The sequence below is a fragment of the Vibrio sp. 1F253 genome, assembly GCF_041439295.1.
Taxonomy (GTDB): Bacteria; Pseudomonadota; Gammaproteobacteria; order Enterobacterales; family Vibrionaceae; genus Vibrio; species Vibrio tasmaniensis_A.
Genome location: NZ_JBGONU010000018.1, coordinates 1 through 94,457, shown reverse-complemented (window position 1 = coordinate 94,457; position 94,457 = coordinate 1). Strand labels below are relative to the sequence as shown.

At 44.3% G+C, this 94,457-nt stretch carries 81 protein-coding genes and 3 pseudogenes; 38 read left to right on the top strand and 46 right to left on the bottom strand.

The window, feature by feature from the left end; all coding sequences use genetic code 11:
• Positions 1–241 precede the first annotated feature (241 nt).
• Entirely contained in the window at positions 242–487 is a 246-nt protein-coding gene (locus tag ACED28_RS11360; protein ID WP_009845860.1) for a hypothetical protein, read from the top strand.
• Between the two features lie 165 nt (positions 488–652).
• Here the strand turns inward: ACED28_RS11360 and ACED28_RS11355 are convergent, their stop codons facing one another.
• The 3 genes from ACED28_RS11355 to ACED28_RS11345 form a co-directional block, all read right to left on the bottom strand.
• Positions 653–991 carry a type II toxin-antitoxin system RelE/ParE family toxin gene (locus tag ACED28_RS11355; RefSeq protein WP_009845861.1) on the bottom strand — a complete coding sequence of 113 codons (339 nt, stop codon included), beginning with the start codon at positions 989–991 and terminating at the stop codon, positions 653–655.
• 11 nt (positions 992–1,002) lie between these two features.
• A complete protein-coding gene (locus tag ACED28_RS11350; RefSeq protein ID WP_009845862.1) occupies positions 1,003–1,251 on the bottom strand; it encodes a prevent-host-death protein in 249 nt (82 codons plus the stop codon).
• 173 nt (positions 1,252–1,424) lie between these two features.
• Positions 1,425–2,342: a LysR family transcriptional regulator gene (locus ACED28_RS11345; RefSeq protein ID WP_102582751.1), complete on the bottom strand. Its 918-nt coding sequence runs from the start codon at positions 2,340–2,342 to the stop codon at positions 1,425–1,427.
• A 194-nt stretch (positions 2,343–2,536) separates the two neighbouring features.
• On the opposite strand from ACED28_RS11345, the gene ACED28_RS11340 reads away from it, so the two are divergent.
• From ACED28_RS11340 to ACED28_RS11330, 3 genes are all read left to right on the top strand, one after another.
• Positions 2,537–4,168, top strand: a complete 1,632-nt coding sequence (locus ACED28_RS11340; RefSeq protein WP_371709892.1) for an alpha-glucosidase — start codon at positions 2,537–2,539, stop codon at positions 4,166–4,168.
• Positions 4,169–4,535: 367 nt separating this feature from the next.
• Positions 4,536–5,714 carry a maltose/maltodextrin ABC transporter substrate-binding protein MalE gene (gene malE, locus ACED28_RS11335; protein ID WP_371709891.1) on the top strand — a complete coding sequence of 393 codons (1,179 nt, stop codon included), beginning with the start codon at positions 4,536–4,538 and terminating at the stop codon, positions 5,712–5,714.
• 50 nt (positions 5,715–5,764) lie between these two features.
• Positions 5,765–8,626: an amylo-alpha-1,6-glucosidase gene (locus ACED28_RS11330; protein ID WP_371709890.1), complete on the top strand. Its 2,862-nt coding sequence runs from the start codon at positions 5,765–5,767 to the stop codon at positions 8,624–8,626.
• 115 nt (positions 8,627–8,741) lie between these two features.
• Here the strand turns inward: ACED28_RS11330 and ACED28_RS11325 are convergent, their stop codons facing one another.
• The 3 genes from ACED28_RS11325 to ACED28_RS11315 all read right to left on the bottom strand — a co-directional run bounded on the left by ACED28_RS11325 (position 8,742) and on the right by ACED28_RS11315 (position 12,178).
• Positions 8,742–9,569 carry an alpha/beta hydrolase gene (locus ACED28_RS11325; protein WP_371709889.1) on the bottom strand — a complete coding sequence of 276 codons (828 nt, stop codon included), beginning with the start codon at positions 9,567–9,569 and terminating at the stop codon, positions 8,742–8,744.
• Between the two features lie 245 nt (positions 9,570–9,814).
• Positions 9,815–10,696, bottom strand: coding sequence for a MalM family protein (locus tag ACED28_RS11320; RefSeq protein WP_135383601.1), 882 nt, complete (start codon positions 10,694–10,696; stop codon positions 9,815–9,817).
• 78 nt (positions 10,697–10,774) lie between these two features.
• Positions 10,775–12,178, bottom strand: a complete 1,404-nt coding sequence (locus ACED28_RS11315) for a carbohydrate porin (protein WP_371709888.1) — start codon at positions 12,176–12,178, stop codon at positions 10,775–10,777.
• A 432-nt stretch (positions 12,179–12,610) separates the two neighbouring features.
• On the opposite strand from ACED28_RS11315, the gene glgX reads away from it, so the two are divergent.
• From glgX to ACED28_RS11300, 3 genes are all read left to right on the top strand, one after another.
• Positions 12,611–14,623, top strand: coding sequence for a glycogen debranching protein GlgX (glgX, locus tag ACED28_RS11310; RefSeq protein WP_371709887.1), 2,013 nt, complete (start codon positions 12,611–12,613; stop codon positions 14,621–14,623).
• 252 nt (positions 14,624–14,875) lie between these two features.
• Entirely contained in the window at positions 14,876–16,618 is a 1,743-nt protein-coding gene (locus ACED28_RS11305) for a diguanylate cyclase domain-containing protein (RefSeq protein ID WP_122046147.1), read from the top strand.
• 153 nt (positions 16,619–16,771) lie between these two features.
• A complete protein-coding gene (locus ACED28_RS11300; protein ID WP_371709886.1) occupies positions 16,772–17,515 on the top strand; it encodes a tRNA (adenine(22)-N(1))-methyltransferase TrmK in 744 nt (247 codons plus the stop codon).
• Between the two features lie 149 nt (positions 17,516–17,664).
• On the opposite strand, the gene ACED28_RS11295 is transcribed toward ACED28_RS11300, so the two are convergent.
• On the bottom strand, positions 17,665–18,609 hold the full coding sequence (locus ACED28_RS11295) for an acyltransferase (RefSeq protein ID WP_017100296.1): 945 nt from the start codon (positions 18,607–18,609) through the stop codon (positions 17,665–17,667).
• Positions 18,610–18,950: 341 nt separating this feature from the next.
• Between ACED28_RS11295 and ACED28_RS11290 the strand changes: the two genes are divergently transcribed.
• The 3 genes from ACED28_RS11290 (at position 18,951) to ACED28_RS11280 (ending at position 21,365) form a co-directional block, all read left to right on the top strand.
• Positions 18,951–19,754 carry a ferredoxin--NADP reductase gene (locus tag ACED28_RS11290; protein ID WP_371709884.1) on the top strand — a complete coding sequence of 268 codons (804 nt, stop codon included), beginning with the start codon at positions 18,951–18,953 and terminating at the stop codon, positions 19,752–19,754.
• Positions 19,755–19,816: 62 nt separating this feature from the next.
• Entirely contained in the window at positions 19,817–20,149 is a 333-nt protein-coding gene (locus ACED28_RS11285) for a DUF1971 domain-containing protein (RefSeq protein WP_102258295.1), read from the top strand.
• A 223-nt stretch (positions 20,150–20,372) separates the two neighbouring features.
• Entirely contained in the window at positions 20,373–21,365 is a 993-nt protein-coding gene (locus ACED28_RS11280; protein WP_371709883.1) for a 2-hydroxyacid dehydrogenase, read from the top strand.
• 118 nt (positions 21,366–21,483) lie between these two features.
• Here the strand turns inward: ACED28_RS11280 and ACED28_RS11275 are convergent, their stop codons facing one another.
• The 4 genes from ACED28_RS11275 to ACED28_RS11260 form a co-directional block, all read right to left on the bottom strand.
• On the bottom strand, positions 21,484–22,356 hold the full coding sequence (locus ACED28_RS11275) for a patatin family protein (RefSeq protein ID WP_371709882.1): 873 nt from the start codon (positions 22,354–22,356) through the stop codon (positions 21,484–21,486).
• Between the two features lie 230 nt (positions 22,357–22,586).
• Positions 22,587–24,038 (bottom strand): catalase, encoded by a 1,452-nt coding sequence (locus ACED28_RS11270; protein ID WP_017100300.1) that lies wholly within the window; start codon positions 24,036–24,038, stop codon positions 22,587–22,589.
• 201 nt (positions 24,039–24,239) lie between these two features.
• Positions 24,240–25,409: a glycerate kinase gene (locus ACED28_RS11265; RefSeq protein WP_371709881.1), complete on the bottom strand. Its 1,170-nt coding sequence runs from the start codon at positions 25,407–25,409 to the stop codon at positions 24,240–24,242.
• 56 nt (positions 25,410–25,465) lie between these two features.
• Positions 25,466–27,697 carry a hypothetical protein gene (locus ACED28_RS11260; RefSeq protein WP_371709880.1) on the bottom strand — a complete coding sequence of 744 codons (2,232 nt, stop codon included), beginning with the start codon at positions 27,695–27,697 and terminating at the stop codon, positions 25,466–25,468.
• Between the two features lie 409 nt (positions 27,698–28,106).
• Here ACED28_RS11260 and ACED28_RS11255 point away from each other — a divergent pair, with 409 nt between their 5' ends.
• Complete coding sequence (locus ACED28_RS11255) at positions 28,107–29,015, top strand: GyrI-like domain-containing protein (RefSeq protein ID WP_371709879.1); 909 nt, start codon at positions 28,107–28,109, stop codon at positions 29,013–29,015.
• 85 nt (positions 29,016–29,100) lie between these two features.
• Here the strand turns inward: ACED28_RS11255 and ACED28_RS11250 are convergent, their stop codons facing one another.
• The 3 genes from ACED28_RS11250 to ACED28_RS11240 form a co-directional block, all read right to left on the bottom strand.
• Positions 29,101–29,439, bottom strand: a complete 339-nt coding sequence (locus ACED28_RS11250) for a Fis family transcriptional regulator (protein ID WP_371709878.1) — start codon at positions 29,437–29,439, stop codon at positions 29,101–29,103.
• Positions 29,440–29,637: 198 nt separating this feature from the next.
• Complete coding sequence (locus ACED28_RS11245) at positions 29,638–30,612, bottom strand: Gfo/Idh/MocA family protein (RefSeq protein ID WP_371709877.1); 975 nt, start codon at positions 30,610–30,612, stop codon at positions 29,638–29,640.
• 3 nt (positions 30,613–30,615) lie between these two features.
• Complete coding sequence (locus ACED28_RS11240; protein ID WP_371709876.1) at positions 30,616–30,939, bottom strand: putative quinol monooxygenase; 324 nt, start codon at positions 30,937–30,939, stop codon at positions 30,616–30,618.
• A gap of 106 nt (positions 30,940–31,045) precedes the next feature.
• On the opposite strand from ACED28_RS11240, the gene ACED28_RS11235 reads away from it, so the two are divergent.
• Positions 31,046–31,903, top strand: a complete 858-nt coding sequence (locus ACED28_RS11235; RefSeq protein WP_371709875.1) for a LysR substrate-binding domain-containing protein — start codon at positions 31,046–31,048, stop codon at positions 31,901–31,903.
• A gap of 65 nt (positions 31,904–31,968) precedes the next feature.
• Here ACED28_RS11235 and ACED28_RS11230 read toward each other — a convergent pair whose 3' ends face one another.
• From ACED28_RS11230 to ACED28_RS11220, 3 genes are all read right to left on the bottom strand, one after another.
• Complete coding sequence (locus ACED28_RS11230) at positions 31,969–33,177, bottom strand: winged helix-turn-helix domain-containing protein (RefSeq protein WP_371709874.1); 1,209 nt, start codon at positions 33,175–33,177, stop codon at positions 31,969–31,971.
• Between the two features lie 34 nt (positions 33,178–33,211).
• Positions 33,212–33,859: a DsbA family oxidoreductase gene (locus ACED28_RS11225; protein ID WP_017096299.1), complete on the bottom strand. Its 648-nt coding sequence runs from the start codon at positions 33,857–33,859 to the stop codon at positions 33,212–33,214.
• Positions 33,860–34,040: 181 nt separating this feature from the next.
• Entirely contained in the window at positions 34,041–34,838 is a 798-nt protein-coding gene (locus tag ACED28_RS11220; RefSeq protein ID WP_371709873.1) for a Cof-type HAD-IIB family hydrolase, read from the bottom strand.
• 319 nt (positions 34,839–35,157) lie between these two features.
• Between ACED28_RS11220 and ACED28_RS11215 the strand changes: the two genes are divergently transcribed.
• Together ACED28_RS11215 and arsB are read left to right on the top strand one after the other, a co-directional pair.
• Positions 35,158–35,499, top strand: a complete 342-nt coding sequence (locus ACED28_RS11215; RefSeq protein WP_016794841.1) for a helix-turn-helix transcriptional regulator — start codon at positions 35,158–35,160, stop codon at positions 35,497–35,499.
• Positions 35,500–35,604: 105 nt separating this feature from the next.
• Positions 35,605–36,660 (top strand): ACR3 family arsenite efflux transporter, encoded by a 1,056-nt coding sequence (arsB, locus tag ACED28_RS11210; protein ID WP_017102293.1) that lies wholly within the window; start codon positions 35,605–35,607, stop codon positions 36,658–36,660.
• 129 nt (positions 36,661–36,789) lie between these two features.
• On the opposite strand, the gene ACED28_RS11205 is transcribed toward arsB, so the two are convergent.
• Positions 36,790–37,677: a LysR family transcriptional regulator gene (locus ACED28_RS11205; protein ID WP_102511238.1), complete on the bottom strand. Its 888-nt coding sequence runs from the start codon at positions 37,675–37,677 to the stop codon at positions 36,790–36,792.
• A gap of 130 nt (positions 37,678–37,807) precedes the next feature.
• Here ACED28_RS11205 and ACED28_RS11200 point away from each other — a divergent pair, with 130 nt between their 5' ends.
• From ACED28_RS11200 to ACED28_RS11175, 6 genes are all read left to right on the top strand, one after another.
• Positions 37,808–38,239, top strand: a complete 432-nt coding sequence (locus ACED28_RS11200) for a PACE efflux transporter (protein WP_012600123.1) — start codon at positions 37,808–37,810, stop codon at positions 38,237–38,239.
• Between the two features lie 448 nt (positions 38,240–38,687).
• A complete protein-coding gene (locus ACED28_RS11195) occupies positions 38,688–39,542 on the top strand; it encodes an MIP/aquaporin family protein (protein ID WP_269335191.1) in 855 nt (284 codons plus the stop codon).
• A 59-nt stretch (positions 39,543–39,601) separates the two neighbouring features.
• Positions 39,602–41,122: a glycerol kinase GlpK gene (glpK, locus tag ACED28_RS11190; RefSeq protein WP_371709872.1), complete on the top strand. Its 1,521-nt coding sequence runs from the start codon at positions 39,602–39,604 to the stop codon at positions 41,120–41,122.
• 292 nt (positions 41,123–41,414) lie between these two features.
• The gene (locus ACED28_RS11185; protein ID WP_004732237.1) at positions 41,415–42,200 is read left to right on the top strand and encodes a DeoR/GlpR family transcriptional regulator; all 786 of its coding nucleotides are present in this window, start codon (positions 41,415–41,417) and stop codon (positions 42,198–42,200) included.
• 269 nt (positions 42,201–42,469) lie between these two features.
• Positions 42,470–44,029, top strand: a complete 1,560-nt coding sequence (gene glpD, locus ACED28_RS11180) for a glycerol-3-phosphate dehydrogenase (protein ID WP_371709871.1) — start codon at positions 42,470–42,472, stop codon at positions 44,027–44,029.
• Between the two features lie 302 nt (positions 44,030–44,331).
• Positions 44,332–45,126, top strand: coding sequence for an SDR family NAD(P)-dependent oxidoreductase (locus tag ACED28_RS11175; protein ID WP_371709870.1), 795 nt, complete (start codon positions 44,332–44,334; stop codon positions 45,124–45,126).
• Positions 45,127–45,229: 103 nt separating this feature from the next.
• On the opposite strand, the gene ACED28_RS11170 is transcribed toward ACED28_RS11175, so the two are convergent.
• Together ACED28_RS11170 and ACED28_RS11165 are read right to left on the bottom strand one after the other, a co-directional pair.
• Complete coding sequence (locus tag ACED28_RS11170; RefSeq protein ID WP_017082584.1) at positions 45,230–46,126, bottom strand: LysR family transcriptional regulator; 897 nt, start codon at positions 46,124–46,126, stop codon at positions 45,230–45,232.
• Between the two features lie 191 nt (positions 46,127–46,317).
• Complete coding sequence (locus ACED28_RS11165; RefSeq protein WP_065606862.1) at positions 46,318–46,554, bottom strand: YdcH family protein; 237 nt, start codon at positions 46,552–46,554, stop codon at positions 46,318–46,320.
• Positions 46,555–47,220: 666 nt separating this feature from the next.
• Here ACED28_RS11165 and ACED28_RS11160 point away from each other — a divergent pair.
• The gene (locus ACED28_RS11160) at positions 47,221–48,261 is read left to right on the top strand and encodes a DUF1214 domain-containing protein (RefSeq protein WP_017096307.1); all 1,041 of its coding nucleotides are present in this window, start codon (positions 47,221–47,223) and stop codon (positions 48,259–48,261) included.
• 106 nt (positions 48,262–48,367) lie between these two features.
• Here ACED28_RS11160 and ACED28_RS11155 read toward each other — a convergent pair.
• The 7 genes and pseudogenes from ACED28_RS11155 to ACED28_RS11125 all read right to left on the bottom strand — a co-directional run bounded on the left by ACED28_RS11155 (position 48,368) and on the right by ACED28_RS11125 (position 56,904).
• Positions 48,368–49,283 (bottom strand): annotated as a pseudogene (locus tag ACED28_RS11155) (LysR family transcriptional regulator).
• A gap of 218 nt (positions 49,284–49,501) precedes the next feature.
• Positions 49,502–50,746 (bottom strand): NADH:flavin oxidoreductase/NADH oxidase family protein, encoded by a 1,245-nt coding sequence (locus tag ACED28_RS11150; protein ID WP_371709869.1) that lies wholly within the window; start codon positions 50,744–50,746, stop codon positions 49,502–49,504.
• A 176-nt stretch (positions 50,747–50,922) separates the two neighbouring features.
• Positions 50,923–52,371: a DUF1254 domain-containing protein gene (locus ACED28_RS11145; protein WP_371709868.1), complete on the bottom strand. Its 1,449-nt coding sequence runs from the start codon at positions 52,369–52,371 to the stop codon at positions 50,923–50,925.
• Positions 52,372–52,383: 12 nt separating this feature from the next.
• Positions 52,384–53,061: a hypothetical protein gene (locus tag ACED28_RS11140; protein ID WP_081229268.1), complete on the bottom strand. Its 678-nt coding sequence runs from the start codon at positions 53,059–53,061 to the stop codon at positions 52,384–52,386.
• Positions 53,062–53,113: 52 nt separating this feature from the next.
• On the bottom strand, positions 53,114–54,652 hold the full coding sequence (locus ACED28_RS11135) for a sulfatase-like hydrolase/transferase (protein WP_017096312.1): 1,539 nt from the start codon (positions 54,650–54,652) through the stop codon (positions 53,114–53,116).
• Positions 54,653–54,838: 186 nt separating this feature from the next.
• On the bottom strand, positions 54,839–55,735 hold the full coding sequence (locus ACED28_RS11130; protein WP_371709867.1) for a LysR family transcriptional regulator: 897 nt from the start codon (positions 55,733–55,735) through the stop codon (positions 54,839–54,841).
• Positions 55,736–55,752: 17 nt separating this feature from the next.
• Complete coding sequence (locus tag ACED28_RS11125; RefSeq protein ID WP_371709866.1) at positions 55,753–56,904, bottom strand: anaerobic sulfatase maturase; 1,152 nt, start codon at positions 56,902–56,904, stop codon at positions 55,753–55,755.
• Positions 56,905–57,146: 242 nt separating this feature from the next.
• Here ACED28_RS11125 and ACED28_RS11120 point away from each other — a divergent pair, with 242 nt between their 5' ends.
• The 3 genes from ACED28_RS11120 to nfsA all read left to right on the top strand — a co-directional run bounded on the left by ACED28_RS11120 (position 57,147) and on the right by nfsA (position 60,743).
• The gene (locus ACED28_RS11120; protein ID WP_371709865.1) at positions 57,147–58,547 is read left to right on the top strand and encodes a DUF1254 domain-containing protein; all 1,401 of its coding nucleotides are present in this window, start codon (positions 57,147–57,149) and stop codon (positions 58,545–58,547) included.
• A gap of 167 nt (positions 58,548–58,714) precedes the next feature.
• The gene (locus ACED28_RS11115) at positions 58,715–59,827 is read left to right on the top strand and encodes an OmpP1/FadL family transporter (protein ID WP_371709864.1); all 1,113 of its coding nucleotides are present in this window, start codon (positions 58,715–58,717) and stop codon (positions 59,825–59,827) included.
• A gap of 193 nt (positions 59,828–60,020) precedes the next feature.
• Complete coding sequence (nfsA, locus tag ACED28_RS11110; protein WP_371709863.1) at positions 60,021–60,743, top strand: oxygen-insensitive NADPH nitroreductase; 723 nt, start codon at positions 60,021–60,023, stop codon at positions 60,741–60,743.
• A 127-nt stretch (positions 60,744–60,870) separates the two neighbouring features.
• Here nfsA and ACED28_RS11105 read toward each other — a convergent pair whose 3' ends face one another.
• Both ACED28_RS11105 and ACED28_RS11100 read right to left on the bottom strand, forming a co-directional pair.
• Positions 60,871–62,403 (bottom strand): phospholipase D family protein, encoded by a 1,533-nt coding sequence (locus tag ACED28_RS11105; protein WP_371709862.1) that lies wholly within the window; start codon positions 62,401–62,403, stop codon positions 60,871–60,873.
• A 159-nt stretch (positions 62,404–62,562) separates the two neighbouring features.
• Positions 62,563–63,126: a TetR/AcrR family transcriptional regulator gene (locus ACED28_RS11100; RefSeq protein ID WP_012600113.1), complete on the bottom strand. Its 564-nt coding sequence runs from the start codon at positions 63,124–63,126 to the stop codon at positions 62,563–62,565.
• Between the two features lie 60 nt (positions 63,127–63,186).
• On the opposite strand from ACED28_RS11100, the gene ACED28_RS11095 reads away from it, so the two are divergent.
• The 3 genes from ACED28_RS11095 (at position 63,187) to ACED28_RS11085 (ending at position 65,426) form a co-directional block, all read left to right on the top strand.
• Positions 63,187–63,753, top strand: a complete 567-nt coding sequence (locus tag ACED28_RS11095) for a dihydrofolate reductase family protein (protein ID WP_371709861.1) — start codon at positions 63,187–63,189, stop codon at positions 63,751–63,753.
• Positions 63,754–63,913: 160 nt separating this feature from the next.
• Positions 63,914–64,705, top strand: coding sequence for an oxalate:formate antiporter (locus ACED28_RS11090; RefSeq protein WP_371709860.1), 792 nt, complete (start codon positions 63,914–63,916; stop codon positions 64,703–64,705).
• A gap of 223 nt (positions 64,706–64,928) precedes the next feature.
• Positions 64,929–65,426: a hypothetical protein gene (locus tag ACED28_RS11085; protein ID WP_371709859.1), complete on the top strand. Its 498-nt coding sequence runs from the start codon at positions 64,929–64,931 to the stop codon at positions 65,424–65,426.
• Positions 65,427–65,580: 154 nt separating this feature from the next.
• On the opposite strand, the gene ACED28_RS11080 is transcribed toward ACED28_RS11085, so the two are convergent.
• Positions 65,581–66,462, bottom strand: a complete 882-nt coding sequence (locus ACED28_RS11080) for a LysR substrate-binding domain-containing protein (RefSeq protein ID WP_371709858.1) — start codon at positions 66,460–66,462, stop codon at positions 65,581–65,583.
• 281 nt (positions 66,463–66,743) lie between these two features.
• On the opposite strand from ACED28_RS11080, the gene ACED28_RS11075 reads away from it, so the two are divergent.
• On the top strand, positions 66,744–67,931 hold the full coding sequence (locus ACED28_RS11075; RefSeq protein ID WP_017062388.1) for an MFS transporter: 1,188 nt from the start codon (positions 66,744–66,746) through the stop codon (positions 67,929–67,931).
• Positions 67,932–68,009: 78 nt separating this feature from the next.
• Here the strand turns inward: ACED28_RS11075 and ACED28_RS11070 are convergent, their stop codons facing one another.
• The 5 genes from ACED28_RS11070 to ACED28_RS11050 form a co-directional block, all read right to left on the bottom strand.
• A complete protein-coding gene (locus ACED28_RS11070; RefSeq protein ID WP_231899651.1) occupies positions 68,010–68,573 on the bottom strand; it encodes a sugar O-acetyltransferase in 564 nt (187 codons plus the stop codon).
• A gap of 203 nt (positions 68,574–68,776) precedes the next feature.
• Positions 68,777–69,775, bottom strand: coding sequence for a LacI family DNA-binding transcriptional regulator (locus tag ACED28_RS11065; protein ID WP_371709857.1), 999 nt, complete (start codon positions 69,773–69,775; stop codon positions 68,777–68,779).
• Positions 69,776–69,874: 99 nt separating this feature from the next.
• Positions 69,875–71,314, bottom strand: a complete 1,440-nt coding sequence (locus ACED28_RS11060; protein WP_371709856.1) for a 6-phospho-beta-glucosidase — start codon at positions 71,312–71,314, stop codon at positions 69,875–69,877.
• A 170-nt stretch (positions 71,315–71,484) separates the two neighbouring features.
• On the bottom strand, positions 71,485–72,009 hold the full coding sequence (locus ACED28_RS11055) for a hypothetical protein (protein WP_371709893.1): 525 nt from the start codon (positions 72,007–72,009) through the stop codon (positions 71,485–71,487).
• 51 nt (positions 72,010–72,060) lie between these two features.
• The gene (locus ACED28_RS11050) at positions 72,061–72,450 is read right to left on the bottom strand and encodes a VOC family protein (RefSeq protein WP_371709855.1); all 390 of its coding nucleotides are present in this window, start codon (positions 72,448–72,450) and stop codon (positions 72,061–72,063) included.
• Between the two features lie 254 nt (positions 72,451–72,704).
• On the opposite strand from ACED28_RS11050, the pseudogene ACED28_RS11045 reads away from it, so the two are divergent.
• Positions 72,705–73,519 (top strand): annotated as a pseudogene (locus ACED28_RS11045) (DMT family transporter).
• Positions 73,520–73,602: 83 nt separating this feature from the next.
• Here the strand turns inward: ACED28_RS11045 and ACED28_RS11040 are convergent.
• The gene (locus ACED28_RS11040) at positions 73,603–74,517 is read right to left on the bottom strand and encodes a LysR family transcriptional regulator (protein WP_032555096.1); all 915 of its coding nucleotides are present in this window, start codon (positions 74,515–74,517) and stop codon (positions 73,603–73,605) included.
• Between the two features lie 188 nt (positions 74,518–74,705).
• Between ACED28_RS11040 and ACED28_RS11035 the strand changes: the two genes are divergently transcribed.
• Together ACED28_RS11035 and ACED28_RS11030 are read left to right on the top strand one after the other, a co-directional pair.
• Complete coding sequence (locus tag ACED28_RS11035; RefSeq protein WP_371709854.1) at positions 74,706–76,778, top strand: alkyl/aryl-sulfatase; 2,073 nt, start codon at positions 74,706–74,708, stop codon at positions 76,776–76,778.
• Between the two features lie 281 nt (positions 76,779–77,059).
• On the top strand, positions 77,060–77,869 hold the full coding sequence (locus ACED28_RS11030) for an SDR family NAD(P)-dependent oxidoreductase (RefSeq protein ID WP_371709853.1): 810 nt from the start codon (positions 77,060–77,062) through the stop codon (positions 77,867–77,869).
• 167 nt (positions 77,870–78,036) lie between these two features.
• Here the strand turns inward: ACED28_RS11030 and ACED28_RS11025 are convergent, their stop codons facing one another.
• Positions 78,037–78,738 carry a biotin/lipoate A/B protein ligase family protein gene (locus tag ACED28_RS11025; protein WP_371709852.1) on the bottom strand — a complete coding sequence of 234 codons (702 nt, stop codon included), beginning with the start codon at positions 78,736–78,738 and terminating at the stop codon, positions 78,037–78,039.
• A 302-nt stretch (positions 78,739–79,040) separates the two neighbouring features.
• On the opposite strand from ACED28_RS11025, the gene ACED28_RS11020 reads away from it, so the two are divergent.
• From ACED28_RS11020 to ACED28_RS11000, 5 genes and pseudogenes are all read left to right on the top strand, one after another.
• The gene (locus tag ACED28_RS11020) at positions 79,041–79,238 is read left to right on the top strand and encodes a hypothetical protein (protein WP_102248951.1); all 198 of its coding nucleotides are present in this window, start codon (positions 79,041–79,043) and stop codon (positions 79,236–79,238) included.
• A 124-nt stretch (positions 79,239–79,362) separates the two neighbouring features.
• A pseudogene (locus tag ACED28_RS11015) lies at positions 79,363–79,560 on the top strand (IS110 family transposase); the annotation flags it as partial.
• Positions 79,561–79,694: 134 nt separating this feature from the next.
• On the top strand, positions 79,695–80,594 hold the full coding sequence (locus ACED28_RS11010) for a homocysteine S-methyltransferase family protein (protein ID WP_371709851.1): 900 nt from the start codon (positions 79,695–79,697) through the stop codon (positions 80,592–80,594).
• A gap of 113 nt (positions 80,595–80,707) precedes the next feature.
• Entirely contained in the window at positions 80,708–81,718 is a 1,011-nt protein-coding gene (locus tag ACED28_RS11005; RefSeq protein ID WP_371709850.1) for a Gfo/Idh/MocA family protein, read from the top strand.
• A gap of 10 nt (positions 81,719–81,728) precedes the next feature.
• Positions 81,729–83,237: an SgrR family transcriptional regulator gene (locus ACED28_RS11000; protein ID WP_371709849.1), complete on the top strand. Its 1,509-nt coding sequence runs from the start codon at positions 81,729–81,731 to the stop codon at positions 83,235–83,237.
• Here the strand turns inward: ACED28_RS11000 and ACED28_RS10995 are convergent, their stop codons facing one another.
• Positions 83,238–84,689, bottom strand: coding sequence for a glutathione synthase (locus ACED28_RS10995; RefSeq protein ID WP_371709848.1), 1,452 nt, complete (start codon positions 84,687–84,689; stop codon positions 83,238–83,240).
• A gap of 136 nt (positions 84,690–84,825) precedes the next feature.
• Positions 84,826–85,761 carry a LysR substrate-binding domain-containing protein gene (locus ACED28_RS10990; RefSeq protein ID WP_102556068.1) on the bottom strand — a complete coding sequence of 312 codons (936 nt, stop codon included), beginning with the start codon at positions 85,759–85,761 and terminating at the stop codon, positions 84,826–84,828.
• Between the two features lie 120 nt (positions 85,762–85,881).
• Between ACED28_RS10990 and add the strand changes: the two genes are divergently transcribed.
• Positions 85,882–86,880: an adenosine deaminase gene (add, locus tag ACED28_RS10985; protein ID WP_371709847.1), complete on the top strand. Its 999-nt coding sequence runs from the start codon at positions 85,882–85,884 to the stop codon at positions 86,878–86,880.
• Between the two features lie 330 nt (positions 86,881–87,210).
• Complete coding sequence (locus tag ACED28_RS10980; protein ID WP_135442169.1) at positions 87,211–87,786, top strand: sugar O-acetyltransferase; 576 nt, start codon at positions 87,211–87,213, stop codon at positions 87,784–87,786.
• A gap of 93 nt (positions 87,787–87,879) precedes the next feature.
• Here ACED28_RS10980 and ACED28_RS10975 read toward each other — a convergent pair whose 3' ends face one another.
• From ACED28_RS10975 to ACED28_RS10945, 7 genes are all read right to left on the bottom strand, one after another.
• A complete protein-coding gene (locus tag ACED28_RS10975) occupies positions 87,880–88,719 on the bottom strand; it encodes a hypothetical protein (protein ID WP_135442171.1) in 840 nt (279 codons plus the stop codon).
• Positions 88,720–88,775: 56 nt separating this feature from the next.
• On the bottom strand, positions 88,776–89,399 hold the full coding sequence (locus ACED28_RS10970; RefSeq protein ID WP_371709846.1) for an HAD family hydrolase: 624 nt from the start codon (positions 89,397–89,399) through the stop codon (positions 88,776–88,778).
• 229 nt (positions 89,400–89,628) lie between these two features.
• A complete protein-coding gene (locus tag ACED28_RS10965; protein WP_371709845.1) occupies positions 89,629–91,053 on the bottom strand; it encodes an aspartate kinase in 1,425 nt (474 codons plus the stop codon).
• Positions 91,054–91,132: 79 nt separating this feature from the next.
• A complete protein-coding gene (locus ACED28_RS10960; protein WP_371709844.1) occupies positions 91,133–91,519 on the bottom strand; it encodes an ectoine synthase in 387 nt (128 codons plus the stop codon).
• A gap of 13 nt (positions 91,520–91,532) precedes the next feature.
• Positions 91,533–92,798: a diaminobutyrate--2-oxoglutarate transaminase gene (gene ectB / locus ACED28_RS10955; RefSeq protein WP_009845970.1), complete on the bottom strand. Its 1,266-nt coding sequence runs from the start codon at positions 92,796–92,798 to the stop codon at positions 91,533–91,535.
• A gap of 35 nt (positions 92,799–92,833) precedes the next feature.
• Positions 92,834–93,367: a diaminobutyrate acetyltransferase gene (gene ectA, locus ACED28_RS10950; protein ID WP_009845971.1), complete on the bottom strand. Its 534-nt coding sequence runs from the start codon at positions 93,365–93,367 to the stop codon at positions 92,834–92,836.
• Between the two features lie 468 nt (positions 93,368–93,835).
• Complete coding sequence (locus ACED28_RS10945; RefSeq protein ID WP_009845972.1) at positions 93,836–94,096, bottom strand: DUF5062 family protein; 261 nt, start codon at positions 94,094–94,096, stop codon at positions 93,836–93,838.
• Between the last annotated feature and the right edge of the window lie 361 nt (positions 94,097–94,457).

The window sequence follows — 94,457 nt, the reverse complement described above, 5'->3', positions numbered from 1 at the left end:
TAATAATTCATGCTTCGCTAAATTAGCAATCTTGCTAAAACGTTTTTGTCCAAAACCGTTCCAGCACGATCTCAGTTACCTCATCCATTTCTAAGATAAACCGCTCCCGATTACATTCCACTGGTTTACTATTTTTCCATTCGCTTTTTATGGTTAAAATGCCTTATGGTACAAACAAGAAAATTATCGATGCTTGCGGGCTTTGCCGCAGGTATTCCTCATTTACACGAAAAGACTGATTATGAATTTTGATATTAATGCACTGAAACACCACCAACTGGTCGAAGATGGTCAACTAGAAGGGTGTTACCTTCATCAACCAGCACAGGGCAGCCAGCAAGACGATGACGCTGTTTTAGCAGAGCGCCAAGCGCTAGAAAAATTGGGGTATAAGGTAGTACAGGTACAAGCCAAAGGTGGGGCAACAACCTTTGCTGAAGCGATGCAAAAGTTTGCGAAGAAAACAGGTCACCAGACCAAAGAGTAAGCGAATGGGTGTAGAGGGGCTTTCTATTACGGCTGATAGCCTTTGGATTTTAAAGCGAACACATCATAAAGCTTTTTAACAACAGCCGCTTAACTCGAATTAAAACACACCCCGTAAGTCACTAAACGGGGTTATAAGTACATGAGCTAAATCTCTGCTATAACTTTATTTATGTATGATGCAATAATCAACGAGAGCCATTGATATGTCTTGTTTTTGCCTTAATAAGACTAGGCCTGTAACCGTGCCATTATTCACCTCATAAAACAGCCTAAAACCCGATTTTTTGAACTCTCTGATACTAGTGACCCCCAACCCTACAAGCTCAGAACATCTAGAGTACATGTTAGGGTTATGGCTCACATTTTCTTCAAAGGCATCTAAAAGACTCTCAATCCCTTCAATGACTGATTTTTCATCATTCCATTGAGTTAGGTGATCAATCGAATCATTTAGCGAATTTTCAAATGTTTCCGTGTATTGAATTTCTACTTTATGAGTCATATTTACCTTTGTTACTTACGGGCAGCTAATCGACTTCTTAAATCTCTAGACGAAGTTACACGATCTTGAACAACATCATTTTTTGCAAAGCTAACCAGTTTCATTAGCGCAATGGCATCTTGACGTTTTTTATGGTCTTCATACGACTCAACTACATACGTAGGTTTTCCATTTTGCGTGATCGTTAGTGGTTCACTTAAAGGCAAGTTAGCCGCATTTTTTTTTAAGAAACTGACGGTTTCTACATTTGCTGTGTCCATAATCACTCACCCTGTTTGTATTTGTTGCTTTAGTTAGTTGAATGTCATCACTCATTCAATAGCTATATTGTACTACCCGATCACTACTAGTTCAAATTTAGACTTTATTTAAACTGCCCTGCACAACCAAGATTGGACGCTTACCCAAACGAGTTTCGTATTTCATGCAATGCTTAATCAAAGTTGGCTTTTTGTAAGATCTCAATGAACGTCTTGATCTTGAGGTCTTCCGCTCCCTGTTTCGCGTAGAGGCCAACGTTTCCTAGCTTAGAGTCATCAATCAGTAAGGTTTCGAAGCCTTTGTCTTTCATCCAATCGCACATTTTATGACTGTATGGCATGACAGCATCAGACATTCTTAACATATCTAAGCTCGCAAAAAGAGAGTCAACGTCATAGACATCTCGCCCAACCTCCTCAGAATCACGCCCGCCAGGCTGTGAATTTACGTGATCAGACAGTACAGAGTTATGTCTAGAGTGATCGGGGGTCACTTGGAGTATTGGAAACGCCAACATCTCACGTCTTAACAAACTCGGGTCTAAGTGTTTCTTCGTTAGCAACGGATGGTTGGCTCGAACAAACACCGCTTCTTTGTCTTGAAAGAGTGGGTAAAACGTTACTTTGCATCGCTCATGCAGCCCATAGATTTCATGGCCAACAAACAAGTCGATATCGCCTTGAACCAAATGGTGCATCAAAGACAAGTTGTTACCGAACTCCAAATGTAGCGAGCCCATTTTTTCTTGTTGCTTGTATTCCTCAACCGCCTTGCAAACAAATTGTTCCCACCAAGCTTCCCCGGTGCCGAGCTTCAATTTACCGGATTGGCGCTGCTGCATGTCGGTAAAACGGTGCATTAACGACAGATGCTTTTCTTGCTGTTCTTGTGCGAACTCCCGAAACAACAACCCGTACTCGGTAAGCTCAACGCCTTTTGACTTACGAGTAAAAATAGCCACACCAACATCACTCTCTAATTTCTTGATCGCAGCGGTCAAGGAGGGCTGGCTAATATTCAGCTTTTCCGCGGCACCTTTAATACTGCCAGTATGCGCAACCATCAAAAAGTATCGGTATAGCTTGTTCATAGGATTCTCTTAGTTTGCATTCGATCACAAAATGCGAGGTTAGAAATTCAACAAATTAACCCACTGAACACAGCGTACAATGGATAGAGCTCATGATATAGGATTTTTCTATATAGAGCATTAGTAATGCTATTTCCCAGTGTAAGATGAAATCACTATAGTAAGGTCAATTAACTTATTAAGTGGACATTGAGATGGAACAGAAATGGTGGCATGACGCAGTGGTCTACCAAATTTACCCGCGTAGCTTTTTAGACTCGAATAATGACGGTATCGGTGACCTAAATGGAATCATCAGCAAACTCGATTACCTTAAAGAACTGGGCATTAATGTCATTTGGCTCTCTCCTGTTTATCAATCTCCAATGGACGATAACGGCTACGACATCTCCGACTACCAAGCGATTGCTGAAGAGTTTGGCACGATGGAAGAGATGAAACGACTGATGGATGAAGCGAAGGAACGTGACATTAAGATTGTTATGGATTTAGTGGTAAACCATACGTCAGATGAGCACCGTTGGTTCGAGCAAGCACGCTCTTCAAAAGACAATCCGTATCGAGACTATTACATTTGGCGCGATGCAAAACAGGATGGCAGCGCACCGGATGACCAAGGTTCTATCTTTGGCGGAAGTGCTTGGCAGTGGGATGAACTCACACAACAATATTACTTCCATCTATTCTCGAAACGTCAGCCAGATTTGAACTGGGAAAACCCGAAGGTTCAAGAAGAAGTTCATACTATGATGAACTGGTGGATTGACCTTGGCATCGGCGGCTTCCGCTTAGATGTGATTGATCTTATTGGTAAGGAGATCGATAAAGGAATCACTGGTAACGGACCAAGGCTGCACAAGCTATTACAACAAATGAATCAGGCGACCTTTGGTAACAAGGATTTGTTAACCGTAGGAGAAACTTGGGGCGCAACACCAGAAATAGCCAAGCTATACAGCGGACAAGGTAGAAATGAACTTTCTATGGTATTCCAATTTGAGCACATTACCCTGACATGGGAAAACGGTGACAAATGGAACCCTATTTCGCTTGATCTTCGAGAGTTCAAAAATGTGCTGACCAAGTGGCAGCTAGAGCTGGCCGATGGTGGTTGGAATTCCCTTTTTTGGAACAACCACGATTTACCACGTTTGGTTTCAAAATACGGTGATGACAAACACTTCCGAGTTGAGTCAGCAAAAATGCTGGCGACGTGTTTGCACTTCTTAAAAGGTACACCTTACATTTATCAAGGTGAAGAGATTGGCATGACCAATGTCGCTTTTGACAATCTGGACCAATATAAAGATATTGAAACGCACAATTTCTATAAAGTAAAAACGGAATCGGGTGTTACTCATGAACACATGATGGACGCCATTCACGAGAACAGCCGTGACAACGCTAGAACACCCATGCACTGGAACAACCAACCTAATGCAGGCTTCTCTGACGGAACACCTTGGATTGAGCTGAATCCAAACTACCCAGAGATCAACGTCGAAAGTGCGTTGGCTGATCCAAGTTCCATATTTTATCACTACAAGACATTGATAGAGTTACGAAAAGCTCACCCAGCGATTGTCTACGGTTCATTCATCCCTGTTTTTGAAGAACACGACAAGGTTTTCGCCTACGTACGTGAGTTGGATGGTGAAAAGCTGTTTGTAGTTTGTAACTTCTCAAACGACAACCTGACACTGGATATGCCTGAACAATGCCAAACTCAGACGCTTGATTGTCTGATCAATAACTATCAAACGGTCACTGAGTTGTCAGCCAAGCTTGAACTGGCACCGTATGAATCATTTGCTGTAAAACTGTAATCATACGTTAAATTCAACACACCAAAGGCAAGGTTCTCCTTGCCTTTTTTATTGCCCAAAGCCATCGATTCTCTCCAACATTTCACATCTTAACCTAAGCAACCTAGCGCTTAGTTTTGGATGGCTTTCATCACCCAAAAATAGTTTGAGCCCGCCTTCACATTTCTCTATACGCGCCACTTCACAAAACTATGGCGATCGCCTGTAAAACAGCACTGTATCGGCATTGCTATAGCTTTTTACTATATCAAAGGTGCGTTTACCTATTTCTCAAAGGCTAAATTAGTCGATATTATTTTCAGCAGATAATAAGAACTGATAGAAGTGATTATCGTTATGGATAACCTTCTGAATATGGAATGAAATTATGAAACCTCTATTGAAAACACTGTCTATTTGTACCCTTGCTACTCTTTTCAATGCACCGGCTTTTGCTATGGAAGAAGGTGAAATCACAATCTGGATCAATGGCGATAAAAGTTATGCCGGTCTTGCTGAAATTGGTAAACAATTCGAAGAAGATACTGGTGTAAAAATTAACGTTCAGTACCCAGACTCACTGGAAGCTAAATTCCAACAACACGCAGCAACAGGCGGCGGCCCTGACATCATTTTCTGGGCACACGACCGTTTTGGTGGCTACGCAGAATCAGGGCTACTTCACGAACTTAATCCAAGTAAAGAATTCAAAGAAAAGCTTGTCGACTTCAGTTGGGATGCGGTGACAGTCAACGGTAAAGTTGTGGGCTACCCTCTAGCAATCGAAGCACCTTCTCTAATCTACAACAAAGACCTACTTCCAAACCCACCAAAAACATGGGAAGAGCTTGCTGACATTCAGAAAGAGATGGCTAAGCAAAACAAAAAAGCCATCATGTGGGATGTGAAAAATGCGTACTTCACATGGCCGATGATCTCTGCTGGTGGTGCCTTCGCGTTTGAAAAAACAGCAACAGGCTATGACGCTAAAAGCACAGGTGTTAACAATGCAGCGGGTGTTCGCGGCCTTCAATTCTTAGTTGATATGGTAAACCAAGGGGTAGTTAACCCGAATATGGATTACTCAGTCGCAGAAGCAGAGTTCACCAATGGCAATGTGGCGATGACCATTAATGGCCCTTGGTCTTGGGGTAACTTAGACAAGCTTGGTGTTAATTATGGCGTTGCTGAACTGCCGACATTAAATGGCGGTAAAGGTAACCCATTTGTTGGGATCCTAAGTGCGGGTATCAATGCTGCGAGTCCAAATACTGATCTTGCTGTCGAATTCTTAGAAAACTACCTATTCCAAGACGACGCTCTGAAAACCATGAATGATGACAAGCCTCTTGGCGCGGTGACACTAAAATCATTCCAAAAAATTCTTGAGAGCGATGATCGCATCAAATCAACCATGACGAATGCTGAAAACGGCGAAATCATGCCAAACATTCCGCAAATGACGGCTTACTGGTTCGCTGAAGGTGCGGCTATCGATAACGCAATGCAGGGGAAGCAAACCGTTAGAGAAGCGCTAGACACAGCAGCAAAACAAATTACCAAATAAGCTTTCCTCATATTAATAACCCTTTCCTCATATTAATATCCTATTGTCCTTTGGCACAGCGCATGCTGTGCCTTTTTTGTTTTGGAAATCAACTCGCTATGCAAATCCCTACTCTTTACCTAAAAGGTACGTTCAATGGTTGGGGGTTAGACACCCCATTGTTCAAAGAACAAGACGGCTCCTACAGAGCAAACCTATGTTTATCTACCGACCTTTATCGCTTCAAAATTTCGGATTCAGATGGCACCAAGCAATGGACACTTTCAGGGCATGAAAGTGAAGCCACTCTCTGTGAATTGGAACAAGCAATGCCGCTTATCAATACACAAGGTATTGGCAATGACCTACTGCTCTCTCCCGCTGTCGCTGGTCAATACTCCTTGAAGGTGCAATTTGGCTCTTCGACGCCAACGATCACCGTAACCAAGGGGGAATACAATGATCTATCAACACCTCAACGCGAGCCTATTGATACTCACCTGATTGAGGCTGAGATTGAGGAGACGCTACCTCACTGGCAACACCCTGAATTTGCAATGCCACATGACCAACTGTTCCAAGAACTCACCATCTCAGAGACACAGTCATTTCCGTTTGTGTTCGGGGATAATGTCGATGGTTACTATCATGGAGCAACCTATAGCTATGTAAACGGTGGCAAATATCGTCACCACCAAGGTTGGATACTGGGAACCTTCGCCAGCTATATCGACGGCAAGTTCAATAATAAGTTAGAGGCTGAACGTGCCAGCCTGACGCCTTATGGTATTGAACATCATTATGATCATAGCCGAGAGTCGTTGAGCCTGATTCAAGGTTCCAGACTTGTATCACTCACTGTGTCGTCAAACAAACCGAGTGCTTTAAGCCTAATTCCAGAACTCAACATACCGACCACTCACTCTAAAGTTCATACCTCAGACTCAAACATCGTCATAGAACTCAGCCCTCAAGTTTGCCCAGACGGCTGCCCAAGGTTTGTCGCCATCGCAAGCAATCATGCAGTACATGCACGAGAGAGCTCGCTAGACGCTCACCCTGAACTTCGCGACCTAGTTCAGCTCTCAGAGAGCAATACAAAACTCATGCTCACGACGTCAGATAAACAAACTGAACTTGTCGTCTACCTCGGCTTTGCTGAAACTCGTGAAACCGCTAGCTCATTGGTTAATCAAGCGTTCAAAAATAACGAACACGTTCTTCACCAACAGCGGATTTATGAGTTCTTAACCAATAATTATTTGTGGACCAACGACCTTGAATACAACCGAGCGGTCATGTGGTCGCGCCTTGCAAGCCGAACCTTTGTGAGTCATGAGTTCGGCACGGGCATATGGGCTGGATTGCCTTGGTTCAAGGACTGTTGGGGCCGTGACACCTTTATCGCTTTGTCGGGCACAAGCTTGGTTAATGGGCTGTTTAGTGAAGCAAAAGAGATCATTGAAAACTTTGCGTCCATGCAGATGCTCGACGAAGATTCCACAAATTACGGACGAATCCCGAATCGAGTGACGAGTAAAACGAACATCATTTATAACACCACCGATGGTACTCCTTGGATGATTCGTGAAGCCCTTGAGTACATCAACTACTCTGGCGATGTGGCGTTCGCTAAGGCCATTTACCCTACTCTCAAGCGTTTCATCACGGGTGTCGAAAAACACTACTTGAATAAAGATGGCTTGAACGAAGATTATTCGAATAAAGACAGTCTGATGGCACATCGCCACCCTGATACGTGGATGGATGCAAAAATTGATGGGATGACACCTTGGTCTCCTCGCGGCCCTAAAGCCAATGACATCCAAGCTTTGTGGTTTGAAAGCTTAAACTGCGCTATTCAACTCGCTATTCTGGTGGGCGACTCTGAATCAGAAAAGAGCTGGGCAATCCAAGCTGGAAAAGTGAAAGAGAGTTTCGCCACCAAGTTTTGGGATGATACAAACCATCGCCTAGCCGATCATTTGTCACAAGGTGATGTGCCTGATTATAGCGTGCGTCCGAATCAGTTGATGACGATTTCAATTCCTCAGAAAAGTCCGCTGAATCAGAATGAAAGAGAGCAATACATCGTCAAGAACGCGGTAGAAACGCTATTGTTCCCATGGGGGATCTGCTCCTTACAACAAGAGCATGTCGATTTTCATCCTTATCACGACAATCAAGCCATGTACCACAAGGACGCGGCTTATCACAACGGGACGATCTGGGGGTGGAATGCGGGCTTTACCATTACGGCGCTCAATAAGTTTAAGCAGCAAGATCTCAGTTACCAACTATCCAAAAACTTGGCAAAACAGATCCTTACACAAGGCTGTAGAGGGACAATGAGTGAAAATTTGGATGCTTTCCAAGATAGTGACCGCGACCTTGTAGAATCAGGGACGTTTGCTCAGGCCTGGTCCGTTTCAGAATACGCTCGTAACGCGCAACAGGACTATTTGGGATATTGCCCACGCTTATTGGACAATCAGATACACCTAACACCAAACTTCCCAAGTTGTTGGAGCGAATTAGTGGCTTCGTTGCCTTTTGGTCAAGGAAACCAGCTACGACTGTCATTTGAATCTAAAAATGGGATTTCTCATTACAAGATTCAGTCAAATCTAGAAGATACGGTAAGTCCCGAAATCACGTTGGTGCTTACGCTAGACATAAACCATGAGTCTGTTGCCGTAATCTCGACACCATTAACACAATCGTTGGAGATCATGATCGACAGTCACCAACAACAGGTCACAGTTAACGACAAACAAGCGCAGTTTGAGATTCAGCTAAAGCCAAATAACGCCATCTTACGCGATTTACAGTTTGCCAAGCCCGACTTTGCAAGGCAACACAACAGTTTGATGAGCAAGGACTACTTGTTGAAAAAGCGCAATAAGCAAAAATTGTCAGCAGCCAAGGACTAGCTTTGCTGATACTAAGCCTATCGCTTTATAGACGTATAAAGTGATACGGCTATAACGTGATAAAAAAGCAGGCCTAATACACCGTTTACGAAGACAAAACGGAGTTAGGCCTTCTTTAATTATCTAAAATAAAGTCGATGAAATCCGGGAATCGCAACGACCAAGCCAGTTCATTGTGTTGATGACCTTGCCCTTCTTGATAAAACAGCGTCACGTTCGGCTTTTGAGTGAGTAACGTATTCATTGCCCTTGAACCACTCAGATAAACGTCAGCAAAATCTACGCTTGCCTCTTCACGAGCTTCATTCGTTCCCATATCCATATATATTTTCGTTGGAGACAGAAAGTTAAACTCTTTCATATACTCGAAGTATGAGGATTTATTGAACCAAAACGCCGGAGAGAAAACCCCAAGCACGCCAAAGGTATTCTGGTACAGTGAGCCACCATATAAGCTAATTAGCCCGCCCATTGAACTGCCAGCTAGGTACGTAAACTCTCGGTTCGGCTTTGTTCTGTATGTTTGGTCTATATAAGGCTTCAATGTATGACAGATAAACGCCATATACTCGTCCCCTTGACCACCAAATTTAAGTAGCTCATCACCAACACCCAACTCTTTTATCTCTTGGTTAGCGCGCCAAGGCGAATACTCATTATAACGCTCCATGCCATTAAGCTCATGACTGCTGTCGATGGCGACAACAATTAACCCAGATAACTTACCGAGCCTTTGCATCTCATCGAGTGTCGTTTGTGCGTCCCAACACATCCCATACGTCGCTGTAGACTTATCAAAGACATTCTGCCCATCATGCATGTATAAGACAGGATAAGCGTGCTCTGCTTGGTGATACCCCGCAGGAAGGTAAATGCGGAGCGTTCGAGTTCGATTCAACTGTGGAATAAAGAACTCATCGATAATAATCAATTCAGATTGCATAACGACCTCTAAACTTGAAGTGTCTATAAATTCAGATATAAAAAACGCCCCTTTAAAGGAGCGTTCTATCTTTATTTCTATCTCTATCTAAGCGACTAAGATACTGGGCTGCTAAGCCATTAAGCCTACTAAGTTATTAGGTTATTAAGTTATTAAGTTCTTAAGCTCTTAAGCTCTTAAGCTCTTAAGCTCTTAAGCTAACAAGCTAACAAGCTAACAAGCTAACAAGCTAACAAGCTAACAAGCTATTTTGCGTTGACGGCTCGCACAAAAGCTTCTTGTGCACCTTCAACATTAAGCGCCTTCGCTTCATCTAACAAACCTAAAGCTTTCGGTATATCACCTGACTTCACCGCATTTTGTATAGCAGACAAATAGAAGTCTTTTGTCTCTTGCTGCACACGTATCTGCGTGTCTGCTTTCTTCGGTACAACAGGTGTTGCAGTCGCTGCCATAGCGGCAGGGGCAGCAACGACTGGCGCTACGGCAGGTTTAGCTCGGTAAGGGCGAAGTTTTAAAGTTTTAATTTCTAACTCTAAACGACCACCTAATTGATTGGTGTATACCGGATCGGTGACCATAGGCATCACCTCACCAAATTCTTTTGCTCGCACCTTTGCTGGGTGATCAACTTTCACCTTATTGCCAAGCTCATCAGCAGGCGTGTAGATAACAATATAAGGTGTCTTACTCGCATCAATACGCAAGCGCTCAATGTAACTCGTGCGAGTAAAAGCGTCGGATGCCTGAACCTTAAAGTCTTCAAACTTCAATGTTTGCACTGGCTTAAAGTTTTCATCTAGAAGCATGGCTTCTGGAGCAAAAACTGAATCATCGATCATCAAGCTCGATAGCTTAACGACCATCTCCCCTGAGCGCTCGCTGAACTTGAACGCTGCAAAGTGGCTATTACCTGTTGTAAATGTACCGACAGGTGACCCCAAGTCGATATCAAACTTTAAATCTTCATTATCATTCAATTGTGCGTATGGGTACTGCGAAAAATCGCTGCAGCATACTTCTGCATTAGTGGGTGCATCGAGTTTAGTTTGAACCTGAGCATCGGAAGCACAACCGCTTAGCAAGGCACCTAGTACCACGGCTAACATAGAGCTTTTATTTGTCATTGTAATCTCTCTCACTATTGGTTGTTGTTGGGGGAAACGGAAAAAGGCAGCCAATGGCTGCCTTATACTTTAAACGGTTTAGAACCAAATTTCAGTGTGTACACCGAATACAAATTCGTCTTTACCGTTATCGATACCAATTTGTTTAGCACTTGCTTCATCATCAGCTTTAATGTAGCTAATGTAAGGCTTAACTTGTGGACGACCGAAGTAGTCAGAGTTCGCTGTAAATGCAGTTGCAATTTCTAGGTTAAGAATATCGCTCTCTACAGCATCACCAGTGCGATTCCAGTAACCTTCATCACCTTCTTCATGTGCATAAGAAGCCGTAGCTTCTAAGCGAATGTTGTCGTTCAGTTTGTAAGAAGGACGAGCAGCAACCATGTAACGAGTCAAACCGTCAGCACCAAACAATTGGTCAAGAGCTGTAAAGTACACTGCTTCCGTACCTAACTGCCATTTTTCAGAGATGTTAAGCACACCGTAAGAAGTCAAGAATAGTGATTCTTCTTTATCACCGCCACCAGACCAACCACCGAAGTTAACACCACGGTTTTTCATTACGCCAGAGCCGTAAGCAATTACGTTTTGAGTCCAACCGTCTAGGCCATAGTAACTTGTATTAAGCGTTACAGCTGCACCGATACCGTCTTCGTTCTCACCGCCATTGATGTTTTGCTGACCATATTTAAAGTCAAAGTCTAGGCTGCCGATACCCGCATCCACGCCGTAGTAGTACAAGTCAATAGAAGAGAGTGTCTGTCTTTCTTTTGCACCATCTTTCTTGACTTTACATTTACTAGGATCTGTCGATGTAGTGCCATCATCTTGTTTACAGTCAATTGCGTAAGAATCTGCAGAACCTGCATCAGGATCAGCCATTACATAAGCGATACCAGCAGTATGTCCTGCAAGCTTAGTTTGAATACCTGCACCAATACCAGATGATTGTTTCCAAAACTCACCAGATAAAAGACCTGCTGCACGGTTTAGGTAACGTTGACCACCCCAAATAGAAGTGTCTTCACCTAAAATGCCACCTAGCTCAACGAAAGCTTCTTTTACTTCGAACTGAGAATCATCATTCTTCTTTTGTCCGCCTTCAGAAGAATAAGCGTATGAGTTACCGTTACCATATTCAGTACGAAGAACGTAGTCCGCCCACACACCATTTTGATACTCAGAGTGCTTCTTAATTACAAATTCAACTTGGTTAGTACTCTTACCGTGAGTACCCGCTGTTTTGTAATCTGGCTTACCGAATTCAGTGTCTACTGTTTTACCGTCGACAACACGAACGTTAGAAGACATGTAACCGTGAACTTCCCAGCCGTCAGTGATAACGTCAGTAGGGTTTTTCACCTCTACTTCCATTGCAGAGTCACCACTTGTTACATCAAGTGCAACGTCATTTTCTGCGAACGCTGAACCAGCGACAAGTGCAGAAGCCACTGCAGCAGCAATCAAACTTACTTTTTTCATTCTTAACTCCATTAAGGACGATTTATTTTAGGTTTTATATTTTTGCTCTCTTGCGACAACCAAAGGCAGTAATGGTGGGCGTAAGATAGAGAGGTTTAGGGTTTCCCCTGATTCGTTTCAACGGAGCCAATATTAAGAGGGGATGACAAGTTTGACTTCCTCCACCCCGAACTAAATTAAGGGGGATGAGAAGGGAGTAGAGTTTATACAGAATGGTATTTTAAAGGGTTGGATCACTTAATCTAGGAGGAGTAGACAGCACACAGATCTAATTATTCAGCATAAGTGAGATCTACTTCAAATATATAATTTGAACTTCATCGATGAATTATTTTTCAACAAAATTTATTCTATGAAGTTGCTTGACCTTAATGGGACAAAGCCTTTTACTAATAGTTCACTGATGTTGATAAACGAACAAGAAATCAAGCAATGACTAGAACGCTCGCTCGCCCTTATCCACTAGGCGCAACGCTAGGTAACACTGGCTGTAACTTCTCAATTTATTCCCCTGACTGTAAATCCCTTTCTCTCGCTCTTTTTGACGAGAACGATGAGTTCACCACTTATAAATTGGAAAATGAATACGCTGATATCAGATATGTATTTGTTGATGGTATTAAAGCGGGACAAAAATACGGTTTCATTGCTGAAACTGATAATGGCCCGATCTTACTTTCCGACCCTTACGCTAAAGCAATAAGCGAACCGCTCGATTACGCAACGCCATATACCGATGAAAAAAGCTTTTCGATGGCGAAGTGTCTCGTAGTTGATGACACGTTCGATTGGCAAGATGTCGAAAAGCCGCGTATTAGCCGCGAAGAGACCGTTCTTTTCGAAACCCATGTTAAAGGCCTATCTCAACTTCACCCAGAAGTCGCGACCAATACAAAAGGCCGTTATTTGGGGTTAGTTAGTCCCGAAATGCTTGCATTCTATAAACAGCAAAACATCAATTCTCTACAACTTTTACCTATTGCTGCATGTATGCATGAGCCCCACCTATTGGATATGGGGAAAGTGAATTACTGGGGTTACAATCCATATTTGTTTATGGTGCCAGACCCACGCTACGCAGAGAAAGACGCCGTTAGTGAACTCAAAACCGCGATTCGAGAACTGCACCGCAATGGTATCGAAGTCATTCTTGATGTCGTCTACAACCACACAGCAGAAGGCGGTGAAGGTGGTACAACCTTCAACCTAAAAGCACTGGATAGCCGCTACTACATTAAGCATGGCTGTCATTACGCGAACTTCACCGGTTGTGGCAATACGGTCGACCTCACCCACCAACCAGCACTGAACTTAGTCATGGATACACTGCGCTACTGGGTTAGTGAGTTCCAAGTCGACGGCTTCCGTTTTGATTTGGCAGCAACACTGGGGCGCGAAGGCGATAACTACAATCCTGAGGCTGCTTTCTTCAAAGCCGTTGCCCAAGATCCGGTATTGAAAGAAACCAAGTTAATTGCAGAACCATGGGACATCGGGCCAAATGGCTACCAAGTTGGCAATTTTCCGTTGGGGTGGAATGAGTGTAACGATAAGCTGCGAGATATCACTCGTAGCTTCTGGCGTGGCGACCAAGGCTACTTAAAAGAGTTTGCGACTCGCTTAATGGGCTCTCGTGACATCTACAGTGCCGCACACTGGCCGTACAAATTAACCGTCAACTACATCACTTATCATGATGGTTTCACCATGCAAGATCTTGTTTCTTATAAACATAAGCACAATGAAGAAAATGGTGAGAGCAACCGCGATGGACACGGTGATAATCGCTCTGAAAACTATGGTGTTGAAGGCAACACAGAAAACCTTTTGGTTATCGCAACACGCGAAAAGCAAAAGCGTAACTTCATGGCTAGCCTGTTATTTGCATTCGGTATTCCACATATTTTGACGGCCGATGTGTTATCTCATACTCAAAAGGGTAACAACAACGCGTACTGCCAAGACGGGGTCACCAGCTGGCTCAACTGGGAAGATTCCGAGCGTAAGACTTACTTCAAGGCTTGGTTGTCTGAGATGATCTCCGCACGTCAGCAATACATGGTGCCGTTTATCAAAGCGTTCAGTGGCGATAAACGTAACTCTAACCGTATATTCTGGAGCCGTGTTGATGGCACAATCATGGAACATGATGATTGGAACCGTTTAAGCTCCGTAGCCTTACATTTAGGCATCGGCAAGGATGGCGACGAGTTGATTTATCTGATCAACCAAACCAACGCACCTGCTCGATTTTCTTTACCGAGCGACCGTCAGCAAGACTGGGTAACCATCTGTGATACCAACTTGCGAAACGTGAAACCGGGTCATGCCGAAGGTGAAATGCTGTTATCTCCCGTTTCAATGGCAATTTTGCACTATTCTCCTACTCAAAATAAGCTAATAGCTAAAACAAACTCATCTCCAGACAAGACTGATTCGGTTTAGGGTAAAAGCCAAACCAGCTTAATAGAATGCGCGAAGCCATAGAAGCCAGTTATGTTTATGACTGGCTTTTTTATTCGCTGAACGTCACAAACTCAATTTTTTATATGGAACATTTTGCATTGATGTGATTACGAAAACTGTTTAGTATGGCCGTACTATAAAAATGAATCTATAACGTCTTTGGATATCATGGCTTTACCTAAAACATTAATTCGGCTTTTTAAACCATACATTATTTTATTAACTGGAGGGATGCTCTATCTTGCTGCAGCTCAACTTGAAAAAGTAGAAACGACAGCAAAAGAACAATCACTATCAAATATTCGTATCGCAAGTTCCATCATCAATTCCAACATCGAAGCCACATTCGGCAAACTCTATTTTTTGGAAACCAGTTTAAGCTTATCTACATCAGGCCCCGTCGGTGAACAAAAATTCAGGGACATCAGTGACAATATTCTTAAGAGAACACCTAACTTCTCCGATATTGTTCAATACCAGCCTCAATCCCAACAATATATTTCAACTCGTGGCCTGCCTCTTTCTAATGAGCAGATCAATGCCATCCAGTGGAATCCAATAGATAGTGTTGTAGAAGGTTTTTACATCTCTTCTATCTATCAAAAACCCGATGGTCGTTGGGTTTTCGCGATCAAACACACGACGGAAAAGTTGAACAAAGAAATATGGATTGAGTTTGACCTTTTGCATACCACACAAGGCCTGAGAGACTTAAAGACATTAGACCGTGGCTATGTATTTGTGGTTGATAGAGCAACCGAACGACTGGTTTTCCATCCTGATCCGAAACGCATTGGCTCCAAATCCATCAGCTATCATGCAGGCATCAGCCACCAACTCTCTCAAGGTGAGACCGTCGGCCAACACGAATACTACTATCAAGATAATTTCAAAATAACGGTATTTGATGCTGACAACAGCTTAAACTGGGTATTCGTCTCGGGCACTGATCGTCACGACATACTCACCAGCTCACACCAATTTACGCTAACTGGCGTGGTACTCGGGTCACTGCTTCTATTATGGATTGGCGCACACTACCTAGCTCACCGCTTGAACATGTCGTTATCTCAACTGAATAAAGTTGATGATCTCGCCAGCTTTAAACGAGAGTTAAAAGCCATATTCAATAGCTTTACCTATCAAAAAGGCATTCAATTCTGCCTTTATCAAGCAGAGAGCCATTCATTCAGTACCATCGATTATCATGGAAACAAATCAACGGTACATTCTGACAAAGCCCTTGCTGAGCGATTTTCTCCCGAAAGCATGGCTTATCGAAGCAGCAAATACGCGGATCCATTGGCACGTAAACTCAAAATACTCCAACGCCACTACTGTATCCCTTTGCACTCTCGTAACCAGCTAATCGCGGTGATTTACGTCAATGCGCCCTTGCCGATCAGCCAAAGTATTTTACGTATGATCAAAGATTACACCGAAGTCTCGTTGTCTAACTTACTGCTCCACCATCAATTGAGCAGTAAAGATCTCATGACTCAGTTAGACAACAAAAGTAGTTTTAACATCGCGATCGACAACTACGCATGCGAACCCGATACCTATGTAGCTCTGCTCGATATCGATAACTTTGACCACGTAAATCGAGCTTACGGTGAAGCGATTGGCGACAAGATGATTAAGCTTGCCGCAGAAGCGATGCGTTCTTACTTCCCTAAGCCAAAAGGGCTTTGCCTTGCTCGAGTTGGGGATAAGGAGTTCGCCGTTTTATTCAAAGCGAATGATGCGAAGGATGCCAAGCACCAATTGGAACAATGTCGAGTCAGCATCGCCGAGAAAACCATAGTCACTCCGGATATCACATTGTCACTCAGTATCAGCGTCGGGTTTTCGCAAATAGACGGCGAAACAGACTCTGCTTTAGCCCTTGCGGAACAAGCAAAGCTTATCGCACTACAACTTGGAAAGAATCGAGTAGAAGGTCACATTAGAGGCGTAGCCAAAGCGTCGTAGACATTAGCTAACACGCTCGTATCACACCGATTGGTACGATACCGATAACGAAAAAGCACCTAGGATTAATCCCCTAGGTGCTTTTGTTTTTATGGAAAGTCATTACAATGCGCGTTCGATACAACAATACCCTTTTTTAACGATACGAGCCTTATGAAGCTAAGTAACCGACTGCAAACTCTCCACTCCCTTGTCAGTAATGACTACCAACATATTTGGGACTGTTGTTGTGATCACGGCTTCTTGGGTGTTCAGCTATTATCTGACCACAAAGCACCGCAGATTCATTTTGTCGATATTGTCCCTTCTCTGATGAATGAACTGGAGGGCAAGTTAACGCGTTACTTTCCCCAAGATAATTCAGACCAACAAGCGGTTACCAGCCAATGGCAAGTCTACTGCTTGGATGTCGCAGCGATTCCATTGGAAAAGCACACAGGCAGACATCTGGTCATTATTGCGGGTGTTGGAGGCGATCTAACACAAAAGCTCGTCGACGATATTCATTGCAAGCATCCAGACAAAGCGATCGATTTTTTACTTTGCCCGGTTCATCAGCAGTTCGAACTAAGAAGCCATTTAAAAGCGCTCAATTTCGGCTTAATTGATGAAGTGTTAATTGAAGAGAACAGTCGTTACTACGAGATTTTATTGGTCAGCAATAACCAAGGTGAAAGCGACAAAAATCTAGATGAAAACGGCAATAACCGAACGGTAACTGAGATATCAAGCGTCGGCGACAAGATCTGGACTCCGAACTGTGAACAACAGAAGCAAGTATCACAGCAATACAAAGCCAAAACATTGCAGCACTACTTGCGCATCCATCAAGGACAAGAGAAGCAAGGCAAAACCAGTCAGGTTAAGCACATCATTGAGGCTTATCAAGCGATTTAACTTCCTCACTCTTTGACCATCCTTGTTTTAGCGCTTTAAAACATAGTGAGCACTGACTGCACTGTTTGAGTAGACAAAGCCCAATCAATAGAAAAGCCGACAGTTCAATGAACTATCGGCTTTTTTGATGCTATCGATTTGGTATGAGCTTACTGTTCTTGTTTCTTATAAGCCACATCAGGTTCATCAGTCGTTTCAACCTCACAGGGCGTATCAACCCCATAAACCGTATCAAGATAGTCGTCTTTCTCTTTCCACGTACTATTCAACCAACTGTGGAAACGACGTTTAAACGCTTTATCTTCAAAATAATTGCCGTTCACGTTCTCATCCATTGGGTGCAGTTTAATACGCACCACCACCTTGGTCATTTTACCCTTCAGCATGTCTTCAAATGGAGAAGCCTGATTTTCTGGATAAGCCAAAGTGACATCTACAATACCATCCAAGATTGGGCCCATTGCCGATAGAGCAAACGCCACACCACCTGTTTTCGGTTTAAGTAGATGTCGATAAGGTGTTTTCGCTGTCGCCAGTTTCTCGTGGTTTGCACGAGTTCCTTCCACAAAATTTACCAAGGTTGTCGGTGCCCATTTGAACTTAGTACATGCCTTATTAATTGCATCAAAGTCATCATTGCGACGCTCAGGGTTACGAATCAAAAACTCACGTGAGTGACGTCTCATGAAAGGCATATCCAAGCCCCAACAAGCCAAACCAACAAAAGGAACGTACAGCAATTCATGCTTAAGGAAGAACTTAGTCATTGGCATCTTGTCTTTCAAGATCGAAGACAAGATCACGATATCCGCCCAACTGAGGTGATTCGACATCATCAAGTACCATTGCTTAGTCGAGATGTCTTCCCCGCCCTCAACTTGCCACTCGATATCGTTATTCACATTCAACATCCAAAGATTGAGCGAAGCCCAACACCAAAATGTGAAATTCGCTAAGCGAGTACATGACTTTTGAACAATAGAGATTGGAAGAATCAGTTTGATGAGGCCAAAAAAGCTCACGGTAAACGCAGTCATTGCGGTATTGATGGTCACGAACAACACGTTCAAGGCCATACGAAGATTATCAAGCATAAAACACGGCTATATTGAGATCGAAAGCCGCCATTATACTCATCTATAAAATATTCTCTTTAGTTATTGGTGAATACATTAAGGGTCAAACCACGGAACTAATTTTGGTCTGTGCCCATAAATCAATCTCTCCCCTTAATCTGAAAGTGCCACATCAAAAAACAATAAAGAGGTCATTTAGACTAACCAAGGCAGAGTCCATTTGACATCATTTAGAATCGCCCTCACCAAAACGATCAGTATTGATAAGCATTCTCATTAATGGCATGGTACATGCAACTCCAAAGTGTAAATAGTTGAGTATCCTTAATGAGATAACTTCTCTAAGTAAAGGTGATGATATGACAGATATTCCTCATGGTTTGGTAACTGGCAAAGTCTTACATAAAACACAATGGACAGATCAACTGTTCTCGCTGCAAGTCAGTGCTCCCGTCTCTCCCTATCAGGCAGGTCAGTTCACGAAACTTGGCTTGCTTAACAACGAGGAGGAGCTTGTCAGACGTGCTTATTCGATGGTGAATGCGCCAGAGCACGAACAAGGTCATCAACATCTGGAATTTTTGATTATTAAGGATCAGAACGGGCAGCTTTCACCTCAACTTCATGAGTTGAAGGTAGGCGATGACATATTTGTAGGCAAAGACCCAAGCGGCTTTATGACGCTAAATGAGATTCCAGAGATCGCCGACGATCTATGGATGCTTTCAACCGGAACCGCCGTTGGGCCTTTTATCTCAATGCTCGAAAGCATGCAGATACAACAGCAAAACGGCTCTGAATCTGAAAAAATCACCTCGTTCAAAAACCTTGTACTGGTTCATGCCGTAAGAACAGAGCAAGACCTCACGTATCAAGATCGAATCAATCAACTCGTTGAACACTTTCAGGGGAAACTACAATATGTGCCAATTATTTCTAGAGAATCAGTCACCGGAACTTTGCGCGGACGAATCCCAAGCTTGTTACTTGGAGGCGACCTTGAGCAAACCACGTCTGTCACTTTCAATCAAACCCGCAGTTTTTTCTACCTTTGTGGCAATCCGCAAATGGTTCGCGACACAAGTGAAGCACTAACCAACTTAGGTTTCAAGAAGCACTTACGCCGAAAGCCCGGCCAATTCAGCAGTGAAAGCTACTGGTAATCACGGTCACCAATTCAATCAAAGCTAAAGCTTGTATTCAAAATACAGACAAGAGGTTTTATATGAGTCATTTACGTATTCCGTCACACTGGAAAATTCAACGTTCAACGCCATTTTTCACCAAAGACAACATACCGGCTGCATTGCTTAATCACCACAACACCGCAGAAGGTGTATTCGGGCAGATCTGCGTAATGGAAGGTACCGTCACCTTCTATGGTTTTGCCGATGCCGACGCGACAGAACCGGAAAGTGTTATTACGATCCTGGCTGGGCAATTTGCCACAAGTCCACCTCAATATTGGCATCGAGTAGAGCTTAGCGACGACGCACAATTCAACATTAACTTCTGGTCTGAGAAAGAGACTAAGAAGATGTTCAACACCCGAAAGTAAGATCCATTCAATATTGATGAACTTATAAGCAAGCTGCCTCGTACTGTGATTTTTAATGTTCAATAAGTGAAGACAACAGACCAAATAACCATAGTAATTACAATGACTAATGGTGATAGACAAGAGAAAAAAACTCTAGCACACTGGACAAAGTTATTAGTTTTAATCCCGTTTCAGATAATGAATAAGTGGATTATTTATATTTTAGGTAAGAGAGGAAGCCATGCTCAACATTGCTTTTTTTAGCTCAAAATCATACGACGAAAAATCATTTGAACTTGCAAAAGGCGAACTCGACGCCGAGTTCCATTTTCACGATTTTCGCCTCACTACAACAACAGCAAAAATGGCGCACGACAACGAAGTCGTTTGTGCGTTTGTAAACGACGACCTATCGCGAGATGTGCTAGAGATTCTAGCGAAAGGCGGCACTAAGCTGATTGCGATGCGCTGTGCCGGTTTTGATAAAGTCGATTTAGATGCAGCCAAAGAGTTTGGTCTGCAAGTGGTTCGCGTTCCGGCTTACTCACCAGAATCGGTAGCAGAACACACGGTTGGCATGATGATGTGTTTGAACCGTAAACTACACAAAGCATACCAACGCACTCGTGATGCGAACTTCTCTCTTGAGGGTTTGGTTGGCTTTAACTTCCACGGTAAAACTGTTGGTGTGATCGGCTCTGGCAAAATTGGGCTAGCAACCATGCGTATTCTGAAAGGTTTAGGCATGAACATCCTATGCTACGACCCATACCCGAACCCATTGGCAAAAGAACTGGGCGCTAAATACGTTGAGCTCGACGAGCTTTACCAAGAATCTGACGTGATTTCTCTGCATTGCCCAATGAGTAAAGAGAACTACCACCTGTTGGATGCAACGGCATTTGAGAAAATGAAAGATGGCGTGATGATCGTCAACACCAGCCGTGGTGAACTACTGGATTCAACCGCAGCAATCGAAGCGTTGAAACAAAGCAAGATTGGCGCGCTTGGCCTTGATGTCTACGACAACGAGAAAGAGTTGTTCTTCCAAGACAAATCTAACGATGTGATTGTGGATGACGTATTCCGTCGCTTATCTGCTTGTCACAACGTATTGTTCACAGGTCACCAAGCCTTCCTGACTAAAGATGCTCTGTTCAACATTGCCAATACAACGCTCACCAGTGTTGATGCCTTTTTTACAGGTAACACCAGCGGCAACGAACTGGTTTAACAACAACTTGAGTTAATAGCAGACTGAGTTAGTAATAGACTCAATCTAGAAATAGAAAGCCACGCTAGTCCTAAGTGAACAGCGTGGCTTCTCGTTTATCCCGCATTCAAAAACAGTTCTAAACGCAGAAATGACAATCTTCGGTATCTAAGCCATAGACACCGTTTCTAATGGCAAGGTGCTCTTCCCCTGCTTTCACACCCATCTCATAACCTGCATTCAAGACCGTTTGATCCATTGTCAAACGCTTCACTGCAAACGCTTCTGGTGGCGCAATCACCTTGATGGTCGCATCTTTTGGAGGGTTACGAATGAACTCCAAAGACTGGTTATAGTTTTCGGCACGCACCGCCATCGACTCTGCAATATTCGGGAATTTCTTTAGCAGCTTTTTCAGCATCCACTGATACTTCTGCGGCTTCATTCGGTAGCTTAATGGGTGAGAAAGAATCACCGTAATGTCTCGTGCACCACGACGATAGGCTTCGCGAACCGGAATAGAGTCGGCTACACCACCATCGGTATAGCAACCACCAGAGAAGCACGGTGTTTCACGGTAAGCGATAGGTAGAGCTGTTGTTGCTTCAACCACGTTAGAAAGGTTTTCTGGCTTGATGTGATAGTAGTCTGCACTGCCAGTATCGACGTTAGTTACAGCAGCAATTAAAGGAACACTTGAGAACAGCTCACCACAATCCAGTGGATAACGATGGTTAGATTCATCCCACAACCACTTAACGTCGACCAAATTGCCACCTTTAGCAAAGCGAGCAGGATTGAAGAACGTTTTATCCGTCGCCATGGTAGTAATCACGTTGTAGCTACGCTTCGGAGCTTGAGATAAGTAACCAACCAAATTCGACACACCCGCAGATACGCCAATAGAAAAATCATAAGGACGGAAATCGTCTTGCATAAAAGCGTCCAATACTCCTGCTGCGAAGATGCCTCTCATTGCCCCACCTTCAACGATTAATGCGCTCTTACTCATCTCAAACTCTTCTACTTTATAAACTGATAGCCGTAGGATAATCCGTTACCCTAACTAAATATAATGGGATGAGTTTATTAATTTGATAGGCAAAAACTATCAATAGAAATGGTGCTAATTTTCAAGTAATTGGTACGACTTACACGACTCACCTAATACACAGCATGATCAAAAAAGGCCGTTGAGTGATTCACTCAACGGCCTTTCATTTAACTAATCAAACTTATTGATTACGACTTAAATTCGCTTACATCGATTTCAAGTAGCTTACCAATGCCTTCTCCGTAAGCAGGGTCGGCTTTGTAACAGTGTCTTAAGTGACGCAGCTGAATCTCTTTAGGCACGCCGCCTAGGTTACGAGCAGTGTTATCAAACAGAATCGCTTGTTTCTCTGGCGTCATCAGGCGGAACAAGTCACCCGGTTGCGAGAAGTAATCTTCATCTTCGCGGTGATCCCAATGCGCTGCAGCACCATCTAGGTTCAATGCTGGCTCTGCAAAGTCTGGCTGCTCTGCCCATTGGCCTTCGTTGTTTGGCTCATAGCCAAGTGTGCTACCAAAGTTACCATCAACACGCATCGCACCATCACGGTGGTAGCTGTGGACAGGGCAACGAGGTGCGTTTACTGGGATATGCTGATGGTTAACACCCAAACGGTAGCGCTGTGCATCACCGTAAGCAAACAGACGGCCTTGTAACATCTTGTCTGGTGAGAAGCTGATACCCGGAACCACGTTTGCCGGGTTGAATGCAGACTGCTCAACTTCAGCGAAGAAGTTTTGTGGGTTACGGTTCAATTCAAACTCACCCACCTCAATTAATGGGTAATCTGCGTGTGGCCAGATCTTAGTCAGATCGAACGGGTTGTATGGCACTTTCGCTGCGTCCGCTTCTGGCATCACTTGAACTTTCAGTGTCCATTTAGGGAAGTCTTGATTATCAATGCTGTCTAGCAGATCACGTTGATGACTTTCGCGGTCATCGCCGATCACTTGTGCCGCTTCTGCATCAGACAAGTTCTTAATACCTTGCTGAGATTTGAAGTGGAACTTAACCCAGAAACGTTCGTTGTCTGCATTAATAAAGCTGAATGTATGGCTACCAAAACCATGCATATGACGGTAAGTCGCAGGAATACCACGGTCACTCATTACGATGGTGATTTGGTGAAGCGCTTCAGGTAGAGAGGTCCAGAAATCCCAGTTGTTTTTCGCACTGCGCATGTTGGTGCGAGGGTCACGCTTAACCGCATGGTTTAGATCTGGGAACTTGAGAGGATCACGAAGGAAGAATACTGGCGTGTTGTTACCCACCATGTCCCAGTTACCTTCTTCAGTATAAAACTTCAATGCAAAGCCACGGATATCACGCTCAGCATCGGCAGCACCACGCTCACCCGCCACCGTTGTAAAACGTGCAAACAGGTCGGTCTTTTTGCCTATTTCAGAAAACAGTTTTGCCTTGGTGTATTTGGTAATGTCATGCGTAACAGTAAATGTACCGTAAGCGCCTGAACCTTTCGCGTGCATACGACGCTCTGGAATGACTTCGCGGTCAAAATGCGCCATCTTTTCTAAAAACCAAACATCTTGAAGAAGTTGAGGACCGCGCTTACCCGCAGTTTGAACATTCTGGTTATGAGCAACAGGACAACCCGCAGCTGTAGTTAGTTTTTTACTCATGATCTATTCCTTAAGGTCCAAAGGTGCAGCAATAGTGAGTGCACCTTGATATTTATACTGGCTTCCTTTCAAAAGCCCCTAAAATATTATGGATATAGAATAGACCTCTAATGGTATAAAATATAATCGTTTCTATTTATCGTTGCTATCTATAAAACCTATCGAACCATGATGTTAAGTAACCAATTGTCAAACCTCACTTTATTTCAAGATCGCATGGCCTACTTTCAGAGTCGCAGCGATATTTCTCGCCGTTCTGGTAAGGTTTAGTTCGGCTTCTAGCAGAACTTGGTCAAGTGACTGAGGAGAACGAACCGTACCAAACAAGCTGTTCATTTCACCATAAAGTGCTTCTACTTCTGTTCCCAGTGAGCCAGCAATGCCTATGATCGGAATGCCTTGTAAGCTCGCTCGTTTAGCAATGCCATAAGGCGTTTTCCCTTGCAGAGTTTGGTTGTCCATCTGCCCTTCGCCAGTAATCACCAAGTCGGCACCTTTCAATAGATCATCAGCTTGCAAAACATCGAGCACCATCTCAATGCCGGGTTTAATTTGGATATTGAATAACAAACCAAGCCCCATCGGCGTGCCACCAGCTGCGCCATAACCCACGCGCTTGTAAACAGGCTCATCGCCACCGGCATAACCTTGCGTTTCTGTAACTTGAGCAAAATTCTCAAGCGCCTTATCAAGCATTAAGACTTGTTCAGGTGTCGCTCCTTTTTGCGGACCAAATATATAGCTGGCACCGTTATCACCACACAATGGATTATCCACATCGCACGCCACAATCAACTCAATATCGGAGCAACGAGAATCGACGCCTGTAAGATCAATTGAAGCCAAATCCGCTAGCACAGCGCCACCTCGGCTGAGCTCTTGCCCTGCACGATCAAGCAATTTACCACCTAACGCTTGTACAATGCCTGCACCACCATCATTGGTCGCACTGCCACCCAATCCAAGAATAATGGTTTGAGCACCCTGCTCTATCGCTTCTAATATCAGCTGTCCGGTACCAAAAGAAGAAGCAACCAAAGGATCGCGCTGTTCTGGTGTCAGCAAGTCTAAACCAGACGCAGCAGCTATCTCTATCAAAGCCGTTCTCTTGGAGCTCTGAACTGACGGTTCTAACATCGCCCATTCAGCACTAATCAATGTTCCCAATGGCCCTTGAACTTTATTTGTTCGCTTTTGTCCGGCTAAACCTTGTAGCAATACATCTACCGTACCTTCGCCACCATCGGCCAGAGGTAAAGTCACATAGTCAGCGTCAGGAAAGATTTCACGAAAGCCCTTTTCAATACACGCCGCCACCGATACCGCCGATAAAGATTCTTTAAACGAGTCTGGTGCAATAACAATTTTCATAGCGATGAGTTCCAATTGAATATTCGTTTTGACAGCTTATTCTCATTCTATTGACTCTAATAAAGCAAGAACAGCCCTTCATAACCGCCAATATGAATTTCAGTCACATACTCTCCGATGTTGCCGTTTTCATCGACAGGCTTCATCGGCACGTCCAATACAATCATCAGCTTCTCTGCCTCATAAAAGCTCGAATTCTTACCGTGGAAATCCGTGCGGTACAACACTCGACCATTGCTGAACTCTCTCGCTAACACCATATCTTCAGGGCCACCCGCGGCCACCTGATTTTTAGATTGATACATAAAGTACGTGAACGTCGGTAGCACGTGAGTCATGCCATAGGGTAGATCAACATGAACCATTTCTTTCATCGAGGAATCACCAACGATGGTGTAGTCAGCGGGTTGAGGTGTCGTTGTCGATAGCATCAAAGGAATTGGCTCAAATCCCTGTAGGACCTGATGACTCGGCTCTCCCAAATCAACGGCTAATAACGAACTTGGTTGATAAGCGATATTTTTAGGAACACCACTTTGCCAGAAAGTGTCTGCAGTCGTGTTATCACTCCCATAGACGTAACTATTGTTCCACTGATTAAAATAGCTGTGTTGTGCATGTCGATTGAGGTGGTAAATCGCTAGGGTCGAGTATTGGTCTTTCTTCCAATTCTCTTCACTATTTCCAAGATACTGGACTCGCCCGTAACGCGTTGTCGCCTGAAAAATAACTCTTTGTCCATTGTAGGCGAGCGCAGAATTATCCCAGAATTTAGAGATCCCCGAGTAACCACTAAATCCAGTAGACGGAAAAATGTAATGCTCTCTCAGATACAAAGACCCGGCTTCGCTAAGATGAGACTGCCCATTTCGACCCAGCAAGTTCGCCGTACCAATGTTCAACCCAATAGACGCATCACTTTCTAAAGCAGGTAGATTTTTGAGAAACGCTGAAAATTGTTGCTTGTAGAGAGCATACGCTTGATTTGAACCCGCAACAGCTCCTAACTCTTGAACATGTCCGCCAGAATGGACATAGAACTGGTTCGAGCCAATGAGTTTATTTGTGTCGTCGTTGTATGCACCATTCAAACCTTGGCTTGCCCAGCTTTGCTTGTAGTAGCGATGAATGGCTGATAAATAATCCGCGTTTGCGACGTTCGTTAACGACCAAGATGAATTCGTGCTCCACATTCGACCAAATGGCACCAGTCTTGATTCCCAACGAAAACGCGCTGTTGCCTTCTTATTGGTTCGATTTCGATACTCGCTTGGCGACAAGTAGTTATCGCCATTCAGGTCTGCAGACACGTCAAAGCCACGAATTTTTCGCCATTGGCTGATAGCATTGCCATCCGGCGTTGTGGTCGGAGCGTCGGTTAACTTAACGGTTGGAAAGCTGTTTTTGAGTTTTACTTCTTTTAAACGCGGCCTGTCGTCAGCGTTCTCACTTTGCCAACGAACTCTCACAACGTATAAACGGCCACCCTCTCTCAAAAAGGTTGAACCAAAATACTGGCCGCCACCATAACTCACCCCACTGCCATCATGAGTTGTGGCTCTTACCCAGTTACCCGGAAGGTTCCAAATCACCGATTGGTTTCTGGTCATATTGAGCGTTTTGTCTTTCTTTACATCGAGCCTTTCCCACTGTGAAACCCTTCCGTGAGAGTCAATAGCTGTTGGGTATTCAATCCAGAATTCGCCGCTGACAGCAAACTGTGAGAACTTAAAGGTCAGACGTTCGAACTGTTCAGCATGATAGACATACAAAGCCCCGCCCAGTTCGAAATTCTCAAACACATCAGCATCCCACGGAGGCTCTTGATACAGCCAAAAGCCAGCATGGTCTTCACTGGCTGTATAGCCCAAGATCATAGACTTTCCACTTAAGAGAGTATTTTCACCGTGGGTGTTATCGACTTCTGCGAGCACTGTATCTTCAGAAAAATGGAGAAAGAAGTCTTCAAAATTAACGCCATGCAACTCTGCGTTATTACGAAGGTCGTTCTCCAACCAACCAGAATTGAGCTCCAATTTTTGGTTATACATATACCCAATTGTCGTAGCTCGCTTATTGTCGGTTTTATCTGCATAAGAGCCAAATACGAGGTCACTGTTCGCAATTTCCCAATCTATGACGGCATTCGCAGACAATGGGGAGCCCGAAAGATCAACACCAGCTTCATGTTGCCCTGGCAGCACAACCGCTGTACCAACAGCAAAAGAATAGCCGGTAATTAAATATGAAGGAATGAGTGTGAGCAGCCCAGAAATGTAAGTTTTCATGATTCAAATTTCCTAATCGATACTATTGCCAATCAAAATACCTCATTCAAAATCAACATATTACGCGTCAAATTAGGGAGCAATATAAGAAAAAAGTATCGTCTAGAAAAGTTCATAGTTCAAGCGTTAAGCCCCCCGGTTCGACGAGCATTTAAGTGTGCCATCGAATGCCCGAATGAAGACAATCTGAAACTACCGCCAGCTTAAGGGGAAAATGACGGCTTCAATACAAACACGACCTAATTTTGAGGTTAAATAATCGCGTTAGTAGATAGAGAAACATAACGAGATGATTGGATTAACGCATCTAATCTCAGTTTCAAGGCTCCTCTATTGAAACTCAACTTAGATAAGCTAGTCTCGGTGATCTAAACAAGAACGATGACAACAGAGAGTGGTAAATAAAATAATGTACGTTGACTATCATAAGCGGCTGATTCCCGTTGTCCGCTATTTAGAGAAACACTTTAACGAGCCACTCAACCTAATCGAAGTCGCGGCGTTAGCCAACTTTTCACCCTACCATTTTCATCGCACTTTTAAAGCCGTTCAAGGCGTTCAAGGCGAGACGCTTGCTGATTTCATCAGGCGACTGAGGCTTGAATCCGCAGCTGATGATCTTTTCAAATCCAAGCAACCTGTCCTGAATATCGCTCTGGAATATGGTTTCTCGTCCTCGCAAAGCTTGGCCAAAGCATTCAAACAGCACTTTGGAGTAACTCCTACGGCATTTCGTGATTGTGAAGATTACCAAGCGTTTTCTGAGTTGACGCGAAATAGCAAGATTGGACACACGTTGCGCAAGAATGGAAACGCAGCAACCGCAGGCAATTCATATACTGACTCCGAACCAACAACATGGAGTAGGACAATGAAAACGCAACAATTCGAACCGTCAAAACTAGCGTATGTACGAGTGACAGGCCCCTATGGACAGGGTTATGAAGAACCAAGCGGTCGTCTTTATCAGTGGGCTGAAATGAAAGGATTAGCAGGTAACAGCTGCATCTTTATCTATCATGACAATCCAGAAATCACGCCGAACGATAAATGCCGTACCGACATCTGCTTGATGGTTTCAGACGACACTGAAGTGCCAAATGGAATAGAATTAAAAGATTTTCCCGGCGGACAATATGCAGTGATGCGCCAAACCATCACCGAGCTAAGCCAATACGCTAAAGCGTGGGACGACCTGATGAGTAAGGTCATAGAGTCCGGCATAGAAACCGAAGACCGCCCTTGCTTTGAGCTTTACCACAGCTACGATCCACAAACTCAGCATTCAGACGTTAGCTTCTGCACCGCAATTAAATAACAAATAAAATTCAGTAACAAAGCCTACCTCGCGTAGGCTTTCGTTCTTTCGTTAACGAACCAATAAAGACTCTTACGAAAGCTTCTTAAAGTCTATTGAACCACTTCCCTTGATGGTCGCGGTCGCAATTTTCTTGTGTATCGTAGCTAACATGCTTATCGATATTCTTCAGTTGAATCCCAACTTGATTGAACGCTTGTTGGATAGCCCGAGAGGCACTCTGCTGACCTCCCCCCTCTAAAAAGTTCGTTCTATCCTGATTGGTATCGAATACGCAGACGATTTTCAAACTTTGCGGGAATGAAGAGAAATTGACCGTATGAGTCACCCAAAGAAAACCATCGTAGCTTTTCAACATATCTTCACAAACGTCCGTTAACACGTCTCTGATTTGATTTTCGATCTTCTTATCTGATTTTCGCATGAAGCAAAGTTCCTATTTAACACCTTAAAAAATAAGGTTTTTCGGTCAATATTGTCTTAACCGACATTGGACACTGTGGCTGTTTCAAATGCAAAGTATTTGTGGGAGATAATTGGCGAGAAGATTTAGAGGAAACGTCTCATGCTGATCACTGATAAGGCAATCAAACATGAGCCGAATATAGAATTTACGAAAATCTTAGCTCGCCGCTTGTTCCCAATCAGTCAGTAACTTCATGATTACGCGAGAGTCTTGATGAGTCGCCATTGGCGCGGCAAGTTGTGTGTCACCTTGCTCAACTGCTTGGCGAATATTACGCACTTGATAATGGAAGCCATCGCCTTGCGCTTCGACTTTCACTTCACGTGTCGATGTTTCATAGATCTCAACCGTGAATGTATTGTCTTCGGTCGGTAGCCATGGGTTGGTGTCGAGTGTAATACAGCCTTTGCTACCTAGGATCGTAAAGCCATGCTTTAAACCGTAGTCTTCAGCGGTGTGAATTTGCGCGGTAAAACGGTCGTTGAAACGCATCATTGCCGATGATTCACAGATATTGCCATCTTGGCCACGTCGGCCGATTGCTGAGATCTGCAGATCATCAAACACACTTTCACCAAACTGGTGTTGTGCGACAGAGTGAATCAGCGACATTGGGTAGCAACCTAAGTTGTATAGCGCGCCCTTGCTCGCAGGGTTCACAAACTGATCAATCGCAGCAATGTATGAACCTTGAATAGAGCGTACTTCACCAATCTCACCAGTTGCCAGTTCTTGATGAAGCTTGGCAATCAATGGATGGTGTAAGTACATCAAACCTTCTGCGAAGAACACGCTAGATGCTTTCACCGCTTGCAGAGCTTGCTCGGTTTTTTCCATATCAACCGATAACGATTTTTCACACAGGATCGCTTTGCCTTTTTGAGCCGCTTTAATCACGTATTCGTGGTGAACGTGATTTGGTAGAGCGATGTAGATAATGTCGACTGACTCATCTTCAATCAGGGCTTCATAGCTGTTGAAGGTTAGTGTTGGTTGATATTGGGCTGCAAACTCGTTAAGTGTTTTTTCAGTACGACCAGCGACGGCATACAGCTCGCTTTGAGCATCGCCTTTAATCGCATCCGCCATTACACCTGAGATAAAGCTGGTTCCTAGGATTCCCCATTTCATGGCTTAGATCTCCTGCTCTTGTGTTTTGATAGGTCCACGTTGCGTTTCAAATGCTTGTACTAATTCCGTTATATCACGCTCAATAAACGCTTGCGTATGAGGCATCACAAAGTGCTGATTGATCGCCTCACGGTTAACGTATTGCTCAAGCAAGACAACGCGATCGCTTTGGTTTTGATCATAGCTTGCAATTGCTTGTAGGCACCCCGGCTCACTTTGCATGTCTCGGCAAAATTGCTCGATAGCTTCAATCGCAGCCTCACGATCAGTGTTGGTTTTAATCTTAATTTCTGCAGTAACAAAGATGGTTTCATTCGTCTGAGGCATTTCACGCTCTTATTTTAGTTAATTATCGGTTTGCCATTAATATAATTAACCCCTAATAATTGATAAACTCACGTTTTGTTTATTGTTTATCAACCGAGAGTGTTTAATGGATAAGTTAACTAGCATGAAGGTCTTCGTTTACGTGGTCGAGCAAGGCAGCTTTCGTAGCGCCGCCAACCACTTCAACTTGTCGGCGACCATGATCAGTAAACATGTCCACCACCTTGAATCGAGCCTCAACTCTCAACTGATCCACCGCACCACGCGTAAGCAATCGTTAACCGATTCAGGGCAGCTTTATTATCGAGAATGTAAACGTATTCTCGAAGACATCAGCAATGCAGAGAACCTGATTCAAACCTTGGAAAACCAACCACAAGGCACGGTAAAAATTAACTGCCCAGTTACCTATGGAAACAAGGTGCTCGCCCCTATCGTGGCCAAATTTCTCGCACATCACCCAACCATCAACGTTGAGCTGATGTTGAATAATGACCTTGTCGACCCTTATTCATCCGACATTGACCTGATTGTGCGAATCGGTGACCTGTCTGACTCCAGTTTAGTCGCCAGATACTTAGGGGATTATGAGATGTGTTATTGCGCCGCGCCCGCTTACCTAAACCAACATGCTGAAATCAGAGTACTAGAAGACTTGGCGCAGCACCCATCGCTTGGATTCAGTTACAGCAGCCAAGCCCCTCACACCACACCGAATAAAGAGTGTGTGCGCTTGATGTCGAATAATGGTGATGTGTTGCGATATGCTGCCCTTCAAGGCGTAGGCGTATTGTTACAGCCGACTATCTTAGTTGCCGAAGAAATTGAGCGTGGAATGCTATTGGAGATCTTGCCCGGCATGGCACCTTTCCCTAAGCCGATTCACTTGCTCTACAAAACCAAGCAACTGTCGTTGAAGAACCGAACCTTTGTCGAATTCTTGTTAGCCACTCTTTCTGAGTAACTAAGCGCTGACGAATTAGCAAAGAGGCTTCTAAGTAACGAAGAGTTTTTTTAACAACAAAACCGCTAGACTGTTTGCCAATGGCTCATCAAGCGCTTACCAAGATCAGAGGGTGTGGTGTTATGGACGATCATCTCATCACATTGGTTGAACACCATGAAGTGTTTTAGCTCATCGCATAAAGCATGAACCAACGACTCATGGTTTTTAATTCGCTCTTCCACAACCAAGTTACGGATATTGAGCAAACCACTCTTCCTGTCGACCTTGCAATCCATTCGTGCCACCAGCCCACCTTGCCAGAGAATCGGTAAGCTAAAATAACCAAACTGACGCTTAGCTTCAGGTACATAACACTCAAGAAGGTAATCAAAGTTGAACAATGATTGCATTCGCTTTCGTTGAATCAACAGGTTATCAAACGGAGACAGTATCTTTAACTTGGTTCTAGAAAGAGGCTGATTCAATAGTTCGAAAGCATCCGGCAAAACATAATAATCCGAGCCTTGAATATCTAATTTGATCAACTGCTTATCTTCAAGCATCCGCTGGAGTGTTGTCTGAATCAGAGGTTTTGTGTTCTTGAGTAGATAGCTCATTTCCGACGCTATTCCCACACCATTAGCTTCTAAATAACGCGTAATTAGATGCTCGATGTACTCTTGTTCCGTTGGTTCTGAGGTATCAATACCACTCGGCAAAACTCGTTCGGTTAGGTCATACACCTTATGGAAGTTCACTCGGCTCGGCACCATTAAGTCACCTTGCATAAACAAAGTCTCTAGTGCCTGTTTGGCAGGTTTACCGCCCCATCCGCCGGGGTTTGGTCTATCCCCTTCAAAGTCTTTCGCCATTAATGGCCCTTCGCTCTCAATGCGTTTGAGAACATGCGCCATCAGTGCATCATCCTTTTTATACCAATGCTTAAGCTTACCGGTCGCAAACCCGTTCTTTCGATGCAGGCTGAAGCGGTAATCACGCATAGGTAGATAAGCAGCAGCGTGCGACCAATACTCAAACACTTCTCGACGCTCTAACAGCTTATCCAGATGGTTAAGTTGGTAGTCTTGATTACGATTCCACAGCGTATGATGGTGAGCTCGCTGAATCACAGAGATGGTATCAATTTGCACATATCCAAGGTTTTCAATCGCAGACAGCGTGTTCGCCAAAGTGCCCCCATTGCGTTGCTTTTTAGGTGGTAACTTCTTAGGCGGCAGCTTTTGCGAAAGCAATACCAGTTTTTGCGCTTGAGCGAGTGACAGTGATTCCATGTAATTCAGACTCTAATTGATACCAATAATCGGCTTATGATTCAGCAATAAGTTCTTGAAGGATTTGCTTGTACGTTTCGACCGTCTGCGCACCAGTGACTGCACTCTTTCGGTTGAATACCACGGTAGGAACCGCTGAGATTCCCATGCGTTGCCATTCAAACTCTTGCGCTTCAATTTGCTTCAAGTTATCGATGTTCTTTAGGCGCTTCAGTGCTTTCGTTGAGTCTAAGCCAACTGCTTCAAGTTCTTGCGCGATAACCTCAAGATCGGACAAATCTTTCTGCTCTGAAAAATGAGCAGTAAAGAAGCGTAGCTTTAACTCAGTCTGTTTGCCATGCGCCAACGCGAAATCGAGCAGCACATGTAGGTGACGTGAATTCACCATTCTCATGCTGTCATAGAAATTGAAATCGAAACCAACCGCTTTGCCACGCGCCGCAAGCTGTTCGCGTGAACTTTGACTCTCTTCTGCGCTAGAGCCGTATTTTCTCATGATATGGTCACGCAGGTTTTCACCTTCTTGCGGCATATCTGGATTCAACTCAAACGGCTGCCATTCAAGTTCAATTTGCTCCGCTAAACCAAGTTCTATAATGGCTTGCTCTAAGTTTTTGTAGCCGACTACGCACCATGGGCACATTACGTCAGAAATAATATCGAGTTGAAGTTTCTTGCTCATCGTCATTCCAAGTGATCATTGATAAGGCATGTCTGCAGTAAAAGCAGGCATCCAATTTATCTTCAGACTACAACAACCTGAACAATCGTTCAAATTTAACTAAATTCAACATTAACGAACAAAAAAGCCAACTCATGTTCACGAGTTGGCTTTGACAAAAATCGGGTCGAGCTTAAGAGCGTTACGCTAGCAACTTCTCAAGTACTTGGAACACACCCGCGTCAGCGTTACTTGGCGCGCCAAAACGCGCAATCTCTTTCAGCTTAGGATGGGCGTTTTCCATCGCGTAAGAGTGGTAGCTCTCTTTTAGCATTTCCAAGTCATTGAGGTAGTCACCAAAGCTCATGGTCTGCTCGTAAGTGAAACCTAATGTGTTCTGTAGATGTTTAATCGCCGCACCTTTTGACGCTTCAGCGTTCATCACATCCAACCAAATTTTTGCACTGACAACCACTTGGTAGTTCTCACCGAATTTGGCATCAATAGTTGGGTTCACTTTCTCTTGTGAACCGTCGAAGTGACAGATAGCCACCTTGATGAAATCGTCTTCTACCGCCAGTAAGTCTTCTACTTGCTCTCGGCGATGGTAGTACTTAGAGATCTCCGCTAAAGCACGCTCATCTTTGGTTTCAATGTATGCAGACTTTTTACCACAAAGTACAACGTGTGCACCTTCAATCGCACGCGCTTCTTTAATGATCTCTTTGATGGCATCAGTATCAAGTAAGCAGCTGTAGAGCTCTTGCCCTTTGTGCATCACTAATGTGCCGTTTTCAGCAACGAACATCATGCGATCTTTTAGCGGAGCAAAGGTTTCCATCAGGCTGTAATACTGACGACCCGATGCCGCAGCAAAAATGATGTCTTGAGCTTCTAGTCGCTCATAAAGATTGAAGAATTCTGGGTCTAACTTTCCGTGTTCATTAAGAAGAGTGCCGTCCATATCAGCAGCGATAAATTTGATGTTCTGTTGTGGCATTTCAGGGCTTACCTATAAGTAAAGATTAAAGTGTAAATTATGATTTTTCGTTATCTTGTGTAACGGTTCTGCCTTCGATTATATCGCTAGAGTAGCCAGTGAATGCAATGCTTTTCGGTCGATTTCTCTGTTTAAATCTAAGATCTTGTTTATGCGCAATAAGAAGGTAAAAACAGATAAAAATCGAATATCAAGCTTAACTAAAACCATTGTTCTGAGATGCCAATTTAAGCCGACTTATAAATTTCGCATTGACCAATAAAAGAAATAGGCCTACCATTAATCGTCTTTTAACGATTATGAAAAGCGAAACATCAATATGAACGAAACTTGCTCTACAACTGGTGGCTGTGCTCTACCAATCGGACATGGTGATGTCGAAGCTGAAAAGCAAATGGCAACTCTAGCGAAAGCGCTCGCTCACCCGGCAAGAGTTCGTATATTGAGTATCCTTTCAACGTTAGAAAAATCGGGCGGCTGTTTGAACAGTGACTTGGTGAGTGAATTAGGCTTGGCTCAATCAACAGTATCAGAGCACCTAAGAATCTTGAAAACTTCAGGCTTCATCACTGCTGAATCGATACCACCGAAGATGTGCTATCGCATTAACCGAGATAATATTCAGCAATTTGAATCGCTTATCGACACTATTTTGAAATAGATTTATCGCGCTTAGTTTGTCGAATACGGAATAAATTAAGCGTATTTTTTTGCTTCCCAATATCGCCTTTCGACGATTGACGATATCAACCAAAGAGATAATATAATGAAACCAAAATTAGGTTTTCTAGATCGCTACTTAACGCTGTGGATCTTTATTGCCATGGGTCTTGGTGTACTGCTTGGCATCCTATTCCCACAGATCGAGCAGTGGAACGAATCTATGTCGGTTGGTACCACCAACATTCCACTTGCGATTGGCCTTATCTTAATGATGTACCCGCCTCTGGCTAAGGTAAACTACAACCTATTAGGCACTGTGGTCAAGGATAAGAAAGCGATCAAACTATCTTTGATCATGAACTGGCTTGTTGGCCCAATTCTGATGTTTGTGTTGGCACTGACTTTCTTGGGTGACCACCCAGGTTACATGGTCGGCGTGATTCTGATTGGTCTAGCTCGTTGTGTGGCGATGGTGCTAGTTTGGAACGACATCGGCGGCGGTAACAAAGAATACGGCGCGGCATTGGTTGCTCTAAACAGTGCATTCCAAGTGGTGAGCTACAGCTTTATGGCGTGGTTGTTCATCAGCGTTCTTCCACCAGTATTTGGTTACGAAGGCATGATGGTTGATATCTCGATGATCGATATTGCACACAGTGTTCTTATCTACCTAGGAATCCCATTCCTAGCGGGCTTCCTAAGCCGTAAGATCCTTGTGTCGATGAAAGGCGAGCAGTGGTACAACGATGTGTTCATTCCACGCATCTCACCAATCACACTGATTGCACTACTGGCAACTATCGTTCTAATGTTCAGCCTAAAAGGCGAGATGATTGTTGAACTGCCAATGGACGTATTGTTGATTGCGGTTCCACTGACTATCTACTTCACAGCAATGTTCTTCATCAGCTTCTTCATTGGTAAGAAGATGGGTATTGAATACGACAAGAACGCATCAATTGCATTCACAGCGACAGGTAACAACTTCGAGCTAGCGATTGCTGTTGCTATCTCAGTATTCGGTATCAACTCAGACCAAGCGTTTGCCGGTGTTATCGGTCCACTGATTGAAGTACCTGTGTTGATTTATCTAGTGAACGTGGCGCTTAAGATGAAAGACAAGTACTACAACGGTCAGACGGTTAAACCTAGCGTATAGCATCTACGTCTACACCTAGAACTAGAACTAGAACTAACAAAAGCAGTATCACTTTGAACAGAAAGGCTCACACGTTAAACGGTGAGCCTTTTCTTTATTCAGTTTGATCCAATTTATGTCTCGTCCAGCTTACGTTTCGTCTAATAGGCCTTTCAATGCTTGTTCAAGCCAAAGCAATGCTGGGCCTTTCGAGCGTGTTTTAGACAAAACAAGATCAACGGGCGGCGACCACGTTTTGTGATCGAATGAGACATTAATCTCCACTAAACGCTGCTTATTCAGCTCCTCTTCGACGAGGTGCCTAGGTAAGTATGCCCAGCCAATATCACTGCCAAGTACCATCTCTTTGATCACAATAAAGCTGTTTGACCACCATACCTTTCCGGCAATCAGCGGAAACTGGTCCATCACCTTGCCTTTGTCTCCCCTCAACATTAACTGACGATGCGGGAGTAAGTCCGTGAGTTTCGCCACACCTGTTTTTGCGAGCGCATGACTTGGATGACACACAGCAATAAACGGTAAGTGACCGATAAAGCATGGCTCAGAACCGACATCAAAAGCCAAGTTGGTAAACATCAATCCAATGTCGGCTCTCTCTTCGATAATTAGCGGATTGACCTCTGTTGTGGTACACGCAACCAGTTCAACTTCAGTAGCAGGGAATTGTTGACTGAACTGACTAAGGATCTTAGATAAGTTCGGAACCAGTAATGAATCATCTAATGCAATTTTGATGAGCCCCTCTTCACCGCTACCCATCGCACTAACCGTCACATTCAGATCTTCAACCTGAAGCACGATCGCTTTCACCTGTTTAAATAACTGCTCGCCTGCTTTGGTTAGTGAAGGCTTTCGAGTCGAACGATCAAAAAGCTCAACATTAAAATCTATTTCAAGATTACTGATGCCTTGGCTTACCGCCGACTGCACCTTCCCTAAATGACGAGCACTGGCAGAAAATGACCCTAATTCAACGGCATACACAAACATTTTCAGCTGTTCAATGTTGTACATTCGGTTTCTCCCAACACTTACTATCACTACATGTGATACTAATCATCTTTATATTATCATTTAAGTAGATATTATCTAGCCAAGTCATTAGCCCATCGGCGGCTATTTAATCGTAAAGAGAGTTAGAAAAATGTCACATAAAGAACGCATGTTGCACATGGTGCTATTTGAATTGGTTGCTTTGGTTTTGATGGCAGGGCTTGCAACCTATATTACAGGAAACGGCGCAGGCGAAATGGCAGGCTTAGCGCTCGCAATATCATTGATAGCGATGGCGTGGAACTACGTTTACAACTATGGCTACGACAAAATTTACGGAGCAGACCGAAGCAAAAGAACCAAGAAAACACGTGTTCTGCACGGATTAGGTTTTGAGCTTGGCTTAATGACAGTGACTTTGCCTGTCTTGATGTGGGTTCTACAACTCGATTTCCTAACCGTACTGATCATGGACATCGGCCTAGTTATTTTCTTCGTACTTTACGCGATAGCATTCAACTGGGCGTATGACTCAATCCGAGCTCAATTGGTTTCGAAAGGAAAAGTGGCAGCTCTGGTTTAGAGCGGTAAGTTCGTATCGTATAACAAGAACATACACCCAAATTAAAACTGCCAAACTACAACATAGTTGGCAGTTTATTCATTTATGCATATAAGCTCATTGGTTAACGACCTTGTTACATGGCAAGAACATCACCTAGCCCTTCTTAATTAAGTCTAATAATCCACCACTCACGAAGTAGCATCACAAATCCAAACACAAACTCCTCGTACCAGTTGTGCATTCATTTACATACAGGTAGTTTGAGCGACCACGAAACACATCCATTCGAGCAATGACGTTCATGCGAGTATCTTTTTCGAGCAAAAGTGTTCGGATTAACATTTCAAGTGACTTTGATTAACAATTTTATGCTCAAACGCTCACTTTTTATGTTCGTTTATTTTCGAATTCGCAAATATATGCACAATACACGTGCTAGATAAGCAAAACTAACAAGGACTCGAACATGACAACAAACAAACACCCTTCTTTATTTGGGCAATGCTTGGCTGAATTTATCGGTACAGGATTACTCATATTCTTCGGCGTTGGCTGTGTGGCTGCACTGGTACTAACCGGTGCAACATTCGGACAATGGGAAATCAGCATCATCTGGGGCTTCGGTGTTGCGATTGCAATTTACTGTACTGCCGGCGTTTCAGGCGCGCACATCAACCCAGCCGTAACGATTGCACTAGCAATGTTCCATGGCTTCGATAAAGCGAAAGTGCTGCCTTACATCATTTCGCAACTGCTTGGCGCATTCTGCTCTGCAGCATTGGTTTACAGCCTGTACAGCAACCTATTTACTGACTACGAAATCGCACATAACTTTGTTCGTAGCAGCCAAGACGCACTATCAACTGCTGGTATCTTCTCGACTTACCCACATGCTTCACTCTCTTTCTTCGGCGCTTTTGCTGTGGAATTCGTGATTACTGCAGTGTTGATGTTTGCCATTTTAGCGTTAGGTGATGAGAACAATGGCGCATCTCGCGGTGCAATGAACCCTCTACTGATCGGTATTCTTATCGCAGTAATTGGTGGTTCTTTAGGTCCACTGACTGGCTTTGCAATGAACCCTGCTCGTGACTTCGGGCCAAAACTTTTTGCTTACTTTGCAGGTTGGGATTTCGCACTAAGCGGTGCTCGTGATATTCCTTACTTCATCGTGCCAATTCTTGCTCCAATTGCGGGTGCGTGTTTTGGTGGTTGGTTGTACCCACGCGTTATCGGTGCTTACCTACCAATAGAAGGCCAAGGCTGCACAATTCCAAACCAATGTGAAACAGAAGAAGAAGCTGAACAAGCTCAAGCTTAATCACTAAGCGCCCCTACATTTACTAAAATATAAATAACAAAAGAAAAAGGATTCTTACCATGACCGAGCAAAAATACATTGTTGCCCTAGACCAAGGCACCACAAGCTCTCGCGCTGTAATCCTCGACCACGATGCAAACATCGTAAGCTCTTCTCAACGCGAATTTACTCAGATTTATCCTAAAGCCGGTTGGGTTGAGCATGACCCAATGGAAATCTGGGCAACTCAAAGCTCTACATTGGTTGAAGCACTTGCTAAAGCAGGCATTCGCAGCGACGAGCTAGCGGGCATTGGTATCACGAACCAACGTGAAACCACCATTGTTTGGAACAAAGAAACGGGTAAGCCGGTTTATAACGCCATCGTATGGCAGTGTCGCCGTACAGCAGACATCTGTGAAGACCTTAAAGCACGTGGCCTAGAAGACTACGTACGTGACAATACAGGCTTAGTCCTTGACCCGTATTTCTCAGGTACCAAAGTAAAATGGATTCTAGACAACGTTGAAGGCGCTCGCGAAGACGCAGAAGCTGGCAAACTACTGTTCGGTACAGTTGATACGTGGTTAGTTTGGAAGATGACTCAAGGACGTGTTCACGTTACGGATTATACCAACGCGTCACGTACTATGTTGTTCAACATCAATGACCTATGCTGGGATCAGAAGCTACTTAATGAAATGGGCATTCCAGCAGTCATGATGCCAGAAGTAAAACGCTCTTCAGAGGTATACGGTCAAACGAACCTTGGTGGTAAAGGCGGTACGCGTATCCCAATCGCGGGTATTGCGGGTGACCAACAAGCTGCACTTTACGGTCAAATGTGTGTAGAAGCAGGCCAAGCTAAGAATACTTACGGCACGGGTTGTTTCCTTCTAATGAACACAGGCCAAGAGAAAGTAACATCGAAGAATGGTCTACTCACAACGCTAGCATGTGGCCCTAAAGGTGAGCCTGCGTACGCACTTGAAGGTGCAGTATTCATGGGTGGCGCATCAATCCAATGGCTACGTGATGAAATGAAGCTACTGGCTGGCGCAGAAGACTCTGAGTACTTCGCAACCAAAGTAGATTCTTCAAACGGCGTTTACGTAGTCCCTGCGTTTACTGGTTTAGGCGCACCATACTGGGATGCTTACGCTCGCGGTACGATTGTCGGCCTAACTCGTGGTGTTAACTCTAACCACATCATCCGTGCAACGCTGGAAGGCATTGCTTACCAAACGCGTGACGTACTAGACGCGATGCAAGCGGATTCAGGCATCAAGCTAGCGAAACTACGTGTTGATGGCGGCGCAGTAGCGAACAACTTCCTAATGCAATTCCAATCAGACGTGCTGGATACTGAAGTTCACCGCCCGGAAGTAACAGAAGTAACGGCTCTTGGTGCCGCTTACCTTGCTGGCCTAGCGGTTGGTTTCTGGGACAGCATTGACGAGCTTCAAGACAAAGCCGTTCTTAACCGCACCTTCATGCCACACCACGACGAAGAGAAGCGTAACCGCCGTTACAAAGGTTGGAAGCGTGCGATCAAGTGTGCACAGGTTTGGTCTGAACTGCACGATGACGACGAAGAGTAATACTGATTATTCAGCTAATCGTTAATCATTAGCCGCTGACCTAGAAACTCGAGTAATCTAATCGACTAGATTGTTCGAACCTCAGCAAACGAAACTAAAAAGAGCACTATTTTGTGCTCTTTTTTGCGTTTCAGGCTCAAATTCCGCGTTTTGCGCAGCGTTTTTGCGGTTTAGACATGATTCCTTACCATCATTACTTCTCTCTTTTCATCAATTCGAGCACAATAGCGTGAGTTTATATTTTCGATTTTGACGCGCTAGAGCCCTTTGCGCGCAGGGAGTGGTAAGTTAAGTGAAGCAGATACCAAGACACCAGCAGATTGTAGATCTGGTAAAAACACAAGGATATGTGAGTACCGAAGAGCTCGTTGAAAAGTTCGATGTCAGCCCACAAACCATCAGACGAGACCTCAATGAACTCGCCGATAGCAACAAAATTCGTCGCTATCATGGTGGTGCAACCATTCCTTTAAGCTCGGAAAACACCTCGTATAACACGCGTAAAGCGCTTAACTTCAACGAAAAAGACGTGATCGCCGATGAACTGGTTAAACACATCCCAGATGGTGCAACCCTATTCGTTGATATCGGTACCACGCCAGAATCGGTGGCACGCGCACTCAACAAAAACCACAAACAACTAAGAGTCGTCACCAACAACATCAATGTTGCCAGCATCCTTCTGCCTAACCCAGAGATCAAGGTTATCCTGGCGGGTGGAGAAGTGAGAAACCGTGATGGCGGTATAGTTGGCGAAGCGACACTCGATTTCGTGAAGCAGTTCCGCCTTGATTTCGGTATTTTGGGCATCAGCGGCATCGACTTTGATGGCTCACTGCTCGATTTTGATTACCACGAAGTTCGTGTAAAACAAGCCATCATCGAAAACAGTCGCAGCATCTTCTTAGCCGTCGACCATACTAAGTTTGGCCGTAACGCGATGGTTAAGCTCGGCAATATCTCTCAAGCGCACATGGTCTTTACCAACAAGCAGCCACCGGAAGAGATTCTCAACATCCTTAAAGATTCAGCAATACCATTAGAAGTGATCGATACCGCTCGTCCTGTGAGCGAATAACTCAACATAAGTGCTCAGTGAGCCACTTTCTTAAATGAATCACGATTCTTTATAGAAAAGTTAAAAAAGTAAAACTTGCTCACTACCACTGTCGCTTCTATGCTCGAATTAGACTTATTTGAACCTCTGCTTTCATAAGCAGAGGTTTTTTTATGCCCAAATCACATAAAACGCGCATAAACGAAAATAATAAATGACCGCAAACGAAAGTTCATATAGGATTCAATTATGTTCTAAAATGCTCGTTCGCTCAGAAAGAGGTCAAAACCATGAGTGCTCAACAAAATAATTCAAACAACAGTACACCTTCCACTTTAGACTTGATCGTGATTGGTGGCGGCATCAATGGTGCAGGCATCGCGGCAGATGCATCAGGTCGTGGTCTAAACGTTGGCTTATACGAAGCAAATGATTTCGCGTCTGCGACGTCTTCTGCTAGCTCAAAGCTTATCCACGGAGGCCTACGCTACCTTGAACATTACGAATTTCGTTTGGTTTCGGAAGCACTCGCGGAACGTGAAGTCTTGTTAAGAAAAGCACCTCATGTTGCTCAACCAATGCGTTTCCGTTTACCACATCGACCATTTTTACGCCCGGCTTGGATGATTCGCTGTGGCCTATTCCTTTACGATAACTTGGGTAAGCGCACCACTCTTCCTGGAAGTAAGACCGTCAACTTAGCGAAATCAGGCCTACTGAAACCAGAAATGAAGACAGGCTTCGAATACTCAGATTGCTGGGTTGATGATGCGCGTATGGTGTTGCTCAACGTATTAGCAGCAAAAGAGAACAACGCAGAAGTTCGTAACTACTGCCGAGTTGAAAAAGCGCACCGTGAAGGCGGCATCTGGCATGTGACGATCCTTGATGTGATGACAAACCAGCGTTTTGAACGTAAAGCGAAAGCACTGGTCAACGCAGCTGGCCCTTGGGTTAAGCAGTTCTTTGATGATGGATTAGAGCAAGCTTCGCCTCGTAATATTCGTCTGATCAAAGGCTCTCACATTGTTGTGCCACGTATTCACGACGAACCACAAGCGTACATCCTGCAAAACAAAGACAATCGTATTGTGTTCATGATCCCTTACCTAGATAAGTTCTCGATCATCGGCACTACCGACCTTGAATACAAAGGCGACCCACGTAACGTCGCAATTGATGATGTCGAAGTGGATTACTTGATTGATATCGTTAACCAACACTTTGTTAAACAGCTCGGTCGTGAAGACGTGGTTTGGACATACAGTGGCGTAAGACCGCTTTGTGACGACGAATCGGATTCACCACAAGCGATCACTCGTGACTACACATTGGAATTGGACGCAGAGCTCGATCAAGCACCACTGCTTTCGATCTTCGGTGGCAAGTTAACTACTTATCGTAAACTCGGCGAAGCGGCACTTAAGAAGCTTGAGCCACACCTAACCAACATGGGCGCACCATGGACAGCGAACGACACGCTTCCAGGTGGTAACTTTAGTTGCAGCAGAGAGCAGCTTGCGAAGATGATCCACACTAAATACCCTTGGGCATCTGAAGCGCTATTGCTTCGCTACGTGACTCAATTTGGTACTTACACATGGAAACTATTGGAAGGCGCAAATAGCGAAGCTGACCTTGGCATTCAATTCTCAAGCGAGGCACATGGCGTTTATCAAGTTGAGATCGATTACTTGATCAATGAAGAGATGGCGATGACAGACGAAGACATCTTGTGGCGCAGAACCAAACTTGGCCTGTATATGAGCGAATCCGAGCAGCAAGCGGTGACGGATTACCTGAAAGAGAAGCTACAAAGCAAGGTTGTAAGCTTTTCTCAAGTAGGCTAACCCCACCAGCTTAAACATGGTTCAAGAACATACTTAACAACGAAGCTTAGCGTCCCCCGCGCTAAGCTTTTTTATTGCCTGCTATTCCGGCCTAAGAACTCGATCAGATAAATCTCTCGATTGATCGTCTCCTTCGCACGGACTGAGGCTTTGTTCACTCCCCCATTTTCAACAAAAACTAAATAGTGTTTTATTAATCCGGTTGATTATCAACTTCATAAAAGGTTGCTATTCTTTACCTCAACGAAACAACACATTTAAAAACGCTCACCATGTCAGCGCTTTAATAAGGAATCTATTCCATGCAAAAAGTTATTCTGCTCACAGGCTCTACCGATGGTATCGGCTTCGAAACGGCAAAAATACTTGTTCAACAAGGCCACCACGTTTTATTGCATGGACGTAACCCAAGCAAGCTCAAAGACGTAGAGCAGCAGCTCGTGGCTATCTCTGATGAAGCGAAAATTCAAAGTTACGTGGCAGACTTGTCTGTTCTGGCTGATGTGGATGCGTTGGCTGACAAAGTAATTGCTGAGCACGATAAGATTAATGTACTGATTAACAACGCAGGTGTGTTCAACACTCCGAACCCAATTACTAAAGACGGTTTAGATGTTCGTTTTGTTGTGAATACTATTTCACCATACCACCTGACTAAACGTCTGCTACCTGTGCTCGATGCATCTAGCCGAGTAGTGAACCTATCTTCAGCGGCGCAAGCAGCAGTGAACATCGAAGCGCTAGAAGGTAAAAAACCGCTTTCTGATGGTGACGCTTACGCACAAAGCAAGCTTGCGATCACCATGTGGACTCGCGAGATGGCAAAAGAGTTAGGCTCTGTTGCGGTCAACCCAGCTTCGTTACTAGGCAGTAAGATGGTGAAAGACGCTTACGGCATTGCAGGCGGCGACCTAAGCATCGGTTCTGATATTCTGGTTCGCGCATCATTGTCTGATGAGTTTGCACAAGCAGGCGGTCAATACTTTGATAACGACAACAACACGTTTGCGAACCCGCACCCAGATGCGATATACGGTGATAAATCACAGCAAGTTGTCGCTAAAATTGAAGAGATTATCAAAGCAACGCTTTCTTAATTGCGACGACTCATGATGAGTTGATTTGCAAATCTCAATAAAAAAGCCCTGTGTTTCTAATAAATTAACTTAGAAACACAGGGCTTTCGTACAACGTTTGTCTCTACGTTTGCTCCCAATACGGCGGATTACCATAATATTCAGAGAAGTAGTCAATGAAGGCTCTCACCTTTGGTGCCAGTAACCTTGTACTTGGGTACACCGCCCAAATCGCAGGCTCTGAGGTTAATGGGTAATCTTCTAATATTTGAACCAGCTGACCGCTTTTCAGTTGTTCATAGGCACACCAATTCGACGTCACCGTGATACCCATACCACCTGACGCTGCGTCACGCAGTGCTTCTCCGTTATCAGCCCTGAACGACCCAGATGCCTTAATCGTCTTAGGCCCGCTTTCAGTACTGAAGGTCCAGTTTTCTAAACCAATCAAGCTAATACACTGATGATCGTTAAGATCTCGAGGTGTAGCTGGCTTACCATATTTGATTAAGTAATCAGGCGATGCACACACAATACGTTTGTCTGTCGCCAATTTTCGGGCAATCAGTGTCGAGTCTTTCAGCTCCGAGATACGAATCGCGATATCAAAGCCACCCTCAACAACATCCACCATCGAGTCTGATAGCCTGAGATCGACTTTTAACCCAGGGTAGCGCTCTAAGAATCCAGGTAAAGCAGGCACAAGATGCAAACGCCCAAAAGACGCAGATGCGGTAACTCGCAGCGTTCCGGTTGGAGAATCACAACCCACACCGACCGCCGATTTGGCAGCATCCACACTCGATAGCACTTCTTCAGCATGGGGTAAGAATGCTTCCCCCTCTTCGGTTAAAGAGACCTTACGAGTGGTTCTGTGGACCAAGCGAACGCCTAAATTGTCTTCCAGTTTACTGATGTGCGAGCTTGCAACAGCAGGAGATAAACCAAGCTCTTGCCCAGCCATGCTGATGTTGTGTGTGGAAGCTAAACGAACAAACAATTTGAGGTGTTCAATATTCATGAGATTACCAATAAAATCTTAAAAATCGTGTACCAGCAACCCTCATTATGCGTCATTCACATAACAATACAACGTATTAACTCAGTTGAATTGTGAAGAAGTGATTGAGCCAAAACGAAAAAAACTCCCGAAGGAGTTTTTGTCTAAGTCTGTAATTCGCCATTTAGCTAGTCAGCAAAATTACCAACTCACTAGCCCGTTAAACGAGCATGCAGTGAATCTTTAAGCTCAGAACGATCATGTTTCAATTGGTGCATCGAGCCGTCATCAATGGGTGAATCTTTCAGCTCTAGTTTACGAATCTCTTTATCAAGGTTGTCGTATGTCTTCATATCTTCTGCAAAGCCATCGTCAGTTTTAGCAAGCTCAGCAATTTTGTCTTTCATTTCAGGAAATTCGTGAACAAGAGAGTGATTTTCACCTAGCATAGAAACCTCTTAAGTTGAGTAAAGTGATTGGTAGTACACATTCATTATTTACCTTAGCAAGGGACTCAAATAACAAATGAGATCCAGTACACAGCCTAGAATATAGACAGTTCAGATTCACAAATTTACAACATCCACCTAAAAAATAAGATGCTTTACATAGAAGAAAGCCTCACGTAATCGCAAGGCTTTGTAGAGGTGAGTTATTTATAAGAACAGTGACAGAAATGATAATAACAGCAGCTAAAAAGTATTTTCAAAAAAGGATTAGCTGCTACACCCACCAGAATGAACTCGATTCATTTGATCATGTGAAGATGTGTCAGAGCCTGTCGATTGGCATCCCGCCACAAACAATAGCGTTACAGATAAGATAAGCCATTTCATAATTAATCCTCTTTTAGTCATAACTAAAGCATAGTGCTTAAAAGCGCGAATACCTCAGTCATTAACTAAAGCCTTACCTGCCGATAAAGCCTTAGTTAATGAACAAAGCATCGCTTCATTAATTAACGACCAGTCTCCGTGCAAAAAACTTTCACCAAACGAACAAAAAACAGTCACAACTCTCTCTAAGCTTCACAATAACCGGCCCTTCAATTCCTTTCAGTTATTATCTAAATAACATCAATTCATTTTTAGAATCACCACCAAACCGATACATTAGTGTCATCTCCTAATGACGACCTCAAGGTAAACGATATGAAAAAGACCATTTTAGCAACACTGATTACCATCACATCAATGCAAACAATGGCAGCAGTTGAAGTAACCGACGAAAACTTCGCTCGTGCAGAAAGCGACCTTTACTTCACTCAACAGTTAGAGCATCAACCGGTTAATGTTTTTGAGCATAATCGTGAGAACGTAACGGTAGAGAACCAAATGATTATCCGCTCTAACACCGACCTGCTCTATTCAACCGCGGTTGTCGATGTCTCAGAAGGCGCAACATTCAAACTGGCGAAAGGCGATGCGTACCAAATCATGCATATCTTCAATAACAATCATGATAACCACATGGCCATTTATGGTGGCGAAGAAATTTACATCGACTCAGAAATCGCAGGTTCAGACTACATCTACATACTGATGCGAACTGCAACAAGTGCTGGCGCAGATGAAGCGCATCGACTGCAAGATGCGGCGGTCATTAATGCGAAATCAGCTAAGCCTTTTGAACCTGCTTCAGATTGGGATGATGCTTCTCGAGATAACGTCCGAGCAAAATGGGAGAAGCTAGTTAATGACATCAAGACAGAAGAAGCCTTCACACCAAACATCACAGCAACATCAGATAACAAGCAGTTTATGATAGGTACTGCGGTGGGCTGGGCTGGTATGCCGGCAGAGCATGCTGTTTATACATCACGAGCGGGCACAGGTAAAACAGAATGTGCAAACATCACGTTTGAAGCACCCTCATTACGTTATGACGAAGGCGGTTATTGGTCAATTACGGCCTATTCAAGCCAAGGCTGGTTGATGACGAACAACAACAGTGCTGATTCAACGACATCAACACCCAATAAAGACGGTTCTTACACGATCCACTTTGCGCCAAAAGGGCAAACCTGTGACGCTGCAAATAACGTAATTGAAGTAAACGATGATGGCTGGAACTTTGCGGTTCGTGCATACCGTCCTAGTGATGAAGCGGTAGCATCAGGTGAGATGCACAACTTCCCACAGGTCACTGCTCAATAGCGGGGAATAACGACTGAGTTGCGAGTGATTAGTGTTAATTAACTGGCAATAACAGCTGCTAACAATAACAGCTACTAACAATAACCTAGCCTCTCATTTGAGAGGCTTATTGCTTTTCTTTTATGATGGTTTGGGAGGTAGTGATAATTTTTCGCTTAAGCCATTGATTCATCGGGTGCATTCTCTTGTTATGAGATTCCACCAGCACGATTTTTTTGAGCTCTTCCGGTGCATAATCAGGAAAAGAGAGATAATCGAACTCTTCATTAAGATAAAGAGCAAGCTGCTTGGAACACGGTAGAATCATGTCACTTTGTTTAATGACCTCTAATAGCGTGTGCAAATACGAGCTTCTTGCTTTCACTTTAAGCTGCTCTGTCGACAAATGCTTGGCGATATAAGGCTGAATATCATTCCACCCCGGTATCACCAAACTCGCGTATTCCGCTTCATCTATCTCTTGCTGTGAAATCACTTTGCCAGCTAATGGATGGCCGGTTTTAACCAACCCGACAAAGTCATCCTCACCGATAATCTGATGGGTAAACTGCTTATTCGTGTCGATTGGAGAAAAGTTGATAGCTGCTTGTATCTCGCCATCCAACAATTTTTTCAGGCGTTTGAGAGCCCCAATTAACAATATTGACTTGAGCATTGGGCGCTTCTTGAATGAGACCAAGGCATAAACGCGCACCAAGCCAGTTCGAGATAAAACCGTTAATTGCAATCGTGATGTTGCCTTGATACTCGGCAGGGTCAAAGCTTGGGGTTTCAAGAATCACGTCGTCCAAGCTTTCCATGATCATTGGCAGCCGTTCACCAAGCTCTAACGCACGTGGAGTTGGCTTCAAACCGGAATGGACACGAGTAAACAATTCGTCATCAAAGTATTCTCTCAATCGCCCTAGTGCTTTACTCACTGCGGGCTGACTCAGCGCCAATTTATTGCCAGCAATGCGAGTATTTTGGGTTTCTAGCAAAACCAGAAAAACGCGGATTAAATTGAGATCCAATTGTTTCATAGTTACCTGTCATTAAAGTTTGGTCAGGGAGATATTTAGCCGTCTGGCGATAAACGCTAACTTAGCGAATATCTCTCTCATTATGGCTCATTTGACGATTGATTCGCTTAACGATCTTTAACTCTTTCTTACTCTCTAGACAAACTAAACAATAAATCATCATAGAAAAAAGCAGAACTTCAATTCCTTAAAGTTCTGATTTAACAATCCATGACTGCTTACGCTCTGCGCTTTTTGAAAGCGTGCCAGCCAGCGCTGAGAATTGTTTTTAACACCACACCTAATGCGCTTAATTTGGGGTCGGCATTCTTGCCAGAGGCAATGCGCCACATCTGATGTTCATACCAAACTAGCCCGACCATCGCCATCTTGTCTAAAGCGGGTTTTCCTGTGGTTGGCACCGTTAGTGGCATGCCGTGGCTAGGGTCTTCAATTAACTTGTTAGGGAAATCAGGATCAACCGCCATTGTGCGCGCAATACCAATAAAATCGGTCGCCGAGGTGTTTAATGCTTCATTCATTGCTTGGGCGGTTCGGAAACCACCCGTGACCACCAGCGGTGTGCTGACGAGTTTTCTCGCCTTCACCATGTAATCCATAAAATACGCTTCACGCTTTACTGTGCTGGCCTTGATTGATTCAGCCTTATTCTTTGAACCCATCATTGATGGGCTTTCATAGGTGCCGCCGGAGATCTCAATCAAGTCGATACCGTTATCACTCAATGTTTGTACAACCAGCATCGACTCTTCTTCAGTGAAGCCACCTTTCATGAAGTCGGCGCTGTTGAGCTTAATCCCGACGGGGAAATCGTCACCGACCTCTTTTCGAATCGCACGATAAGCCTCAAGCACAAAACGAAGTCTGTTTTCGAGTGAGCCACCCCATTTGTCTTGGCGTTGATTGTGTCTTGAAGACAAAAACTGACTCACGAGATAACCATGAGCACCGTGGATCTGCACACCGGTAAAACCCGCTTGTTTTGAAAGCTTTGCACTCAGCGCGAATTTATCAATGATTGCGATTATTTCCTTCTCAGTCAGAGCTCGTGGCGTATTAAAGCCTTTTTCTAATCCGCGCTCTAAAGAGATCGCCGAAGGGGCAACCGGGCTATCACATAAGAACTTAGGGATTTGCTTACCTGGGTGATTCAGTTGCATCCATATCTGCGAACCATTCTGTGTTCCGGCTCTCGCCCACTCACGAAATACAGTTAAGTCACTGTGCTCATCCAACACAACGTTTTTAGGTTCACCAAGCGCCCCCCTATCGACCATCACGTTACCCGTTATGGATAAGCCAATTCCTCCTTGAGCCCAACGCTGATAGAGCGTGACTAAACCTTGCTTAGGGTTATGGTGTTTATCACCTAGCTGTTCACTCATTGCCGATTTGAACAGGCGATTTTTGATCACTTGGCCATTAGGAAGAGAAAAAGGATCATTGAGGCAAATCGGATTCATGCGCGTGGTTACTTTCTTGGGTTTATATATTCAGTCCAGTATGCCCTATTTTATCCGACAGTTCTGAGCATTTAACGCCTATATCGAAGCAAATTTCGCTCAATAAAAAATGCCAGCGGCATAGCAGCTGGCATTAATCGATTATAAACAAAACCTTAAACAGGCGATTTAAGTCATCACTTTATCGTGGATTTTTTGACCTTAGTAAATGGTGTCGATTTCCATTTATCTGTTCTTACCTCTTCACCGGGCGTGTACATGCGTAACACTGAATACCATTGGTGATCGGGGATAGGTAAGAAGTTAGGATCATCTTCATGCCCTTTTACATCGCTACTCATGTAAATGGTGTAACTGCCATCAGCATTAGGCGTTAGCGTTCTGTCTCCACGGGAATGACGGTTTAAGTCGTTTTTCTCCATCAATCGAGTTTCACCACTGTAGGCCGTGTATGACCAAAAACCACCCTCTTCTAGCGGTGGCGCATCGAAGGTCACCGTGTAATCATACTTACTACCGTCGAGCGCACCACCTTCACTATCGAAGAAGTCACCGCTGTACATAGTGTGTTTTGCAGGCAGCCCCCACTGGCCCATTAAGGTGCCGTAGGCGTGCTGAAAGCTTGGAACCTTGGTCATTTCATCGCGAGTGCCTAACACGTCTCGTGAATCATCAAAGCCCGCATTGATGATTCGTTCCAGTCCGTCTTTTTGACCAGACTCGATCATACTAAGCTGCTCTGCCGTAAATGGATGACTGGCTTTGCCTAATTCAACATCTCCTAAGCCAATGTACTCAAACAGTTCAAGCAGCTTTTGGTCATGTGCCTTCATGGTTCCTTCAGACAGAATGAAATTGGTTCGCTCGACCCAATTAGAGTCTTCAGGATCTGGATACTCGCGCTCAATAGGAACTGGCCCTTTCTGACCTAAGTATTCCGACAACGTCCTAACATTCCATTGATCCATTAACTTTTGAGCAGTTGCAGAATCGTCACCGCCAAGGTCCATGATTCGACCCATCATTTTGACCAGCGGGTGCTCGACATAGATGACTTGATCGACACTCGCAGGCACTTCACCTTTCCACCCTTCAACTGCATACATGAAACTGCCGCCTTTTGTGCCTCGCTGTGGAGAGCCAAAAGCCGAGTCAGTAAAGTGCTGCATATTCATGGTATGGAACAACCAGTATCGATTGTCATCATGGTCTGGAATCGTAACGATGACAGGCTCTGCTGCTAGGTCCATCCAACCCATCAAATGTAACGTGTCATTGTTAATCGTCGGGTGCGCAGTGTAAGTGTCGTCAGCAAGTATTCGAATATTTTGGAATCGATTCAAAGGGTAGTCTTGCTCAACGACGGTTTTGTAAAAGTATTTGTAGGCTTCATCTATCGAGTACGCGTATTCGTAGGCAAGTTGTGCCAATAGCTGATTATCCTTTTTGAGCGACGCTAAACTCGCCATCTCAACGGGTAGAGTTTCCGTCTTTATCTCCATTGCTGTTTTTGTTGCCACAGCTACGCTCGTCGCGTCCACGGATTGACTCGCGAGTACCGGAGACGGAAGTGCAACCATGAAAGCACAAGTCAGTGCTGCCGCAAGTATGTTTTTTTTCATCATTTAATGTCCTAACTAAAAACGAGTACGGAAGGTGATCCAAGTGTTGTTGTCAGTATCACCACTAAAAATGATGATGTTGTCACTATCGACCTTGTAGCCCAGCTGCATTTCAGCAGAGAAATCTCGAGTGTTCTCACCATCCAATCCGTAGGTGTATTGGGGGGCGAGTAGAAGATAAAATTGGTCAGCAAAATCGTACTTTAGATAGTTGATACTGCTGATGATTTGCGTGTCCTCAAACTTATTATTCTCCTCCCACATTTGTCCATACGTTATGGCGCTATAGAGTTTAAATTTGTCGCTTAACTTGAATGCTTGCATCACACCAATAGAGGCGTAGTTCGATGTTAGATCGTCGTTGGAGAAGTCGTGTCCAGCATCAACAAATAAGCCGGTGCCCGTTTTCTTATTGGGTGTGAAGAATCGTGCTCGATAGTTTTCAAAGTTGTTTTTTCCTTCCAACTTACCCAACACACCCCAATCGCCACGATTCACGCCAAACTGGAAGGTAGCGCCAAGCCCTTTATTGCCCGCAATAATTTCACCTCCCGTATAAACAGCCATTGGATCAGCCATGTCACTGGCAGGTTCTTCTTGAGCGGAAACACAAAATGCAAAGGGGATAAGCGCAAAGATAGAGAGTGTAAAACTGGAAAAGGTGCCCGTGAGCAGACGTAACGGTTTCTTCATATTATTGTCCGATAGTAAGGTGCGCTTGTTACAGCACACCTTGTATTTGGCGTTAGTCAGCAACCACTGATTTGTCTGCCATACCAATACCACCGGCTTTCTGTCTTGGTGGAAACGCTTTGAGTGACTTCTGATATTCCGCCGCTGATTTTTGCAGCTTTGGTAATACCCAAGACTTCTCTTTCATCCATAAGAACCAACCACGAGTATCAGGGCTACGCTCGTAAGGATCAGCCTTGATGTTGATGAGCATCCCTAGTGGCCACTCTTCAGGAGGCGCAATCCACTCCGTTTTGGTTTTTAGGTGCACTTTCCAATCATCCACTCGGAACGCATTCAAATCTTGCTCGTTGTAGAAGAAGAACTCATGACGTTGACTCGGCTCGCCTTTGGTCAACATATCCAGCTGGTTATAACCATCCAAGTGGACTTGGTAACGCTCGCCGTTTAACTCTTTTCCATCTAGCAGCTCTTGCTTAATGTCGCCTTCACCCACTGCAGCCATAATGGTTGGCACCCAGTCTTCAGAAGTCATGAAGCCATCGGTGTATTCACCTTGAGGGATTTTATCTGGCCAGCTGACCAGCATTGGTACACGGAAACCGCCATCCCATGTCGTGCCTTTTTGACCACGGAAAGAGGCAGAACCACCATCAGGCCAATGATCTAGGTTTACGCCGTTGTCTGAGGTAAACAAGATTATCGTGTTATCAATTTCACCAAGATCTTCTAACTTATCGAGTAATACACCGATCTGGTCATCAAGTTCGATCAATCCATCGTAATACGTGTTGATTTGGCTCGCGCCTTGATACTCAGGACGCACGTGTGTTTTTTGATGCATACGAGTCGGGTTGTACCACATGAAGTAAGGTTGTTCGTCTTTCTCTGCTTCATGTCTATCAAGCCAATTCGTAGCAAACTCCAAAAATTCGCCATCAACGGTTTGCATGCGTTTAGAGCCTAAAGGACCTTTATCTTCAATCGTTTGCTTTCCAACCACACCAAACCTTGGGTCTTCTTGCATGTCCACACTCTCGGTAGCGATGGTGTGAAGAACATTACGAGGGCGACCTCTGAAGTTAGGGTCTGTTGGGAATTCCGGCTGTTCAGGCATCTCCATAACGTTGAGGTGGTAAAGGAAACCGAAGAATTCATCAAAGCCGTGCACCGTTGGTAAGTGACTGTTGTTATCGCCTAGGTGACTTTTACCGACATGCACGGTCGCATAGCCTTTGTCTTTCAGCATTTCGGCTAGGGTTGGATCTTCTTTTTGAAGGCCAAGTGAAGAGCCCGGCTGACCGACAGACGTTAAGCCTGTTCGGAAAGGATATTGACCCGTGATAAAGGCAGAGCGCCCCGCGGTAGAGCTGCCTTGTGCGTAGTAATCGCTGACCATCATGCCGCGCTCGGCAATTCGATCAATGTTCGGCGTATCCACCGCGCCTAAACCACGGTGGTAGGCCGACAGATCCGTTGGGCTCACATCATCGAGCATGATGGCAACCACATTGGGTTGGCTCGCTGCATGTACATTGACGCTCGCCAGTACCGAGAGCGCCAGAGCGGATTTAACAAAAGACTTATACATTTATAACCCTCATTCACTATGAGTAAATCGCTGAAGTCACAACGAAAATTGTGCATGTCTCAGCGAACCATTGTTGAGGTAAATGGTATAAGAAAGAGGCCAAAAATGGCTTGATAGCCACTATTACGATTCTTAATAGTGGCCGTTAGAAAGGGGGAGTTATTTAGAAGGAATAGTAGCGTGACACTAGGATTGAATAATCAACGTAATTTCTTTTTGAAGCCAATCCGTGAACGGGTTATTGCGGTTTGCTTGATGAGTAAACAGTGCCAATTCTCGACGATAGGTGTCTTTCAACAGTTCCGGCGGTAAATCGATACAGCGATAAGAGTGATCAAGCAAATAGCGGCATTTCGACGATGTCACATAGATGAAGTCGCTGTCCTTAACGACTTCTAGCATCAAATTCATATTGTTACTTCTGAGCCCGATGTGTTTATCTAAGTCATATTTTTTGATCAACATTTCCGCCTTGGACGGCTGAATGTAACCAGGGATCATATTGATACAGAGTGGGTATTTCAGAATATCCTCAAGGGAATTACCTTGAATTGGGTGGTCAGCTCTTAACACCAACATGAACTTATCAAAGCCAACTGGGCGCTCAGTCAGGGTTTTATTGACCTCCATGGGAAGATAGCTCACTCCCCAACACATTCGGTTGGTCTCTAGGGACTGGACGCCGTTTTCTAACCAAGGTGAACATTGAAACGTCACTTGCGGCGCTTCTTTGGTCAGCTTTTTGATTAATGGCACACCCACTGGGATCAACAGCGGGGAAGGCAACATGATTTGAACCTCCCCTCTTAAATCTTCCAAGCCCCACTCATCATTGGGTATGTAAAGGTTATCTAGTTGCTCTAATAGCAGAGGCAAGGTTTCAATAAGCTTTAAGCATTTTGGGGTGGGTTCAAGCCTTGCTTTATCTCGAACAAACAACTCGTCATCAAATTGTTCTCTGAGTTTACGAAGCATGACACTGATCGTCGGCTGACTTACGTTTAAAGCTTTTGCTGCACTCACCGTTTGACGAGTTTCATTAAGCACCAAAATGAGCCGCAGTAAGTTTAGGTCTTTAGTCATGCCCTACTCCAAATGATTTAGAAAAGTGGAAAGTACGCTGGCGAATACCCTTTTTTCATTGCTTCTACCATAGGCAATAATTTGGGTAATGCGTGACGAAAAAACATTTCATACCCTTGGCACAAATGATTCATCGGACTGCCATCTTCAGTTGTTGCTATCCTGTTTTTAGGACAACCACCTTGGCAGAGTTCAACAAAATCACAACGTCGACAAGTGCTGTTTAACTCTTCATATTTGTTGGTGCCAAACGCGATTTGTTCTGGTGAGCTCGCCATAGTTGCAAGCTTATCACTGTTCATGGTGCCCAATTGATGATCTTGATACCCATAATGGTCACAACTGTAAACATTGCCGTCATGCTCAACCATTAATTGCTGCCCACAAGTCGCGCTGTGATGGCACATTTGGCTTTGGTAGCCCATCAACACCATTAAACAGTTTTCAAAAAACTGGATATACACTTTACCGACATCATTGGCGCTCCATGCATCAAACAAGTCACAAAGAAATTGCCCCCACTGCTCACCGGTTAACGACCAATCATGCCCTGTTCGTCTGTCTAACTCATGATCGATACAAGGCTGAAACTGCATGTAACCACTGCCATTTTCAACCAAAAACTGATAGATCGTTTTACCGTGTTTGTAGGTTTTATTGTTCACGACCGTTAACGTATTAAAATCAACATTGTGCTTCTTTAGGTAAGACATCCCACGCATTGTGCGTTCAAAAGACGACTCGCCATTTTTGTCGATCCGAGCGATGTCATTCAGAATATTGGGGCCATCGATACTGATGCCCATCATGAAATTATGTTTAGCAAAGAAACTCGCCCAGCGATCGTTAATCATGGTTCCGTTGGTCTGCATCGTATTCACGATGCGCTTTTTCGTCGCTTTGCTTGCCTGTGCTTTCATCGCCGTTTCATAGAAATCGAGCCCTCTTAACATAGGCTCGCCACCGTGCCAGATAAAATCCACTTGTTGATCTTTCATTGGCTGCGCGTCGATATGAGCACCGACAATTTGCTCCATCATGTCCAAAGACATTGAAGACCTCTTATCGACATCTTGTCTATTGAGATAATAGCAGTAGCTACAATCCAGATTGCACTGAGCCCCTTCTGCTTTAATGAATAAGCTAAAAGGATAAGTAGATGTGTTCATATCGATTCCCGTACTTTTTTGCCAACATATCAACCGAAAATCAATCAAACAATAGCGCCTCAAGCACCCTACTCGCACACGTCGTAGGGGTACTTCACCACCCTAAATCAATGTTAATTAAAACAACCACTTGAAAGGTAAAAAGAGACTATTAACATCCTTAATATCGGCTATTACACTCCTTAATCTCACTTGCTCATATGATAAATGCCTAATTCTGTTCCTACGATCTAAGGTGTTCTATGAGAAAGCTCCTCTATAAGAAAAGTGTACTGACCAGTTTAGTGTGTTCTTTATCCAGTATTATCGCGATGCCATCCCTTGCCCAACAATCTATTAATCCTGAAGAAGAGCTCGCTTACAATCTAGCTGTTCAAGCATTTATCTATGGTACGGGTCCATTAACCGTGGCTGCGGTTAGGCAAACGACCACATCTGTTGATGCGCCGATGGACAACGCTATGGCACCATTGAATGAGATGGGTAAAACACGCGTTCTATCCGGGCCTCAGGATAGAATTGTACCTACCGTCAACAACGATACGCTCTACTCACAAGCTCACTACGATCTGGATTTATCAGGTCCAATGGTGATTGATATTCCTCGCACCGATAACCGTTATTACATTGTTCAGTTATTGGATGCTTACTCAGATTCGATTGAAGATCTGCACGTAAAGAATGTCGGCGACCAAGGTTCAAAAGTGCTATTGGTTAACAAAGGATGGGCTGGCGAAGTACCAGAGGGAATTGATCGTGTCGTAGAATCTCGCACTCCTATGGTTTGGTTAATTCAACGAACGGGCGTATTTGGCGAGCAAGACCTTAATGACGCGTTGGTTACTCACGATAAATTCCTCAGCTACCCACTTGATCAGCTTGGCGCAGAGCATGACATCGTAGAACTCAAAGCTTCGACAGGTCGCATCCCACCCATGGCGAGGCCTGAAGGGTTAGAGTGGTATTCGCTAATTGACCGTGAACTACGTAAAAACCCGATTCCAGAAGATGCTGCCATCGTTGATCAGTTCCAACAAATTGGTATTGGAGGATCGACCCCCTTTAACCCTGAAGCACTAACTTCAGCACAGAAAAAAGGACTAATGCGCGCGATTGAGTCTTCACAACAGATCATTCAATACGCAGGTCGAAGCATCGGTGATGTCAATAATGGCTGGTCGATGATGTACGAGGGAGGCCGCTACGGAAATGATTACCTGAGCCGAGCGAGCATCAATATGCGTGCGGCTGGTTTGAATGTGCCAGAGCGAGCACTCTACCCAAATCGATACACAGACTCGAATGGTGAGCAACTGTCGGGAGACAATCAATATCGAATGACCATGCCTGCCGATGCACCCGCTGACGCCTTTTGGTCTTTGACCATGTACGACGCTAAAAACCTGTTCATGGTTAAGAACTTCATTCAACGCTACTCCATCTCAACCAATCGTAAGGATGAGCTGAAATACGCAGAAGACGGCACCTTGCCAATATGCATTCAATACGTAAAACCGTCCGACCCGACGTGCAACTGGCTACCAGCACCTCAAGATGACTTCTATCTTCACATGCGCCTGTATGAGCCAACTCAAGCCGTTCTCGACAATGAATACCCATTGCCACAAGTTGAAAAGCTCTAGCCTCAATTAAGTTAATTACTTCGATTAATCCAACTAAGGCAATTAAGTCGATCAAGTCGATTGCCACGGCGTTCTTAATGTTCGCTCGTGGCAATTCGTTCTCTCCCCAAATACATGGCTCAAGCTGCTAGCAACATAACTCATACACTGAAAATGAGGTTCTATTCTTGAAAACACCTTTCATCACACTGTCTCTGTTAGTAACAGGGATAGTCAACTCTCTCGCTCACGCGGGAGGGTTAAATCTATCTCAGATTGCGACAACCAAAAGCGTTGGCACAGCCGGCGCAGGAAACGTAACCGCGAACGATGCATCCGCCGTGATCACCAATGCTGCGGGGTTATCGGCCATTGAAGAAAGCGCTTGGATTCTCGGCGTTCAATACCTCGATGTTGAAACCACTTTTGTCCGTGACGATAACTCGGCTTCGACCACAGGAAGCAGCGCCGATGTTCTCCCTCACCTGTCTTACGCATCAAGGTTAAATGACCAATGGGTCGTCGGCGCAGCATTGCACGCAGCTGGCGGCACTGGCGTTGAATACTCACACGGCGTTGGCGCGCACCCCGCTTTATTAATCAAAGAAAATAGCATTTCTGCACTCAACTTAACGTCGTCATTGTCGTATCAAGTTAGTGAACAACTGTCTCTTGGTGGTTCTTTAATATTGCAGCACGCAGCGCTTGACACTCAAGCATTGAATGGTCGAGAGCTTCAAGGAGATAGCCTCGACCTAGGATTCGGCCTGAGTCTCAATCACCACATCAGTGACAACACACAATTGGGTGTCAGTTATCAGGGCCAATTTGATCACGACCTTTCCCTTGATAACGCCAACGCTTTTGGCATTAGCTCTGAACTAACATGGGTTCGAAGCTTAAACTTAGGGTTGAAGCATTCATTAAATGAAGACTTAAACCTTCTACTCAGCTCCAACATGGAGACATGGCAAGATTATGATGACAAATACTCAACCACCTATTCTCTTGGGGTTGGTGTGGAATACGCATATGAGGATTGGTTGCTGTACAGCGGAGTGAGCGGTGACACGAGCCCAGTAAGCAGTCAAAACAGAGATGTGTTACTCCCGCTCGATAAACAGTGGCGTATCGGATTCGGCGCTGAGAAGAAGATATCCAATGACTTACATCTAGGGTTGAGCTACCAATACCAAGATTTAGGCCATGGTGAAATTAATGCTGACTCAGGACTATTTCAGCCTTCTGGCAGCTATTCGACCAACAGAGTTCACTTCATCACTTTGTCTCTTCGCCATTAAAGCGAGATCTTAAGCGTTCCATTCTAGCTTCTAGCAGGAAACAGTACGAAAAAAGGATTGGCTGTGAGAGCAATCCTTTTGATTTCATGAATATCATACCGCTAACCAGAAAGGCTCTAACGCCCTTTACGCTCATGGTAATTGTCGTTATTGTGATTCTCTACGTCATCATCACAAGGACTGTCTGAGAGTTATGAACAGCACGATTGAAACTATTCTGGGGCACCGCTCCATTCGTCAATATACAAATCAACCGATTGAAAAAGCACAACTTGATGTGATTATTCAAGCTGGTCTCGCGGCTTCGTCATCGAGCTTACTGCAGGCTGTTTCTATCGTGAGAGTGACAGACAAAGAGAAGCGCAAACTGTTAGCCGAATACGCAGGTAACCAAGCTTACGTTGAGAACGCGGCAGAGTTTTTGGTGTTCTGTATCGACTATCAACGCCACGCTCAAATCAACCCTGAAGTGAAAACCGACTTTACTGAACTGACCCTGATTGGCGCGGTAGATTCTGGCATCATGGCGCAAAACTGCATGCTGGCTGCTGAGTCTCTAGGTTTGGGTGGCGTTTACATTGGCGGGCTGCGTAACAGCGCACAACAAGTCGATGAACTGTTAGAACTGCCACTGCACACTGCCGTGTTGTTCGGGATGTGTTTAGGCCACCCTGCACAACAACCAGAGGTTAAGCCTCGCCTCCCTGCTCATGTGGTGATGCACGAAAACCAATACCAACCGCTGAGCCTAGATGAAATTGCCAGCTACGATGATTCACTGCAGAGCTACTACGCAAGCCGTTCAAGCAACCAAAAGCAGAGCAGTTGGTCACAACAGATCACTCAAAAGCTGTCTGGCGAATCTCGCCCGCATATCCTGCCTTACTTGAACAGCAAGCAGCTGACCAAGCGTTAAGCCGTTAAGCCGTTAAGCCGTTAAGCCGTTAAGCCGTTAAGCGATTAGAGCTAGCAGCAAACAGCAGTACAAACAAAAATGTCAGCGTACAATACGCTGACATTTTTATTTATCCGAGGCGGCTAGCTTACAGATATTTCTCAATCGGTAACAACTGTAGGAAACCTGATTGCATTCGTTCCCATTGACCAGTGTCAGGTTCGCTGTCCCAACGTTGATCGCCTGAATACCAATACACATCACCGTCTTCCAGTTCCAAGCGCCAGCTATTATCTTCACTCATCGCTTGCTCAATGGTGTCAGCTAACGTTTCAGCAATCTCTTTGTTCTCGATGATCAAAACCGATTCAGTATTGAGATAGGTAGAGCGCAAGTTGAAGTTAAATGAGCCGATGCTCGCGATGCTGCGGTCGAATACGACTGATTTAGCGTGCAAGCCATAGGCCGTCTCAGGTGCACATTTAGACACGTCTTGAGTCGATGCTTCACACAGCTTAGATTCTGGTTTTAGCTCAAACAGGTCGATGCCATGATCCAACATGTCGTAACGTCTGCCCGCATAAGCGGAGTGATTAGTCACCAGATCATTAGAGGCCATAGAGTTCGTTAGCGCTTTTATCTCAACGCCCTTGTTGTTCAATACCTGCCACTCTTCAAGCTGACCATCATCGAATACAAGGTAAGCCGATTCCAACAAGATCTCTTGTTTCGATTCGCTCGCCAGTTTCCCTAGAAGAATCGCGGTCGCTTTCGGTTCATCGGTATTGTCTGAATCGTCAGGGACGGGCTGATCGTAAACAAAACGCGCATTCACCCATGTCATCTCACCAATCACCTCTTTCAGTAAGCTATCCGCAGCCTTACGATCTAATGGTAACTCAGGGTAATTTTGATAATGCGGAACGACAATATTATCTATCTTTGAGAGATCAGGTTGTTCGTCATCACCCAGCATATCGACAGGGTAAGACCAACGGCTATTCCAGTACTCGACAAAGCTGGTTTGGATAGTGGTAACGACTGAGCCCATCACCAATACATCGCGATCTCGGAAATTGATTTCATCAGAAAGGTCGAAGTATTCATCACCAATATTACGCCCACCAACCACAGACAAGGTGCCATCGACAGTAAACGACTTGTTGTGCATACGGCGGTTTAAGCGAGAGAAATCACCAAGGAAGCTCAACCACTTACTAAAGCCACGGCGTGTTGGTGTTGGGTTGAAGATTCGGATCTCGACGTTCGGGTGTGCATCCAGTGCTGATAATAAGCCTTCACGCTCATTGAGGTTAATGTCGTCGAGCATGACTCGCACCTTAACACCACGATCAGCAGCTGCTAACAAACGACTCGCTAGGTACCTGCCCGATTCGTCAGAGTTCCAGATGTAATATTGAATATCAATGGTGTGCTCTGCACTTTCAACCAACGCCAATCGCTGTGCCAAAGCATCCCAACCAGACTCTTGCAGACGAACCGCAGTAGTGCCTTGATCTAAAGCTTCAGGCTGAAATTCATTGGTTAGAACCGATAAAGAACTAGGTGCAGGAGAGGTTGGCGGTTCTGTTGGATGATCGATGCCTTCAGGAAGTGAAGAACACCCACCTAAAACGGCGATTAAGATTAACGTTAAACTGATGCGTTGGAGCACAGGCATGTATCTGACTTCCTTTTCACGATGCGTCTTTAGAAACTTTCCGTACAGCTTTTCAATGAACAAGCTATTCCGATCTATTCATTGATTATTACTGCTAAAGTCTGAAATTTATAGGTAATTATCCAGTATAAATTTAAAGGTCAGTAAATTGCCTAAAGATCACTTAAGTTGAGTGAGCGCCAAACAGTATAAACTCAGCGGCTTTTCGACCATTTCAATAGTGAGTTCAGTTCGGTCTGGGTTGCAGTTCAACGCCAAAGCGTAGCCGTGTAAATAATCCACCAGCAAGTCCAACGCATTTTTGGTTTGCTCTTCGGTTAACGCTAACGGGTTCAACACCGCTTCAAAACGTTCACTAAACACTTCCATCGGCCCGAGGGATTTCATGGTCAATAAGGTCTCTAACAAGCCTCTATATTCGTTGAGCATCGACAAGTAACTCACACTGAGCCGATATAGGTTATCTTGCCAGTCTTGATTCAGCTCTGGCTGTGCCACTTCTTCAATCAAAGAAACTGTGATTGCCTCAAGCAGATCGTTTTTGTTTTTGAAGTAATGGTATATGGCCATCGCATCGACCCCGAGTTCTGTCGCCAACCCTCGAATACTTGGCACTTTGCCACTCTCTCGCATCATGCTTTTGGCAATAGTGAGAATTCTCTCTGCGCTGAGTTGGCTTGATCCACTCTTTGGTCGACCTCGCTTCTGATCCTTGACAGTCATACCGTCACCTCTTAAACTTTATTTCTACACTGTAGAATATTTTAATTTATTACCGTGTAGATGCCAAGTTTCTCATCGATATCGGAGTTAAAAATGTCAAATATTGTATTCATCGCAACCAGTCTTGACGGTTACATTGCAGACAAACAAGGCGGCTTAGATTGGCTGCAAGCGATTCCAAATCCAGACGGTGAAGACATGGGCTACAACGCCCACACCGATCGTATCGATGCACTGGTCATGGGACGAAATACAATGGACATGGTGTTGAGCTTTGGGATCGATTGGCCTTACAGCAAGCCAGTCTATGTACTGAGCAACACTTTGAATGAAGTACCTCAAGAACTTGAAGGTAAAGTATTTTTGATGAAGGGCGAGCTTAAACAGATTGTCGCGAATTTGAATAACAAAGGCCTAAAGAACTTGTACATTGATGGCGGCATCACCATTCAAAACTTCATCAAAGAAGACCTGATTGATGAGCTGATCATCTCGACCATTCCTGTCGTGCTTGGTGGTGGGTCCCCGCTATTTGGTGACTTAGTATCCCCCGTCGACTTTACGTTGAAAAGCGTCACGACGTACCTTGATGAGATAGTGCAAACTCATTACTTACGTAAGCGTTAGAAAGCCTTAGCTACACAGTCAGATAATATCTTCTAATGTTCTAAACTTATTCGGCTTATATTCTATTGACAATATAAGCCGACGTTGACATCCTATAATGCTGCGTTGATTTTACCGCACTAACTGTAATGCAGTTCTAACTTTTTAAGATAGGTAAAATATGAACTTCCCAAGTACTCTTCCAGCACCGCACAAAGCACTTCTTATCAAAGTGATTGATGTCCTGTCTCAAGATCCTCGAATCTGTGGTATTGCCGCAAGTGGTTCGTTTGGTTCTGACTCTATGGACAAATACAGCGACTTAGATTTTGTTATCGCGGTAAACCCAGCCGACTACAACAGCGTGATGCAAGAACGATTCGGCATCCTTGACCAGATCGGTGGTAAGGTCGCCGCCTTCACGGGTGAACACGTAGGTGAGCCACGTTTAATTGTGTCGATATTCGGCCCTGAGCCAGTGCACGTAGATTTCAAATTCGTCTCTCTGCCAGACGCAGCAGCACGAGTCGATAACAACCACGTGTTGTGGGAGCGAGACAGCTTATTAACCGACGTATTCTGTACAGCAGAACCAGATTACCCTCAGCCAAACCCGCAATGGATTGAAGATCGTTTCTGGATCTGGACTCACTACGCTGCAACAAAAATTGCTCGTGGCGAATACTTTGAGACCATTGAATTCTTATCATTCCTGCGTCAAAACGTATTGTCTCCACTGGCACTAAAGCAGGCGGGTTTAACGCCCTCTGGCGTGAGAAAAATTGAAGCACGCTTGCCAGAATTTGCACAAGAACTCGCTAAAACCGTTTCAATGCCAGAACGTGATGCGTTGATTCCCGCTTTAGACCAAGCAGTAAAACTTTACCTAGAATTAAGAAGCAACGAGCAAATATCTGCAGATGAACATGCTCAGTCGTTTTGCCTTCAATACGTGCAAGACGAATTGAGCTAACGCGACTGAAAATGCAGCAACCAGTCTGGTTCAATTGCTAATACACCTTAAACGCCGAAAGTATGAAAGCTATCGGCGTTTTCATTTTTTCGCACCAAAAGCTCCCTCTCACTGGCTTTCAAATCCTTCTTATTAATCTCTCTGCACTAACGCCTTTCCTATCAAAAGCCGACCTAAAGTAGTACCCTTTATCGTCTCTCATTCTTGATGGTAGCTGGATATTATGAAGCTTTTGGTCGATCGCACTGGTGAACAGTTTTTAGAAATTCTGCAAGAATCGGGAGATACATTGACCGTTCAATTCATTACCAATGAAGGCAATCGAAAGGGTAAGCCATTCCAAGATAACCTGAGTGGATTGTTCCTCACAGGGTGGAAGCCGCGCACCACTTCAACCGCCATCGGATTAGAACGCTTTAAGCAAGGCAAACTTGAAGATCCCAAAGTGAGTTTCGCATTGCACCAACTCTATCCACTCGGTCGAGACGTAAAATTACCTTCCGGTGATATCGCAACTATCGCGAGTTACGCCAATACCCATGCCGATGGCTACTATATGTTTGTGCGCCTCAACGATGAATTAACCCGATTCAAGATTACGCCCGATTGGGAACTGCAACCTTCCGTTCAAAGGTTAGCCTTGCCTTATTACCCTGTGCCAAGAAGCCAGCAAGAACTCGACAATATTGACGATTTTGATGCGTGGGCGGGCGGTTTTTAAACACTGAAAGTCAGTAAACGCTATTGAGATCACATCCACCTATCGAATCTCAAGACAACAATATGTGCTCTCTAAACATTGATACGAATACCCGTTCTCAAACGATTCAAATAACGGTTTGACTGTGTGCTGCTAAAGAGTGTTTCATTCTTCCCTACAAGCTCAAACGGGGCTGTATAAAATCAATAAACGCCGAGATACGTTTAGAGACCGATGACGACTTGTAGTAAACCGCATTCACTCGCTCTCGGTCTGTGTTGGCAAGTTTATCTTGTTCCAGAATAGGGATTAGACGCCCCGCAACCATATCTTCCTGCACCATAAACCCCGATAAACAAGCAATCCCATTTCCTGCTAAGACTAGTTGACGCACGGTTTCACCATTACTGGCTGTCACGGTAGGCGCGACATAACTTGGGTTTGGTAAAGGCCAATAGTTAAGCACTTTGTTACCCGCAAAACCCACAATTTGATGCGAGCTCAAATCTTCAGGTTTGGTGGGCAACCCACGCTTAGCGAGATAATCAGGTGACGCCACAATATGGAGTAAGCTTTTACCTAACGGTCGAGCGTGCAGTGTTGAATCGGACAGCTTACCGATTCGAATCGCAACATCAGTTCTCTTTTCGAGAAGATCAACGAAGCCTTCGTTGGAAGTGAGTTCCAACTCAATGTCTGGGTAAGCCTCTTTGAATGACTGCACCAACGGCACTAGCTGGTGAAATACGAACGGACTGGCGGCATCGACTCTTAAACGACCTTTTGGCAACTCACCGCGCGACACGATTTCTTCTTCCGCGCTCTGAATCATCTGTAATCCCACCCTGACTGAATCGACAAACTGCCGCCCTTCCTCCGTCAATTCCACGCGTCTCGTTGTTCGGTTGAATATCGAGACGCCGAGTTGCGACTCAACCTTACTCACCGAACGAGACACCTTGGCGACCTGCACATCCAGCGCCTCTGCCGCCGCAGAAAAACCACCAGCATCGACAACGGTGAGTACTATTTCTAAATCATCTGAACGGGTTAGCATAAGGCTCCTTCGCTATCTTCATTTTGTTTAATGTCATCTCGCTTGTGCTCATCACAGCTCAAATCATCTGTGTCTTTTCGCTCTCATCAGCTTAACCCAATGATCGGCTAACTCTTTAATTATTGCAAATTTCACAAAGGTTATTTGTTAATGATGGCATTTTTCACAAATATATTTTGCTAGATAATCCTCGCCATCAAACGAAGCGCTCCTATTGCAGTCACAAGCTGCCCCATTTTATCGCGCTCGGTATTTAACAAAGAACAGTAAGAGAGATGATTATGCCATTAGCATTACTTGCATTGACGCTCAGCGCCTTTGCCATCGGAACCACAGAATTTGTCATCGTAGGCTTGATTCCTACCATGGCGAGCGACTTGAATGTATCTCTGCCATCGGCAGGCCTATTAGTCAGTTTATACGCGCTTGGCGTTGCTATTGGCGCACCAGTATTAACGGCATTAACCGGAAAGTGGAATCGTAAAGCGGTATTGCTAACCGTGATGGCATTGTTTGTCATTGGTAACTTATTGGCGTGGCAAGCTCCAGGCTATAACACGCTGATCGCCGCACGAATTTTGACCGGCCTCGCCCATGGTGTGTTCTTCTCGATTGGATCGACCATCGCGACAGGTTTGGTTTCAAAAGATAAAGCAGCCAGTGCCATTGCGATCATGTTTACGGGTTTAACAGTTGCATTGGTGACTGGCGTGCCACTGGGTACTTACATCGGCCAAACCTTCGGCTGGCAAGCGACCTTCTTGATCGTTGCTCTGCTTGGCCTTATTGCTCTTATCGGTAGCGCTATCTTGGTTCCAAGCAACCTTAAGCAACCACCAGCGGCGAAGATTTCGGCACAACTAAAGGTTCTAACTCAACCACGCTTACTGTTGGTTTACGCTATCACAGCACTGGGTTATGGCGGCACATTCACAGCGTTTACGTTCCTTGCTCCAATACTGGAAAATGTATCAGGATTTGATTCGAGCTCAATCAGCTTAATCATGTTGGTTTACGGTGTGTCAGTTGCGGTGGGTAACATCTGGGGCGGAAAAATGGCTGACAAGATGGGCCCGATTAAAGCGCTGACCGTTATCTTCTCTGGTTTAGCCGCAGTACTGGTGGTATTCAACTTTACCGCTGTAAACCCTTATGCAGCCGTTGCGACTATTTTGGTTTGGGGTGCATTTGCATTCGGTAACGTTCCGGGGCTACAAGTGTATGTTGTGAAACTGGCTGAGAAATACACACCAGACGCAGTCGATGTCGCTTCTGGATTGAACATTGCCGCCTTCAACGTCGGTATTGCATTGGGCTCATGGGGCGGTGGTTTGATTGTCGCGAAATCTGGATTAATGAACACCCCTTGGGTAGGTGCGGTGATCGTTTTGATCGCTCTTGTTCTGACTCGATTCAGTGGTGCGTTAGATAAGAAGCAAGCACAACAAGCTGTTCCATCTAGCATCTAGCATCTAGCATCTAGCATCTAGCAAGGATAGAAAAAACAAAGCCCGAACCTAGGTTCGGGCTTCGTCATTTACATCTGATTATTGTCCGTTATCGATCGATTTCAGCACTTTACATGGGTTACCGACTGCAACCACATTGGCTGGGATGTCTTTAGTTACCACACTGCCCGCGCCAATCACACTGTTTTCGCCAATGGTCACGCCAGGGCAGATGATCACACCACCACCTAACCAAACATTGTCACCAACGTTAATTGGCGTGCCAAACTCAACGCCTTCTTCTACACGGCCTTTCACATCGAGTGGGTGACCTGCGGTCAGGATTTGAACGTTCGGACCAAGCAGCACATTGTCGCCAATGGTCACTTCAGCCACATCCAAAATCACGCAGTTAAAGTTAGCGTAGAAATTCTTGCCCAGCTTGATGTTCGAGCCGTAGTCACAACGAAATGGAGGTTCTAGATGTGCATTTTCGCAGCCCGGAATGAGCTCTTGCGTTGCCGCTTCCCATTCGGGTGTGTCTGGAATACTGTTATTGAGTTTTTGAAGCACCTTACGACATTCGATACGAGCTGAATAAAGCTCTTTATCCCAAGCCTGATAAGGTTCGCCTGCTAGCATTTTTTGTTTTTCTGTTTTCACGTTACTTACCTGTTCTCACATCACTTAGCTATTTTTATATTACTTAGCTAGTTTCACATTACTTAACTAATGCAGGTCAATTCATCGACCCAAAAACGCAATATCGCACATCTAAATAACAGTGAATAAGGAGTGTTTACGCTTGGTTGAAGAGATGCGCAGCTCATCACTTTTTGTAGGTGAAATATGAAATTTGAACGGTGCTAATTTAGCTTCGCTATCGAATCACGTAACACCAAACTGCCAGTGGTATTGATGGTGGTCGCTTGCTCTGTTTCACCGACAATTTGCAGGATCGCCTTTTGCGTCATTTGCTCTAATGGCACACTGACAGACGTTAAGCTTGGCGTTAAAAACGCCCCCACTTTGCTGTTATCAAAACCAACGATAGAAACATCTTGAGGCAATGAGTACCCAAGTTCGGTTAACGCCTTAATCGCGCCAATCGCCATGTCATCGTTTTCAGACAAAATAGCGGTGAATGTTACTTTGCTTTTTACTAAAGATTGAGCCGAGTAATAACCACTCTCCATTGTCCAATCGCCTTGAACAACTTTAGATTCATCCAGTGCAATACCGTGCTTGGTTAATACATCTTGATAGGCTTGATAACGCTGTTCATCGGTCGAAGATCCGGCTTTACCACGAATCACAGCAATCTCTGTATGACCCTGCTCGATGATGTGTTCAACCATCAAACAAGCGCTCTGATAGTGGTCGGTGGTAATGGCATGATTGGGCTTCGACGGCATTTCTCGGTTGAGTACCAGAATCGGTGTGTCAGTGCTTTCGATGATCTTTGCAATCTCGCTTTCGGTTAAGCACTGTGGGTAAATGATGATGCCCGCGCACTTCATATCCAGTAGGAAGTTGATCGCCTTTCTTTCGTCTTCAGCGCTGTGTTTGCCATCGGTGATCACCAGTTGGTGATTCGACTTTTCGCTATAAGAAGCCGCGTGATACATCAAGGAAGAAAAGTAAGGGCCATTGAACAACTCATTAGTGATTACAAAGCCGATGAAATTGGTCTTCTTAGTCGCCAATTGCTGGGCCAACAAGTTCGGTCGATAACCTGTTTCTTGAATCGCATCGAATACCTTTTTCACCACATCTGGGCGCACGATGTTCTTGCCATTTAAGACACGAGAAACGGTCGATTTAGATACGCCTGCGCGGTTCGCGACATCAAGCATGGTTACCATTCGCTTCTTTTCCTTTATAAAAAATTAGCCGACATAGGCCGACTAATTCATTGCAAAATGACAGCTCACAGTTCACATAACTGCGCTGGGAAATGCATTCTAAATAGTGGCACCGTTAGATGCAATCACGCCTTTATACCACTCGAACGACTTCTTGCGTTTGCGTTCTAGTGAGCCAGATTGGTCGTTGTGCTTATCTACGTAAATGAATCCGTAGCGTTTTTTCATCTCACCAGTGGTGAACGACACTAAATCGATACAGCCCCAAGGGGTATAGCCCATCAAATCAACACCATCAATCGAAACGGCTTTTTTCATCTCTTTGATGTGGTCGCCAAGGTAAGCAATGCGGTAATCGTCATTAATGCTGCCATCTTCTTCAATGGTATCAACCGCGCCAAAACCGTTCTCAACGATGAACAATGGCACTTCATAACGTTCATACAGAGACGCTAAACAGAAACGTAAACCCGTCGGATCAATTGGCCAGCCCCAATCGCTAGACTGGATGAACGGATTATCGACCGAATTTTCATGACCGCCGTCCATCGCTTCTTCTGTAGATTGGTGAGAAGAAGAATCCAAGGTATTCGACATGTAGTAGCTAAAGCCTAAGTAATCAGCCTTACCTTCTTTTAGGATCTGCTCATCTTCAGGCTGCATCTCAATGTTGAAGCCTTTGATTGCCCAGTCACGCTTAGCGTAATTTGGGTAGTGGCCACGAACCATCACATCCGAGAAGAAGTAACGATCACGCATCGCTTGCTGTGCCACCATAATGTCTTCTGGCTTTGAAGAACGAGGATAGAAAGGCACCATCGCACACATTGCACCGATTTGGAGATCTGGATTGATCTCGTGACCTTTCTTAACCACTAAAGCACTTGCCACAAACTGGTGGTGAACCGCTTGATACATAACCTCTTGCGGCTTTTCGCATTGTGGGAACTTCACGCCAGAGCACAACCAACCGAAGATGTCTGCCGAAGTGTTCATCTGGTTGTTGATCTCGTTAAACGTCATCCAGTATTTCACTTTGTGCTGGTATCGCTCCATCACCGTAGTTGAATACTTAACAAAGAAATCGATCACTTTGCGGTTCATCCAGCCGCCGTATTCTTTGGCTAAGTGGTAAGGCATTTCAAAATGGCTCAGCGTCACTACTGGCTGAATATCGTATTTCAACAGCTCATCAAACAAATCATCATAAAACGCTAATCCCGCTTCACACGGCTCGGCATCATCGCCATTAGGGAAAATACGCGTCCAAGCGATACTGGTACGGAAACACTTAAAGCCCATCTCAGCGAATAACTTAATGTCCTCTTTGTATCGATGGTAGAAATCAACAGCGACTTGGTTTGGGTAGTTTTCGCCATCAATCACACCATCGGTGATTCGACGTTGCACGCCATGAGCGCCCGCTGTTAATACATCAACAACACTTACACCCTTGCCATTCGCATCCCAGCCGCCTTCTAGTTGATGCGCCGCAACCGCGCCACCCCATAAAAAATCGTTCGGAAATTCGTTGTTCATACCATTACTCGCTACAAGTTATTCGTGAAAAAGATCAGGATTAGAGCTGCGCTCACAACTCTGAAACCGATTTCAATAAAAGCCAAGATACAGATTGAAACCGGTTTCAGCAATAACTAAACGATCTTTTTCTGATCGAACTACAGACTAATCAAAAGTCAGCGTTACGATCAGTGCTCTTCAAAATATTGATCATGTGTGTGTTTGCTAGATTGGTCTTGAGTTCCGGGATAGAACTGAACCAAAGTCTGATCGGCTAGTGTGAGGTGAATCCAACCCTCTTTGACTTTCAGCCAATTGGTGCCGTTGGTCTCGTAGACGGCAGGAAAACTGCCCCAGCCTGATTCTGATACCTGCAACTCTTGAAAACGATTAATCGGGGTGAGTTTATTGCTTCTGAAGTCAGCCTCGGAGTAAACCAACAGAGGCTCGATAGCATCATTTGGCTTAAACTCATAACAGCTTACAGAGGCGGAAGTACGGTCAAACCACTGGTAGGGTTGTGCGCCTGTTAGATCATAGACCGTACAGTCGTTAAATTGAATCGCCCACTCTTGGTGAGCTTTAAAACCGAGGTAACCTATGGGTTGTGATGGTTCAGGTTTCGAGTCAGCTTCTGGTTCATACACCGGTTCTGAGGTAGCACATCCCATAAGCCCAAGGCTAAAAAGGAAAGTCACAGCAAGCTTCATCATTGTCATACCTCAGTTCCGTTAGTAGATGAGTAACTCAATTAAGTCTCTACATTAAACGGTAAGTTCCAAGCGATTACCATCCGGATCGAGAACACAGCTCTCATAATAGCCATCGCCTGTTCTTCTTGGGCCATCTAAGCGCTCATAGCCGTCTTCGACCAAGCGTTGAGTCAGTTGATCGACCGCTTGTTCCGACCCTAATGAAATCGCCATGTGAATGAAGCCTGTGAACTGGTCATAAATGTCATCTTTCGATTCAGGCACAGAATCCATTTCCATGATCTCTAAACGACTTCCCGTTTCAAACGAGAGGAAGTATGAAGAAAACCCTTTAGTTGGGTTGTGATATTTTGAGTTCGATGTCGCGCCGAAATAATCTTCATAAAATCGCTTTAGTACTTCGAGTTTTTTGGTCCAAATTGCGATGTGTTCAATCTTCATTTTGTTTGCCTAAGTTTGATGTTTAACGCTAGATTACTCATCAAATAAGGAACAATAAACAGAACGAAATTCATCGAAATTGTTCCTGATTAACGGGCTCGATTTTATGTCCATAACTGCACAGTATTGGCATCTATGTTTGTGTAATAGTTATCTTTCCTCCATAGTCAGGTTTTACACAATCTGAGATTCAAACTGTGAGCTTTTTAAAACTGATACTACTTGCGGCTATATGGGGAGGCTCGTTTCTTTTCATGAGAATGGCGGCCAATCCATTAGGGCCCGCAGTCTTGATTGAAGCGCGAGTTCTGTTTGCAGCACTTACTCTGCTTTTAGTTTCTTTTTATTTAAAAAAGAAACTCTCTTTTCATGATCACGCTAAACACTTCTTCATTCTCGGGCTGTTTAACACCACACTTCCTTTTTTGCTTTTCGCTTATGCCGCGCAGACACTTAACGCCTCGACACTCGCCATCTTGAACTCTACCGCGCCAATATGGGCGGCAATCATTGGTGCAATATGGACCAAAACAGCACTCGAGGCGAAAGTTCTATTGGGACTTGGGATTGGGGTAACGGGAGTTGGCGTGTTAGTCGGTTGGGATGCGATGAACATTGGCCGTGAGGCTATGCTTCCTATCTTTGCAGCAGTGATGGCGGCCTTTAGCTACGGAATAGCGTCAAACTATACCAAACAAGCCCCTACAATGCTCATGGCAGCATGTGGGCTGCGGTGTTGCTGGTTTTGCCATTTGTATTCTTTATTCCGATGAGAGAAACACCCGACGTTACGATCACTACGTCGGTTATCTTATTAGGCGCGGTATGTACTGGGTTAGCGTATCTACTTTACTTCAATCTCGTCTCTGAACTCGGCGCACCTTCAGCCCTGTCCGTAACCTTCATCATTCCGGTATTTGGTATTCTCTGGGGTAACTTATTCTTAGATGAAGCAATTGGCATCAATACGATTGTTGGTTCAATTCTGGTTATCACCGGCACCATGTTGGTGACAGGAATGTCGCCAATGAAAATGCTCAAAGCCGCTCGTCAGAAACGCGCACAATAAGTTGATTGAATCCAAAAAGCCTAATTAAAACCCTCAAGTAACAGAAAACGGCCTCCAAATGGAAGCCGTTTTTCATTGAATCGTTAACAGCTTTGAGAGCTCGTCATGTATTGTTGAATCTTGGTTCTTAACCATTGATGTGCGGGGTTTAAGTCTGTTCGTTTATGCCAAATCATATACTGTTTCATCGGCAAGACCTCAAAAGGCTGCTCGAGAACTTGCAGTTGGAATCGCTCCGCAAATTGATTAGCAAAACCTCTAGATGTGCTACCAACACAGTCGGAGCCAGAGACCAACACACACATCGTCATCAATGAATCACATTCGGAACTGACTTTTCGCTGCTGTATCGGATTTTTTGTAAAGTAATCCGCGGTGTAAAGGTGAGAGCGACGCATTCTGAAGGTGATGTGTTTCTCATGATAATACTGCGCTTCCGTTACCGATCCATCAATCCTTGGATGCCCTTTCTTGGCGATCAGCACGAGCTCATCTTCAATCACTTGCTGGTTCATATAGCCATTCACTTGTGGGTAGTGAATATCGATCGCTAAGTCGGCTTGCTGCATGCTCAAACTCTGCAGCAGATCTTCTTCATTGCTTGGCACCATATTGAATTCAATTGAGATGTTACCAAGCGTCTCGTCCTTTTCCACAAGGGGCTGAAGCTTGGTTAAACCGATCTCGTTGACCAAAATTCGAAACACATGATGCTGCTGATTATCGAACTGCTTTAGCGTGCTGACCGCGCTGGTTATCCCGTCCAATGCGGGCTCTACACGTAACGCCAACTGCATCGCTGCATTGGTCGGTGTTATACCTCTACCCTCTCGAATAAAAAGGTCTGTACCCAATTGTGCTTGCAGCCGTTTCAAAGCGCCACTGACTCCAGGTTGAGTCATACCAAGCGATTCTGATGCAAGCGTGATCGACTTTAATCGATACACTTCTAAGAACACGCTCAGTAGATTTAAATCCAACTTTTCCATGTCGCTCACCGTTACTCTCCCTGTCAATGTGCTCTTAATCAATCATAGGTCAGGTTTTATCTTCGTTCCCTAACCATTGCACGACTCAATACATAGCCAATCGTGATGTATTAACTAAAGCTTACTTTATTTTTTGCTATATGTCTTAGGCATATAATTTCCTCAACGAAACGAAATCCCGAATTGAAGAGGCACCTATGACTCCATCACGCACTTTCAAAAATGCATCACTGTTCCTAGCAATCTCTCTTGCGTTCCCAGCTGTTGCAGCTAACCATGACCACGCGCACTTTAGCGTAATCGGCGATCAGGGTGGCAAAGACGCGACCGAGATGACGAAGAAAGCAAACCAAGAATTCGCGAAAACGCTTAACTTCGAAGACACTCGCGCGTTCGACAATAACAACAAAGGGTTGATTGCGAGCTTCGATCAAGAAACTGGCGATATTATTCGTAACAGCTTCAACTTCATCGACCCTAGCGTGAACAATGCCGACCAAGCGCCCGATTCAGTGAACCCTTCGCTTTGGCGTCAAGCCGTGCTGAACCAAGCTGCTGAAGGTTTGTACGAAGTTGTCCCGGGTAAGGTTTACCAAGTACGTGGTGCCGATTTAGCGTCTATTTCTTTCATCCGCAGTGACAATGGTTGGATTGCTTACGACGTTCTTCTCACAAAGGAATCAGCAGCTAAGTCATTAAAGTTCTTTAAGAACAACGTGCCTGATGGCGGCGACTTACCTATCGTAGCGATGATTTACTCACACTCACATGCCGATCACTTTGGTGGTGCACGAGCAATCAAAGAAGCCTACCCAGACGTAAAAGTGTACGGTTCTAAAAACATCACTAAAGAAATCGTCGACGAAAACGTACTGGCAGGTAATGCGATGTCTCGTCGTACCGCTTATCAATATGGCGCAACACTGAATCGTCATGAGCACGGTATTGTGGATGCGGCACTCGCGAAAGGCTTGTCGACAGGCACCATCACTTACGTATTGCCGGATTACGAACTTAACCATAGCGAAGAAATTGAAACGCTGGTTATCGACGGCCTAGAAATGCAATTCATGGATGCATCAGGCACTGAAGCGGCATCAGAAATGGTGACCTATATTCCAAGCATGAAGGCACTTTGGACTGGTGAGCTAACGTATCAAGGCATGCACAACCTCTACACATTACGCGGTGCAAAAGTACGTGATGGCTTGAAGTGGTCTAAGAAAATCAACGAGATGTTGGTCACTTGGGGTGAAGATACCGAGGTGCTATTTGCCTCTCACTCATCGCCAATTTGGGGCGAACAAGAAATCTCTGACTACCTAAAAATGCAGCGTGACGCTTACGGTTTCACTCATAACCAAACACTTCGCCTTGCGAACAATGGTGTTGTTCTGCAAGACATTGGCGACGAGATCTACAAAGTCATGCCAGACAGCATTCAACAGTCTTGGCACACCAATGGTTACCACGGTACTTACTCTCACAATGCTCGTGCGGTGTACAACATGTACCTTGGCTACTTCGACATGAACCCAGCCAATCTGAACCCGCTACAAATTCACCCAGAGTCGGTTAAGTTTGTTGAATACATGGGTGGCAGTGACGCGGTGATTGAAAAAGCGCAGCAAGATTTCCAAGAAGGTGAATATCGCTTCGTTGCAACGGCACTTAACAAGGTTGTCCAAGCGGAACCTGAGAACAAGAAAGCGCGTGGTTTACTGGCCGATACTTATGAACAGCTAGGCTACCAATCAGAAGGCGCGGGCTGGAGAAACATCTACCTAACGGGTGCTCAAGAACTGCGTATCGGCACACAACCGGGCGCACCAAAAACGGCTTCTCCGGATGTATTGGCGAACATGACCATCGAAAACTTGCTGGATTACTTAGCGGTAAAAGTGGATTCATTGAAGGCGCAAAACACGCCGTTTACCATGAATATCCAATTACCTGACGTGAAAGAGTTCTACTACGTAGAGATGTCGAATGGCAACCTGAACAACATCCAAATATCAGAGCTGCAAGATGCGGATACCACACTGATCATCAACAAATCAGATGTATCAGACATCGTACTGAAGAAAACGACACTCAACCAATTATTGGAAGATGGCCAAGCGGGCGTGAAAGGAGACAAAACATCGTTGAACAAACTGCTGTCTTCATTGACTGAAGCTGATACCTCTTTTGAGATTGTTCCTCGTCCAAACAAAGGCGAAGAAGTTGATGCAGAGTTGTACCAAGATTCACACGAGCACGCTCACTAAGCAGCTCTTAGGTAAAATAATTACAACGTCAAACTGGCCTAAATAGGCTGAAACAAGGCTAATACGACCAAGCCTCAACCATTAAACTGGTTGAGGCTTTTTTGATTTGAGCTTTACTCGATATCAAGAAAATAAAATGAAAAGCCACACCCTTGTTTCACGGTTTCTCAATCGTAATACACATCCGTACTTTCTATATCTCAGCATGTGAAGTAGTAGAAACTTTGTGCAATCAAACTTTGTTATAAAAGTTGTCCGGACTCTTTATTCAAGGAAGGAAGATGCGAAAAAAGATCATGATTACAGGTGCGACAGATGGTATCGGTTTAGAGACCGCGAAAATGTTAGCCCAACAAGGGCATCACATCCTTATCCATGGACGTAACCCAACAAAACTCAGCAAAGTAGAAGCCGGCCTTTCTCGATTATCCAAGGATGCGATTATCGAAAATTATGTTGCTGATCTCTCTTCTCTTTCTGAAGTTAAAGCCCTCGCCAACCAAATAAAGTCGAAGCATGAACAGCTCGATGTACTCATTAACAATGCTGGCGTCTACAAGGTTTCCGAGATCACCACCAAAGACAATCTCGATGTCCGATTTAGCGTCAACACCATTGCCCCTTATTTGCTGACTCAAAAGCTGCTACCACTTTTTGATGCCAACGGTCGCATCATCAATCTATCTTCAGCCGCTCAGTCATCGGTCGATCTCGAGGCACTTGTCAGCCCAAATCCTGACGCTTTAGATGGCCCCATCTACGCACAAAGTAAATTGGCGTTAACGATGTGGTCAATCCATCTTGCGCACCAATTAGGAGATCAAGGCCCCCTAATCATTCCCGTTAATCCGGCCTCATTTCTTGGCAGTAAATTGGTTAAAGATGCGTATGGTTTGGAAGGTAATGACTTAGGGATTGGCGCTGATATCTTATGCCGAGCGGCACTATCGGAAGAGTTTTCTAACGCTTCAGGGAAGTATTTTGATAATGACTCAGGGCTATTTAAAGACCCTCATGCTGATGCATTAAATACGGAGAAAAATCAGAAGTTGGTGACGACTCTCGACCAGTTACTTGCAGAACAGCTCTAGCTAATGCCACGCTCACGAGCCAGATACAATGAGTGCTCCGTATTTAGGAGCACTCCACAACCCAAAGTTGTCTGATGTGGTTACGACAGAGCTCCAGCAATTGTTTAGATAGAATTGAAATGGTTCATCCACCCGACAAGTTAACTGGTGTTAGCGAAAGGAAGACATTACGCATACTTGATAAAAGCTTGGCTTAACTCCTGAAAGAGTGAGTCTACGTTGGGTAGGTGTGTCAAATGCGCGGACAACGGAGTATGAACCTGCGCATCCACCACGGTTGGGTTATCGCAAATTTGATTATAAAAATTCACAGGCGCAACGATGTTCTCTAGGTCGACACCCAACAAGATACAGGCTTGCGAAAGTACAATTTGACCGCCTCCTTGTTTAAGCAATACACGCTGAGCAGTGCCCACTATTTTTTGTTTATTGATATTGAGGTTGTAGTCACCATCACAATAAGAACCGGGGGTTGCGTGTACCTCCACATCGATACCCAGTTCTTTAAAAAACAGGGTTAAGATATCGCATAAATGTCGATACGCTTTTTGGATGTTGTAGGCTTCATCGCGAGGCCAATGGTAAATGTGCGATAGGTTAATGATCCCCGGCAGTTGGGGAACGGGAGCGCCACCTGTTTTTCGCGAGGTGAGTTGCCAGCCTTGTGCCGCAAGTTGCTTTCTAGACTCTAACGTCACTGGCCACTTTTTACCTGCAGGCAAAACGAGTGTCGGTGTTTTTGCTTGCCAGAGCATTAAGGCTTGTCCAATCTCACCGGCCTGTATTTGCTGCAATAACTCATCTTCTTTTTTAAACGCACGATCAACATCAATGTGCGGGTAACGTACGAGTTTATTCGTTAACTTCAATGCACTTTCCTCTGCAGATTGTAGTGACCTAGTATTTGACGTTCTGGCATGGCGATGAGATAAGCATATATCCAAAACCCAATCGTACAATTTACTTAATAAAGTGGCTTCGGGCTTGTTCAACACTTGGGATTTAGTGTTGGCTGCGCTGCGCAACACCTTAATCCTTATTTGTTATAGCGATTTTCCGACAGCCATACCAAACCAATAATAAAGCTAATTATCAATAGATTAAGCCTCTTTTATATTAGGTGTATTTATGATAAACCATAGCTCTGACTTACACTATTGATGGAGGCGATATGTCAGAAGATAACTATATTACATGTGATGACTGCGGTACCGAATATCCAGAAGAAGATGGCTATTGTGTATATTGTGATGAAACTAGACCACCTAAAGGTGCTGAATGCGAATTTTGTGAAAATCCAGCTACTAGTTACGTCCAAGATCACCCTGTTTGTGACGACCATTATGAAGATGCGTACCCGATAGACTAACCGACCTCTGACGCCCTAATATATTTGTGTTAGGGCTCTCAATCGTCGCTATAACGAATGACATGAATTCCCCCTACCGAGGATCTGCCACACTGATGTGGTACTTAAATGCATCGGAGGAACCCTGTCTGATTATTCTTATTTCTGCAGTATCGACCGAGCTAAGAACCACTTTAGCCTTCATGCCATAGACCAAAATGGTAAAGTCTTACTTCATAAGTCGGTAACTCGCTCTAAACTGCTGACTAAAATAGCAAATATGCCACTCATACGTATAGATATTGATGCGTGTGATGGTGCACATTATTGTCAAAGAGCGATCTAAATTATGCCGTGTATCTCCCTGACAGTCCGACACCTTTTCTCGATAACACACAGTCTTGATAGCTTCTGTCTGGCAAGGTTGTCTGATATGGTGGCGGCAGAACTTCAGCAATTGTTTAGATAGTATTGAATATGAAAACACTGACCATACTTGATGGCGGCATGGGCCGAGAACTGAAAGAAATTGGCGCGCCATTTTCTCAACCGCTTTGGAGTGCTCAAGCGCTGATTGAAGCACCCGATTTTGTCAGCCAAGCGCATCAAAATTTTGTCGATGCAGGTGCTGAAATCCTGATCACCAATAGCTACGCCTGTGTGCCTTTTCACTTGGGTACAGAGCTGTTCGAACAACGAGGCTTTGAACTAGCCGCGCTGTCTGGTGAGCTGGCTAAAGCAGTTGCTGACAAGGCTTGTCAAACAGTGAAAGTTGCGGGCGCGATTCCACCGCCATTTGGCAGCTACCGACCAGACTTATTTAAGGTCGAAGAAGCGGCGCCAATCATTCAAACGCTTTACGATGCCCAAGACCCGAACATCGACCTTTGGATAGCAGAAACCATCTGTAGCCTGCAAGAGTTCGAATCCATTCATGCGGTTCTTAAGCAGTCAGATAAACCGTGTTATTACGCCTTTAGCTTAGAAGACACCAAGGGCGATTGTGGCAATATTCGTTCTGGCGAAAGCGTAACAGACGCCATCAAACTGGCCTGCCAATCAAACGCGACAGGCATAATGTTTAACTGCTCAGTGCCTGAAGTGATGGATCAAGCCATTATCGATGCTAAGAAAGTGATTGGTGAGCTAGGTAGTGATTTAGAAATTGGTGTCTACGCCAATAACTTTGCACCGATCAGTAGCGAACATGAAGCTAATGATATGCTTCAAGAGATACGTGAACTGGATGGCCAAGGTTATTTAGTTTACGCAAAACGCTGGCACGCGCTGGGAGCGAATATTATCGGTGGTTGCTGCGGTATTGGACCAAAACACATTCAAGCACTAGCCGATTGGAAACGCTCCACACAGAGCTGATCCCGAGCTTCAACTAGAATAAAATAAATAGAGAACAGGTTGAGAAATCTGTTCTCTATTTGTATGTGGCGTCTCTGAGTACACTGAGACAAAACAACGATTTGGAGCAACTGATGAGCGACACGCAACGCAAAATTAAATGGGGCATCGCAGGGCTAGGCAATATCGCCAATCGATTCGCGACTGCAGTCACAGAGCACTGTCTGCATGGTGAGCTTTATGCGGTTGCCGCGAGAGACCATACACGCGCAGCCACATTCGCCAACAAGTTTGGTTGCGACAAGGCTTATGGTTCTTATGAAGAGATGGCGAATGACCCAGCAGTAGAAGCGGTTTACATCGCCACCGTTCACCCATACCACCAGCCACTCGCCGAACTGTTTCTAAAGAACAATAAGCACATATTGGTCGAGAAGCCGGCTTTTACCAACCTTGCTGACTGGCTTGAGATGAAAGCCCTTGCGAAACAAAATGGCGTGATGCTGTTAGAAGCGATGAAAACCGTGGTGTTTCCCGCGTATCGTGAGCTCCAATCATTCTTGGTCGATAACCACATTCAAATAGATTCAATCGAAGCCAGCTTTGGTAACCATCACGACTATGAGCCCGATTTGTTTATCTTCAATCCGGATTTGTCAGGCGGAGCAACACTCGATGTTGGGGTCTATGGGCTTTGGTTCTTCTACGACCTATGTCGAGCGTTGGGTGTGAACCCTTCAAAACCTCAGGTAAAGATGTCGTGTCTTTATGAGGGGGCAAATGTTGATACCGATGCGTGCTTTACCTTCTCTGGTGATATGAACGGTAAGATATCGGCATCAACAGTGCAAAACCTTCCCCGATCAGCACACTTGACTGGGCCCGACACTAAGATCACCATTCACGAAAAATGGTGGAATCCGGCCTTTATTGAGATTGAACATCAAGGGCAGAAGTCGACCATCAATAACCGAGTTACGGGAAATGGATTCGAATTTGAAATCGACCATTTTTCAGACTTGGTGCTTCAAGGCAAAACTGAGTCGGATATCCTAAGCTCAGAGATAACCTCTCGAGTTCTCGATACGATGGAAAAAGCACTCATTGACTCTGGCTATCCACATTTAACTCAACCTCGTCGTTAGGAAAAGCAAATTGGGCAACCTTAAGCGCAAGCTTGAACTGTATGAAAAGATATTTCAGGCTTTTGGGCCTGGAGTATCACACTGTCAGGTCAACCAACTGGCCACACTGCTGCACGTGAGTGAACGTCACGTTCAGACCTTACTCAAAGCGATGACAGCGCAAAGTTGGATTAAGTGGCAAGCCAGCTCAGGTCGCAGCAAGAAGGCACAACTCACGTGTCTGGTTGAACCCATTGAGGCGTGTTTCCAATACGCACAAGCCCAAGCTGACGCAGGCAACATAGAACAGGTGTTTAGCACCTTAAGCTTCAACGGCCGCAATGCTGGCGCTGAGTTGCAAGCCTTTCTAAGCAGCACCAATCCGTCGGCGCAAAATATCGCGTATATCCCTTTTCACCGAGAGCTAGAGGCTCTTCACCCTCAACGAGTACTTAGACGTACCGAGCGTTTTTTAGTGATGCAAATTTGCCAACGCCTAACCTCAGTTAAGCATGGTCAACTCAGCGGCGATTTGGCTTATCATTGGCAGCCTAATGAAGATGCGACACTGTGGCACTTTCAGATTCGTAATGGTGTTCAGTTTCATAACGAAAGAACTCTCGAACCTCAAGACATAGCGCGCAACCTTAACTCACTCTGCCAAAGCAAAATATGGCGTCGCTGTTATCAGCATATTGATGAGGTCTCTGCCTCGGCAGGTAATGTGGTTGTCGTAAAATTGAATCAACCTGATTGGCATTTACCGCGCTTACTTTCCAGAGTTGAAGCCTCCGTATTTAATCCCTCATCACCGACTGATAGGTTGATTGGTTCTGGCGCGTTCTCATTAAACATATTCTCGAGCAAGATGTTGAGATTAAGCCGTAATAGCGCGTATTCACACAGCACTCCGATTCTCAACCGAGTCGAATTGTGGGTCTATCCAGAATGGGCACAGAGTAAAGCTTGCGCTCAAAATCAGGTGTGCGTGAAACTGCCCGAAAAGACCACCAACGTGCGTGGCGATGACCATACACCTCAACAGGATTTTGGCTCAACGTTTTTCAAGATTCAAAACCCAGCATTAACTAAGTCACTTCGTGAATTTACTGTAGAAGACACCTCTGAATGCCAAGCCCTTTTCGATCAGTTGTCAGTGTCTGGCGACCACAAAACCAACGTGGAACATGGCCACTACCTAACTACCAAAGACGTCGCGCTATGCAGTATTATTGATGAGAACGACACCTTCACTGCGTGGTTAAGCTTTTTCACTCGCTTCCCCTTTGATGACTTAGCGCTGTCTACTGAGATGCTAGAGACAATCGAACAAGGCTTAGCCTCAATAAAAAGCCAGCCAAACTTTGAGTTAGCAATGAATGCACTGTTGGTGCTTCGGCATTGGTTGCATGACTCTGGGGTTGTAATTGAGCTCAAGCAAGAGGTGTTCAATTTGGAAATTTCTGAAAAGATACACAGCGCGCAAGTCAATGGTTTCGGTTGGTGCGAACTCGATCAGTTGTGGATTAACCATTTGTAACTAATCAATCAACACCAACGAATCTAGAATGCCTTTGCCGCTGTGGATCCCGCCTTCGTTTTCGCTGGCTGGTTTACTGCGGATCAAGTAGCCCGCGTAGCCGTCCAGTTCGGTCACTGGCTTCCCTTGGTAGTAAGCGGTGAATAGGCCGACCTCGCTGACTAAGTCTGTCACCAGCATTTGTTGAGTGTCACGCACTGCAATGGTTGGTACGTCGCGTTCGTGTGGATACAAGCGCTGCATCAATGCCCATGCATCGTACTCTTCTGGCTTAAGTTGGCTCAGTTGTTCGCTAATGTCGTCACCAAAGACACAATGGCCACCGCCCTCGCCTTGGTTTTTTAACACCCACTCTTGTTTAATCGCCACGCTATTGAACCACTCGATAGTATCGGTATTAATTGGCTTCATATCAGCCAAGACACTTTTCACCAGTTCTGCTTCTTCTAACGTTAAACCCCAGCGTGCGTATTCTGACGCAGGCATCATGGTCAGCAGCATTTGCATGGTTTTACTGGTCGCTAATTGTTGGCTTATGGTCGCGTTCATTGCGACATGGTGTTGCTCCATAAACACGCGCGTTTGGCTTAGTGTATGACAACAAACCGATTCGTTGAGTTCTGGTGCCCAGTAGTCTGAATACTGATAGCCAGCTCTTAGGTAGACCACATCGACAGCGCCGACATCTTGCAATAACAAACGTTGGTCATCACCCGATGAAAGCTGACAGCTCAGTTGTTCAAAAGTGCGACGAACCGTACGTACACCCTGCTTTTGCAGTTCAATTTCGAGTAGGTGTTGGTCGCAAACATTGTCTTCATTCTTTTGTACTACCATCAAGAATGTTGGCTTATCTGAATCATTAAAGTCAGCTCGCACTTTTCTTGCTGAAGTCGCAATACCATAAGCCAACTGCGTTAAGCCTTGGTTTTCAGCAGGAGTTGCAGATTTATCTTCAAGCCAGCTCTGATAAGTCTCAGGCCATTGATTTTGCATGTAATCATGGAACTCTGTGGCCTTTTGCCCAAACGGAGCCATACCTGCAGCAATGCCATTAAACTCGATCACTTTCGCGCCATGTTGGCGATCGTCCATGAAGTCAGTACGCATTAATAACAACGGTTGGCGAGCAGGATTCAAGCGTTCATCCGCACTGCCATGCGCTTGTTGATGCAACTCCATCAAGCGGCCAAAAAACGGATCAGCTTTGGCCATATCACTCAGTGATGACTTCAAGAATTCATGATCTTCGGAAACATTGCTGATTAACTTGGTGATCAGCGGTGTTACCTTCAGCAAGTGTTCATACACCTCACGATCCATAGTCATAGGAGCAATGCTGAAAGGACAATGCCTAGCGGTATTATCTGACTGGCGAAACGCAACACCGTGCATGATCGCCCACTCACACGCGTCTTCAATAATTTGTTGTGGTAACCGTGGAATTGTCATCTCTCATCTTCCAAATAAAAATAGCACCCAGAATAAGACGAAGCTTAATTCCAAAAGACGAAATAAAACTGAATTTTTTATCAAACAATTACGTTTATCTTATCTTTTAAAAGCTTGAATAGATTATACATCTCAACTATCGAGTCTGCTCGATGATCAGATCGCGCAACCATTTGTGGCTCGGTTCTGAATCGAAGTATTTGTGCCACAACAGGAACAAGCCTCCCGGCACCAAATCAACCGGGACAGGCTTCATCACCAACTCTCCACTATCAATGTAATCGCGTACCGAGTTGTATGGGTAACACATAAGTAAATCACTCTGCTTACACAGCTTAATGGCACTGGTGATGTCTGAAACATTAGCGGCTTTGTTGATTTCAAGCTGCTTTGAGTTAAGCACTTCCATCAATAACCAGTCACCCGCTCCACCCGTCACCAACTGTATGTGTCGATACTTCAAGAAAGTGTCGAGGTTCCACTCTTCCAGCAAGGCTGGGTGGTCATTTCGCATCAAACACACCGAGTAATCCAAGCACAGTTCCACGTAATCCAACTCGTCAGGGATACACTGCACGTGGGTAGAAGCGCGCTCATCTAGCTCAAAGATACCGATACCAAAATCCACTTCACGTTTCAGTAAGCGCTTGAAGCTATCGCTGCTCCACGTTGAACTGTTGATGGTGATGTGAGGCGCATCTGCAAGTGCCGTAGGCATAAAATGCGGGTAAATCGCCGTGTACGCGGTTTCGACAAGGTCTATAGTAAAGGTACGCTCACTGTCTTTAGGGTCGAAAACTTCGGGAACAGTCAGCTTTTCGATCTGCAGTAGAATTTGGTGGATCTTAGGCGCTAACGCGAGTGCTTTGGGTGTTGGGAATAGACCCTTTGATTCACGCTCAAACAGCGGATCATCAAACAAAGCTCTGAGCTTAGTGAGCTGTTTACTTACCGCAGACTGGCTCAAAAAGAGTCGATCAGCCGCTTTGCTCACACTTCGTTCTTCAATCAGAACGTGCAAGCAAAGCAGCAAATTCATATCGCATTTAAGTAAGCTTTTAACATCTACCATGATATTCCCTAAATTCAGGTTAATGATGATTAATTGTCACTTTAAATCATATCATTGTCTTGGTAAATTTAGCGCATGTGAGTTAAAACACTCAAAGAATAATAGAATTAAGGAATACTCATGGATTTTCTAGCACTACCAAAGATTGATTTACACTGCCACCTAGACGGAAGTGTTCGCCCAGATACGATTATTGACCTAGCAAAACAGTACAATATCGAACTACCTGAAGATCGCGACGCGGTTGTTCAATCTCTAACTGTGCCAGAAGATTGCAAAAACCTAGATGAGTACCTGGCTTGTTTCAGCCTGCCACTACAAGTAATGCAGACTGAAGAAGCAATTGAACGTATCTCTTTTGAGCTTTACGAAGACGCTGCACTAGAGAACGTTAAATACCTAGAAGTTCGTTTTGCGCCAATCCTGCACGTAAACAAAGGCCTGTCTCTTGATACGATCATTGCAAGTGCAGTAAAAGGCATGAAGCGTGCTGAAGAGAAATACGACATCAGAGGCAACTACATCATGTCTGTGCTTCGTATGTTCCCTAAAGATTCGATCAAAGACGTAATCGACGCAGGCCAACCCTACCTAGGTAAAGGTGTTGTGGCGTTTGATATCGCAGGCGGCGAAAAGCCAAGCTTCTGTGCTGAATTCCCTGAATACACACAATACGCTCTTGAAAAAGGCTACCGCATTACCGTGCACGCTGGCGAGCAATGGCATGGTCAAAACGTTTACGATGCAGTGACAATGCTTGACGCTGAACGCATCGGCCACGGTGTTCACATCCAAGGTAACGAAGACGCATACAACATCGTTAAAGAGAAGCAAGTTGCGCTTGAAACTTGCCCAACAAGTAACGTTCAAACTAAATGTATTCACAAATTCAGCGACCACCCAATTGCTGAATTCAAGAAAGACGGCATCGTTGTTACGATCAACACAGACAACCGTACTGTGTCGAACACAACCATGACCAACGAAGTGAAGCGTGTGTGTGAAACATTCGGCCTAACAAAAGAAGACTACGTAGAAATCTACAAATACTCAGTCGACAGCGCTTTTGCTTCAGACGAAGTGAAACAGCACCTAATGGGTTTCGTTGAGCAAATCTAATTTGGCAAAGCGCGCCTTTTGCTGAATAGCAGGGCTCACTTAGCATTAGTGCTTAAAGCACAAAACAGGAAGAGAAAGGCTGACGCTTTTCTCTTTTTTTATGCCTGAAAATCGCTAATCTTGCTGTATTCGTCATTTATACCAATCACAGTAAGTAAGTGATCATAAATAGCGCAGGAAAAAGGCTTAAGAACAAGGCAGAAATTTTCGATAAGTAGTTATTCTACAATCAAAATTTCTAACGCAGTTATTGAGCGTTTTAACCAGCTAGGATGACCAGTTATTTACTACGATTAGTATTAAACCGAGACTCTCGTAAAGTGGATAAGCATGAGTAATAAAAACAATAAAACTGAACTAGAAAAAATGCTATCTGGACAAGTGTATGATGGTGCAGATCAAGAAATTGATACCATGCGTGCCAATGCCAGAAAGTCGCTAATGGCTTTCAACAACTACCAAGATCCAGCCCAGCAACACACATTGCAAGAGCAGCTATTTGGTAAGGTTGGTAATAGCAGCTTAATCCAGCCCCCTTTTCATTGTGAGTTTGGCAAAACCATAGAGATTGGCGACGACACCTTCATTAATATGAACGCAGTAATGCTAGATGGTGCGAACATCAAGATCGGTAACAATGTTTTAATTGGACCAAGTGCCCAATTCTATACGCCATCACACTCCCTTGATTATCGTAGCCGCCGTAAATGGGAAACCTTCTGTTTACCAATAACAATCGAAGATGATGTGTGGGTTGGCGGTAATTCAGTGATCAACCAAGGCGTGACTATTGGGGCTCGTTCAGTGATTGCAGCTAACTCTGTGGTCAACAGCGATGTACCACCAGATTGCCTATACGGCGGCACACCTGCAAAATTGATTAGATATTTGAATACTGAACAATAAAGCTAAGTAGAAGAATAGAGCTCACCAGTAGAATAAAGCTACTTAGAACAACGAATAGAAAAAGAGGCGATGTACATATCACCTTTTTTTTGATTAGTTAGACGTGTCTCTTCTATCGAATGGATTTCGTTCCATGGCCTTTTCATACTCACTTTTCGGGCTACTCAAGTACGTGGTTTTGACGAACTTTTCCCAATCAGAAAACAGCGATTCTATTGGTTGCTCTGTAAGTTGTGATGGATCACCATTGCTTTTAATGAGATCAACAAACGCCTCCTCCCCCCATGAACGTTCAATAAACTCACCGACCGTATAGCCAAGCTCATAAACAGCTGAGCTACTGTTCGGCTTATGGTATAAATCCTGAACTAGCCCATCGAAACGGCGACTGATGGCAGTCCTGTTATTGACGTGAAACCAATAATCTTCAGATTTGTAGATAGCGATAGCTTCCCACAACCAACGCGGATTATTCGCAAAGTTCGGATTCACTTGCAAAGTCAGTAAATGTACGAACTCATGCAGTGCGGTTTTATGGATCTCACCACCAAAATAGAGCAGCCTAATTTCATTGCTTTTAGGGTCAATATACCCCGTAGAGAAAGCATATCGATACCCTATGCTCCGCTCCTGCTCATCCAAATAGGCTTTTTGGTTTCGCCATACTCTCACCGTTATGACCGGTATTGAATCAAGGCCGAAGCTTTTCATCAAAGGAGCCTGTTTGAGCAATAGCTCGTTGTGAATACTTGGAATTATCGAAGGTGAGGTTCCATCGTAAAGGACATACTTAAACTGCCCTTTATCTGATTCATAGCAATTGTGACAGGGTTCTTCACCTTGCATCTGCAGCATTGCTGCCACAATAAGAACCAATCCAGATAAAGCGAGAACCAAAAAAGTGATCATTGATCTTACTGAGTATTTTTTCATCTTGTTAAACCCTTAAAAAGAAGAGTTAAATCGTTAACCCGAAATCATCAAATCCGTTAACGATTCAAATCAATACCCAGTGCAAGCAATTCTCTTTCACACTGAAACACATCATTAAACTGGATACCGGTAATACCTGCAGCTTTCGCCCCTTCTACGTTGCAAGGCATATCATCAATGAACACCGTATCTGAAGCCTCAAGACCATGTTGGGACAGTAGAGCATGATAAATTTCAGGTTGAGGCTTGAGCATGCCCAACTCTGCCGATACCGTTGCACCATCAAACAGTGGCCAAAACTCGTAGGTGGCTTTTAGGTACTCAACAATCTCAACCACGTTATCGGTTAACGCATACACAGCATAACCTGCTCGTTTTACTTGCTTGATGAGGTCAATAGAACCGTACAGTAAGATCTGCGTTTGCTTAACGTAATAGAACAGGCGCTCGCACTCTAATGAAGATAAATCTAACTCTTGTTGGTAGCGAAGTTTGGCTTCATTTTCGGTTAAGAACCCTTTGTTCAAATCCAACCAAGTCGTACTTTGGAAAATTGAACGCGCTTGGGTTTCCAGATCATCAAGTTCCCCGAAAGTCAGGCGAGTAATTTCTAGCGGTGACCAACGTACAATCACATTGCCGACGTCAAATACCACATTTTTTATTTGATGAGTACTCATACCTTGCTCCTGAATTATTCGCGTGAAATAACAACAACACCGACATTAAATGCCGCACCTTAAAGTTCATAACCTTGTTTTACAAAATAAGGACTGAAATCACAATATGTCATCGAGCAGGTACGAAAAAGGCCATCATAAAAATGGCCTTTACACAAAATTTTTTGCAGTCTCAACCCTACAGATCAAACGTTCAGTTAGTCGATGGGATGGGCTCACCGCTCTTTATTTAAGCAGCATTCACTGATGATGTGACCTTTTGCTTTTGTTCAAAAAACTCTTCATGTAATGCACAAATGGCCTCTTGATACTTATCGTCGCTCACAACAAATTGTACATTCACGTTTCTCATCGACGAATGTAACGCAATGGGCGTAACACTATTGCTCATCAAAGCCAATACGCCATTCGCTAGCGTTTTATTGATGTCAATTTGAGACCCGATCGCCGAAATGATAGCGACCATACGTCCCGAAATAGATGCTTTCGGATATCGCTTCTCTGCCTTATAAAACACCTTATTTAAACTTTCTGAACTGCCGCCTAGATAATACGTAATAGAGTTAGCATTCATCTCTTTTCCGATAAGGTTAACTCTCGCATCCGCGATAATTTCCATTAGTTCATAACTGACGTTATCAGCCTTACCGACCATCCCCTGATCAAATACATGCAATGCATATACTTTCTGCTTTCCGGCAATAATCTCTATCTGATTGGTGTCTGGACGGTAATCTGAAGAAATCAGTGTACCTTCATGCTCTGGCTCAAAAGTGTTCTTTATTTGTAGTTCGATTCCACTCTCGCGCAACCCTGCTGCGGCATTAGAATGAATAGCTTCCATACCAAGGTTTGCTAACTGATCGGCAACATCATAATTAGTCGCTCCAATTGGTTTAACTGAGCTAACCCCAACGACTTTTGGATCGGCCGAACTAAAGTGATACTCCTTATGAATAATAGCCAGTGATGCCTTGGTCATAGTCGCGATACGGCTAAACGTCATCTCACTGTAACCACGATCATAAGTATGCATCAAACCTTCTTTACAATAGGCATAACCCGTCACTATAGGTAGCTCTTCAGCCACATTTATGTCTGAAAAAGCGTCTCTGATGGTATCGTCCAAACTCTGAGGAGTCTTGTTATCCCAACCAGAAAGGTCAACAAAGGTTGAATTAATACCAATATTTTTCAATTTAAGAGCCGTATTGTACGCACTATGTGACTCGCCAATTGAAGAGAGAAACTCGCGGATCTGAGGCAAGTAATGCCTCAATGAAAACTGACCGTATTGACACGTTTCAAGGATATTTGTAATACAGTTCTTCGCTTCTGAAATACGCGACCGGATGAACTTATCAGCACGCGCACGATTCATAGGATCTGCAAAAATATGCTCGTTGATCAACAACATACGGCTTTCAATGTAAGATAACGCTTCTTCCCAAGAATCATCACGCATTGCGATCAATTGATAAACACCTGGCTTGCCTGTTTTTTTGCACTCCAAAAGTGCATCTGTCATCCCGCTATAAGCTGACACAACAAAAATTCGATTGTACGGATTTTTCGGGCGGAGAATAATATTGTCGAGCACAGCATCAAATGCTGTCATGGATGTACCGCCGATTTTTTCTACGGTAAATGTCATAAAAGACCTTAGTTATAGAGAAGCAATAAAGACTAGATAAATGGAAATTGGGGTGAGATTTCACCCCAGAAAAAGTCGGTTAATCAACCAGAGGATAAACGCCGTTTTCATCGTGAACTTCAGCGCCAGCAATTGGCGGATTGAATACACACGCCATAACCATTTCTTTGTTTTTATACGCACGTAAATAGTGTTCATCGTGCTTATCAAGGATATAAAGCGTCCCAGGTTTGATGGGATAAGTCTCACCACCAACCACTTCAATTTCGCCTTCACCACTCATGCAATATACTGATTCTAAATGGTTTTGGTAATGAATATGTGTTTCCGTCGCTTCATAAATTGTCGTGATATGAAATGAAAAACCCATGTTGTCATCTTTCAACAACATGCGAGTACTTTCCCAATTATCCGAAACAATACGTCTTTCGCTATTACGACATTCATCAAGTGTTCTAACAATCATTTTACTGTCCCTATTACGATACTTTCTTGAAATACTTAGTTGCTACAATTTCTACTGAATCTTCGAAGATGGTTAAACCTTGCATCAGTTCCGATTCAGATATCGTCAGTGGGCAAAAGAACTTCACTATTTCATCGTTAGGGCCAGCTGTTTCAATGACCATACCGTTTTCAAAACACGTTTTGGCAATTTCGTCAGCCGTGTTTCCATCTTTACATTCAATGCCAATCATCATTCCACGTCCCTTGCGTTGAACGAATAGCTCTGGGAAACGCTTGATATTGCGTTGAATGACATCATCGACCATGCTTGAGCTACGTTGAATATGATTTTCAAAATCATCATTTGACCAATACATTTCTAACGCTTTCGTAGCGGTAACGAACGCATGGTTATTACCACGGAAGGTGCCGTTGTGTTCTCCCGGCTGCCATTTGTCTAATTCAGGCTTTAATAAAACGACGGCCATCGGTAAGCCATAACCACTTATCGACTTAGACAGAGTGACTATATCTGGCTTGATACCTGAAGGTTCAAAGCTAAAGAACGTACCCGTTCGACCACAACCCGCTTGGATATCATCGACAATGACTAAGATATCGTGAGCTTTACAAATTTTACTCAAACGCTGTAACCACTCATTTGAAGCGACATTCAATCCACCTTCACCTTGAACCGTTTCCAATAAGACGGCTGCTGGCTTATCCATACCGGCAGAATTATCAGCTAACATCGTTTCGAACAATTTTAATCCATCAATGCCAGCGTAACCCTCAAATGGCAAACGCGTAACGTTGTTAAGGTTTGAGCCCGCGCCTTGTCTATGATGTTGGTTACCCGTAGCAGCCAGTGCACCTGCAGTACAACCATGAAAACCATTGGTAAACGCTACAATGCTGCTTCGGCCTTTCACTTTTTTAGCCAATTTAATCGCGGCTTCAACGGCATTGGTTCCTGTTGGGCCAGTAAATTGAACTTTATAATTGAGATCTCTTGGTTCTAGAATTAAGCGAGTAAGTGCTTCTAAGAATTCAGCTTTGGCTTCTGAATGCATATCTAAGCCGTGCGTAATCCCGTCCATTTCAATGTAATCAAGCAAGGCTTGCTTAAGTATTGGATTGTTGTGACCGTAATTGAGAGATCCTGCTCCAGCAAGAAAATCGATGTAACGATCACCTTGTTTCGTTTCAAGCCAGCAACCTTTTGATTTACTAAAAGTGACTGGAAAACTATTCGAGTATGAACGTACGTTAGATTCCTGCTTTTTAAAAATATCCATGATAATGCCGTTATTTAATTCCTATAAGTGTTTGATTATTTAAGGAGGATTCGATAGAGGTATTCGGTATCGTGCTGCCCGTTAAAGTGAAGATTTTCATCTAAGAAAGTAGTCACTTTCCCGGTGTTACCGTTTTTTTCGTCCAGCTTTTTGAACAATGCCCAAGACGCTTGGTTTGATTCAGTGATAGTCGTTTCTATCGCTTCAATGCTCTTTAGGCCCTCTCGTTTAAGTAAGGTGTTCAGCATCTTGTAGGCTAAAGCATTGCCTCTAAACTTAGGCGCCACCGCCACTTGCCAAATAAAGAGAACATTGGGCTCACTGGGTTTTTGGTAACTAGAAATAAAGCCAGCAAGGTCACCTTCATGCTCCACTAAAATACAAGTTTTACTAAAGTGAGTAGACTGCAAGAAATTGCAATATGAAGAGTTAGTATCTAATGGGGGGCACTCTGAAATTAATTGATAAATGTTGTTGCCATCCGAAACTTCTGGCTCACGAAAATTCCATTTTTCAATCATCTTTTCTACAACCTCTGGATACAATATCCAAGGCGCTGACGTAATCATACCGAAACATTTCCTTTGAACTCTAATTAAATTCCTTTTAATTATGAGCATTTCCCATACACAAAGATCAACACATTAGCGCTAAAAATCAAATTTTAGCGACGCAGATCACACTTGAGTAAGTATTATATGTATTAAATAATACTTTGAGTTCTAATGTATTTATTGGGTCGGTATAAATTTGAGAGTCTTGAAGGGAATAGACGAAAGGAAATCGTTAGTGCAATTCATAAAATACAGCGTTCAAGTGCCTGAGTAGGAAGGATAGGAATCAGCAAAAATATCGACGACTCCAATACTGAATAAGGTAAACAGTGACGCTCTAAAAAGAGATGGCTTAGGCTCTAATATTGAAACGCAGATACCTAAAACAAAAAAACCTAGCGTGAGATAGCTAGGTTTTTCAAGTAAACATAAATTGGCAATCAATCAAAAGAAACAAATTCGAATCACTGAGTTAATCGCGAATTACTTCAGGGGATCATTATCAGGCAGAGCCTTGTGGATCCATAGTGCTAAACGCTTCTTAATATTCGCGCCATCAAGCTTACTTTCAGGTAAAGGCGTGATCTGATTAACTCCAACAAGAAACAAGTACACAGCCTTAACTTTTATAGGTTGAGATGAGTGTGGCAAATCAAAGCCTTGTAACTTTGCCATTTTAGAACCGACTTCCAGAGCTTTCTTTAGCAATTTATCTTCATTAATGATCTTCGCGGTTTTCGACATATCATCTCCATCATCTTAATCGAATGAACACTGAGTATATCAAACCGAAAGACTCACAAGATTACTTCGCTCTCAGTTTGAGGAGTCGCTTTGATAAATAACATAAAATTAATCGTCACGTAGATATCAATGTTAATTTCAATAACATTGACGAGACAGATAACAATAAGCAATGGAACTCTTATCAATAATCACTCCCTGAAGAGTACGAAATACCACTACAATCAAATATCCAACAACTGTCATATAATGCACTGTTATTTAACTAGTTTTATATTAACTTTGCTTTAATCACATTTACCGTACCGGCGTTTTTCAAGGTAGTTGTCATCATTCGCTTGTTTACTAAGCAGCTTCTCTT

Excerpts from the sequence above, each read along its gene's own strand:
- ACED28_RS11225 (WP_017096299.1), bottom strand. The coding sequence starts at position 33,859 with ATGAGCAAGAAACTTCAACTCGATATTATTTCTGACGTAATGTGCCCA.
- ACED28_RS11200 (WP_012600123.1), top strand. The coding sequence starts at position 37,808 with ATGTCACATAAAGAACGCATGTTGCACATGGTGCTATTTGAATTGGTT.
- ACED28_RS11095 (WP_371709861.1), top strand. The coding sequence starts at position 63,187 with ATGCCAAGTTTCTCATCGATATCGGAGTTAAAAATGTCAAATATTGTA.
- ACED28_RS11035 (WP_371709854.1), top strand. The coding sequence starts at position 74,706 with ATGACTCCATCACGCACTTTCAAAAATGCATCACTGTTCCTAGCAATC.
- ACED28_RS11165 (WP_065606862.1), bottom strand. The coding sequence starts at position 46,554 with ATGCTAGGTGAAAATCACTCTCTTGTTCACGAATTTCCTGAAATGAAA.
- ACED28_RS11295 (WP_017100296.1), bottom strand. The coding sequence starts at position 18,609 with ATGCTTGATAATCTTCGTATGGCCTTGAACGTGTTGTTCGTGACCATC.
- glpK (WP_371709872.1), top strand. The coding sequence starts at position 39,602 with ATGACCGAGCAAAAATACATTGTTGCCCTAGACCAAGGCACCACAAGC.
- ACED28_RS10945 (WP_009845972.1), bottom strand. The coding sequence starts at position 94,096 with ATGTCGAAAACCGCGAAGATCATTAATGAAGATAAATTGCTAAAGAAA.
- ACED28_RS11055 (WP_371709893.1), bottom strand. The coding sequence starts at position 72,009 with ATGATGAAGCTTGCTGTGACTTTCCTTTTTAGCCTTGGGCTTATGGGA.
- ACED28_RS11130 (WP_371709867.1), bottom strand. The coding sequence starts at position 55,735 with ATGACTAAAGACCTAAACTTACTGCGGCTCATTTTGGTGCTTAATGAA.
- ACED28_RS11080 (WP_371709858.1), bottom strand. The coding sequence starts at position 66,462 with ATGCTAACCCGTTCAGATGATTTAGAAATAGTACTCACCGTTGTCGAT.
- ACED28_RS11280 (WP_371709883.1), top strand. The coding sequence starts at position 20,373 with ATGCTCAACATTGCTTTTTTTAGCTCAAAATCATACGACGAAAAATCA.
- ACED28_RS11075 (WP_017062388.1), top strand. The coding sequence starts at position 66,744 with ATGCCATTAGCATTACTTGCATTGACGCTCAGCGCCTTTGCCATCGGA.
- ACED28_RS11325 (WP_371709889.1), bottom strand. The coding sequence starts at position 9,569 with ATGCAATCTGAATTGATTATTATCGATGAGTTCTTTATTCCACAGTTG.
- malE (WP_371709891.1), top strand. The coding sequence starts at position 4,536 with ATGAAACCTCTATTGAAAACACTGTCTATTTGTACCCTTGCTACTCTT.
- ACED28_RS11010 (WP_371709851.1), top strand. The coding sequence starts at position 79,695 with ATGAAAACACTGACCATACTTGATGGCGGCATGGGCCGAGAACTGAAA.
- ACED28_RS10995 (WP_371709848.1), bottom strand. The coding sequence starts at position 84,689 with ATGACAATTCCACGGTTACCACAACAAATTATTGAAGACGCGTGTGAG.
- ACED28_RS11195 (WP_269335191.1), top strand. The coding sequence starts at position 38,688 with ATGACAACAAACAAACACCCTTCTTTATTTGGGCAATGCTTGGCTGAA.
- ACED28_RS11290 (WP_371709884.1), top strand. The coding sequence starts at position 18,951 with ATGACAGATATTCCTCATGGTTTGGTAACTGGCAAAGTCTTACATAAA.
- ACED28_RS11215 (WP_016794841.1), top strand. The coding sequence starts at position 35,158 with ATGAACGAAACTTGCTCTACAACTGGTGGCTGTGCTCTACCAATCGGA.
- ACED28_RS11315 (WP_371709888.1), bottom strand. The coding sequence starts at position 12,178 with ATGAAAAAAGTAAGTTTGATTGCTGCTGCAGTGGCTTCTGCACTTGTC.
- ACED28_RS11090 (WP_371709860.1), top strand. The coding sequence starts at position 63,914 with ATGAACTTCCCAAGTACTCTTCCAGCACCGCACAAAGCACTTCTTATC.
- ACED28_RS11275 (WP_371709882.1), bottom strand. The coding sequence starts at position 22,356 with ATGAGTAAGAGCGCATTAATCGTTGAAGGTGGGGCAATGAGAGGCATC.
- ACED28_RS11120 (WP_371709865.1), top strand. The coding sequence starts at position 57,147 with ATGAGAAAGCTCCTCTATAAGAAAAGTGTACTGACCAGTTTAGTGTGT.
- ACED28_RS11360 (WP_009845860.1), top strand. The coding sequence starts at position 242 with ATGAATTTTGATATTAATGCACTGAAACACCACCAACTGGTCGAAGAT.
- ACED28_RS11305 (WP_122046147.1), top strand. The coding sequence starts at position 14,876 with ATGCTCTATCTTGCTGCAGCTCAACTTGAAAAAGTAGAAACGACAGCA.
- ectB (WP_009845970.1), bottom strand. The coding sequence starts at position 92,798 with ATGGATATTTTTAAAAAGCAGGAATCTAACGTACGTTCATACTCGAAT.
- ACED28_RS11105 (WP_371709862.1), bottom strand. The coding sequence starts at position 62,403 with ATGCCTGTGCTCCAACGCATCAGTTTAACGTTAATCTTAATCGCCGTT.
- ACED28_RS10965 (WP_371709845.1), bottom strand. The coding sequence starts at position 91,053 with ATGACATTTACCGTAGAAAAAATCGGCGGTACATCCATGACAGCATTT.
- ACED28_RS11300 (WP_371709886.1), top strand. The coding sequence starts at position 16,772 with ATGAAGCTAAGTAACCGACTGCAAACTCTCCACTCCCTTGTCAGTAAT.
- ectA (WP_009845971.1), bottom strand. The coding sequence starts at position 93,367 with ATGATTACGTCAGCGCCTTGGATATTGTATCCAGAGGTTGTAGAAAAG.
- ACED28_RS11235 (WP_371709875.1), top strand. The coding sequence starts at position 31,046 with ATGGATAAGTTAACTAGCATGAAGGTCTTCGTTTACGTGGTCGAGCAA.
- ACED28_RS10975 (WP_135442171.1), bottom strand. The coding sequence starts at position 88,719 with ATGAAAAAATACTCAGTAAGATCAATGATCACTTTTTTGGTTCTCGCT.
- ACED28_RS11175 (WP_371709870.1), top strand. The coding sequence starts at position 44,332 with ATGCAAAAAGTTATTCTGCTCACAGGCTCTACCGATGGTATCGGCTTC.
- ACED28_RS11220 (WP_371709873.1), bottom strand. The coding sequence starts at position 34,838 with ATGCCACAACAGAACATCAAATTTATCGCTGCTGATATGGACGGCACT.
- ACED28_RS11065 (WP_371709857.1), bottom strand. The coding sequence starts at position 69,775 with ATGGTAACCATGCTTGATGTCGCGAACCGCGCAGGCGTATCTAAATCG.
- ACED28_RS11170 (WP_017082584.1), bottom strand. The coding sequence starts at position 46,126 with ATGAATATTGAACACCTCAAATTGTTTGTTCGTTTAGCTTCCACACAC.
- ACED28_RS10970 (WP_371709846.1), bottom strand. The coding sequence starts at position 89,399 with ATGAGTACTCATCAAATAAAAAATGTGGTATTTGACGTCGGCAATGTG.
- ACED28_RS11020 (WP_102248951.1), top strand. The coding sequence starts at position 79,041 with ATGTCAGAAGATAACTATATTACATGTGATGACTGCGGTACCGAATAT.
- ACED28_RS11255 (WP_371709879.1), top strand. The coding sequence starts at position 28,107 with ATGTACGTTGACTATCATAAGCGGCTGATTCCCGTTGTCCGCTATTTA.
- ACED28_RS11320 (WP_135383601.1), bottom strand. The coding sequence starts at position 10,696 with ATGACAAATAAAAGCTCTATGTTAGCCGTGGTACTAGGTGCCTTGCTA.
- ACED28_RS11345 (WP_102582751.1), bottom strand. The coding sequence starts at position 2,342 with ATGAACAAGCTATACCGATACTTTTTGATGGTTGCGCATACTGGCAGT.
- ACED28_RS11245 (WP_371709877.1), bottom strand. The coding sequence starts at position 30,612 with ATGAAATGGGGAATCCTAGGAACCAGCTTTATCTCAGGTGTAATGGCG.
- ACED28_RS11060 (WP_371709856.1), bottom strand. The coding sequence starts at position 71,314 with ATGAACAACGAATTTCCGAACGATTTTTTATGGGGTGGCGCGGTTGCG.
- ACED28_RS11260 (WP_371709880.1), bottom strand. The coding sequence starts at position 27,697 with ATGAAAACTTACATTTCTGGGCTGCTCACACTCATTCCTTCATATTTA.
- ACED28_RS11145 (WP_371709868.1), bottom strand. The coding sequence starts at position 52,371 with ATGATGAAAAAAAACATACTTGCGGCAGCACTGACTTGTGCTTTCATG.
- ACED28_RS11265 (WP_371709881.1), bottom strand. The coding sequence starts at position 25,409 with ATGAAAATTGTTATTGCACCAGACTCGTTTAAAGAATCTTTATCGGCG.
- ACED28_RS11250 (WP_371709878.1), bottom strand. The coding sequence starts at position 29,439 with ATGCGAAAATCAGATAAGAAGATCGAAAATCAAATCAGAGACGTGTTA.
- glpD (WP_371709871.1), top strand. The coding sequence starts at position 42,470 with ATGAGTGCTCAACAAAATAATTCAAACAACAGTACACCTTCCACTTTA.
- ACED28_RS11150 (WP_371709869.1), bottom strand. The coding sequence starts at position 50,746 with ATGAATCCGATTTGCCTCAATGATCCTTTTTCTCTTCCTAATGGCCAA.
- glgX (WP_371709887.1), top strand. The coding sequence starts at position 12,611 with ATGACTAGAACGCTCGCTCGCCCTTATCCACTAGGCGCAACGCTAGGT.
- ACED28_RS11270 (WP_017100300.1), bottom strand. The coding sequence starts at position 24,038 with ATGAGTAAAAAACTAACTACAGCTGCGGGTTGTCCTGTTGCTCATAAC.
- ACED28_RS10990 (WP_102556068.1), bottom strand. The coding sequence starts at position 85,761 with ATGGTAGATGTTAAAAGCTTACTTAAATGCGATATGAATTTGCTGCTT.
- ACED28_RS11005 (WP_371709850.1), top strand. The coding sequence starts at position 80,708 with ATGAGCGACACGCAACGCAAAATTAAATGGGGCATCGCAGGGCTAGGC.
- ACED28_RS11340 (WP_371709892.1), top strand. The coding sequence starts at position 2,537 with ATGGAACAGAAATGGTGGCATGACGCAGTGGTCTACCAAATTTACCCG.
- ACED28_RS11100 (WP_012600113.1), bottom strand. The coding sequence starts at position 63,126 with ATGACTGTCAAGGATCAGAAGCGAGGTCGACCAAAGAGTGGATCAAGC.
- ACED28_RS10960 (WP_371709844.1), bottom strand. The coding sequence starts at position 91,519 with ATGATTGTTAGAACACTTGATGAATGTCGTAATAGCGAAAGACGTATT.
- ACED28_RS11030 (WP_371709853.1), top strand. The coding sequence starts at position 77,060 with ATGCGAAAAAAGATCATGATTACAGGTGCGACAGATGGTATCGGTTTA.
- arsB (WP_017102293.1), top strand. The coding sequence starts at position 35,605 with ATGAAACCAAAATTAGGTTTTCTAGATCGCTACTTAACGCTGTGGATC.
- ACED28_RS11085 (WP_371709859.1), top strand. The coding sequence starts at position 64,929 with ATGAAGCTTTTGGTCGATCGCACTGGTGAACAGTTTTTAGAAATTCTG.
- nfsA (WP_371709863.1), top strand. The coding sequence starts at position 60,021 with ATGAACAGCACGATTGAAACTATTCTGGGGCACCGCTCCATTCGTCAA.
- ACED28_RS10980 (WP_135442169.1), top strand. The coding sequence starts at position 87,211 with ATGAGTAATAAAAACAATAAAACTGAACTAGAAAAAATGCTATCTGGA.
- ACED28_RS11240 (WP_371709876.1), bottom strand. The coding sequence starts at position 30,939 with ATGCCTCAGACGAATGAAACCATCTTTGTTACTGCAGAAATTAAGATT.
- ACED28_RS11350 (WP_009845862.1), bottom strand. The coding sequence starts at position 1,251 with ATGGACACAGCAAATGTAGAAACCGTCAGTTTCTTAAAAAAAAATGCG.
- ACED28_RS11135 (WP_017096312.1), bottom strand. The coding sequence starts at position 54,652 with ATGTATAAGTCTTTTGTTAAATCCGCTCTGGCGCTCTCGGTACTGGCG.
- ACED28_RS11230 (WP_371709874.1), bottom strand. The coding sequence starts at position 33,177 with ATGGAATCACTGTCACTCGCTCAAGCGCAAAAACTGGTATTGCTTTCG.
- ACED28_RS11140 (WP_081229268.1), bottom strand. The coding sequence starts at position 53,061 with ATGAAGAAACCGTTACGTCTGCTCACGGGCACCTTTTCCAGTTTTACA.
- add (WP_371709847.1), top strand. The coding sequence starts at position 85,882 with ATGGATTTTCTAGCACTACCAAAGATTGATTTACACTGCCACCTAGAC.
- ACED28_RS11050 (WP_371709855.1), bottom strand. The coding sequence starts at position 72,450 with ATGAAGATTGAACACATCGCAATTTGGACCAAAAAACTCGAAGTACTA.
- ACED28_RS11285 (WP_102258295.1), top strand. The coding sequence starts at position 19,817 with ATGAGTCATTTACGTATTCCGTCACACTGGAAAATTCAACGTTCAACG.
- ACED28_RS11125 (WP_371709866.1), bottom strand. The coding sequence starts at position 56,904 with ATGAACACATCTACTTATCCTTTTAGCTTATTCATTAAAGCAGAAGGG.
- ACED28_RS11355 (WP_009845861.1), bottom strand. The coding sequence starts at position 991 with ATGACTCATAAAGTAGAAATTCAATACACGGAAACATTTGAAAATTCG.
- ACED28_RS11205 (WP_102511238.1), bottom strand. The coding sequence starts at position 37,677 with ATGTACAACATTGAACAGCTGAAAATGTTTGTGTATGCCGTTGAATTA.